Below are 111,139 nucleotides of genomic sequence, written 5' to 3' on the forward strand. Positions count from 1 at the left end.
TATGACGCCGACTGGTTCAGGGAAGCGTTGAAAGACAAAGGGATACGCGCCTGCATCCCTGGCCGGAAACAGCGGAACAATGCGGTCAAATACGACAAGCGCCGCTACAAACGCCGCAACCGGATCGAGATCATGTTCGGCAGGCTGAAGGATTGGCGGCGTGTGGCAACACGATACGACAGATGCCCGAAAGGCTTCCTGTCAGCCATCGCCCTCGCAGCCCTCGTTATTTACTGGCTATGAGTCCTGACCCTAAGATGAAGATGATGCTCACCACCGCAGGGCGCATTGGTGCGTTGCTGGAGCTCACTTGGTCGCGTGTCGACTTGGACCGACGCATCATCAAGCTTTCAACCTCAGACCTAGGACCTCGCAAGGGCCGGGCGACCATTCCTATCAACGACACTCTGCTGACTGCACTCACGGCTGCACAGACCGCTGCACGCTCCGACTTTGTTGTCGAGTGGGGCGGGCGGCAGGTTGGTTCGATCAAAACCGGCTTCAACGCCGCCGTCGCGCGGGCCGGAATCGACCACTGCACCCCGCCTGACCTGCGACGAACCGCAGGGCGCTTCATGGCAGAGGCTGGGGTGCCAATTGAAGAAATCGCCCAGTATCTCGGGCACTCCAATCCGAACATAACCAGGTCGACATACGGCCAGTTTTCACCGGACTATCTGCGCCGAGCCGCTGGTTCCCTGGAGTTTGGCGGGCCAACTTCGGTTCAACGAACCAGAGAGAAAACCCCAAAATCAACGTAAACCATTGATTTTATGGTGACCCCGGCAGGATTCGAACCTGCAACCTGCCCCTTAGGAGGGGGCTGCTCTATCCAGTTGAGCCACGGGGCCACGGGCCCCTCTTACCCGCTCCGTTCCGGCTTGTCATCACGCCCTTTCCCGGTCGTGAAAGCTCTAATCCAAGACAAAAAGCCCCGACACGCGCGGGGAAGCGGGGATGGTTTAAGCTGTCCTTAAAGTAGCGGTGCCATAGCTTCCCCTGATTTTCGGATGGCAGCCCGGGCCTGCCGCGCCCGGGGCCTCCGGCGCGTGCGCACGACCGGGGCCATCGAAGCGTTCAAGAGGGTTGACGACATGACGGCAATCAAGGGCCTTGGCCAGACAAACCGGGGGGATGGCGCCGCCTTCTCGCCCCTGGGGAACATGCGGCTCGCCGTGAAGCTGCCGCTGATCCTGACGGCCTTCGGCCTGATCGTGGCTGCGGTCCTGACCTTCACGTCCTACAACAATTCCCGCAAGCTGCTGGAGGATGAACTGGAGCGGAAGTTCCTGATCGCCGCCCATAGCCGCGCCACCCAGATCACCGACGCGTTGCAGGAAACCGAAGGACTGATGCGCGCCCAGGCGGAGGATCCGACGGTGGTCGCCGCGCTCAACAGCTTCATGTTGGCCTGGACCGCACTGGAAGGGGATCCCGGCGAGGTCGTGCGCCAGAACTACGTGCGCGACAATCCCAATCCTCGGGGCGACCGCGACATGCTGCGCACCTCCCCCGCCGGCACCCAGTTCGACCGGGTGCACGAGAAATATCACCCGTTCCTGGACCAGTTCGCCTCCGTCCGTGACCTTGAGGACGTTTACCTGATCGAGCGCGACGGCAGCGTCGTCTACTCGGTCGAGAAGGAGGCCGACTTCGGCACCAACGTTCTGACCGGCCCCTACCGGGACAGCGCCCTGGCCCGCGCCTTCAACCGGGCGATCGAGGCCCGTGGCCAGAAAACCATCCTGGAGGATTTCACCGCCTATGCCGGGGCAGAGGGCGATCCCGCCAGCTTCATGGCACGGGCCGTGCTTGGCCGGGATGGCAGCCCGCTGGGCGTGCTGGTCTACAACATGCCCACCGATCGCTTCAACGCGATCCTCAACAGCGCCGACGGACTTGGCGAGACGGGGGAGGCCCTCCTGATCGGTGATGACCTGCGCCTGCGCAGCAACTCCCGCTTCGAGGACGGCCCGCGCATGCTCGACATTGCACCCGGCGGCCCGTCGCTGCGCGCCATCCTGGGCGGCGAGACCGAGATCTTCGTGTCCGGCATCGGACTGCGCGGCAACCAGGTGGAGATGATGGGCGCTGACATCGCGTTCGACGGTGTGACCTGGAAGGTCTTGGTGGAACAGGCCCAGGAGGAAGTCTATGCGCCGGTCGTCGACCTGCGCAACCAGTTGCTGACGCAGGCTCTGGGGCTGATGGTCGTGCTCAGCATCATCGGGGTGCTGATCGGTCAATCGATCTCCAAACCCTTTGTCCGGATCGGCGCGGCGATCCGTGGCGTGGCCGATGGCGACCTCGCCTCCACCATCCCGATGACCGGACGGCGCGACGACGTGGGCACCCTGGCCAGCAACCTGGAAAACCTGCGCGGCAAACTGTCGACGGCGGCGGACATGCGGCGGCGCCAGGAACAACAGGCCCGTGATCAGCATGCGGTGGTCGAACACCTGACCGGGGCCATCGCGCAGCTGGCCGAGGGCAACCTGACCGCGGTGATCCAGCAGGAGTTCGCGGAGGACTATGAAGGTCTGCGCAACGGTTTCAACGCGGCCCTGCTGAAGTTGAACGACTCGATCTCGGAACTGGTGACCTCCTCGCGGGAGATCGACAATTCTGCCCATGACGTCGAAAACGCCTCCAACGACCTCAGCCAGCGCGCGATCGAACAGGCCGCAAACCTAGAGGAGACCGCCGCGGCGATCACCGAGCTGTCCGCCTCGGTCAAGTCCACTGCAGACAGTGCGGGCGAGGCCGACAACGTCATGACCCGCGCCAAGGAAGGCGCTCAGAAGAGCGGCGAGGTCGTGACCCAGGCGATGATCGCCATGGACAAGATCGCGACCTCCTCCCAGAAGATCACCCAGGTCACCTCGGTGATCGAGGACCTGGCCTTCCAGACCAACCTGCTGGCCCTGAACGCCGGGGTCGAGGCAGCCCGGGCGGGCGAGGCCGGGCGCGGCTTCGCCGTCGTCGCCTCCGAAGTGCGTGCCCTGGCTCAGCGCAGCTCCGAGGCGGCCAAGGAAATCAACCAGTTGATCCAGGAAGCGGCAGAGAATGTGTCCGGTGGTGTGGAACTGGTCGAAAAGGCCGGCAAGAGCTTCGAGAGCCTGATCGGGGAGTTCGACAAGGTCTCGGCCTCGGTCTCCTCCATCGCCACTGCGGCACGCGAACAGTCCGTAGGCCTGGAGGAAATCAACAGCGCGGTCGATCAGTTGGATCAGGTCACGCAGAAGAACGCGGCGGTGGCTTCCTCGGTGCATGGCACCGGCAAGCTGATGGTCAGCGAGGCGGCAAAGCTGAACCGTATCTCGGCAGGCTTCCGCTGTGACGAAAGCAAGGTGCGCCGTGCCGTGAGCACCAGCGCAGCGGCGCCACAGCCCAGCCAGGCCCGCGCGGTTGCCAACGCCCCTGCGGCAGCTGCGGACAGCCACGGCGCCGACGAATGGGCCGAATTCTGAGGGCTTCCTCTCCCAACCTCCCCCGGGGAGAGGCAAGATCAGGGGCGTGTCCGATGGGACGCGCCCCTGGTGATCTCTGGACGGGGTCAAGAAGCCGGCAATGCCGTTGTCCATGGGCGCGCCGGATGCCGATCTCGGGGCGGTGAATTTCCGCAAGGCGGAACGGCCTCGCAAAGGCCGCTTGCTGAAAGACGCGGGGACGGGATACGATCCGTTTACCACGGCCCGCGTGCGCCAAGACGCAGGGCATGACAAACAGGACCGCGCCCTTGACCAGACCGACGAACCGCCCGCTGACCCTTCGTGATGTCTCCGAAGCGTCGGGTGTGTCGGAAATGACCGTCAGCCGCGTCCTGCGCAATCGCGGTGATGTCAGCGAGGCCACCCGGCAGAAGGTCCTGCAGGCGGCCAAGCGTATGGGATATGTCCCCAACAAGATCGCTGGCGCCCTGGCCAGCCAGCGGGTGAATCTGGTCGCCGTGATCATCCCGTCGATGTCCAACATGGTCTTCCCTGAGGTGATGACCGGCATCTCCCGCGTGCTGGAAACCTCGCCCCTGCAGCCGGTGGTCGGCGTCACCGACTACCAGCCCGAGAAGGAAGAGACCGTCCTCTACGAGATGCTGTCCTGGCGCCCCTCCGGCGTGATCATCGCCGGGCTGGAACATTCCGACGCCTCGCGCGCCATGCTGAAGGCCTCGGGCATTCCGGTGGTCGAGATCATGGATACCGACGGCACGCCGATCGACAGCGCGGTCGGCATTTCGCACCGCCGCGCCGGGCGTGAGATGGCCCGTGCCATCCTGCGCGCCGGCTATCGCAAGATCGGCTTCATGGGCACCAGGCTGGGCCGCGACCATCGCGCCCGCAAACGTTTCGAGGGTTTCACCGAGGCGCTGGCGAAAAGCGGGATCGAGATCGCCGACACCGAGTTCTACACCCAGGGGTCCGGCCTCGGCAAAGGGCGCGAGATGACCAAGGCGATGATGGAGCGCCGCCCCGACCTCGATTGTCTCTATTATTCCAATGACATCGTCGGCGCCGGCGGGCTGCTGTGGATGATGGAACAGGGCTACGACATCCCCGGCCAGATCGGCATGGCCGGCTTCAACGACGTGGAACTGCTGAAGGGTCTGCCGAAGAAACTGGCGACGATGGATTCCTGCCGCGAAGAGATCGGGCGCCGCGCCGCCGAGATCATCCTGGAGCGCGTCGAACACCCGGATACGCCGCCCTCCGGCAAGGTGGAACTGAGCCCGAAGATCAACTTCGGCGACACCCTGCGGTTGGGCTAGGTGACGCGCCCGCAGCTCGACAATGCGACCGCCCGGCGGCTGTTCCTGCATCGACACCAGCTGGGCCAGGCGCCCGCCGGGCCCGGCAAGGGCGCCGACCTGCAGGCGCTGATCGAACAGCTGGGCTTCGTCCAGGTCGATTCGGTCAACACTCTCGCCCGTGCCCACGACATGATCCTCTATGCGCGCCGCCCGGCCTATCGCCCGGCGCATCTGCCGCGGCTGATCGAACGGGATCGCAGCCTGTTCGAACACTGGACCCATGACGCCTCCGTCATCCCAACGGCCTACCTGCCGCACTGGCGCCTGCGGTTTCAGCGCGACGCGGCGCGCCTGCGGGGCCGCTGGCCGCGTTGGCAGGGCGAGGCCTTCCTGGCCGAGCTGCAGCAGGTCCGCGACCATGTCACGGCCCATGGCGAGGTCTGTTCCGCCGACCTGAAGGCGGCGGAGGCCGAAAAATCCACCGGCTGGTGGGACTGGCACCCGTCGAAAGCGGCGTTGGAATACCTCTGGCGCAGCGGCGAGCTGGCGATTTCGCGGCGCAAGGGGTTCCGGAAATACTACGACCTGACCGAGCGGGTCCTGGGCTGGCCCGACCAGCCGCCCGAGGCGGAGACGCTGGACTGGCTGATGGCCGGCGCGCTGGACCGGCTGGGCTTTGCCACGCCGGGCGAATTGGCCGCTTTCTGGGACATTGCCACCCCCGCCGAGGCGAAGGACTGGGTACAGCGTGCCCTGGACGCCGGGCAGATCGAAGAGATCGAGGTTGCTGGCCACGACGGCAAGCTGCGGCGCAGCATCGCTCGGCCCGGCACGGTGGAGACCGCCGCGACCCTGCCCCCCGCGCCGCCCCGCCTGCGCGTCCTCAGCCCCTTCGATCCGGCGCTGCGCGACCGGGCGCGGGCGCAGCGACTCTTCGGTTTTCACTACCGGATCGAGATCTTCGTGCCGGCGCCGAGACGGATCTACGGCTACTACGTCTTCCCGCTGCTGGAAGGGGAACGGATGGTGGGCCGGATCGACATGAAGGCGGAGCGGGACAGCGGCACCCTGGCCGTCACCCGTCTGTGGCCAGAGCACGGCATCCGGTTCGGCCAGGGCCGCATCGCCCGGCTGGAGGCGGAATTGACCCGCGTCGCGCGGTTCGCCGGGCTGGAACAGATCCGCTTCGCCCCCGACTGGCTGGCAGATCCGAAATAGCCGAACCGAAGCAAAAGGGCCGCCCCGTGGCGACCCTCCTTCCATTTTCAACGTTGAGCATGTCGGCGATCAGCCCGCCGCGGTCACCGCGCGGCCGGTCAGCACCTTGGCCAGATGCGCCCGGTATTCGGCGGAGCCGTGCAGGTCGGCCATCATGCCATCCGGGTCCAGCGACAGACCCGAAACGGCCTCGGCGGAGAAATTGCCCGACAGCGCCTCTTCGGCCTCGGACCAGCGGAACACGCCCTCTTCGGAGGCGCCGGTGATGGCCACGCGCACCCCATCCGCGAATTTCGCCACGAAGACCCCGGCCAAGGCAAAGCGCGAGGCGGGCTGCTCGAACTTCACATAGGCCGCCGCATCGGGGATCGGGAAGGTGACGCGGGTGATGATCTCGCCCTCTTCCAGGGCAGTGGCGAACATGCCCTCGAAATACGCGTCCGCCGGGATCTCGCGGCGGTTGGTCACCACCGTCGCGCCCGAGGCCAGGGCCGCCGCCGGGTAGCAGGCGGCGGGATCGTTGTTGGCCAGGCTGCCACCGATGGTGCCCCGGTTGCGCACCGCCGGGTCGCCGATGTTGCCCGCCAGCGCGGCCAGCGCCGGGTAGGCCTCGGCCAGTTCCTTCGCCACTGTCGCATGGGTGGTCGCCGCGCCGATGGTCACGCTGTCGCCGCCTACCGTCACCCCCTTCAGCGCCTCGATCCCCAGCAGGCTGACCAGGGTTTCAGGCGCGTTCAGGCGCTGTTTCATCGTCGGGATCAGGGTCTGACCGCCGGAGAGGGGCTGGGCCTCGTCATCCGCCAGGGCCGCCACCGCCTCTTCCACCGTCGAAGGTTTCACGAAGTCGAAATTGTACATGGGTTCTCTCCCTGTTGAGGTTCCGCGAGGCCCGAAAGGCCCCGCGAAGTCCCTGACGGATCAGGCGTTCATCGCGGCCCAGACTCTGGCGGGCGACAGCGGCATGTCAATATGCGGGACCGATTTCCCGTCCCGTTGCAGCGCGTCGATCACCGCGTTGACCAGCGCGGGCGGTGATCCGATGGCTCCGGCCTCGCCACAGCCCTTCACCCCCAGCGGGTTGTGGGTGCAGGGCGTCTGGCAGGAATGATCCACGTCGATCATCGGCAGGTCGGAGGCACGCGGCATGGCGTAATCCATGTAGCTGGCCGACAGAAGCTGCCCGTCCGCATCGTAGACGCAGTTTTCCAGCAGGGCCTGGCCGATCCCCTGGCCGACACCGCCCTGCACCTGCCCCTCGACGATCATCGGGTTGATGACATTGCCGAAATCATCGGCGGCAACAAAGCTCTGCACCTCGACCCGGCCGGTGTCGGGGTCGACCTCCACCTCGCAGATGTAGCAGCCCGAGGGGTAGGTGAAGTTGGCCGGATCGTAGAAGGCCGTCTCCTCCAGTCCCGGTTCGATGTCATCCAGCGGGTAGTTGTGCGGCACATAGGCCGCCAGGGTCACGTCGCCCCAGGCCACGCTCTTGTCGGTGCCCGCGACGCTGAAGGCGCCGTCCTTCAGCTCGATGTCCGCCTCGGAGGCTTCCATCAGGTGCGCGGCGATCTTCTTTGCCTTGGCGATGATCTTTTCCGTCGCCCGCACCATGGCAGAGCCGCCGACCGCGATGGAGCGCGAGCCGTAGGTGCCCATGCCCATGGGCGTGTTGGCGGTGTCGCCATGCACGATCTCCACCTGGTCGGGCGAGATGCCGATCATGTCCGCCACCACCTGCGGAAAGGAGGTTTCATGCCCCTGCCCGTGGGAATGGCTGCCGGTCATCACGACCAGCCCGCCGGTGGCGTTCACACGCACCGTGGCGGATTCGTACAGACCCGCGCGGGCGCCCAGCTGGCCCACCAAGTTCGAGGGCGCGATGCCGCAGGCCTCGATATAATGCGACAACCCGATCCCGCGCAGCTTACCCTTCGCGACGGAGGCCGCGCGGCGCGTCTCGAAGCCCGCGTAGTCGGCCATCTGCATGGCCTTGTCCAAGGTCGCCTCGTAGTCGCCCGTGTCGTATTCGACGGCGACCGGGGTCGCATAGGGGAACTGGTCCTTGCGGATGAAGTTCTGGCGCCGCAGCTCTGCCGGATCCACCCCCAGCTCGCGCGCGGCCTTGTCGACGACTCGTTCCAGCTGGAAGGTCGCCTCGGGCCGCCCGGCGCCGCGATAGGCGTCCACCGGCACGGTGTTGGTGAAAACCGCCTTCACGTTCACGTAGATCAGCGGCGTGCGATAGTTGCCCGCCATCAGCGTGCCATGCAGCCATGTCGGCACCGAGGGCGCGAAGGTCGACAGGTAGGCCCCCATGTTGGCGTAGGTGTCGGTGCGCAGCGCCGTGAAGTTGTTCTCGGCGTCCAGCGCCAGCTGGATCGTGGTGACGTGGTCTCGCCCGTGCGCATCGGAAATGAAGGCCTCGGACCGGGTCGAGGTCCATTTCACCGGCCGCCGCAGCTGTTTCGCGGCGAAGGTGCAAAAGGCCTCCTCGGCATAGTGGAAGATCTTGGTGCCGAAGCCGCCGCCGACATCGGGGGCCACCACCCGCAGCTTGTGTTCCGGGATGCCCAGCACGAAGGCCCCCATCAGCAGGCGGATCACATGCGGGTTCTGCGAGGTGGTGTAGAGGGTCGAGCTGTCGTCGTGCATCGCGTAGTCGCCGATGGCCACGCGCGGCTCCATCGGGTTGGCGACCAGGCGGTTGTTGACCAGCTCCAGCGTGGTGACATGGGCGGCGTTCTGGAACGCCTCTTCCACCGCCGCCTTGTTCTCCTCGACGAAGCCCCAGTCGTAGCAGAGGTTCGAGGTCAGGTCGTCATGCACCAGGGGCGACCCTTCGGCCACCGCCTGTTTCATGTCGATGACCGCTGGCAGGTCTTCGGTGTCCAGCTCGATCGCCTCGGCGGCGTCGCGGGCCTGGTCCAGCGTCTCGGCGACCACGGCGGCCACGATCTCTCCCACATGGCGGATCTTGCCCTCGGCCATGATCGGGTGTTTCGGCTCCTGCATGGGCTGGCCGTGCTTGTCCGTCACCTGCCAGCCGCAGGGCAGGCCGCCGATGCCCTCGAAATCCTTCGCGGTGAAGATGCGCAGCACGCCGGGCATTTCGGCGGCGGCGCTGGTGTCGACCGCGTTCAGCGTCGCATGGGCCACGTCAGCGCGCAGGAAATGCACATGGGCCTGGCGGGCCAGGTTGATGTCGTCGGTGTAACGTCCGGTTCCGGTCAGGAAACGCAGGTCTTCGCGCCGCTTCACGCTGGCGCCGATGCCGTCCTTGGGCATGGTCTCTCCTCCCTTTGGTGCTGCCACGAGGGCAGTGGCGACGCGCCGCGTGGCACGCCAGACGGGCCGCGCCCCTCCTCCGGGCGCGGGACCGGATGTTTACTCGGCTGCCACCGCGACCGGCTGGCCCGAGGCCGCTTGGATCGCCTTGACGATATTGTGGTAGCCGGTGCAGCGGCAGATATTGCCGTCCAGGTGGTGGCGGATCTGCGCCTCGGTGGGCTGCGGGATCTCCTCCAGCAGCGCCGCGGCGGCCATCACCATGCCCGGGGTACAGAACCCGCATTGCAGGCCATGGTAGTCCTGGAAGGCCTGCTGGATCGCCGACAGGCTGCCATCGGCATTGGCCATTCCCTCAATCGTGGTGATCTCCGCGCCCTCCGCCTCGGCGGCGAACATGGTACAGCTTTTGACCTGCTTGCCGTCCACGTGGACGGTACAGGCGCCGCATTGCGAGGTGTCGCAGCCGATATGGGTGCCGGTCAGCCCCAGCTCTTCGCGCAGGAAGGCCGACAGCAGCGTACGCCCCTCGGCCTCGCCACTGACCTGCCGGCCATTGACGTGCATCGTGACTTTCATTCTCTCCTCCCTAGGTGGCGCAAGGTCACGCGGCCTCCCCGCCGCGCCCGAAGCTGCCTTGTTAAAAAGGCTAGGCCCGGGATTGGGGCAGAGACCATACGACTAAAGTCGTAGTGGCGGAGAGACGCTATTGTGAGTCACCGATAGGCGTGGATCGATTGCCATGGGGATGGTCGCCTTTGCCAGAACGGCCGACGTCATGTAGCATCAGATCATATGAAGGCGGAGGGACACGCCGATGGATCATAACCGCATGGAAACCGCGCTGGTCGTCGATGACCATCCGCTGTTTTGCGAGGCGCTGGCGCTGACGCTGCGCAGCGTGGCCGGTATCAGCGACATCCGAAAGGCCGCGACGCTGCAGGAGGCGCTGGAGCAGTTGCAGACCCACGGGGTGCCCAATGTCGTCATCCTGGACCTGAACCTGCCGGATGTGACCGGCCTGGACGGGCTGGTCAGGATGCGCAACGCGGCGGGCGTGCCCGTGGTCGTGGTGTCCTCCATGTCGGAGGACCGGCTGATCGCCTCGGCGATTCGCGCCGGGGCAGCCGGCTATATTCCAAAGCACAGCGATCGCGAGGTTTTCCGCACCGCCTTCGACCACCTGCGCCGCGGCGATACCTTCGTGCCCGAAGGCTACCTCAGCAGCAGCGACAGCCCCGACGACAGCAGCGCGATGGACCGCGACGAGGCGCTGGCGCGCATGGCCACGCTGACCAATCAGCAGGCACGGATCCTCGACCTGATCAAGGCCGGCAAGCTGAACAAGCAGATCGCCTTCGAACTGTCGATCGCCGAGACCACGGTGAAGGCCCATGTCACCGCGATCATGCGCAAGCTGGGGGTGCAAAGCCGTACCCAGGCCGCGCTGCTGGCCAGCGAGGCCAGTTTCAGTCATGTCCTGCAGAGGGAGGGCTGAGCCCCGGTGAAAGTCCAGGCCCCTCCCATGCAAGGCGCGCCCCTCACCCTGCGCCGAGAGACGACAGGGGCAGAGCTGCGCGCGCCTGCGGACTGGCGCGACCCACCGGCCGGGGATGCCCCAGGACAAGAGGCCACGACGGATACCACGCCGCCCGAAGCGCGTTCAAATCCGACCCGCGGCCCCGCGATCCTGCGATACGCCTCCGTCCCTGCCGATCTGCCCGAGGCCGATCTGCACCTCGCGCGCGCGCTCGCGCCCGATGCGCTGGATTGCACGCTGATCTTCGGCGCCAACGGGTCCGATGCCGGGCATATCCTGTCGCCCGGTGGCGCCTTTCGGGACAGCCGTGCCATCGGCTGCCACGCCGGCGGCGAGATCGACGACAGTGGCTATGCCACGGGCCGGCTGGTCGGCCTGGGTCTGCCGCGCAGCCATTTTCGCGCCCGGGCCCTGGCCTTCAGCGAGGCGGAAGCCCAGGCCACGACCACCTTGGTGCGTCGGATCCTGAAGGCCCGCGGCGTCCTGCAACAGGAGGCCCCGGACTGGTCGGAGGATTTCGCCGTGCTGCTGGTCGAAGGCGCCCGGCTGCCTGCGGAAACCGTGGCGGCCCGCATTGCCTCCGCCCTGGGGCCGATCCCGATGATCGGCGCCAGCCTCGCCCCCTCGGCGGCCCCATCGTCCGCCCATGCGGACACCGCCCGCGTGATCTTCGGCTCCGGCAACGTCGCCTGCGGCGCCATGCTTCTGATGGTACGCGGGCGCTGTCCGGTTCGGGCCTTCCGCAGCGATCATTTCGCCCCCACCGACCGCCGCATGGTCGTCACCGCCGCCGACCCTGCCTTCCGCCTGGTCACCGGGATCAACGGCGCGCCGGCCGCACAGGAATATGCGCGGCTGACCGGGCTCGACCCGGCCCGCATGGGGCCGGCTGACTTCATCGCCCACCCGCTTCTGGTGCGCGTCGGCGAAGAGCATTTCATCCGCGCCATCCGCCGGGTCACGCCCCAAGGCGCGCTGGAATTCCGCTCCGCCGTGGGCGAAGGCATGGTGCTGACCCTGGCGCGGGCCGGTGACATGGCCGAATGCCTGGACCGCGATCTGGAGGCGCTGCGCCAAGACAGCCCGACTGGCGCTGCACCTGACATGATCCTGGCCTTCGATTCCCACCTGCGCCGCAGCGAAGCGACCGCCCGCGGCCAGGCGGACCGGCTTTCGGCCATCATGGCCCGGCACCGGCTGCGCGGCCTGTCCAGCCAAGGGGAGCAACAGGGCGGGCGCTATCTGAACCACAGCCTGACGGGCCTGGCGATCTACCCGCCACCGGCGGAGTCACCGCTTTGACCGAAATGTCCGACCTCATCGACCCCGGCGAACCGCCAGAGGATCAGATCGCCCGCCTGCGCGCCATCGCCGAGGCTCTGATGCGGCGCGTCGAACAGCAACCGGACCTGTCCGAGGCCACCTTCGCCCAGTTGCAGCGCACCACCCTGCTGGAACAGGAGGTGCACAATCGCACCCGCGAGCTGGAAGAGACGCTGGACCTGCTGAACGCCGCCAATGAACGCCTGGCCAGTTCCTACCGGGAAAAGGAGGCGGTGCGCACCAACCTGATCAACGCGATCGAGGCGGTGCAGGGCGGTTTTGCCCTGTTCAGCCGCGACGAAGAGCTGGTGCTGTGCAACTCGCGCTTCGGCATGCACATGCCCGACCTGCGCGCCGCCCTGACCCCCGGGCTGACCTTCGCGGAATATGTCGACCTGGTCAGCCGCTCGCCGCACCTGACCCTGCCGCCAGGCGAGTCGCGCGAGGACTGGAAACGCCGGCGCCTGTCGCGCCACCAGGACCAGAACCTGCGCCTGAACGTGCGGCTGAACTGGAACCGCTGGGTGCAGGTCAGCGAACACCGCACCCCCGACGGTGGCATCGTCATCCTGCAGACCGACGTGACCGACATCATGCGGATCGAACGGCAGGAACGCGAACGCATGCTGGACGACCAGGCCCGGCTGATCCGCGCCACGCTGGAACATCTCGACCAGGGGGTCTGCATCTTCGACCGGCAATCGCGGCTGGTCGGCTGGAACCGCCGGGTGGGTGAGATGCTCGCCTTCCCCCTGCGCATGTTCTACATGGGCATCCACGCCGAGAAGCTGATCGACTGGATGAGCGAAAGCTTCACCTTCACCGACGGGATCGAGGGCGACACGGTCCGCCAGTGGACCCGCCGCAAGGATGGCCGCCCGCCGCTGAGTTTCGAGATCGAGAGCGCCGACGACCTGACGCTGGGGGTCTTCGCCCAGGAAATGCCCGACCGGGGCTTCGTCATCAGCTTCACCGACATCACCAATGAACGCGCCGCGGTCCGTGCGCTCAGCTTCCTGAACGAGGCGCTGGAGGCGCGGGTGTCGGAACGCACCGAGGAGCTGGAGGCGGCCCTGGCCGAAGCTGCCCTGGCCAACGAGACCAAGTCGCGCTTCGTCGCCGCCGCCAGCCATGACCTGCTGCAGCCGCTGTCGGCGGCCAAGCTGTTCCTGGCCTCGGCCGAGGACGAGGCCTCCGAGGAGGCGGCGCCGGTGCTCGGCAAGGCCCGGCGGGCGCTGGAAAGCGTTGAACACCTGATGGACGCGCTGGTCGACATTTCGCGCCTCGATTCGGGGCGGACCGAGGTGCATGTCGGCAAGGTCTCCCTGTCGCGGCTGATGCGGCAGCTGGCCGATGAACTGGCGCCCGAGGCCCGCGCCAAGGGGCTGGACCTGCGGGTGGTGCCGACCACTGCCGTGGTGGCCAGCGATCCGACCTACCTGCGCCGCATCCTGCAGAACCTGCTGACCAACGCCGTGCGTTACACCCGCGAGGGCAGCGTGCTGATGGGCGCCCGGCGGCACGGCAACCGGGTCACGGTGGAGGTAATCGACACCGGCCCCGGCATCCCCGAGGACCGCATGCGCGACATATTCCGGGAGTTTCAGCGCCTCGATTCCGCCGCCAGCGCGTCAGAGGGGATGGGGCTGGGCCTGGCCATTGTGGAACGCGCCTGCAGCCTGCTGAACCACGACCTGACCGTCACCTCCGAGCTGGGCAAGGGCACGCGGTTCGCGGTGACCCTGCCCGTCCTGCGGTTCGATTCGTAGGAGCAGCAGGCGCTTCCACGGGCCCGCAAGCGGCGTGCGCAGGGTGCCGCCCCGAACGCGACAGAGCCTGGACGCAAAAGGCGCGGATCGCCCTTCGGTCCAAAGCTCACCTCCCCGCCCGGGTCATGGCCGTCGGGCGCGTCAGGTCCCCGATCGAGGTCACGAGCCCGGTCGGGCGCCGGTCGGGCCTTTCGTATCGGATGGGAAGGGCAGGACAACAGCCGGCGGCGCACCGTCGACCGGAAGCGGGGGACTGCCTCCTGACGCTTGCGCGCATTTCCGCAACGCCGGGCGGGATGGCAGAAGGCTCGCCATCAGCGCCTCCATCTGCCGCGACCAGGCCGCGAAGCCGTGATGGCGTTCCCAGGCGTCCCGGATCTCCCGGCGCTGTGCCGGGCGGGCCCGCGCATGGGCCTCTGCCAGACCCACGATGCGCAGGGCATCCTCGGCCGGGTTCTCTCGTCCGGCCGCGCCAGTCAGGAAACGCGCATGAGGATGATGCCGCGCCACCTCGCGGCACCCCGGCAGGTCCGGCAGCGCCATTGGCAGCCCCGCTTCGAAGGCCTCCAGCGCCCCGATCGGCTGTCCCTCGTAGCGCGAGGTCAGCAGGTAGCAATCCGCCGTCGCCAGCCAGGGGCGCAGATCCTCCAACGGGCCGTTGAAATCTATCCGGCGCAGGCCGGCATTGCCCAGGATCCGCCGGGCGCGCTGCCGGAAGGCATGGGTCTCCGTCCCCTCTCCGCAGAAGCTCAGACGGTAGCTCCCCGGCAGCGCGGCGAAGATATGCAGCGCCCGGTCGAGGTTCTTCTGGCGCGCGACCCGCCCGGTCACGAGGATGCGGCGCACCGCGCCCGGCCGATCTGCAGCAGGAGGGGCCGGCAGGGGGCCGACGGTGGAACTGTTGGCCAGAACCTCCAGCCGGTGACGACAGGTCAGGCCTGCGCCGACGGCGGCGACATAGGCATCGCGGCCCGTGACGGACAGGAAGATCAGGCAGCGCGCGGGGCCGTGGCGCAGCGAAAGCCGCTCCAGCCAAAGGGCGAGACGGGCCAGGAGTCGGCGGTGACCGGGGCCGAAGGGCAGCCCGTGGTAGGTGATGGCGATGGTGGGCGCTGGCAACGCACGCCCCCGGGCGCCTGGCAGGGCGGAGCGTAGCGCCCAGCCCAGGAGGATCAGCTGCAGCAGCACGACCCCCATGCGCGCATGGGCCCAGACGAGATCCGGCGTTTCCCGCCGTAGCAGCCGCGTCAGCCAGCGCGCGGTCGCCAGCATCTGCCAGGGCCGCAGGCGCGAGGCCAGACCCGGCACCGCGATGTGACGCACCCCCGCGCCGCGCAGGGAGCTGTAGCCGCCCCGGTCAGGCGCCGAGAGGACCAGGAAACGGGCCTGGCCGCCACAGGCCCGCACCAGGTGTTCAAGATGCCGGGGCACGCCGGAGCGCCCGCCGTCCCCGCCGATCAGCACCACCTTCGGGCGCGCCGCTTCCGCCTCAGACCTTTCCAAGGATCGCCGCCCCCCAGAAACCCAGATTGCCCTGCCAGTCCTGCCGGTAGAGCCCGGCGCGATGCAGCTGGCGCAACCTCTCGCCCAGGCCGGACTGGCGGGCGCGGCGCAAGGTGCGCAGGATGGCGCGGTTTTCCGGCAGCAACAGGTCCTCGCACCGGGTCAACGCATCGATCTGAGCCTGCAGCCGCGCCGCGTAGACCCCGCGCAGCACCTGCCCCTTGCGCCCGATCCAGGCCCGCAGCCCGCGCGGCGCGCCGATGGCATTGTCCGCGTGCTGACGATAGAGCAACGCCGGGGCGCGATCGGCCAGGCACAGCGCACCGGCCCCGCTGAGCAGCTGGTACAGGAACCAGTCATGCGCATAGACCCCCTGCGCCAGGGGTGCGGCCCGTCGGGCCAGCCGCGCCGCTGCCGGGTTGAGGACCAGCGTGTTGCCATAGGCCACGTTTTCCACCAGCGCATTGGCAAAGGACGGGCGCCGGCGCAACGGGGCCGACGGGCGATAACGGCTCGCCTCCGGCTGCCAGTCGATGCGGCGGGCGAAAGTGAAGGCCGGCAGGCTGTTCGGCACGCGGCCCAACACCTCTCGCGCCCGCGCCAGGCGACCGGGCAGCCAGATGTCGTCCTGATCCGCCAGCGCGACGCAGCCCGGCACCTCCGGCAGGTCCGCCAGCAGTACCATGTAGTTCGCGGCGAAGCCCCGGCCCGGCCCCTCGGTCAGGCGGATCCTGTAACCACTTCCGTCAAGCTGGGCGGCGAACCGCCCGAGCAGCTCCGGCCCCCGGTCAGTCGAACCATCGTCGCTGACCCGCAACTCCCAGGCATCGAGGCCGCTGGCCAGCAGGCTGGTCAGCTGTGGCTCCAGGTGGCGGGCCCCGTTGTGAAGGCCCATCAGGATCAGCATGCGCCGCTCTCCCATGACGGGCCGCCCGACGCGACCCTGTCCCGGATCCTTGCCCCGGGCCGGTTAACACGAGGTATGCGCCCCCAAACCGTGCCCATCCCTGGCAACGGGCGGCGGGAACGAGTGGCGATAAACCCTTCTTTCACGGCCCGTCGCCTATGACCGGCTGAGATGATCCAGAAGGACCTCTTCGTGTCGACCATGACCCTTTCGCTGCGCCTCGGGCGCCGGTTCCTGCAGATCCTGGCCGAAGACGGGCCGCGGGCCGCCCTGGCGCGCACCCGGCTCTGGCTGCGCCGCAGGTTCCGGGACGAGCCGCCCAGCGTTGCGCCCGGCAGCGGGCAGGCACGGCGCGGGTCCGACGACCTGCAGGCGTTCTGGGTGGAAAGCGCCACGCGCGGCGCCTTTCGCCTGGCCACCGCGCCCGTCCTGCAACGACGCCGGAAGGTGGCCCTGATCGGCGACCTGAACCTGCCGCAATGCCGGAAGTACCGGGTGGAACAACTGGCCGAGGTGATGGCCCTGGCAGGGGCCGAGTACAGCTTTGCCCACTACGAGGACCTGCCGCGCTGCATGGATATCCTGCAGGATGCCACGCACCTCTTCCTCTACCGGCTGCGCAGCCATCCGGCGGTCACGCGCCACCTCTACGAAGCCCGCCGCCTGCGCCTGCCCGTGCTCTACGATATCGACGACCCGCTGTTTTCCGTACCGGCCTACGCCGGCTATCAGAACATGACGGCCCTGCCCCGCGACCTACAACAGCATTTCCTGGCCGAGGCGCCCTTCTTCGCCGAGGTGATGAACCTGGCGGATGCGATCAGCGTCTCCACCCCAGCGCTACGCGCGCATGCGCGGGATTTCACGCCGCGCCCGGTCTTCCTGCGCCGCAACTTCGCGGATCGCGCCACCCTGGACGCCAGGCCTGCACAGGTCATGCGCCCGACCAAGGGGTTTCGCCTGTGCTTTGCCAGCGGGTCGCATGGGCATGAGGTGGATTTTGCACTGATCGAAGAGGACATGGTGCGTTTCCTGCAGGGAGACCCCGGGCGCCGGCTGGTGATCCTGGGCCATTTCGATCCGACCCGCCTGCCGTCCGCGCTGCGCGATCAGGTCGAGCGTCATCCCTTCACCGACTACGCCGGCTACCTCAGCCATCTGGCGAGCTGCGATGCGGCGGTGATGCCGCTGGCTGATGACCTCTTCAACCGCTGCAAGAGCGCCGTGCGCGTGATCGACGCCGCCTCGGTGGGCGTCCCCAGCCTGGTGGGACAGGTCTCTGACATGGGGGCCATGGTGCGCGAGGGCGAGACCGGGCACGTCCTGGGCCCCGAGGCGAATTGGGCCGATAGGCTGGAGGCCATGGCCACCGCCCCTGACGCCGCTGCCCGGATGGGCAAGCGCGCGCGCCACGATCTGGAAACCCGCTGGGCCGCCGGGTTGGACACACCGGTGATCGACCCGGAGATGATCCGCTGGGTGATGGCATGAGCGCACCGCATCTTCTGGTCGGCAACATCTTCTTCGCCCCCTATACCTACGGCGGCGCCACGATCGTCGCCGAGGAGGTGGCGCGGCACCTGGCCCTGGATCACGGCTGGCAGGTCAGCGCGGTCTCCGCCGTCAGCCGCGCTGACCTGCCCGCCTATGCGCTGCGCAAGGTTCAGACGGGGCCAGTACCCAACTACCTGATCAACCTGCCCCCCGGGCGCGGCTACGCGGCGCATTACAGCAACCCCCAGGTGACCGAGGCGGTCAGCCGTCTGCTGCACAGCCTGGCGCCGGACCTGCTACACCTGCATTGCCTGCAGGAGCTGGGCAGCGGGCTGATCCGTGCCGGGCGGGAGGCAGGGGTGCCGGTCGTCGTCTCCACCCACGATTTCTGGTGGCTCTGCGAACGACAGTTCATGATCCGCCCCGACGGGCGCTATTGCGGGCAATCCCCGGTGCGCATCGACGGCTGCCGGGGTTGTGTCGTCGACCATGACCGGGCGCGCACGCGCGCGCGCCACCTCGCAGGCGCCCTGGCGGAGGCGGACCTGGTCACCTACCCCTCCGCCTTCGCCCGCGACCTGTCGCGCGCCTCCGGCCTGGCCGCTCGGGCCGATGCGGTCTGGCAGAACGGGGTCACGCTGCCGGGACCGGATTTCGCGGACCGTCAAGCGGCGCGGCGCGCGCGGGATCCGCGGCTGACCTTCGGCTTCTGCGGCGGCCCCTCGCAGCTGAAAGGCTGGCCGCTGATCCGGGAGGCCTTCGCCCCGCTGACGCGACAGGACTTCCGCGTGCGGCTGGTCGATGGCGCGCTGGAAGGCAGCTGGTGGCAGGACGTGCCGCTCGGGTCGCTGCCTGGGGACTGGCAGGTCCGGCCCCGCTACGCTCAGGCGGACATGGATGTCTTCTGGGCCGAGATCGACGTGCTGCTTTTCCCGTCGCAGTGGAAGGAGACCTTCGGGCTTACGGTGCGGGAGGCCCTGGCGCGCGGCGTGCGGGTGATCCAGACGGATAGCGGCGGCACGGTGGAACATGCCGGACCGGACCGGGATCGCCTGATCCCGATCGGCGCCGGGGCCGAGGCGATGCGGCGGGAAATCCTGCATGCCCTCGACCGGGCGGACCGTCACGCCGAGCCGGTGCCCGTCACGGGCTTCGCCGCCCAGGCGGAGGCATTCGTCCAGCTGACCGCGCCGCTGATCGAACCACGGGAAACCTGGCCCAAGGACCAGTCACAGGAAACCAACCCCGCCGGCGACAAGGACCCGCTCGCACCGATCAGACCGTGCGCCGAGGAGCCCGTGGAGGAGATTGCACCAGCAAACCACCAGGCGCGCCGCGCCTGAGCAGTTGCTCTAATGGATGTGGCACCCGCAGCACGACAGCCTCTAGCGCCCAGTGCGGGGAGAGCGTCGCAGCTGTCCGCAACGCCAAACGGGACCACCGCCAGCCCCTCCGCCCGGCGTCCATCGCCCGGGACCCGTCGCTTTGGCCAGCGAAAGGCCTACAGGCCCCAGCTTTCTGGCAGAACCAGCCCTTCGGCGCGCAATTCCTCCGCGATGCGCGCCACGTCCCGGGCCACCAGATCAGGAAAGAAGTCAGGCATCGGAAGCGCCGCCGAGGCATTGACCTGCCGGTCGATCAACGCCTCGGGATAGTCGACATGGGACAGGCCCAGGAAGGTCTCGATCCGGCGCAGGCTGGCGCGCGGGTCGGCGCGCATCTCCTCGTAGAACAGCGGCAGGAAACACTCCTCCGGCAGCCCCGCGCGCATCCGGCGCAGGGCGGCACCGTATTCGGCATTGGCCCAGATGAAATCCTGCCGCAGGAAGCGGTCCACCTGCGCCGGGGACCAGGTCGCCAGCTGGTCCAGCTGTCCCGTCACCTGAAGGTGGAATTTCACGTGGCTCCACAGCCGTTTCACCGGGTCTCGCAGGGTGTAGATCACCCGCAACCGGCTGCAGTCGGCCCGGATGCGCGGCCAGGCCTCCGCCGGCAGATGCGCGTAGAGGTTGGAGAAATCACAGGCGTACCGCTCCCCCCGCGGACGGGTGAAGAGATTGCGATACCACAGGTCGTCGACGGGCCGCGACAGATAGGCCGCGACCCAGTGCAGGTTGAGCCGCACGCGGTCGGGATTGGCCCGCTCCGGATCGAAGCGGTCCAGGTAGCGGTCCTTCGCAAGGCGCAGGCGGTTGCGATCCGACAATTGGCGGCTGTCGACGTAGCGGTGGTAGAAGTAATGCAGCTCCTTCTCGGGGGAGAAATGCAGATCGGGGTGCTGTTCCAGCACCGAGAACAGCCAGGTGGTGCCGGCCTTCATCGCCCCCGCGCTGAGGAAGAGATCCCCGAAGAGAGACGGACGATCCGTTGCGCCCATGGTAATCCTCCTGATCGTCAGATCAGGCCGGTCTAGGGGCGAAACCTGTAGATTCGTTTACCAGGCTCCCGGCCTCCGCCCGCCGGCGGGATCAGAAGATGAAATCGCCCGCGTCCAGATCCTCGATCGCGACGCCCTGCAACAGGATCTGGTCGCCGTTGGCCCCGGCGATCAGAACCGCGCCGCCCACGTCGAAGGCATGATTGCGGATCAGGTCATCGAAATCCGTGATGGCCGTGACCTCGGACAGGTCGATCTTCTCGAAGTCGTTCAGCGCGTCGAAATCGGTGATCGTGTCGTCGCCGAACCCATCGGCGAAGACGAAGATATCCGCGTTGAAGTTGCCGCTGATCCGGTCATCCCCGGCGCCGCTGTCGATCCGGTCGAAGCCCGCGCCACCGGCCAGCTCGTCGTCCCCCGATCCACCGTAGAGCGTATCGTCCCCGGCCCCGGCCCAGATCCGGTCCCCGCCGGTGCCACTGTAGAGCCGGTCATTGCCCTGCTCCCCGAAGAGCGCATCCGGCCCGTCCCCGCCATAGGCCAGGTCATCTCCCGCGCCGGTGAACAGCCGGTCGAAGCCCGCATCACCATGCATCTCGTCATTGCCGATCCCGCCGTAGAGGTTATCGGCCTGGTTGCCCCCATAGAGCAGGTCATCCCCCGACCCGCCCTCCAGGTGGTCGAAGCCCCCGTCGCCAAAGAGCACATCCTGCCCGGCATCGCCGTACAGCCGGTCTTCATGGATGCCGCCGCGCAGCTGGTCATCATCCTCGCCCCCATAGAGCCGGTCGTTCTGGTCGCCACCGATCAGCCGGTCGGTGCCGCTGCCGCCATAGAGATGGTCCTGCCCCGCCTCCCCCAGCATCCGGTCGTCACCGGCGTCTCCGTAAAGCCGGTCGGCCTGGCCACCGCCGTTGATGAAATCGCCACCGTCGCCGCCATAGAGGGTGTCGAACCCCGCGTCGCCGGTCAGCAGGTCCATCCCCGTGCCGCCCTCCACCAGATCATTGCCGTTGCCCGCGTGGATCCGGTCATTGCCCGCATCTCCGAAGACCTTGTCGTCCCCGTCCCCGCCGTAAAGCTGATCCGCCGCCGCCAGCCCGCGGATCGTATCGTCGGCGCCGCCCCCCTGCAGCAGGTCGGCGGCCTCCGACCCTTCGAGCAACCGGCCCACCTCGCCCGGGACGTAGCTGTCCAGCGACAGGCGCGACAGCAGGTAGAGGGTGTCGGCGCCGAAATCCGACGCCGAAAGAGGGGCGCCGTCGGCGCTGTGGACCTCGATCACCTCGTCGCCAATGTGGAACTCTCCGCCCCAGTCGCGGCTGACGAACAGAAGGCGCGAGATGTCGCTGTGATGGGTGATCCGGCTGAGGTCCAGCCGGTCGGTGCCGCGCTCGAAATCCGCGATCACGTCGGTTTCCCCGTCCAGCGACAGGGCGAAGACATCGGCGCCGGTATCACCTTGCAGCGTGTCGCGCCCCGCCCCGTCGACCAGGATGTCATCCCCGGCCCCGCCGCGCAGCAGGTCGTGACCCGCCCCCCCGGTCAGCGCGTCGTCCAGGGCACCGCCCTGCAGGGTGTCGTTGCCCGCCCCGCCGGCGCGGGCCTCTCCGGCTGACGACAGGTCCACCTCCGTCCGGGTGATGCCGGCCTCCCCCTCGCCCGCGGCGAAGATGGTCAGAACGTCGCCCGACACCGCGGTGGCGATGGCGCCCACGTTGGCCAGGCTGAGGTCGGTGCGATCCGCGATGGTGCCGTGATGGAACAGCTCGCCATTGGGCAGCAGCTCGAACAGGGTCACCCCGTCGTCGGCGCCACCCACCAGCACATAGGCCCGGCCGCCCACCTCGACCGTTTCCAGCGTGGTGATGTTCTGGAACCGGGTCGACAGGTCGTCGATCACATGGTCCGTCGGCGTCACGCTGCCATCCGCGCCCAGACGCATCACGGTGAGGGAGCTGGACCCGGCAGAGGCCACGACGAGCCAGCTTTCGCCCCCTGCGGTGACATCGGCCACCGCCGTCGGCGCGTCGATCCAGATGCCATTGTCGGCGCCGATGTCGGCTGTCCGGGTCAGCCCGCCGTCCGCCTCCACCCGGTAGACACTGACGGCATCCCCCGTGGCATAGGTGGCCACGACGAACTCGGACCCGCCCGCGGAGGTCATCAACAGATCGCTTTCGGCATGCCCCAGCCCGGGTCCGCCGAACGCCACCTCGGTCACCTCGGCCCGGCCGGTGGTCAGGTCCAGCCGCACCAGTCCGCCGCCCGACAAGGCGCCATAGCCCCAGGATCCGCCGGCACCGTCGCTGCGCACCTCCAGCTCGGTCAGCTGACCGAGGGACAGGCCATCACTGGCAAAATCCGTGCCCCAGGTCAGGGTGCCATTCTCCTGCCGCTGCCAGGTCTCGATCGTGTCCCCCGACAGGCCGATCGCGGCGGCCAGGGTCTTGCCGCCGACCTCGATCAGCTCCAGCTCCGGCACGGTCAATTGCAGACGATTTTCGCCGATTTCATCCGTTTCCAGCAGGCGCGCGCCGCCGTCGGTCAGGGCATAGCTGGCGATCCCCCCACCCGCCCGCGTGAGAGAGTAAAGCATCGTGCCCTGGCTGGTCTCATCCACCAGAAGATCGGTGATCCCCCAGTCGAAGGCGTCCCCGGCGCCGGACAGCAAGCTGCTGTTCTGAAAGTGCAAAGTTCCCATCGTTCACCCCGACTGGGGCGCCGGAGGATCTGTTCCTTCGGCGGCCCGCTCTGACTCGCGGGGGAGAATGCGGGACCAGAACGCGAACGTGAGGCCGCCGAGGCGGCGAAATCTGGGCGCTTTGTCCGCCTTCACCTCAAATGCGGCGGAAAGTTCCGGAAACCTTAACCAAGCCGCTAAAGGGCTGCATATCTCGCCCGGCGGGGTTAACCGTCGCGTTTACCAGGCTGGGCCTATCCCCGGGAAAACGCCCGGAGATCGGAGACCCCGCATGCCCCTCATCGCCCCGTCGACCCAGCCGCAGCCTGCCCCGCCCCTAGCCCCGAAGGATACCGGGCCCGACCATATCGGCCTCGAAGGCAACAGCCCCGCTACGCCGGGCACCCCGCTGGTCCCGCCGCAGCCGATGCCGGACGGGGCGAACCCGCTTTACGGCGCGCAATGGCACTTTCAGCTGATCGGCGACATCGAGGATGTCTGGGACGATTACACCGGCGCCGGCGTGACCGTCGCGGTCTACGACGACGGGGTGGAGGGTGGTCACCCGGACCTGGCCGCGAACTACGACGCCGCGGCCGAACTGAACCTGGTGGACGCCACTCCCAACAGCAGCAGCGACGGACACGGCACCGCGGTGGCCGGCCTGATCGGTGCGGCCGACAATGATGTCGGCGGGGTGGGCGTGGCCCATGGCGCGACGCTGGTCGGGGTCGACTACCTCAACGATGCCTTCCAGCTCAGCTATTCGGACTACCTGGCGGTGCTGGAACAGGCCGCCCGATATGACGTGATCAACAACTCCTGGGGCAGCTTCCCGTCGTTCCAGGAATACACCGACATCGGTGAACCCTCGCAGCAGGCGGGGCGCGAACGCGACGCCATCGAGACCGCCGTGACAGAGGGCCGAGGCGGGCTGGGCACGATCTTCCTAAAGGCCGCGGGCAACTATGCCAACGACAGCTCCGCCGAGAGCCTGGGCGTCTACGGCAACGCCCATGGCGACGGCCTGAACAACCTGCACGAGATCATCACGGTGGGGGCCACCGGATCGACGGGTTTCGTCGCCTCCTATTCCAACTGGGGGCACAGCCTGCTGATCGCCGCGCCGGCGGCGGCGGTGACGACGGACCGCAGCGGCGGCGCGGGCTACAGCGGGACCGAGTATACCACCGGCTTTGGCGGCACCTCGGCCGCCACGCCGGTCGTCTCCGGCGTGGTCGCCCTGATGCTGGAGGCCAATCCGGATCTTTACTGGCGAGACGTGCAGAGCATCCTGGCGGCCTCGGCGGCCCAGACCGGATCCAGCTACGGCGCCGGGGCCAGCGGCTATGAACGTGGCGCCTGGGACGCCAATGGCGCGCTCACCTGGAACGGCGGCGGCATGACCTATGCCAGCAGCTATGGCTACGGCATGGTCGATGCCCATGCCGCGACCCGCATGGCCGAGGTCTGGACCCGCATGCAACCGGACACGGCCGGCACCCTGGCTACGCGGACGGTGCAGAGCAGCGGCACCTACACGATCACCGACAACACCACCACGGAGATCAGAATCGACACCGGCGATCCGACGCTGCGCATCGACCATCTCTACGTGACCATCGACTACGACCACAGCTGGGAAACCGACCTGACCTTCGAACTGGTCTCGTCGGACGGTTGCGTGGTGCCGCTGAAGACGCGGGAGGGCGCCAGCTCCTACGACGACGACTGGACTTTCGGCGTCGCCTCGCTGCGCGGCATGACCGATAGCGGCACCTGGACCCTGCGGGTGACCGACTCGGCCGCGGCGGACAGCGGTCAGGTGAACGGGGTGACGCTGGACTTCGAGGGGCAGACCCTCGATGCCGACGACATCTACACCTTCACCGATGACTTCCGCGCATTGCGCGACGAGGAGGCGGCGCGCGGCCAGGTGACCGAGAGCAACGGTGGCACCGACTGGATCAACGCCGCCGCCCTGACCGGTCACGCCCGGATCAGCCTGCTGGACAACAGCGCCACCCTGCACGTCAATGGCGCCCTCTGGACCGATTTCGACGGTCGGATCGAACATATCGCCGCGGGCGACGGCAACGATACCCTGGCGGGCAACGGCGCCGACAATCTGATTCTGGCCGGGCGCGGCAACGACAACCTGCAGGGCGGCAGCGGCGACGACACGCTGGAAGGCGGCGCCGGCGAGGACGATCTGCTGGGTGAGGACGGGGCCGACCTGCTGCGCGGCGGCACCTGGGACGACCTGCTGTCCGGCGGCCGTCAGAATGACACGCTGCGCGCCGGGTCGGGCGACGACACGCTCTATGGCGGCTCGGGAGAGGACACCCTCAGCGGCAGTTTCGGGGACGACCTGGCCCATGGCGACGGCGGGGACGACCTGATTACCGCCGACGCGGGGTTCGACACGGTCTACGGCGGGGCCGGGCACGACCTGCTGAACGGCGGCAGCAATGCCGACGAGCTGCATGGCGACAGCGGCGACGACAGTCTGATCGGTGAACTGGGCCTGGATCACCTCTACGGCGGGGCCGGCAATGACCTGCTTTATGCGAATGCCGCGAACGATCTGCTCTATGGCGGCGCCGGCGCGGACACGCTGAATGGCGGCACGCAGGAGGATCGGCTTTACGGCGGCATCGGCAAGGACCGGCTACACGGCGAGGGCGGTTTCGACCGGCTTGAGGGGCACAGCGGCGACGACTGGCTCGACGGCGGCCGACAGGCCGACAACCTCTTCGGCGGAACCGGGGCCGATACCCTCTACGGCGGGCAGGGCCTTGACCGGCTGTTCGGCGGCGAGGACCGCGATCGACTCTACGGAGGAAGCGGCGACGACGGGCTGTTCGGCGACGATGGTGACGACATCATGGGCGGCCAGGACGGCGACGACCGGCTGTTCGGTGGGCGGGGCAAGGATCTGATGTCTGGCGGGGCCGGCAACGACACCCTCTACGGCAATGCCGATTTCGACAGCCTGCTCGATTCCCCAGGCGACGATGTCTACTACGGCGGCTTCAATGCCGACACGTTTCATTTCTATTCACACGCCGGGCAGGACACGATCGCCGATTTCGATGCGCTGAACGACCTGGAAAAGATCGTGTTCCAGCCCGGGACCAGCCCGATCACCGACTATGATGACCTGATGGCCAACCACATAGAGGACCTCGGCGGGTCGGTTCGGATCCATAACGGAGGGGGCAATACGATCCTTCTTGCGGGTGTGACCTTCGCGGATCTGGACGAGGCGGATTTCGCCTTCTACTGATCCGCTCCGCCGGTCTGAGGGACGGAAGCGGGAGAGGCATCGCCCGTTACGGGCGCGGCGGCCAGGGTCAACACGACGGCCGCCGCTCCCGGGGCGGACTGCGCCCCGGGCACCGGCTGCCCGCGCAGCTCGTAAAGCGATGACCGTGCCTCCCCCTCCGCGCCGGACAGGGGCCCCCACCCGCGCAGCGCGCGCCCCTGGCGCAGGACCTCCGCGGCGACCTCGTCCAGGGACAACCCGCCGACCTGCAGGTCCAGCCCCGAAAGGGGCCAGCCAGCCATGTCTCCGGTCGCGCCGATCGCGGCCCGGAACAGCCGGCTGGTGCGCAGGATCCGGCGGTCTGCATCCACCGCCACTGCCGCCACCTGCATGAAGTCCAGCACCTCCTCCATGTCCGGGCTCAGCCCCGCCAGCAGAGCGACCTTGCCCGCGCTTTCCATCGGGACCACGCTCAGACCGCTGTCCGCGCGCGGCGGCACCTCTGCACGATCCGCCGCGCTGCGGGCCCCGCGCGCGGCCTCCGGAACCGTCGACGGCGCGAAGGGGACGGGGGAGAGATCGGCGCCGCTGACCTGCAACCGCGCCAGCACGAAGTCCAGGGTCCTGTCACTGGTCGACAGCGCGCGTTCCGGCAGCGCCGCCACGGCCCCCGGGGACCTCTGGTCGGCGCCTCCCGACGGGGGCTCTCCCTCCGTCCCGGGGTCGGTGACCTCTTCGCGCCCCGACAGCCTCACCAGGATCAATCCTGGGTCGGACAGCCCGGCCCCGAGCCATTCCATGCGCAAGACCAGCTCATGGGTTTCCCCCTCGGCCAGGCGCAGGCTCACCCTCTGTTCCAGCGGGGGAACGGGTGCCACGCGCAGCTTTTCCATGCCCGCCCGGATCTCCCGGGCGAGGTCCGGCTGCACCACCTGACCGAGGGGATGGCTCCCGGAGCGGCCGAGGGAATCGACATAGGCGCCGGCATCGCCGAACCAGGCCACGACCTCGCCATCGTCGGGGCGCAGCATGATCGAGGAAGGCGCGTAACGCCGCATCAGCGCCTCGTAGGAGCGCAGCAGACGCGCGTCCCTGTCCGCCCCTTCGGTCCAGCGCGCCGCGGTAATAGGCGCCGGGTCCGCGGGGCCCTCTCTCGTCCTAGTAGAGGCAGAGGCCGCGTTCCGCGCATCGGCGGGTCGCACCTGGAACAGCCCCGGCCCCGCCTCGATCGGCACAAAGGCCGAGCTCTGCGCGCCCGGTGCCTCCTCGGGATCCAGCATCAGCCGGCCACCGGGCCGCAGCCCGAAGAGGAACATGGACAGGACGCGCGCCTGGGCCTCGTCCCGGAACGCGCTCAGCAGGTTGCGGCAGGAGATCAGGTCGAGGTTGATGAAAGGCGGATCGCTCAACACATCGTGGACGGAGAAGATCACGTGTTCTCGCAGCTGCGGGTCGATCAGGACCCCGGCGCCATGACGGTGGAAGTAGGCCCGCCGCATCCGGGCCGGGACGGATTTCACCGCCTCGGTCGAAAAGATCCCGGCAGAGGCTTTCTCGATCGCGGCGGGCTGCACATCGGTGGCGATCACTCGGTACCGCCGCCGGACGCCGGCGGCGCGCAGGGCCTCGGACACCTCCATGGCGATGCTGTAGGCCTCTTCGCCGGTGCCGCAGCCGGGCACCCAGATCCGCAGCGCCTCCTCCGGGCGGCTCTGTGCGACCAGGGGGTCGATCACCTGGCGCCGCAACGCCCGGAAGGCCCGGGCATCGCCATGGATGCGGCCCCGCCGTGTCGTCATCAGCTCGGCAAACAGGGCCTGGATCATGCCCGGATCCCGCTGCAGCACCGCCGCGAAGGCCTCCGGCGTGTCAAACCCCCGGTGCCTGCGCGCCCGGCCGAGGCGGTCGCGCAGCGGGGCCTGTCTGTAGGCCGCAAGGTCCACGCGCATCCGGCTGCCAACCAGGTCGAGGATAGCATCCTTTGCCTCTGACGGCTGCGTCGGCGCCGGGCTGCCCCGGTCCGCCAGGAGGGCGGCAAGCGCGTCGGGAAGGTCGCCCGCGGGTCGCGTGGCCACGACGGCCCCGGCCTCGATGGCCGCGGCGGGCATGGCGGGAAAGAGGGCCTCGGCGGGCTCTTGCGCCAGGACCGGATGGCCCGCCGACCGCAGGGCCCGCGCCCCTCGGGCGCCGTCCTGCCCCGCCCCCGACAGGATCACGCCGGCCACCGCGCCGGCCCTGCGGGCGCACAGAGACGCCATGGCCGTATCGATCAGGGGGAAGCCCGCCAGCTGGTCCTCGCTCAGCGCCGTGACGCGAAACCGGCCGTCACGCCATTCGACCTGCGTGCCGGGCCGGTTGATCAGGATCGTGCCGGGAATCGGGCGCCCGCCGTCTTCCAACGGCCGGACCGGCCAGGTGGTGCGCCGCGCCAGCGCCTCGGCCCGGGCGTCCCCATCGTCGCCAGACAGGTCCCCCGACTGATGCCGGAGCAAGACGCAGCACCAGCCGGCCCCCGGCGGCACGGCACCGATGAAATGTTCGAGGGGATCCACCCCGCCTGCCGCGGCACCAATCACGATTACCGGCACGTCGCCGTATCGCCTCTGGCCATCGGACCGATTCATACCAAGGGCACCAAATTCACCTTTACCGGGCAACTGTCGCGCGCGTCAGGAAGAAATGCAACCTTTGCGGGTACCTGCGACGTTTTCGTCCTCCGGACCAGAGGGCCCACGGTCCTCGCCTGGCGTCGCCGTACCCGCCCCTGACGGCAGTTCCACCGATCCGCACCGAGCCGCTCGCAGTGGCGCGCGCCGCAGCAGATCGGCTGGCTCCATCGGGTAGCCCAGGCCATAGCCCTGGCCCAGATCACACCCCATGTCGCGCAGAACCGCCGCCTCTGCCGGCCCCTCGACCCCCTCCGCGACGACGCGAAACCCCAGATCCTGCGACAGTTGCAGGATCGAGGCGACGATGGCGCGATCCCGACGGCTGGTGCCGATCGCCTCGACGAAGGCCCGGTCGATCTTGACCATGTCCACGGGCCAGGTCTGCAGGTGGGTCAACGTCCCGTAGCCGGTGCCGTAGTCGTCCAGGGCGATCTCGGCCCCGCGCCGGCGCAACTCGGTCAGCGAGCGGAACACCTGCCCGCTGTCCTCATCCAGCACCACGGTTTCCTGCACCTCGATCACCAGCTCGGACCAGCCGACCCCGGTGTCCGCGAGCATCATCTGCAGGTCGAAGACGAACTCGCGGTCCATCAGGTCGAAATAGGTCAGGTTCAGCGACAGCTTCACCCCCGGCGCCAGCCTTGGCCGCGCCTCGGCGAAGATCGCCAGGGATTCGCGCGCCATGTGGCGGGTGAGGTCCGAGGCGAACTGCGGGTCGGTGAAGATTGAAGGGAAGGTTTCCGGCGCCATCAGGCCGTGGCGCGGGTTGTTCCAGCGGCAAAGCACCTCGAACACCTGCGCCGCGCCCGTTTCCAGGTCGATCATGGGCTGGAAATAGGGCACCACCTCACCCGCGCGGCAGGCCTCGCGAAAAGTCTTTGCCAGCTCGGCGTGATCATAGCGTTCGCCGATCCCCGTGTCATAGAGCGTGGCCGCCCCATGGCCGACCGACTTCGAGGCATAAAGGGCCAGGTCCGCCCGGTTGTAGAGCCGTTCATAGTCCGCCGCGTCGCGGGGAAACTGCGCGGCGCCGATGCTGACCCGCCCCAGACCCGGTTTGTCCAGAGGGGCGGTGACCCGCAGGATCGCATTGGTGAAGGCGTCAAGACGCTGGCGCAGCGCCGCCGGCTCCTCCGGGCGATCCAGCGGCAGGAGCACGCCAAATTCATCCCCGCCCAGGCGGCCGACGACCGCCCCCTCGGGCGCACAGTCGCGCACGGCCCCGGCCACGGTGCGCAGGCAGAGATCCCCGAACTGGTGTCCGTAGCGATCATTGATCGTCTTGAACCGGTCGATGTCGAACAGCACGAGAAGGGCGGGCCGCGCGGAATCCTGCAACAGGGCGCGGCTGTAGCTCTCGAAGGCCTTGATGTTGGTCAGCCCGGTCAGCGGGTCGCATTCGCTGGCGCGCTGCAGGGCCTGCATCTCGGTGTGGACAGCCGCCAGGCGCTGACGCAGCTCCATATCGCGCAGCCGGTCGTTCAAAAGCGTCTCGACCGTCGCGCCCAGCAGATCGAGCCCGCGGCTGATCCGGTCCCGCGCAGCGGCATCGAGGGGGCGGCCACGGGACGCGCCCAGGCACAGCGCCAGGACACCGGCGCAGGTGCCGCTCCGCAGGAACAGCGCCCGCGCCATGGCCGGGTCCCCCGGGCCGACGGTCCGATCGGTGATCAGTGGTTCAGAGATCGCCAGCGGCTGCGCCTCCGCCCGGGCCCCAGTACCAGGCCCGGCGAAGCTCTGCAGGCATTCGGTGGCCAGGGGCAACAGGGCATCGATCCCCGCGTCTTCCCCGATCATGCAATCGCCAAGTCCCAGTTGGGCCGCCCGATCCGGCGTCAACGACAGGATGATCGCGGAAGCGCCGGTCAGCTGTTCCGCCAGGCGCGCCACGTCACGCAGCGCCCGCGCCGTCCGCCGCGCACCGCGGTCCTCCGGCGGGTCGCTGAACAGCCTACGCCAGGGCATCGCGTCGCCTCCCGCGGTTGCCGACCCTTGCCTCCCGGCCGTACCGGCACGGGCCCGCGCAAAGCGTCCCCGTGGCAGCACCCTGCACGACCGGATGCACGACCGGCCTTCCGGCCCCGGGGTCGGTTCCTCCCTGTGACTGTCCCATCCGATCCTGTCCCGGCTCCGGCAAGGAGCGTCTTGTCCCGTTCGGGCTGGGCCACCACCTCGGCCCCTCACCCGCGCCTTTGCACCCCCGGCCCCGCCGAACGCGCGGTCAGGCGGGGAATGCCCACCGAATGACGATCAATAGGAGATGTTAAGATGTCGTTAACCAGTGACCTGAAATCACGAGAAGTGCAGGGACCAGCGGCCCCACGGGCCCCCTACGCAGGACCAGCCCTGGGTGCCGCGAACGCCAACGCGACCCGCGAAGGCCCGCTTGACCGCAGCCAACCCGACCAAGCAGCAATACCCTTGATGAAAGGGACAGAACGACCTTAGTCCGTGAACCGGGTTTGCAGGAAAGGCGCACCGCTGGCGATACCGCCGAGCTATCTTGTACTTTAAAGGGGGGGATGGTGGAGCCTAGGGGGATCGAACCCCTGACCTCTTGCATGCCATGCAAGCGCTCTCCCAGCTGAGCTAAGGCCCCGTTCCGCAAGGCCGTTTCGACCTTGTGCGGCGCTATCTATGGGAAGGCCGGGACGGGATCAAGCGAAAAATCGCGCCACGGGGAGGAATTTCTGAAGGGGCCCCTCCGACCCCTGTTTGCCCCGCCAGACCACCGGCCCGACGGGCGCTGGATCAGCTTTCGTCGTCGTCGCCGGGCACGTCCGCCAGTTCGTCGAGCGAGACGTTGTCGTCATCGTCATCGTCGTCCAGCAGATCATCATCCAGTTCGACATCGACGTCATCCTCTTCGAGGACATCGCCGTCCGACGTGTTCTCGCGCGAGGCGGCTTTCTTCGACGAAGCGGCATCGGCGGCATCGGCGGCGATCATCCGGCTCTTGCCGGTCTCGACCTCGACGATCTCACCGGTGTAGGGGCTGACGATCGGATTCTGGTTCAGGTCATAGAACCGCTTGCCGGTGGTCGGGCAGACGCGCTTCGTGCCCCATTCTTCCTTGGGCATTTCTGGTTCCTTCTTGGCTGACATCACTTGTCCAGGATCTGCGCCACCTGCCATAACGGTCCCGATCTATCAAGACCTTTCGACCGCCACGCGGACGCAACACACTCCGAGGAGCCATATGGGCCAGCATATGCTGCCGGGCAACCCCCCGATCCCCCTGATTCTCCGCCGCTCCGCCCGGGCGCGCCGGATTTCGCTGCGTGTCTCCTCCCTGGACGGACGCGTGACCCTGACCCTGCCGGCCCGCGTGGCCGAGGACGAGGCCCTGGCCTTCGCCGCCGAGAAGGAGGCCTGGCTGCGCCGCAACCTGTCGCGCCACGCCGCGCCGGAGGTGATCGACCTGGGCACCCGCCTGCCGGTCGAAGGGGTGCCACGTCTGATCTGCATGGGCAGCACGCGGCGCGTCCGCCTCGACGGCGACCGCCTGGAGGTGCCCGACCACCGCGTCGGCACGCGGCTGGCCGCCTGGGTGCGGGAGCTGGCACGCGACCGGCTGACCGAGGCCTGCGACCGCCACGCCCGCGCCCTGGGCCGCCCCTACAGCCGCCTGACCCTGCGCGACACGCGTTCCCGCTGGGGCAGTTGCACCGCCGACGGCGCGCTGATGTTTTCCTGGCGGCTGGTCATGGCGCCGCCCCGGATCCTCGATTACGTCGCCGCCCACGAGGTTGCGCACCTTGAAGAGATGAACCATTCCAGTGCCTTCTGGGACGTGGTGACGCGTCTTTACGGCGATCACCGCCCCGCGCGCCGCTGGCTGAAGACCGAGGGCACCGTGCTGCACCGCTACCGGTTCGACAGCTGACGGGCGGAGCGGCGGCGGTCGGCGCTTGACGGCGGGTGCGGCTGTGATCACATAGCGTCCATGCTGATCCAGACCCGCCCCGATCCCTCTCCCTCGGCCCATGACCGCGTCTACCGCGGGTTGCGCAGCCGCATCATGCATGGGGAGATCCCACCCGGTCAGGCCCTGACGCTGCGGGGCATCGGCAAGGATTTCGGCGTGTCGATGACGCCGGCCCGCGAAGCCGTGCGGCGCCTGGTGGCCGAGGGGGCGCTGCAACTTTCATCGTCGGGCCGTGTCTCCACCCCGGATCTGTCCAACGAGCGGATCGAGGAGCTGGCGGCCCTGCGCGCGCTGATCGAGGTCGAACTGGCCTCCCGCGCCCTGCCCCGTGCCCATATGGCGCTGATCGACCGGCTGCAGACGATCAACGGCACCATCGCCGACGCGGTGCGCGCCCACGATCCCGTGGGCTACATCCGCACCAACCTGGAGTTTCACCGCACGCTTTACCTGCGCGCCCAGGCGCCGGCGATGCTGGCGATGACGGAAACGGTCTGGCTGCAACTGGGGCCGACGATGTGCAAGCTCTACGGTCGGATGCGGCGCAGCGAGGCGCCCCATTTCCACCGCCACATCATCGCCGCGCTGAAGGCCGGGGATGAACCGGGGCTGCGCCTGGCGGTGCGCTCGGACGTGACCCAGGGACTGCGGATGCTGACGACCTGAGTCAGCTGATCACCCGGCTCGGGCCACCCGGATCACTGCACCCAGATCGCCCTGAAATCATTGACATTCGTTCCCGTGGGGCCGGGGGCAAAGATGCTGCCGGCCGCCTCGAAGGCGGTGAAGGCATCATTGCCCGCCAGGGCGGCGGCAGGATCGACGCCGGCGGCGCGCATGGCCGCGGCGGTCTCGCCGTCGGCAAAGGCGCCCGCGTTGTCCTCGGACCCATCGACACCGTCGGTGTCGGCGGCCAGAGCCAGGATGCCCTCCTGGCCGTCGATTTCCATAGCAAGCGACAGCAGGAACTCGGTGTTGCGCCCGCCGCGGCCCTTGTGGCGCAGGGTCACCGTCGTCTCGCCCCCCGACAGGATCAGCACCGGGGCGCGGAAGGGGCGGTCCTTCAGGCGCACCTCGCGGGCGATGGCGGCCTGGACGCGGGCCACCTCACGCGCTTCGCCCTCCATCGCGTCCGACAGGATCACGGCGGGCAGGCCGCGTTCCTCGGCCAGGGCGGCGGCGGCCTCCAGCGACCGGGCGGCGGAGGCAATCACGCGGACGTCGTTGCCGGCGAAGAAGGGGGTGTCCGGATCCGGCGCATCCTCCGGCGCGTCTCGCAGGAAATCGAGGATGCGCTGCGGAATCGGGATGTCATGGGCGGCAATGGCCGCCATGGCCTCGGCGCGCCCCTTGGGGCAAGGCACCGTCGGGCCGGAGGCCACCTGCGCCGGGTCGTCGCCCGGCACGTCCGACACGATCAGCGACACCACCCGCGCAGGCGCGGCAGCGGCGGCCAGGCGCCCACCCTTTACCGCCGAAACCTGCTTGCGGATGGCGTTCATCGCAGAAATCGGCGCACCCGACGACAGCAACGCGGTGTTCAGTGCCTGTTCATCCTCCAGGCTCAGCCCCTCGGGCGGCGCGGCCAGCAGGGCGGAGCCGCCGCCAGTGATCAGCGCCACCACCAGGTCGTCTTCGGTCAGCCCCGACAGCAGGTCGAGAATGCGCGCCGTGGCGGCCTCGCCTGCGGCGTCGGGGACCGGGTGCGCGGCCTCCAGTACCTCCAGGTGGCGGCAGGGGGCGGCATAGCCGTAGCGCGTCACGACGAGGCCTTCGGGGGCGGGGTTGCCGGCCTTTTCCCAGGCCTCTTCAAAGGCCTGTGCCAGTTGCGCGGCGCCCTTGCCGGCCCCGATCACCACCGTGCGCCCGCGCGGCGCCTCGGGCAGTTGCCCCTCCAGCGCGCGGGCCGGGTCGGCGGCCGCCACGGCGGCACGGAAGAGGCTGGCGAGGAAGGCGCGGTCGTCGGGGGTCATCGAGGTCTCCGGGTCACGAAAAGTCAGCTTAGCAGCCCGCCCAAGAAGGACCAGCCCCGAAGGTGGCACCGGCGGCCCACTGTGGCTGCCCTGCTTGTCCCGTGGCGTCAGGCGAGCGGCACGAGGCTGTGGGGCCAATCGGGAGACCGCGCCCGGCCCCGTCTTCTATTTGCCGGACATATCTCGGAGAGGAAGCGCGGCCGGGAGGCAGAGTCCCCTCTCCCTCAGGCACAGCGGCGCGACAGGGCGGCAGCGCCCGGTGCGGCGGGCTGGCGCGCCCAGGCGCGGCTCTCGCGGCGGAACATCGCAGAGGCCTCGGGGGCGAAGACCGCCTGGGGCCCCTGGCCGCGTGCGCCCCAAGTGGTCACCCGCAGGGCACCGGTCTCTTCCCAGTCAAGCAGATTGAAGGTGTTGTCCTCCCCCCGCGTGCGCGACGACAGCCCCGTGCCGGCCTGCACGAACAGCAATCCCGGCGCGGCGCGGAACGGCGCCGAGGACGCCCGGTGCAGGTGGCCCGACAGCACCACGTCGGCGCCGCAATCGGACAGCTGCGCCAGGGCCGCCCGCGCCCCGCGCATCAGCCGCTTGTCCACCTTCGGCCCATGTTCCAGAGGATGGTGCACCACCACCACCGAAAGATCCGCCGGATGCTCCGCCAGGCGCCGCGCCACCCGGTCGCGCGCCCGCGAGGAGAACTTCCCCTGCTGCCAGGCCAGCGGGTTCACCGTGTTCACCCCCACCACCGTCAGCTTGCCGTCCGAGAAGACCGGCTCGGTGTCCTCGTCGACGTAGCGGCGGTAGCGGCGGAAAGGGGCCAGAAGGCGTTCAAAGGGTCGGTCCAGCGGCGTGTCGTGGTTGCCCGGCACCGACAGCACAGGGGCGGGCAGCTTCGCCAGGAAGTCCTGCGCGCGGCGGAACTGAACGTGGCGCGCCCGCTGGGTAAAATCGCCCGAGATCACCACCAGGTCGGGCCGGTTGCGGGCAATGGCGGCCAGCAGCGGCGCCTCCAGATCCGGGCGGGCGCGGCCGAAATGCAGATCGGAGAGATGCAGGATGCGTTTCATCGGCAGTCTTTCATCGTGTTCGTGTCCCATGGGGCAGGGCCGCGGACCGGTTCGGCCCAGCCGGCGCTCGCAGGCGCCTAGGCGTCCCTCTCGGGGCCGGCGTCAGAGCCGGCGTCGGTGTCCTTCGGCGGCAGCAGGATGGTCAGCTTTTGATCGGCCATGGCGAAATCGAAGGGGGTGGTATCGCGCCGTTTCTCCCCGTCGAAGGCCAGCAAGGGACGGCGGCGCGCGGTCTCGACTCGCACGCTTTCCGCCTCCACCAGGTCGTAGTCGCGCCCCTGCTGCATGCTGCGCGTCACCAGCCGCCAGGCCAGGCGGAATAGCGCCGCGCGGCTTTGCCCGCGCCCGATCAGCAGGGCCAGGTGATCGCGCTGGATGGCGTCACAACCGTCGAGGTTGAACCGCTGCAGCTGGTAGGCCGAACGCGCCACGAAGAGCAGCGGCGTGCGATACTCCTTCCGCTCGCCGTCTGCCAGCGTCAGGGTCAGATGCATCGGCCGCTGGAAACGCCAGAAGGTGCGCACCACCGACCAATGGGCCATCAGGCGGCGGCGCCCGAAGCGACGGTAGACGTCTTCGCGTTCCTTCAGGATCGACGGGTAGATCCCAAGGGAGGCGTTGTTCAGGAAGACCTGGCCGTTGACCTCCCCGACCCGGATCGGCCGGCGTTCGGCCCCCAGCAGCGCGCGTGCGGCCTCCTCCGGCGCCTCCGACAGGCCCAGGCCGCGGGCGAAGTAGTTGAAGGTGCCGAGCGGCAGCACCGACATCGCGGCGTCGCGCCCGAGCATGGCATCCGCCAGGGCCATCGCGGTGCCATCACCGCCGGCAGCCACCACGGTACGGGCGCCATCGGCGATCTCCTCGTCGAGGATCGCGTTCAGCGCATCGGCGTCGCCGGGTGACCAGTGGCGCAGGCGGGCGCCCGCGTCCTCCAGCACCGCCATGGCGCGGCGAATGGCGTCGCTGTCGCGGGCGTTGGTGCCGGAGGCCTCGTTGGCGATGACCAGGAAGGGGCCGTTCTGTGGCGCCTCACCGGCCCGCTCGGGGGTGTCCGGGGCCTCTGCCCGGTCGGGATCTATTGCCATTGCCTGAGCCAAGCTCTGCCCTCCGGGCCTGATGTCGCTGGGGACTGTCCTGGCAGGACAACGCCGCAGGGCCACAAAAGGTTCACCCGCCGAAAACGGCGGGTGCAAGGGCGGACCGAAGACGGGCGAGGCGGGCCGAAACCGGCCCGGCCCCCGGGGTCACTTCTTCTTGCGCCAGCTGGCGAACCAGCCCGAGACACGGCCCCGGCCGTCGTCCCAGCTGTCCTCGACGTTTTCCATCACCGGGTCGATGCGCCGTTCGCGGAACCGGATCCAGCGCACGCGGATCGCCCAGCAGATCGCGGCGAAGATCAGCAGGATGATGATGTTGAACCAGGGGATCAGCGTCACGTCGGGGCTGTCCAGGGCGCGTACGCCGACGGCATTGGGGAAGATCGAGATGAACTCGTTCCGCCAGCCGTAATGGGTCACCGCCACCCACTGCGGATCGGCGGAGGTGGAACGCAGGTCGGCCGCTTCGGTCTGCAGGTTGTTGGTGTCGAACTTGAAATAGGGCGGCCAGCCCCAGCCCGTGTCCTCGTTGCGATAGACCATCGGGCGGCCGTTCTCACGGATCGACTGGATGAAGAAAACGTCGCGGTTGACGGTGCCGCTGGCATTGCCGGTGTCGGCCTTGGCCCAGAAGATCGAGTTCTCGCCGAAATCGACACGCCGTTCGAAGGTGTCGGTGATGCGCACGATGTCGCGCTGCGGCAGGGTGTAGTGGAAGAAGGCCGCGATCAGCAGCCAGAAGACGGCCCAGAGGGCCCATTTCACGTAGCGCATGGCGGTCTCCCTTACATGAAGTTCACGAGATAGATGATGAAGCCCACGATCACCACCGGCAGGATGTAGATCAGCAGGATCAGTTTGCGACGCAGGGAATCGTCGTAGTCGTCCAGCCCCCGTTCGACATAGTCCGCGCGGTCGCCGGGGCGACCCTCTTCCTCCCAGGCGCGCTTCAACTTGCGGCGGCGGACCTGGCGCGACCAGATCGAGATCCCGACATAGGCCAGGGTCATGACGACGAAGGCCACCAGGGCCAGGCGGACAAAGGCGAAGACCACAGGCTACCTCCTTTCGCGGATCACCGCGCCCCAGGGGCCGACGATCGGCACCGGATCGGGCGCCGGGCTCTTGTTGGTGCGCGACCAGGGGCCGGTGCGCCGGCTGGGCGCCGCGGCGGGCGCGGGATCGGGCGCCGGGGCGTCATGGCCAAAGAGCGCCTCGCGCGTGCCGGCCTTGTCGATGAGGTAGTCGCGCGACAGGAAATCCGCGACATAGCTTTTCTTGGTGTCGCTCCACCCGGCATAGAGCGCATAGAACAGCTCCTTGTGGCAAATGAACAGCTGCCGCACGTCCTTCGGCGCCAGTTCCGCCAGGGCCATGTTCACCAGGTCGCGGTCCGGGGTGTCAGCGGCGCGCAACAGGTAGAAATAAGCCGGGTCCTCGGGCGAATGGCGCGGGCGGCGGCCGCCCTCCTCCAGCCAGGCGACGACGCGTCGGATCTGGTGGTATTCCTCGGGCAGCCGATCGGCATTGTCGCGGGCCAGGGCGCGCAGGTCGCGGGCCGTGGCGCCGGCCAGGTCCAGCCCGCCGTCCTGGGCCGCATCCACGACGATGAAATCCATCTTCTGCCGCAGCACCCGCGCCGCATCGAAGCCGCGCGCCGTGGCCAGCGGCTGCACCAGGCCGTTGCCATGCAGCCAGGCGGCCACGTCACGCGGATCGCCCATGTCGACCACCGGCAGCGGCGCCTTGCCCAGGCGCGCGGGGTCGCGGGCCAGCAGCGCCGGCGTGTCGCATTCGGAAAACAGGTAAACGCCGCCCAGATGCGAGGTCCAGAAATTGTCCTGGTGGAAGGCGGTGTGTTTCAGCCGGATCGGGTTGCGCGTCACGTCGCCGGTCTTGCGCGCCAGGGCGATCATCTCGTCGATCAGCGCATCGTCGAACCAGGCGTCCTCCTCGTCGAGGAACCGTTCGGCGCGCGCGGCCAGCGCCTCGGCATCGCGCAGGGTGCCGGTGGTGGTGTCGGCCTCGATGGTCAGACGGCGGACATCCATCAGCTTCTGCGCGCCGTCGATGTCGAAGACCCCGTTCACCATCTCCCCCGCCACGGCGTCGCGGGCGGTCAGCGCGAAGAGCTGCGCCTCGTTGCGGTCGATGAACTGGCGCAGCAGGCCCCGCGTGGTCGAGAAGCGCGCGTTCAGCAGCGGCGCCGATTTCTGCCGCGTGCTGAGCAGTATGATCTGCCGGTTCACCCCGTTGCGGTTGAGGTACTGCGGATCGCCCAGCTCGTCCGCCACCTCGGGGGAATAGCCCGAGATGTCGATGGCGAACTCGGTCAGCGCGGTGCGTTTGCCGGTCAGATGGTGGAGCGCGCGGTTATACCGCTCGACCAGCGCGGGCGTGTCGACCCGGGTGAGGTTGGCGAACATCAGGCCGGCTTGGATGAGGCGGTTCATATCAGTTCATCTTTCCAAAGCTCGGCAACCGACAGAAGGCTCTGAAATGCTTGGGCCGCTTCCTCAACTTGCAATTCATCCAGCCACTCCACGTCAGCTGTTGAAAGTCCGCCTTCCCTGAGATTTCGGAGATCGCGCAACAGCCGTTGTATTTCGCCATGCACGTTACCTTGATCCAGATGTTGGTAAACTTTGCCAGCCCGGTCAAACTCCATGTCCAGCTTGTCTCTAGCTACCATGAGGCTCTTAGTGAACTCCACGAGGTGATCTTCGATCTCTTCGAATGAAAGCTTTGCCGAATACGATCCACCAATCGAATAAAGGCGCAGGATGGATGTACCGCCAAAAGTGGATTCAAATTCCGCTAAGGTATTGCAGTTGTTCAGCTCAAAAAGCAGCCGGACCAATCGCCGCGCTTTGCGTTGAAGAGTCTGATGGTTGCGATGGTGTTGCCGTTCCTGTTGCTCATCTTCGAAGATTCTCGACTGCGCTTTCATTGCTTTCAGCTGCTCGTTTTGAACCTCACGGGCTAGCTCCAACTCATCGCGTTGCGCTTCGAGTGCCGCCCTCTGCTCTTTCAGTTCATTCTTCTGGATGAACGCCGTCACGATCAACCACAGGAAGGCAAGTGATGCAGCCAGACCGGCCAAGGCGTCTCCCATTGCATTCAACGGCAACTGCCAGAATTCCGAGAGCCTCGTTGCACCATCCGCTCCGGTGGCACCCAGCGGGTCCGGTGCCTGCTGCACTGCCAGCCAGAGAATGAAGAGCAGTACGACCAAGCTTGTCAGAAAGCCAAACGCGGTTGGTGTCAAAGTCTGCCCAAGATCCTTGGTCTCAGTCCCTACGCTCGCTCCACTCGTCCCGCCCGGCGGGCACCGCCGGGCAGCGCCCGACCCGCCCCCCAGGGCGGGCGCTTCACGCCCACCCTCGGGCCGGTCGCTGCCCTCAGCACTTCGGGCCGACCTGTCGCGTCCATCGGTCATGGGGCACGCCTCCCAATCATCACCCCCGCTCCTGCATGTACCGCCGCTTCGCCTCTTCCGTACGCTCCATGTCGCGCACCATGGCGTCAATGGCCGCGGCATCGGACTTGTCGGCATAGCGGAATTCGCTGTCGGCGTAGCGGTTGATCTCCTGCACAACCATCTCGACGGTGATCGGCTGGCGCAGCTCCTCGATCATGGCGCGCTTGGTGTCGTAGTCCTTGAACAGGAACAGCTCCGGCTCCTCCATCCATTCGTCGGGCAGCTCGAAATCCATCGCCCGGACCTTCACCGCATCGGTGATGTTCTTGATCGCCCGGCCAGTGAACCGCGGGTCGGCCTGCTGGATCGCCTTCAGGTAGCTGCCCAGCTTGGCGATCGTGTCCAGCGGGCCGGTGCGGCGCTGGATCTCGTCATAGACCTCGACCAGCTGCGCCTCCTTGGGGCGCGCGTGGCTGGCGAAGCTTTCGGCGACAGCGCGCTTGATCTCCTGCGCGGCGTAAAGCTCGTGATCGCCCAGGGGGATCTCGTGCCGCTTGCCCAGCAGAAGCGCCAGGATGTCGACGTAGTCATCGCGGGTCTGCGGCCCGTCCACCAGGAACCGGGCGCCTGCGCGCTGGCGAAGGGCGTCGTCGACATTCTCGGGGTAGTTGGAGAACATGCCGAAGGTGCAATTGCCGCGCACCACGGTATTGGCGCCCGCGAAGCTCTCCATCAGCACCGCCGTGATCTCCTGCTGACCGGCTGAGGACTGCCGGTCGCCGCGCTTGCCCGCGATCTGGTCGATGTCGTCGATGGTGCCGAAGCCGATGACGGCAGGGTCCAGGATGTCGGTGATGAAGGCCTTGGCGTTCTGCCCCGACTTGCCCTGGTAGCTGTCGATGTTCTCGGTCGATAGGTTGCGATAGCGGAAGGGGTAGCCGGCGGTCTGGCAGTAGTCGTTCAAGAGACCCGCCATCATCTGGATCAGGGTCGTCTTGCCGGTGCCGGGCATGCCGTCGCCCATGAAGGTGAAGATGAAACCGCCCAGTTCCGCGAAGGGGTTCAGCTTGCGGTCGAAATCATAGGCCATCAGCATCTTGGCCAGCTTCATCGCCTGATACTTGGCGATATGGTTGCCCACCACCTCATGCGGCTTCTTGAAGGTCATCACCAGCTGGGTGGATTTCGCATGGGCCGCGGGGGTGAAGCCACGGATGGTCAGGTCGTCGGCCTCGATCCGCCAGGTGGCGGCAGTGAAGGCGCCCAGGTGCGGGTGGCTGTCGGCGCGCAGGGCGGTCTTTTCCATCACCAGCGCAGCGTAACCTGTCAGGGTCGGCACCAGCTTTTCTTCCTCGCCCGTGGCGAAGGTTGCCAGCTTCTGATCCAGCTCCCACAGCATCCCCTGCAGGGCCAGGGGGGCGTTGTCGGTCAGGATCTCCTCCGCGTCGCCCGGGTCGACCGTCAGCTCCCCCATCTGCGACGACAGGAGGTAGGACAGGGCATTGGCGGTGACATGCAGCTGCAACAGTGACTGGGCGGCCAGCAGCTCCGAGAACTCGGCGGCGCGGTCGCGCGGCAGGCTGCCCGCAAGGTTGGCCCCCTTCAGCTCCGCCAGGGCGGTGGCCTCGGCGAAACTGTCGCCCAGGGCCATGGCCATGGCCAGCGCCCGGCGGATGGCCCGGGCCACGGCAGCCTGGCGGGGCGAGGTCAGCGGGTCGTCACCGTCACAGGCGGCGATGGTGTCGAGCAGATGAACGCCCCCGGCGGGCCGGGTGCGGCGTGTCGCGAGACCGGGCGTGGTGGAGCGGAACCGGCGGCGCGACAGCCCGATGCCGGGGGACCGCTCCTCGCCCTGCGCGGGGGCCGACGCGGCGCTTTCCCGGGCCAACCGGGGGGCATGGTCGAACCCCTCCAGCAGGGCCTCGGCGGCGGGGTAGTGGCTGCGGATGTCCTCCTCGCGCAGCTCCATCTGGTCTCCGGTCAGGCTCATGGCGCGCCCCTCCCCTCTTCACTTCGTTCCAAATACTCAAACCTGCGAAAGACATCCGCGTGCGCCGCGGACCGGTCTGAAAACAATCAGCTCAGTAGCGCAGCACGCGGTCCCCCGCGCCGACCACGAACTTCCGGATGCGGGCAAAGCCCGGCGGGTTCAGCTCCGACAGCACCTGGAAGGGCCGCGCGGGCAGGATCAGAGCCCGGTCCTGCGAGGTGGCGCCCGTTTCGGCCCCGCCCGACAGCGGGTCGAGGGCGAAGATCTCCCGCTCCACCTGACCGAACCAGCCGCTTTTCTCGGTCTTCACCCGTTCCGACAGCAGCTCTTCGGAGGTCCAGGCCAGCGCCCAATCCTCGCCCTCGGCGCCCCCCGCGCCTTCCAGCACGTCGCGGATCGGCCCCGACTGGCGGGTGAAGGCGTGGGAATACATCGGGCCGATGTGGATCCGGCGCAGGCGTTTCGGGTGCAGGTCGTCGAAATCCTGGTCGAACCCCTGCGCGATGGTCAGCAGTTTCAGCCCGCCGAGGCTCTGTGCCACCAGATGCGCCTGCACCTGCGGCCAGCGGCTCTGGTCCTTGGGCAGGCCGGTGCGACCGCTGTCCTCCACCTCCATCAGGTAGATCACCGGCAGGTTGGTGCCGCTGTCATAAACCGACCAGTGCAGCAGGTACCGCCGCCGCTGCGCGCCCTTGCTGCCCAGGTTTTCCAGCCAGACGGCCTCGGGATCGTTGCGCGGCCAGAACAGGTCCCCGCGCGCCAGCTCCTCGTAGTAAAGACGCTGAGACAGGGCGAACTGCGTCTTGGTGGGCACCGCGTGATCCGACAGGATCTGATCCAGCATCTGCCGCTTCAGCGCCTCGACCGAAGGCATGGAGGCCAGGTGCTTGCCCGCCTGGCCCGCGTCATTGGCCATCACCATCAGCTCCTGTGCAGTGGGAAAGCCACTTTCGTGGTTGTCGATGGTCAGCGAACCGAAGAAGCGGCCCGTGTCGCGCCCCGCCAGCAGGTATTTCATCGACAACGCGCGGAAGGTGAAGGTCAGCGCCGAGATATGGCGGGCCAACACCTCGGTCTCCGGCTCGCTCAGCGTCCTCTCCGCGCGCATGGCGGCGGCGACATGGGCCAGGTGGGCCATGATCGCCTCGAACTTGCGGAAGTAGCGGCGGGAGGCATGGAAATCGGTGATCCCCACGCGGTCGTTCAGATCGTCCTGTTGCATCGCTTCCCGGCCTTGGTGGTCGTCATCGGGGGCCTGCCTGTCCCAGGCGGCGCGTCATCCCCGCAGGGGGACGGGACGGGACGGCGGGCGGGGCGAGGCGCCCCGCAGGGCGCCAGCGCCGCACCGCCCGGCCCGCCTCAGGCGCCGTAGAGGTTCTTGTCGTGGGTCTCGACGATCTTCTGGAACCGCCGGGCAAACCGCTCATCCGCCTTGGCCTTGGCCTCCAGCACCTCGCGGGCAAAGACCATCTGGCCCTCGTGGGCCTCCATCATGTCGGCCATGCGCGAGTTCGTCGCCGCGCCGATCTGGGCCATGGCCTGCTGCGCCTGCTTGTCGGTCTCCACCCCGATCTCGTTGATCCGGTGGGCCACTTCCTGCTGCTGCGCGGTCTTCAGCGACTTGGTCAGCGCATCATACAGGATCACCCGCTGGTTGGTGTCGGTCTTCAGCTTGTTGATCAGGACCATCTGCGTCGCCGCCTGGTTCTGCAGGCTGTCGACCCAGGTCTTGCCCTTCTCGATGTAGCGTTCCAGGGTCTGCGACTTGGCGATCTTCACCTGCTCGTCCTGCACCAGCGCGTTGTACTTGGTGTTCAGCGCCGCCAGCTCCGATTCCAGCCGAGTGCGCGCCGCCGCATCCTGTTCCACCGCGATCTTGTTCTCGAGCTCGATGATCTTCGGATCCATGTCGGTGATCTCCGACCGCAGGTCCTCCAGCCCCTGCACCGTCGCCTCGCGTTCATCCAGCGTGGCGGTCAGGTTCTTCTCCACCTTGTCCTTCTGCTCTTCCAGAACGGCCAGCTGGCCTTCCAGCAGGCGGGTGATGGTGTCGGACTTGGCGATCAGGTCCTGCAGCTTGTCGTCGATGGAGGCGGTGCGGATCCGCTCCTGCCGCATGTTGTCCGCCTTCGCCTTGGAGAAGATGCCGACGAAGCTCTCCCAGCCGGTCTTGTTGCGCATCTCGTCGAAGTCCTTCGAGAACTGCGCGGTCACATCGTCGAGCCCCATGATCAGCTCGGCGATATTGGCGTTCATAGCCTCTGTATGGGCATGGACGTCATCCAGCGTGGCGTTCTCGATCTCGATCGAAACGTCCTCGCCGGTGTCCATCTTGGCGCGCGCCGTCTCGATCCGGCCGGTCAGTTCGGAAATCTTCGATTGCGCCTGGGCAACCTCTTTCTGGCTCTGCTCTAGCTGGGCCTCGAAACTCGACATGGCGTCCTCCGTCGGAAATGTCGTCAACTATATGGGGAGAGTTAATCGGATTTACATCCACCTGACCGTCCCCGAATAAAATCCCTTGGGCACTTTCATGGGACGGGACGGGGCACAACACAAGCCGCTTTGCCCGTTGCGGTGCCTGCACCGGCGGGTTTTAGTGCGCCGGGAACGCGGGCCGGAAGACGAAGGAGTGGCAGGATGCGCAACACGATCACCGATGTGGAAGGGCTGCTGGTCGGCCAGGCGCAGGATCTGCGGGTCAAGACCGGGGTGACGGTGCTGACGGCCGAGGCGCCCTTCACCGCCGCCGTGCACGTCATGGGCGGCGCGCCGGGCACCCGCGAGACCGACCTGCTGGCGCCTGACAAGACGGTGCAGCAGGTGGATGCGCTGGTGCTGTCGGGCGGCTCGGCCTTCGGCCTGGATGCGGCGGGCGGCGTGGCGGATGCGCTGCGCCGGGACGGGCGCGGGTTCCAGGCCGGCCCCGTGCGGGTGCCCATCGTGCCCGGCGCGATCCTCTTCGACCTGGTGAACGGCGGCGACAAGGACTGGGATGAGAACCCCTACAAGGCGCTCGGTCAGGCGGCCTATGCGGCACGCGGGCAGGACGTGGCCCTTGGCACCGAAGGCGCGGGCACGGGCTGTGTCACGGCTGGGATCATGGGCGGGCTGGGCTCGGCCTCCGTCCGCCTGCCCTCGGGCCACGTGGTCGCGGCGCTGGTGGCGGTGAATGCGCTCGGCGCGGCCAATGTGGGCGGCAGCCGGCATTTCTGGGCAGCGCCGTGGGAGATGGGCGAGGAATTCGGCGGGCTGGGCCTGCCGTCGCAGTTCCCGGACCCGCACAAGGCGGTCACCAAGGCCGGGCTGGCGCGCGAGGCGGCCAATGCCCGCACCAACACCACCATCGGCATCGTCGCCACAGATGCGGATCTGACCCAGGCCCAGGCCAAGCGGCTGGCGACGGCGGCGCACGACGGCTACGCCCGCGCCTTGGTGCCCAGCCACACGCCCGACGACGGGGACCTGATCTTTGCCGCCGCCACCGGTGCGAAACCGCTCGGCGCGGGCAGCGGCCTGCTGGAGTTGGGCCATGCCGCCGCGATCTGCATGGCCCGCGCCATCGCCCGCGGCGTGCAGGCGGCCCGCCCCCTGCCCGGCAACCCCTTCCCCTGCTGGTCCGATCTCTGACGGGCTGGCACCTGCCACAATCCGCGCTACCCTCCTGCGCAACAGACGAAGGAGAGCCCCATGCCGGAAGCCGCCAAGACCGACCTGAAATCCCTGTTGAAGGACCCCAGCCTGCTGGCCGACGCCGCCTATGTGAACGGCGACTGGATCCGGGGCGAAGAGGGCACCTTCGACGTGGTGAACCCCGCCCGGGGCGACGTGATCGCCCAGGTCGCCGACCTCAGCCGCGCCCAGATCGGCAAGGCGATTGACGCGGCCCACACCGCGCAAAAGGACTGGGCACAGTGGACCGGCAAGGAACGCGCCAAGGTCCTGCGCAAGTGGTTCGACCTGATGATGGAAAACCAGGACGATCTGGGCACCATCTTGACCGCCGAACAGGGCAAACCGCTGGCCGAGGCCAAGGGCGAGATCGCCTATGGCGCGGGCTTCATCGAATTCTTCGGCGAGGAGGCCAAGCGGATCTACGGCGAGACGATCCCCGGCCACCAGCGCGACAAGCGGATCACGGTGCTGAAACAGCCCATCGGTGTCGCCGCCTCGATCACGCCCTGGAACTTCCCCAATGCGATGATCACCCGCAAGGCCGGCCCGGCCCTGGCCGCCGGCTGCAGCTTCGTCGCCCGTCCCGCCAAGGAAACGCCCCTGTCGGCGCTGGTCCTGGGCGTGCTGGCCGCGCGCGCGGGCATCCCCAAGGGGGTCTTCAATGTCGTCACCTCGTCGAAATCCTCCGACGCCGGCAAGGAATTCTGCGAGAACCCCAAGGTGCGCAAGCTGACCTTCACCGGCTCGACCGAGGTGGGGCGCATCCTGCTGAAACAGGCCGCCGACCAGGTGATGAAATGCTCGATGGAACTGGGCGGCAACGCCCCCTTCATCGTCTTCGACGACGCCGACCTGGATGCGGCGGTCGAGGGCGCCATCACCTGCAAGTTTCGCAACAACGGCCAGACCTGCGTCTGCGCCAACCGGATCTACGTGCAATCGGGCGTCTATGACGCCTTCGCGCAGAAGCTGAAGGAACGCGTGGCCCAGATGAAGGTCGCCGACGGCTTCGAAGAGGGCGCCGAGCTGGGCCCGTTGATCAACGCCGAGGCCGTGGACAAGGTCGAGGATCACATTGCCGACGCCCGCGCCAAGGGCGCCGAGGTGATCCTGGGCGGACAAAAGAGCGAAAGCGGCCTCTTCTTCGACCCGACCATCGTCACCGGCGCCACGCAGGAGATGAAGTTCTCCACCGAGGAAACCTTCGGCCCTCTCGCCCCGCTCTTCAAGTTCGAGACGGTCGAAGAGGTGATCGAGCTGGCCAATGACACGATCTTCGGCCTGGCCAGCTATTTCTATGCCAAGGACCTGTCCCGCGTGACGCAGGTGCAGGAGGCGCTGGAATACGGCATCGTCGGCGTGAACACCGGCCTGATCTCGACCGAGGTGGCGCCTTTCGGCGGGGTGAAGCAATCGGGCCTCGGCCGCGAAGGCAGCCACCACGGCATCGAGGAATTCCTCGAAATGAAATACGTCTGCACTTCGGTGTAACGACAGATTTCGGCCCCGCGGGGCCGAAGCCTCCGGCGGCAGTATTTTTGGCGATCGGATAGAGAGAGAGAGCGCGCGCCTCTTTCTATCCGTCAGCCGGAAATACTCTGGGGGAGTCGGCGCAGCCGACGGGGGCAAAGCCCCCTCCCCCGCGATCAGCTGCCGGTTTCGGCGGCGATCTGGGCGCGCGACTTGCGGGCGCGCTCGGTGGCCGATTTCAGCTGGCCACAGGCCGCCATGATGTCCTCGCCACGCGGGGTCCGGATGGGAGAGGCGTAGCCCGCCTTGTGCACGATGTCGGCGAAGGCCTCGATCCGCGACCAGTCGGAGCGCTCATAGGGCGAGCCCGGCCATTCGTTGAAGGGGATCAGGTTGATCTTCGCCGGGATGCCCCGGATCAGCCGCACCAGGCGCCGCGCATCCTCGTCGCTGTCGTTCACGTCCTTCAGCATCACGTATTCAAAGGTGATCCGTTCCGAGTTCGACAGGCGCGGGTACTCGCGCAGCGCATCCAGCAGGGTCTCGATGTTCCAACGCTTGTTGATCGGCACCAGCTTGTTGCGCACCTCGTCGGTGGTAGCGTGGAAGCTGACGGCCATCAGGCAACCGATCTCCTCGGCGCACTTGGCGATCTCGGGCACCACGCCGGAGGTCGACAGGGTGATCCGGCGGCGCGACAGGGCGATACCCTCGCCATCCATGGCGATCTTCATCGCGTCGCGCACGTTGTCGAAGTTGTAGAGCGGCTCGCCCATGCCCATCAGGACGATGTTCGACAGCAGACGCGGCCCGTTTTCACCGGTGCCGGTGCCGGGTTCGGGCCATTCGCCCAGGTCGTCGCGCACCAGCATGATCTGGCCCACGATTTCACCCGGCGTCAGGTTGCGCACCAGTTTCTGCGTGCCGGTGTGGCAGAAGGAACAGGTCAGCGTGCAGCCCACCTGGGACGAGATGCAGAGCGTGCCGCGATCGGTCTCGGGAATATAGACCACCTCGACCTCATGGCCACCGGCGATCTTCACCAGGTACTTGCGGGTGCCATCGACGGAGACGTTCTTCGACACCATCTCGGGCAGGGCGATGGTGAAATTCTCCGCCAGCCGGGCGCGGAAACCCTTCGCCAGGTTGGTCATTTGGGCGAAGTCGCGCACGCCCCAGTGATAGATCCACTGCCACAGCTGGTTGACCCGCATCTTGGCCTGCTTCTCCGGCGTGCCGATCTCGATCAGTGCCTCGCGCAGTTGCGGGCGGGTCAGGCCCACGAGGTTCTTCAATCCCTCCGGAAGTTTCCGGGGGATGGTCAGGACGTCTTGGGTGATCGGCGCGGCGGGTTGCTGGCTCATGACGGATCCGTGGCGACAGGGTGAAGGCAGGGAAGCCGGGTCTATAGCGGATTCATGTGGTCATGAAAACCCGTCACGCAAGGGCGTGTCTCGTTGCCCGCAGTAGGCGCAACGGGTCGAAGGCGGTAGGCCCGGTCTCCGGGGCTCCGCCCGTTCGCGCCCGAAACGCTCTCCCAGAGCGTTTCCGGGACGGCGCTCACTGACAGCGGCGTTCGCTGTCTTCCACGGCGGCGGTGAAGCCCATGAGCGAGAAGGTGTCGCGGGTGACGGTGCCACGGCTCGACCGCGCGGTCAGGACCGCCTCGGACCCGGCCTTCATCGAGGCCATGATGCGGCTGTCGTCGCTGGTCGTCGCCGGCCAGGCCCATTCGCCCTCGGTGTAAAGCTCGTACTCGTTGCCATCCACGTTCAGGTTCACGGTGGAGCCTTCAGCGAAGGGATAGCCGCCGGTGAAGGCCAGCTGCCCGGAAACCGAGGCGCCGGGGCGATAGAAGGCCATCAGCTGAATCTCGCTGCGGCGCACCGACACGACCTCGCCATCGCGGGTGTTCACGGTTTCCTTGGGAACCGACACCGCCCAGCATTCCCGCGGGTCGGTGTCTTCGAATACGGACCAGTCGGTCTGTGCGCTGACCTGGTTCTCGCTCGTGTCCTGTTGCGCGAACGCGCCGGTTGCGGCGCAGGCCACGAGGGCCGCGGCGGCGAATACCCGGAATGTCATCTGTCCAGCCTCCAAGCTGTCCTTGCCTCTGTCCTGACCCCAAGCGCCTGTGCGGCGTCTTCGGTGGGGTCCATTGCGTCTCGACATTGCAACAATAGACGAAAAGCTGCCACATGCGAAAGGCCGATTGGCAGGAATTCGCACATGCGTGAACGGCGGAGGGAACCGGGAATGACGGACGAGACGACAGCGGGCATCGGGCCCCAGGACACAGGCGCGGTGCCCGTGGCGGAACTGTGGCGCGGCGGGATCTGCGAATCCCTGCACGCGGGCCACGCGGTGGTCGTCGACGGCAGCGGCCAGATCGTCGAGGCCTGGGGCAATCCACAGGCGGTGATCTACCCGCGCTCGTCCTGCAAGATGATCCAGGCCCTGCCGTTGGTGGAAAGCGGCGCGGCCGATGCCGCCGGGCTGACGCCGGCGCAGCTGGCCTTGTCCTGTGCCTCGCACAATGGCGCCGCGATCCATTCCGACGCGGTCACCCGATGGCTGTCGGACCTCGGCCTGGGCGAGGCGGACCTGCGCTGCGGCCCGCAGGAGCCCTCGGACATCCCCGCCCGCGACGCGCTGATCCGGGCGGGCGAGATGCCCTGCCAGATCCACAACAACTGCTCGGGCAAGCATAGCGGCTTCCTGACCCTGAACCGGCACCTGAACGCAGGGGCCGAGTACACCGAGGTCGATCACCCGGTACAGGTCGCCGTGCGCGCCGCCTTCGAGGAGGTCACAGGTGAGGCCGTCCGGGGCTGGGGCGTGGATGGCTGTTCCGCGCCCAACTTCGCCACCTCGCTGCAGGGGCTGGCCCGCGCCATGGCCGCCTTCGCCGTGGCGCGCGAAGGCCAGGGCCTGCGCCACAGTGCCCAGGCGCGGCTGGTGCAGGCGATGATGGCCCATCCGGAGATGGTCGCGGGTGAAACCCGCGCCTGCACCGAGCTGATGCGCGCGATGGAGGGGCGCGCGGCGGTGAAGACCGGCGCCGAGGCGGTTTTCGTCGCGATCCTGCCCGAGCGTGGCCTGGGCATCGCGCTGAAGGTGCTGGACGGCGGCACCCGCGCCAGTGAGGCGGCGATCACCCGTCTGCTGGTGAAATACGGCGCGCTGGAGGCCGGGCACCCGATGGCGAAGAAGTGGGGCAACCCGGAGATCCGCTCGCGCCGGGGGATCCACGCGGGCGAGTTGCGCATCGCCCCGGGCTTCGGCGCCTAGCGCCGCCCTGCCCGCACACCGAGAGGCACGAGGCGCCTAGTGCGCCTCGGCCCAGTTGGCCCCCTGCCCCGCGTCGACGACCAGCGGCACGTCCAGCTTCACCGCCGGATCGGCGGCCTTTTCCATGACGCCGCGCGCCACGCCGATTAGATCCTCGGCCGCCTCGGCGGTTACCTCGAAGATCAGTTCGTCGTGGACCTGCAGCAGCATCTTCACCGCCGCGCTGTCGGGCATCTTCGCCAGCGCCTCGGGCATGCGGATCATGGCGCGACGGATGATGTCGGCGGCCGTGCCCTGGATCGGCGCGTTGATCGCCGCGCGTTTCGCAAAGCCCGCGCGCGGGCCCTTGGCCGCGATCTCGGGGGTATGGATCTTGCGCCCGAACAGCGTCTGCACGAAGAGGTTTTCCTTCGCGAAGGCGGTCGTCTGATCCATGTATTCGCGAATCCCCGGGAACTTCTCGAAATATCGGTCGATGAAACCCTGCGCCTCGCCGCGCGGAATGCGCAGGTTGCGCGCCAGGCCGAAGCCCGAGATGCCATAGATCACGCCGAAATTGATCGCCTTCGCCTGACGGCGGATCTCCGGCGTCATCTCATCCAGCGGCACGCCGAAGACCTCGGACGCGGTGGCGGCGTGAATGTCCTGCCCCTCGTGGAAGGCCTGCTTCAGCGCGTCGATCTCTGCCACATGGGCCAGGATGCGCAGTTCGATCTGGGAGTAGTCGAGCGAGACCAGCACCTTGCCCTCGGGCGCGACGAAGGCCTCGCGGATGCGACGGCCCTCTTCGGAGCGCACGGGGATGTTCTGCAGGTTCGGATCGGTCGAGGCCAGGCGCCCGGTGTTGGCGCCGGTCTGCACGTAAGAGGTGTGCACGCGGCCCGTCTCGGCGTTGATGTGTTCCTGCAGGGCATCAGTGTAGGTCGATTTCAGCTTCGACAACTGGCGCCAGTCCAGCACCCGGGCAGGCAGGTCGTGTTCAGTGGCCAGGTCTTCGAGGATGTCGGCCCCGGTGGCATAGGCGCCGGTCTTCCCCTTCTTGCCGCCCTCCAGTCCCATCTTGTCGAAGAGGATCTCGCCCAGCTGTTTGGGGGAGCCCACGTTGAATGTCTCGCCCGCCAGCTCGTGGATCTCGGATTCCAGCTGCGCCATCTTCTGCGAGAAGGCGTTGGACATGCGCGAGAGCGTGTCGCGGTCCACCTGGATGCCGTGCATTTCCATCGACGCCAGGACCGGCGACAGGGGGCGTTCCAGCGTCTCGTAGACGGTGGTCACCTGTTCGCGGTGCAGGCGCGGCTTCAGGGTCTGCCACAGGCGCAGGGTGATGTCGGCGTCCTCCGCCGCGTAACGCGTGGCCTTGTCGATCGGCACCCGGTCGAAGGTGATCTGGCTCTTGCCGGTGCCGATGATCTCCTTGATCGGGATCGGCGTGTGACCGAGGTAGCGGTCCGACAGGGCATCCATGCCGTGACCATGCAGACCCGCGTGCAGCGCGTAGGAGATCAGCATCGTGTCGTCGAAGGGCGCGACGCGGATGCCGTAACGGCGCAGGATCTTGGCGTCGTATTTCATGTTCTGGCCGATCTTGAGGATGCTGGCATCCTCCAGTACCGGCTTCAGCAGGTCGAGCGCCTCGGCCAGGGGCATCTGCCCCGGGGCCAGGTCGTCGTTGCCGAACAGCCCGCCCGACTCGCCCTCGGCCTTGTGGACCAGGGGGATGTAGCAGGCGGTGCCAGCGTCGACGCAAAGGCAGATGCCCACCAGGTCCACCACCATCTCGTCGAGGCCGGTGGTTTCCGTGTCCACGGCCACGTAGCCGCGTTCGCGGATGCGGTCGATCCAGCGCGCCAGCGCCTCGGCATCCGTGACGGTCTCATACGTGTCCGGGTCGATGGGCGGCGCGTCGGGGGCGGCTTCCTCGGGGGCTTCGGCGCCGGGCTGGGGCGTGTCGTCGATCTCCGGCGCCTCTGCGCCCAGGCGGTCGGCGATCCGCTTGGTCAGGCTGCGGAATTCCATCTTGGCCAGGAAGGGCAGCAGGACATCGGGGTCGGGGTCCTTCACCTCCAGGTCATCAAGGGTGAAGTCGAGCGGCGTGTTGCAGTCCAGCGTGACCAGCTTCTTCGACAGCTCGATCTGCTCGCGCTTCTCGATCAGGGTCTGGCGACGCTTGGGTTGCTTGATCTCCTCGGCGCGGTCCAGAAGGGTTTCCAGATCGCCGAATTCGTTGATCAGCAGGGCGGCGGTCTTGATGCCGATGCCCGGGGCGCCCGGCACGTTGTCCACCGAATCGCCCGCGAGCGCCTGCACGTCGACCACGCGGTCGGGGCCAACGCCGAACTTCGCCTCGACACCTTCGACGCCGATGCGGGTATTCTTCATCGCGTCCAGCATCTCGACCCCGTCGCCGACCAGCTGCATCAGGTCCTTGTCCGAGGAGATGATGGTGACGCGCCCGCCCGCCTCGCGCGCCTGGCACGACAGGGTGGCGATGATGTCGTCGGCCTCATAGCCCTCGATCTCCTCGCAGGCGATGTTGAAGGCCTTCGTCGCCTCGCGGGTCAGCGGCATCTGCGGGCGCAAATCCTCTGGCATGGCCTCGCGGTTGGCCTTGTAGAGATCGTAGAGGTCGTTGCGGAAGGTGTGGCTGCCCTTGTCGAAGATCACGGCGACATGGGTCGGCGCGTCGGGGCCGGTGTTCCCCTCCACGTAGCGGTGCAGCATGTTGCAGAAGCCCGAGACCGCCCCGATCGGCGCCCCGTCGGATTTCCGGGTGAGCGGCGGCAGCGCGTGATAGGCGCGGAAGATGAAGGCCGATCCGTCGATCAGGTGAAGGTGGCAGCCCTTGCCGAAACTCATGATGAAACCCCTGTGCTCGTCTGGGGGTCAGATGTGCCATGAAGCGGGGGCGGGGGGAAGAGCGGAGGGAAGGCCGCGCCGGGCGAGGGCTTTGCCTCGCTTGAGCCTGCGGCTCAACTCCCCCGGGATATTCTCAGCAAAGAAAAGATGGGGGCGCGGCGCGCTGCCCCGGGCTGGCGCGCAGGGACCTTCAGCCGGGACGCCCTGCGGGGCGCCGGCGCGGCACGGCAGGTCTGTCGAGGTGGATCAGGCGGCGGAGCCGGTGTCGGCGGGGCCGCCCTTCAGGATGTATTTCGCATCGCAGTAGCCACATTCGATGAAGCCGGTCTCTTCGGGAATGTGCAGCCAGACGCGCGGATGGCCCAGGGCACCTTCACCGCCGTCGCAGGCGATCTTGGCGGTTTCCACGATCTTGGTTTCCGGGGCTTCGAACGACATGGGGTTCCTCGCGACTGCGTTTGCCTGAAGGGGAAATAGCGTGAAAGGGCGGGCGCGCGCAAGGCGCGCCGCGCCGCAGCCATCCCGCGCCGTCTGCGGCGATCAGATCGCCGCGTCCAGCATCCGGCCCAGAGGGCGGCCGCCCAGCACGTGCATGTGGAAATGCGGCACCTCCTGCACGCCATGTTCGCCCGCGTTGGAGATGAAGCGGCAGCCCGCGCCGCTGGCGGCGTCGACACCGGCCTCGGCCACGACCTTGGCCAGGACGCGGTGGAAATCGACGATCTCTGCCTCCGACGCGCGGGCGGCGAAATCGTCATAGGTCACGTAGGCGCCTTTGGGAATCACCAGCACATGCACCGGCGCCTGGGGGCGGATGTCCTCGAAGGCGAGGGTATGGTCGGTCTCGACCACGGTCTTGTTGGGGATCTCGCCGCGCAGGATCTTGGCGAAGATGTTCTGGTCGTCATAGGCATAGGCCATGGGCACACCCTTTTCGGTCTGTCGGTCAGTCGGTGAAGAGATGGGGCAGCGAGAGGATCTCCTCCGCCGTCGCCGCATCTACGGAAAGGAAATCGGCCAGGGCCGCGGCATTCTGGGCCGGGGCCTGGCCTTCGCGGATACGGCCGAGATGTTCGAAATCGCTGTCCCGGATGCGGTCGCTTTCATAGGCAATGTCGTGGCGGATCGTCGGCAAGAGCCGTTCCAGCGTGTCCTGCGCGGTCTGTTCGCCCGCCAGGCCCACGCGTTTGGCATGGCCCACCAGATAGTCGTCGGTGAAATTGCATTCGATCTCCAGCAGCCGGGTGCGGGACCGGTCGCCGCAGAAATCCTGCATCAGGTCGAGGCCCGACGGGTCCATGCAGACGATCATCCGATCCGTCTGGTGGTAATCGAACAGCATCCGCATCAGCGCGCGCCGGTGGCGGGTGCGTTTCTCCAGCGTCGACTGGATACCACCCAGGTCCGGCAGCGGCGTCGTTGCCTCGTGGAAGAGATATTCGATGGCATGAATGCCGGTCTCTTCGACAATCCGCTCCACCAGCCGCTTGGCCACGTGCCATTTCTTGCAGATCACGATCATCAGCTCGCGTTCGCGCCCCAGCGAGCTTTCGGTTTCCCAGAACCGCGTGGCGAAACGGCGCCCGATCCGGCCACGCCCGGTCAGGAACTTGTACAGGGACCGCCCCTCGTTGGAGATCTGGAAGTCGACCCCGCGCGCCGCGTAGAGCTGCCCGAGGCGGCGCTTGACCTCATGCGCCTCCGGCGAGAGCTTGCGCGCAAAGAGGAAATCCTGCGCCAGCAGCAGGTCATAGTGGTCGTTATAGAAGGTCACCGGCATGCCGTAGTCGGTGAACATCAGGAAGGTCAGGGTGCGCGAGCGGATCTCCTTCGCCGGCACCAGGTGGCGCACCAAGGTCTGGAAGAAGGTCTCATCCGGGATCCATGTGGTCCGGAAGAAACGCATCACGTCGCGGCGGGTCTTGGTGAAGTCCAGGATCGCCTCGATCGTGCGCCGACGCAGGCACCACCACTGCGAACCGATCATGATCTGCAGATCCTCCGGGATCTCCCGCGTCAGGCCCAACTTCTTCTGCCATTCCAGCGACTTGTAGAACCAGAACTTGTGCTTCCGCTCATTCAGGTAGTGGCGGTAGATCAGCCGCTCTTCCTTGATGCCGGTCTTGATCCAGCCCGAGGTGTGGAAGTCGAAGCTCTCGCAATAATCCACCTCCTCGCGGTCAAGGAAATCATGGGCGTACTCGGCGGTCTTGATCGCCATGCAGTCGCCCGAGAGCATGTAGAAATGGGTGGCGCGGGGGAAGGCATCGACCGCGGCCTCGACCGCGTTCAGCGTGGCCTCCACCAGGGACCATTCCCCCCAGCCACATTTGCACCGCTTGCGGGCGAAGGTGACGCGGGGGTTGTCCTTCAGCGCGGCGCGGATCTGGTCGTAATCGGCGGGGTTGGCGCGGGCGTCGAAATGGATCGCCATGTAGTCGCCCACGGCGGTCAGCCGGTTTGCCTGGTCAATGATCCCCTGGGGGTCCTTGTGACACAGCAATATGAACGCGATCGTCGCCATATGCGTCAGCGCAGCCCTTCAGCATCCGGGGGTTTGCCCAGTGATACGCGTCAAGGCGGATTGATAAAACAGGGTTTCTTTGCTTTTTTGTGCGAGACACGCGCCGGGTTTGGGGACAGGCGCCAAAAACAGGCGCCGGGGCAGACGGGCGCAACGCAAAGGGACAGGCATAATGGGGTTTCCAGGCACCTGGATGACGGAGAGCGAGAGCGTGGTCTATCGCGTGGTGCCGAAATGCGCCTGCTCCACGATCGGGCAGATCATGTTCTACTCGGACCATGGCCGGTTCTTCGACGGCGACATCCACGATTCGACCGACGGGCTGCACAAGTGGTCGCAGGACCATAGCCAGCCCCTGATCGAGGCGAACGTGCAGGGGCACAAATCCTATGCCTTCACCTGCGTGCGCAATCCCTACACCCGGATCCTGTCGTCCTTCTTCGACAAGATCTGCGGCATCCAGCGCAACGGGCGCCGCTATCGCGGCAACCTCGTGCCACTGTTGATCCAGAAATACGGCATCGAGGTCGGCGGCGAGGACGGCCAGGACGACTTCGACCAGATCGCCAGCTTCCGCCGCTTCCTGCTGTTTGCCCGCGACACCATCCGCTGGCGCCGCCCGATGGAGCCCGACATCCACTGGTCCGCCATGGCGGGGCATGTGTCGACCTTCATCGTCAACGGCGGGCGCTACGACAAGATCTTCTGGACGGAACAGTTCAACGACGGGATGCAGCAAGTGCTGAACGCCATCGACACGCCCCATGCGGTCGACCTGGGCCAGATCCCGCGCTTCAACGAAAGCGAGGGCCACGGGCCGAAGCGGGCACATCCGGTCGAGGATTACTTCGACGACCTGTCGATGCATCTGGTCTACGAGATCTACAAGCGCGACTTCGACCTGTTCAAATACGATGTCGCCAATCCGGCCAACAAGATGCCCGTGGGGGAGATCGACCTGGACGAGGTGCACGCCAAGCTGGGCGAATGACCGGAGTCGCGGGGCCCGCCCCTGACACGATCATCGCGGGCTATGCCCGGGCCGCCGAGGCGCTGATCCCTTCCTACGAGACCGCCGTGACCACCGAGGCCCTTCTGGCACCGGTCGCGGCGCTGTTGCCCGAAGGTCCGGGTCGGATGCTGGACCTCGGCGCCGGGACCGGGCGCGATGCCGCCTGGTTTGCGGCGCGCGGCTTCGACGTGTTGGCGCTGGAGCCGGTCGCGGCCTTTCGGGCGGCTGGCGCTAAGCACCGGCCGGGCATCACCTGGCGCGATGACCGGCTGCCCGAGCTTTCCAGCCTCACGGCCGCCGACGGCCCCTTCGATCTGGTTCTGGCCAATGGGGTCTGGCATCACCTGACGCCCGAGGCGCAGGTAGCGTGTCTGCCTCTGCTCTGCGGACTGACGCGTCCCGGCGGGCGCCTGATCCTGTCCCTGCGCCATGGCCCGACACCCGCCGACCGACCCGGGCATCCGATCGATCCGGACAGGCTGATCCGGCATGCCGGTGCGAGTGGCTTCAGCTGTCTTTCCCGTGTCGAGGCCGCATCGCATCAGCCCGGCAACAGGGCCTCCGGCGTGACCTGGACCTGGTGCGTCTTCGAACGCGACAGCCGATAGGAGACCGCAAAAAACCCTGCCGCAAGCGGCAGGGTAAGGTGGTGGCGCCGCGTCCCCCAGGATGCGGCGCCGGCGGATAGCGATTTCAGGCCTCGGGCCTCAGCGCATTTCCTGGCGGATCTGCTGGCGCATCGCGTCGATCGGGATGCTCTTGCCGTCCCGCTTGATGCACCAGTAGGTCCAGCCGTTGCAGGACGGCGCGCCTTCCAGCTTGGCGCCGACCTGGTGGATGGATCCCTTGATGTCCGCCTGGGCCAGCGTGCCGTCGGCGCGGACCTTGGCCTTGTAGCGGCCATTCAGGGAATGCAGCTCCTCGCCCGGACGCAGCATGCCGCGTTCGACCAGCTGGCCGAAGGGCACGCGCGGCTCCGCACGCTTGGCGCGGGTCACTTCCAGCGCCTCCTTGTCCAGCTTGCGCACCCGGCCCAGGCGTTCCTCGGCGACCTTGATGTAGGCCTCCTCGCGCTCGATCCCGATGAAATCGCGGCCCAGCATCTTCGCCACGGCGCCGGTTGTGCCGGTGCCGAAGAACGGGTCCAGCACGACGTCGCCGGGGTTGGTCGAGCCGATCAGCACGCGATGCAGCAGCGACTGCGGCTTCTGCGTCGGATGGGCCTTTTCGCCGTTGGCATCCTTCAGGCGCTCGCCGCCGTTGCAGATCGGCAGGACCCAGTCGGAGCGCATCTGCACGCCTTCGTTCAGCTCCTTCAGAGCCTCGTAGTTGAAGGTGTACTTGGCCTTCTCCGACTTCGACGCCCAGATCATCGTTTCATGGGCGTTGGTGAACCGCTTGCCGCGGAAGTTCGGCATCGGGTTGGCCTTGCGCCAGACCACGTCGTTCAGGATCCAGTAGCCTTCGTTCTGCAGGGCGGCGCCCACGCGGAAGATGTTGTGATAGCTGCCGATCACCCAGATCGCGCCGTTCGGCTTCAGGATGCGGCGCGCGGCCTTCAGCCAGTCCCGGGTAAAGCGGTCGTAGACCTCGAAGCTGTCGAACTGGTCCCAGTCGTCGTCGACCGCATCGACCTTCGAGTTGTCGGGACGGTGCAGATCGCCGCGAAGCTGCAGGTTGTAGGGAGGATCGGCGAAGATCAGATCGACCGAGTTCTCGGGAAGTGCATTCATCACTTCCACGCAGTCGCCGGACAAAATGGTATTGAGAGGGAGCTCGGGAGCCCCTTTTGCTTTGGTGTTCATCATGTACTGCCTCAATGCACGGCGCGATTTTCGCGCTCTATGTTGTGGACAAATGATGAGTCAAAGCAGATTCGAGGTCAATTTATTTATTCGAATCAGGGGTTTAGTTTTCGTCTCGACACAAGATATTGCGCACAGGCGTGAAGGAACGTCTATGATGTGGGGTCACCCCGAGATTTTGTAGTCCCGCCTGATGGACCTTCGTCGGGTAGCCCGCGTTCGATTCCCAGCCGTAGCCGGGATACTGTTGCGCCAAATCCACCATGATCGCGTCGCGGGCAATCTTCGCCAGGATCGAGGCCGCGGCGATGGACAGCGACTTGGCATCCCCCTTCACCACCGCCGTCGCGGGCAGCGTCAGCGCCCTGGGCAGACGGTTGCCGTCGACCAGCACGTGATCCGGCCGGACCGGCAGCCCGTCGATCGCGCGGCACATGGCCAGGTGGCTGGCCTGCAGGATGTTGATCTCGTCGATCTCCTCCACGCTGGCGTGGGCCAAGCAGACATGGGCGCTGTCGTGCAACGCGGCCAGCACGGCCTCGCGCCGTTTCGCCGACAGCTTCTTCGAATCGTTGATCCCATCGGGGATGGCGGCCGGGTCGAGGATGACGGCAGCGGCGGTCACAGGGCCGGCCAGCGGGCCTCGACCCACCTCATCAACGCCGGCCACCAGGCGGGCGCCACGGGCGAACAGGGCCTCTTCGAGGGAGAAATCCGGTTGTGTCTTCATCCCCGCGTTTGAGCAGGCCCGCCCCCGCCTGGCAAGGGCCAAGCGGCGCGGGCGCGACCGAGATGCAAAAGGCCCCGCCCGGGCGAACCGGACGGGGCAAGGTGCTGCTCTGGTTTGTCGTCGGGTCGGGGTCAGGTCGTGACCCAGCCACGCTTCTGCATGCAAACCTTGCGGTAGATGACCTTCGGGCCCTGGACACCTCTCGGGATGTCGGTGCGCTGGCGGCAGGCCTGGGGCAGCTGCTGCGGACGCGAGGCGGTCTTCTGCGCGCAGGCGGCACGGTAGCCGATGGCGCGGTAGCCGTTCACCCAGGTGCGCACCTCGCAGCGCGATGCGATGGTCTTGCGCGCCGGACGGGGCCGGGGGGTGTGGTTCCAGCCTCCGTTGTTGTGGCCGCCGTTGTTCCAACCACCGTTATGGCCGCCATTGTTCCAGCCCCCCCGGTTCCGGTCCCGATCCTCATGCTTGCGATCGTCGGCGCGGCTTTCGTTGGCGATGGCTGTGCCGATGATGGCAATGGCGCCGATGCCAAGCAGCGCCTTGGCCAGGTCGTCATTGCCCGCGCTGGCGGGCGTCGCGGTGATCGAGGTCGCGGCCACTGCGGCGGCGATGGTGGAAAGCACGGCCTTGCGGGTCATACGGAAGAAACGGGTCATGGGTCTGTCCTTTCGGCGGAGGCCTTGCGGCCGGTTAGGTCTGTCGTTGGATCTGTCTCGGGCGGCGGGGCCACCTGTTCATCATGTGTTACGGTGATCTCCCGGGGGGCCGTCGCGGCCTTGGCCCGAAAGCGATGAGATGAACTTGGGCCTGCCCCCTCTTGCCGGGCAATATCACCGCCGGGCTATCCGATAGCCCCCGATGACAGCCCCCGGACATCGGATAACAGGCCCATGAAAGTTGCGCGGGATCAGCCGGTTATCCGATAACGGCGGCGCATGGCCGCTCGGTCATTGAATAGCGGCAATGAATGGCCGACAGTGGCGCCATGACCCGGAAAACAGCCTCTCTCATGCTGGCGCTCGCCACCTTCGCCCTGACCACGGCCCTGCCCGTGTCGGCCCAGGCGGCCTGCTATGCCGACTACAAGGCGAAGCGCGACCAGCCCTACGAACTGCACTACGGCGTGCTGCAGGTTTCCGCCTGCGACACGTCCACCGCGACCCAGGAAGCGCGTCAGAGGCTTGCACAGGCGGGCTGGGAGCTGCTCAATGTCGTCTCCGTCTTCGACGACAGCGGGCTGGCAGACAGGAAGGCCAATGCAGGACCCTATTATCTTCGCTTCTGACATCCGGAAATCGGGCACGCGCACCGTCGCCCTGGGGCTGGCCGCCGTGGTGGCGATCCTGGCCCTGGCGGCGGTGTTCCTGTTCCTGAACCTGCCCGATGCCAATGCCTTCAACCACCGGGTCGAACGGATCTTCGTGGAGAACGACCTGACCTCCCAGTCGGAGGTGCAGCTGCTGAACATCCTGGCGCTGTCGGGCACGGCCTTTTCGGAAACGCTGACCTCCTACCGGATGGTCATCTTCGTGCTGCTGATCTTCTCCGCCGCGCTGCTGCTGGCCGCCCTTGGCTCTCTGGTCATGCTGGTGACGCTGAACCGGCGTATGGCGGCGATCGAACGCGCCGGGATCGAGGTGAACAGCCTGATGATCTCCCGCGATGAAAAGATGGTCTACCTCAACAACCTCGGGTTCAAGCTGACCGATGCGGCGATCGAGACGCTGTCGGTGCTGGCCGAGGCGCGGATGGACGACGACGTGCTGTCGGGCGTGCAGATCGAGGCGATGATCTCCGGCCGGGCCGAGGCCGATTGCGAGGAGGCCGCCGGCGCCACCCGGATCAAGCGGCTGCGCGACACCCTGGGCAACCAGATCGTCAGCGAACTGTTGATCAAGAACATCGCGCGGCGCGGCTACGTGCTTTCCGTGGGCAAGGATGTTATCCGGGTACTCTGACCACAGGAGGCCCCGCATGACCCGGACAATCGACATCAACTCCGACCTGGGCGAGGCCTATGGCCCCTGGAAGATGGGCGATGACGCCGCGATGATGGGCGTGGTCAGCTCGGCCAACGTGGCCTGCGGCGGCCATGCCTCGGATCCCGAAACCATGTACCGAACGCTGCGGCTGTGCCGCGAGGCGGGCGTCACCGCCGGCGCCCACCCGGGCTATGCCGACCGCGAGGGGTTCGGTCGTCGCATCATCCCCATGACCGGCGAGGAGATCACCCGCCTGGTCGCGGCGCAGATCGGCGCGCTGCAGGGCGTGGCCACCCTGGCCGATTGCCCGGTCACCTTCGTCAAACCCCATGGCGCGCTGAACAACCTTGCCTCCGCCGACCGGAGCGTGGCCGATGCCATCGCGGTGGCGGTGAAGGCCTCCGGCCTGGCGATGCTGGCGATCTCGGGGACCGAGCTGGAAGCCGCCTCCCGCGCCGCCGGGATCCCCACGATCTCGGAAATCTTCGCCGACCGCGGCTACCAGGACAACGGGTTGCTGGTGCCCCGTGGCCAGCCCGGTGCGATGATCCACGATGCCAGGACCGCCGCCGAGCGCATCCTGCACCTGCTGGACACCGGCCGGATGCAGACCGTCACCGGCGCCGAGATCCCGCTGGCCGCCGAGAGCATCTGCGTGCATGGGGATGAGCCCTCCGCCGTCGCCCTGGCGACAGAACTGCGCGCCCGGCTCGAAGCAGAGGGCGTCACCATCGCCCCCTTCGCCTGACCCCGCTCTGATCCGACAGCTTGAAATACTCCGGGGGGATGAATTGCGTTGCCCCGCAACGCAAGAAGGGGGCCAGCGGCCCCCTTCCCTTTTTCCAAAGAAATGACGGCCCGGGTCAGCTGGGCGACATGCCCCGCAGCCGTTCCGACCGGCGACGCAGCAGTTCCACCGTCGCCAGAAGGCAGATCGAGATACAGACCAGGATCGTCGCCACCGCCAGGATGGTGGGCGAAATCTGTTCGCGCAGGCCGATGAACATCTGCCAGGGCAGCGTCTTCTGCCCCGCCGAGCCGACGAAGAGCACCACGACCACCTCGTCGAAGGAGGTGATGAAGGCGAAAAGGCCCCCCGAGATCACGCCGGGCAGGATCAGCGGCATCTGCACCCGGAAGAAGGTGGTCACCGGATCGGCCCCCATGTTGGCCGCCGCGCGGGTCAGCGAGCGATCGAAGCCCACGAGTGTCGCCGTCACCGTGATGATGACGAAGGGAATGCCCAGGGCCGCGTGCGCCAGCACGACGCCCAGATAGGTCCCCTGCAGACCTATGCGCGAGTAGAAGAAGTACATGCCCGCCGCCGAGATGATCAGCGGCACGATCATCGGCGAGATCAGGATCGCCATGATCGCCTGGCGGAAGGGCACATGCGGCTGGCTGAGGCCGATCGCGGCCAGCGTGCCGAAGCCCACGGCCAGGATGGTCGCCACCGGCGCGATCCGCACCGAGTTCCAAAGCGCCCCCTGCCAGTCAGAGTTGGTGAAGAAGTCGCGGTAGTGCTTCAGCGAGTAGCCCTCGGGGTCGAAGGCCAGCATCTCGGGGGTGAAGGTGAAGAAGTCCTCGGCGTTGAAGGACAGCGGCATCACCACCAAGATCGGCGTGATCAGGAAGACCAGGATCAGCCCGGCGATGATGCGGAAGGCATAGTGCCACAGCACCTGGCGCGGGGTGGCATAGGGCGGGATCTCGGTCCGGTAGCGGCCCGAGGCGACAAAGAAGGTCAGCCAGCCGAAGAACACCCCGAAGATCGCGCCGGTCACCGCCCCCGGCAGCCCGGCGAAGAGGAAGCCCGCCACGATGAAGATCACCGCCAGGCCCCAGCGGGCCGCCTTCTGCTGCTCCCGCATGAAGGTGGCCAGCACCCAGGCCAGGGCGAAGATCACCGCGCCGCCGGCCACGAAGCCCAGCAGGCCCGAGCCCTGAGCGGTGCCGACGAAGATCCCGAAGAAGGCCCCGAAGACGGCGGCCACTCCGGCGGCGAAGATGGCGGATGTGGGTTTTGCGATTGTCAGTGCCATTGTCTCGCCCTCCTCAGCCCAGTTTCACGTTGTCGATGCCGACGATCCGGTCGTAGGCCCAGTAGAGCAACAGCACCACCGCCAGCAGGATCGCCCCGAGTGCGGCCGCAAGACCCCAGTTGAGCGAGCTGGAAATGTGGTAGGCGATCCGGTTCGAGATGAAGGTACCCGTCCGGCCACCGACGATTTCCGGCGTGATGTAGTAGCCGATCGCCAGGATGAAGACGAGGATCGACCCCGCCCCGATGCCGGGCACCGACTGCGGGAAGTAGACCCGCCAGAAGGCCGTCCAGTTGGTCGCGCCCAGGGATTTGGCCGCCCGCAGGTAGCTGGGCGGAATGCCCTGCATCACAGAGTAGAGCGGCAGGATCATGAAGGGCAGCAGGATGTGGGTCATGGCCACGATCGTGCCGAACTGGTTGTTGATCATCACCAGGCGGGCGGCGTCATCCACCAGCCCCAGCCAGACCAGCACGTCGTTGATGACGCCCTGTTGTTGCAACATCACCTTCCAGGCCGAGGTCCGCACCAGCAGCGAGGTCCAGAAGGGCAGCAGCACCAGGATCATCAGCAGGTTGGCCTTGGACGCCGGCAGGTTGGCCAGCAGCCAGGCCACCGGGTAGCCCAGCAGGATGCAGGACAGGGTGATGGTCAGCGACATGAACAGCGTCCGCTGGAACAGCACCATGTAGAGGCGCTGGCCGTCCGGGCGCATCTCGATCCCGTCGGGGGTCAGCTGCATGTCCACGGCATTGAGGAAATAACCGCCGGTGTAGTTGGAGGAATAGGTCTGGATGGTGGCCCAGATATCCGGGTTCAGCCAGTCCTCGTCCTCGCTTTCGAAGAAGGCGGTGTAGTTGATCGGTTCGGCCTGCTCGGCCAGCGTCTGCTGCGCGGCGACCAGCGCCTCGGCGCCGGGGCCGTCGTAACCGGACAGATCCGCCGTCTGCAGATCCTGTGCCAGGCCGGCGTAGACGCCTTCCCAGGGGTCCTCCTCGGCCACCACATCCTCGTCCATCAGCGCGGTGAAGACGGCGAAGTCGGTATAGGCGAAGGTGGTCTGCGGCAGCAGCTCCATGATCTCGACGGAGGGGGCAAAGCCCACGTCGCCGGTCAGGCGCGCGTTTTCAAGCGCCTGCAGCCGCGCGCGGTGTTCGCGCACCAGGCTGGCATCCGTGTCGCCGGTGCCGGTCATCAGCTCGTACCAGAAGGCGCCTTCGCCCCAGCTGTCGTCGGCATCTTCCAAGATGTCCTGGTATTCCTCACCGAGGTCCTCCAGCCCGCGCCCCGTGGAGCGGAAGAGCGAGGACACGCCGGTGTATTCGTAGTTCAGGCGCGTGCCCAGGCGGGTATGCGCGCGGGCCTCGGCGGCCAGGTAAAGATCGTAGTAGAGCGCCTCGTAGACCTCCTCGCCCGGCGGGGTGCCGGTGGTGTGGTCCCAATCCTCCAGCACCTCGGTGGCCGTGGGCAGCGTGTCGGAAACGATCTGGTTCTCGACGGAGCGGAACAGCATGTCCGCGATCGGCGCGATGAACGTCACCAGGACGAAGATCAGCAGCGGTGCGATCAGCATCAGCGCACGCAATTTCTGGCGGCGGAGAGCACGGTTGAGACTGCGCTTCAGAGGCGTGCCGTCGGCGGCCAGCATGGGGCCGTTCTGGGTCGTATCGCTCATGTCGTCCCTGTCGGTTTGATAGCCCGGCTCACTTGCGGAGCCTTTTCGGGGAGTGGACGGGCCGCCGTCCGTCTGGCGCGGCCCGTCCTGTTCGTCATGCCATCAGGCGCGAATTACTGGGCCAGCCAGGCCTGGAATTTCGCGTCGATGTCGTCACGGTAGTCAGCCCAGAACTCGTAGTTGTAGAGCAGGGTGTTTTCGGCGTTTTCCGGGTTGGTCGGCATGTGCGGCGCCATGTCGATGCCCAGTTCGGCGTGCTCACCCACCAGCGGCGCGGAGGATTCGCGGGCCGGACCGTAGGAGATGTAGGCAGCCTGATCCGCCAGACGCTGGGTGTCGGTGGCGAAGTAGACGAAGTCCTTGACGGCTTCGAGCTTCTCGTCGCTCAGGCCGGTCGGGATGATCCAGCCGTCCAGGTCGAAGACCTGCATGTCCCACATCATCGCAACGGGCTGTTCCTGCTCGACGATGACCGAGAACAGGCGACCGTTGTAGGTGGAGCCCATGAAGATTTCGCCGTCAGCCAGCAGCTGCGGGGTGTCGGCACCGGCGGACCACCAGATCACGTCGTCCTTGATGGTGTCGAGCTTGGCCAGAGCCTGATCCTGACCTTCGGGGGTCGCCAGAACGTCGTAGATCTCGTCCTTGGCCACGCCGTCGCAGTACAGCGCCCATTCCATGTTGTTGATCGGGCGACGCTCCAGCGAACGACGGCCGGGATAGGTTTCCAGATCGAAGATCGAACAGATGTCGGAGGGGGCGTCGACGCCTTCGGGCACCATGTCGGTGCGGTAGCCGAAGGTGGTCGAATAGGCGATCTGCGGGATGAAGCAGTCGGAGACGATCATGTCGCCGAAGTCATCCTCGGCCGAGGTGCCGTCGTCGGCCGGGGCCAGCATGTCCTCGGGATCGTATTCCATCGCCAGGCCTTCGTCGCACAGGCGGATGGCGTCAGCAGCCACGACGTCGACCAGGTCCCAGGTGATGTTGCCGGCTTCGTTCATGGCACGCAGACGCGCCACTGCTTCGGCCGAGCTTTCGTCCCAGGTGACGGAGACGTCGGGATTGGCTTCGACATAGGGCTCAACGTAAGCCTTCTGCTGGGACATCTGGTAGGCGCCGCCCCAGGAGACGAAGGTCATGTCCTGCGCGGAGACGGTGCCGGCGACCAGCGCCAGTGCCGTACCGGCCAGGAAGGATTGAGTGAGTTTCATGTCATAACTCCCATTTTCAACCCGTTGTGTTTCATTCATGGATCCGCGGTTACGGGTGAAACGCGCGGTATCTCAACAGGCCGCAGCCGCGCCGGAACGCGACCGCAGGTGTAGCGTGCGATCAGGCGTCCAGCGCGCGGCAATCATCCGGCAGCCAGCCGATCTCGACCATCTGGCCCTTCTTCAGGCGTTCCTGGTCGGGGGCGTTCCGGGTCTTCATGACGAAGTCGTCATTGCCGGCCACGCGCAGGCGGGTGCGGAAGATGTCGCCCATGTAGACGAATTCCAGCACCTCGGCCTTCAGCAGGTGCGCGCCCTCCTGAAGGCGCTCCTTGTTGGTCTCGACGCGTTCGGGGCGGATCGACACCTGCGTGCGCTGGCCGACCTCGGTCACGTTGACCGGGCGGGCCGAGATCAGCTCGCCGTTGTCGAGCTGCACCGTGCAGGTGTTGCCGCTGATTTCCTTCACCACGCCTTCCAGCGTGTTGTTCTCGCCGATGAACTGCGCGACGAAGCTGTTTTCCGGCTCTTCATAGAGCGTGTCGGGGGCCGCCAGCTGCTGGATGCGACCGTCGTTGAAGACGGCAACGCGGTCCGACATGGTCAGCGCCTCGGTCTGGTCGTGGGTCACGTAGACCGTGGTGATGCCCAGTTCATGCGCCAGGCGGGTGATCTCGAACTGCATGTGTTCGCGCAGCTGCTTGTCCAGCGCGCCCAGCGGTTCGTCCATCAGCACCAGTTCCGGTTCGAAGACCAGGGCACGCGCCAGGGCGATCCGCTGTTGCTGGCCACCCGACAGCTGGGTGGGCCGGCGACCGGCGAAATCGCCCATCTGCACCATGTCCAGCGCGCGCTTGATCTTGGTCTCGCGCTCCGACTTGCCCATCTTGCGCACTTCCAGCGGGAAGGACAGGTTCTCGGCCACGGTCATGTGGGGGAACAGGGCGTAGTTCTGGAACACCATGCCGATGCCGCGCTTGTGCGGCGGGATGTTGTTGATCGACGTCCCGTCCAGCTTGATCTCGCCGTAGGTGGCGGTCTCGAACCCGGCCAGCATCATCAGGCAGGTGGTCTTGCCGGACCCGGACGGCCCCAGCATCGTCAGGAACTCCCCCTTCGGCATGGTCAGGTTCAGATCCTTCACGACCAGCGTCTCGCCGTCGTAGCTCTTTTGCACACGTTCGAATGCGACGAATGCCTCGCTGTCAGATGTAGCTGCCAATTCAGGCTCCCCGTTTCGTTTTTTCTTCGCAGGCATGCAGGGCCCGCGTTAGGGTTGGGCGAAACCTTGCCACCGGCAAAGGACGCTGCATCGGCCAATCCGGGTCGCCCCGAAGATCGGATCCCGCGAAACCTCGCGAATTGATGCAGCGCAGACGTTTCTTCTCACCCATGAACGTCGTTCAATTTCATTCTTTAGTCATCTTCGATGTGAATTCACATCCCGCATGGCCGAGTTTCCAGCGCAAAACGGGCTGTCGCACCGTGATTTATCCGCAAGCCTACGCATATGCACAGTGATTAGGCAAGCCCCACGACGGGCAGGAAGGCGCCGGAGTTTCGGAATGCCTCACTTGCGAGCGTCTTCGGACTTGAATAACGTTCATGTTCAGGAGAGGCGGCGAGATGACCGAAACGGCGGCAAACAAGGCGAAGGAAGGGCGCGTGGCGCGGCGGCAGCGGCGCAACCGCGAAGCCCTGATTCGCGCCGCCAGCGCCGTGATGAGCGACAAGGGAATCGACGCCGCCACCATGCTGGAGATCGCCGATCGCGCCGACGTGGGCGCGGGCACGGTCTACAACTACTTCAAATCGAAGGATGATCTGGCCGTCGCCGTGCTGGAGGAAATCATGCAGGGCCTGGCCCTGCGGGTCGAAAGCGCCACGGCGGGCCTGGACGATCCGGCGCATATTTACGCGATCGCCCTGATGACGGTGCTGGAAACGGCCACCGAGGATCAGCGCTGGCGCCAGTTGCTGAACCGCGCGGGCATCGTCGCGGATGTGATGTATCGCCGGATCGGCCCCTTCACCATCGACCTGCTGGCCAAGGCCGAGGCCTCGGGCCGGTTGACGCCGGGGGACCCGGCACTTGCCTGGAAACTCAGCACCCATGCCATCGTCGGCTTCGCCCTGGCGATCTCACGGCACGAGGTCGCCCCGGTGACCATCCCCACGGCCGCCGCCCGGCTGCTGTGCCTGGCCGGGCTGGACGCCAGGGAGGCCGAGGAGATGGTGGCCCGGCCCCGCCCGATGCTGCCGCCCGAACGGGACCTGCATGACCTCAGCCCGCAGGAGGGCTGATCAGCCCGCGCCGCCGGCCAGCGCCGCCAGCGCCTCGGTCAGGCTGGTTTCTTCCACATCCCGATAAAGCGCCGTTTCCGAGGTGACGGCACAGCCGAGCGCCGCCTCAAAGACGTCCTGGTTGGCGGTCTCGTCGAAGTTGGACTGCGCATCGGTGCCGAGGTTCGACTGGAAGATCCCCGCCGCCGAGACCGGCAGGAAATCCTCATAGGTCTGCGGATCGGCGACCAGCGCGCCGGCAGCCAGCAGGTCTTCGACCGCCTCTGCCACGGGCTCCACGCCCTCGGGCAGCGGACCCGCCACGCGGTAGCGGAAGAACGCCAGCCCCTCGCGGCGCAGCCTGTCGGCGTCATCCGGGAACTCGATGAAGGCCGCGGCCAGCGCATCCATGTAGTCCTCGGCCCCCTCGCCCGTCGCGCCAACGGCAGCACGGCTGCGCGCCTCGGCCAGGCAGCGGTCATAGAGGTCACGGCCCAAAGGCGTCAGGGCCACGCCGCGCTGCTCGATCTCGCCAAAGCGGGCGGTGTGGGTGCCTTCTTCGCCGTTCGATCCGCCCTCACCGGGGAACAGGATCGGCTCCTCCAGCGCCTTGAAGGAGGTCTGGCGCAGCAGGATGTCAACGGCGCGGCGCGGCGGGCCTTCGATGACGGCCTTGGGGGCGATGCCCCGCTCGGGCATGCGCGCCTGCACTGCGTCGATGTCCAGGGTGCGCGGCGTCAGATGGTTGATATGCGGCCCGCGGAAACAGACCACGTCGGCGATCAGCCGGTGTTCGGCGGCTAGGCGGGCGTAGGTGCCGGCGGTCACCGTCGCATCGGAATGCCAGCGGAAGGTTTCCAGCGCCTCGGCCACGAATTCCTCCGCCTGCGCCCGGGTCAGCCCGCCCTGGGCCTCGCCCTCGGCGATCAGCTCCAGGCAGCGCGGCGTGACGATGGCGCGGCGCGACAGGATCTCCTCCGCCTCTGCCGCCAGGGCACGATCTTCCAGCAATTCCAGCCGGATGAGAGAGGTGAAGACGCGGAAGGGGTTGCGCGACAGGGCCTCCGTCGTCGTGGGGCGGAAGGCGGTCGAATGCACCGGCAGCCCGGCCACCGACAGGTCGTAGTAGCCCACGGGCGCCATGCCCATGGTGGCGAACATGCGGCGGATGTTGAACAGTTCCTCCGCCGTGCCCAGCCGAATCGCCCCGTGGCGTTCCACGTCCAGGCGCGACAGCTCATCCGCCGCCTCCAGTCGGGCCTTCAGCGCCGGGTCGGCCGCCATGACCTCCTCGTTCACGTCGCGCACCAGCTCGATCAGGGTGCCGTATTGCGGCACCTCCTGGCGGTACATCTCGGACATGGCCTGGGAAAAGAGCGTGCGGATCTCGTCCGCGGGCAGATGGGTCATGGGGTCCTCCTCGGGTCGCGCGCCGCCAGCCCCCTGCCCGGCCGCGCATCATGGCGTGGGTCAGGGTGGCGCCGAATTCGTAGTAGGCCTCGTGCAGGCCGCGCAGGTGTTCCTTGTAGCCCTTGAGCACCGGCAACGGAAAGGCCTCCGGCGCGTCGGTCAGAAGGGCCTGGGCCGCGGCGGTGCCGAAGACCGTGCCGGGCGAGATGCCACGCCCGGAATAGCCGAAGACGGCATAGGCAGCGGGGCCGAAGTTGACCACCTTGGGGATGTGGTCGCGAGTCATGGCGATCTTGCCCCGCCAGTGGTGTTCAAAGGGAATGTCGCCCAGATCCGGGTAAAGCGCGCGCAGCTTGCGCCGCGCCCAGCCAGCATGAATCGTCCCGCCCAGGCCATCGGCATTGCCCATGCCACCGACGATCAGCCGCCCCGCAGCGTCCACGCGGACCGAGGACATGACCAGCGCCGTATCCCAGCAGCCCTCGCCGCCCGGCAGCACCTTGGCCTGCGCCTTCGGCGGCAGGGGCGCGGTGGCGAACTGGCTGTAGTTCACCACGACGAACTGGGGCGCAAAGGCCCCGGCGATCCCCTCGTGATAGGCATTGGTGGCCAGAAGCAGCTTCGGCGCCCGCACGCTGTGGCCATTGGCGCTGACCTTCCAGTGACCATCTGCATGGGCAATCGCGGTAACGGCGGAGCTTTCGTGGATCTGCGCGCCCAGCTCCTGCGCCGCGCGGGCCAGCCCGGTGCAATAGGCCAGCGGCTGCACCGTGCCGGCGCGCGGGTCCAGCAGGGCGCCGTGGAAGGCCGCGCTGCCGGTGCGCCGGGCGGTTTCCGCTGCGTCCAGCAGTTGCAGCGGCGCGCCATGGCGGTTGCCCTGGCGAAACCGGTCCTGCAGCTCAGCGAGGCCCTTCGCGGAGTGCGCCAGGTGCAGGGTGCCGTGGCGCGTGGCCTCGCAGGCAATGCCGTGCTCCGCCACCCGGTCGAAGACCATCTGCGGCCCCTGCCCCAGGGCCTCGACCAGCCGTGTGCCATCGGCCTCGCCCATCTGCGCCAGCACCTCGTCCGGGGGCAGCCAGAGGCCCGCGTTGACCAGCCCCACGTTGCGCCCCGACCCGCCGTGGGCGATGCTGTTCGCCTCCAGCACCACGACCGAGGCGCCCTGTTTCGCCACCTCCAGCGCGCAGGCCAGGCCGGTGAAGCCCGCGCCGATGATCACCACCTCGGCCCGGGCGTCCGCCGCCAGGGGCGTGGTGGTCAGCCGCTCGGCGCTGCTGTCCCGCCAGAGGGTGCCGTCAGATGTCAAATTTCACCCCCTGCGCCAGGGGCAGCTCGGCCGAGTAGTTCACCGTCGAGGTCTGCCGCCGCATGTAGCCCTTCCAGGCGTCAGACCCGCTTTCGCGCCCGCCGCCGGTGTCCTTCTCGCCGCCGAAGGCGCCACCGATCTCGGCCCCCGAGGGGCCGATGTTGACGTTGGCGATGCCGCAGTCCGATCCCACCGCCGAGAGGAAGGTTTCCGCCTCGCGCACATTCAGGGTGAAGATGCAGGAGGACAGGCCCTGCGGCACGTCGTTCTGCATCGCGATCGCCTCCTCCAGCGTCTCGTAGCCCATGACGTAGAGGATGGGGGCGAAGGTCTCGGTGCGCACGATGTCGGTCTGGGCGGGCATCTCGACCAGCGCGGGCGCGGCATAGGCGCCCCCCGCGACCGCGTCGACGGGGGTGCCGCCGTGGATGGTGCCCCCCTGGGCCTTGGCCGCCGACAGCGCCGCCTGCATCCCGTCCAGCGCGCCCTGGTCGATCAGCGGGCCAACCAGCGTGCCGTCCTCGCGCGGATCACCGATGGTCAGCGAACCGTAGGCCTGGCGCAGCTTCACCACCAGGTCCTCGCGGATCGAATTGTGCACGATCAGCCGCCGCAGGGAGGTGCAGCGTTGCCCGGCGGTGCCCACGGCGGAGAAGACGATGGCGCGCACCGCCATGTCCAGATCGGCCGAGGGCGCCACGATCATCGCGTTGTTGCCGCCCAGCTCCAGGATGGAGCGGCCGAAGCGCGCGGCGACCTTGGGCCCCACGGCGGCGCCCATGCGGGTCGATCCGGTGGCCGACAGGATCGGCACGTCGCGGGAGGTCACCAGCGCCTCGCCCACATCCGCGCCGCCCACGACGACCTGCAACAGCCCCTCCGGCGCCTCATCCCCGAATCGCGCCACGGCGCGGTCGAAGATCACCTTGGTGGCCAGCGCGCACAGAGGCGTCTTTTCCGACGGCTTCCAGATCACCGGATCACCGCAGACCAGCGCCAAGGCGGCGTTCCAGGCCCAGGGAGCGACGGGGAAGTTGAAGGCGGTGATGACACCGCAGGGGCCCATCGGATGCCAGGTCTCGGTCATCCGGTGACCGGGGCGTTCGGAGGCGATGGTCAGCCCGTAAAGCTGGCGCGACAGGCCGACGGCGAAATCGCAGATATCGATCATCTCCTGCACCTCGCCCAGGCCTTCGGAGGTGATCTTGCCCGCCTCCAGCGTGACCACGGCGCCCAGCTCCGCCTTGGCGGCGCGCAGCTCCTCGCCCAGCAGACGCACCAGCTCGCCCCGGCGCGGCGCGGGCACCTGGCGCCAGGCGGCGAAGGCCCCCTGTGCCCGGGCGATCACGGCGGGCATCTCCGCCAGGGGCGTCTCGGCCAGCTGCGCGACCTCGGCCCCGTCGAGGGGCGAGCGCACGGTCAGGCTGCCGCCGATCAGGTCGGTTTCACTCAGTCCGGCGGCGGCGAGGGTTTCGGCGTGAGAGGACATGGCAGGGCTCCTTCGGGGTCATGGGCAGGGTCTCGGGCGTGGCGCGCCCGCGGCATCCGGCGGGGAACCGGCCGACGCAGGTAACGGGCCCTTTGCGACAGGCTAGCCGCTGACACAGCCTGCCAGAAGCGATAGAAATTCCCAAAGCCTGGAGAAAACCTCACATGATCGCCCCGCGCCGCTTCCTGCCCTCGATCCCCTCGCTGCTGGCGCTGGAGGCGGTGGACCGGCTGGGATCGGCCACGGCGGCCGGGCAGGAGCTGTCGCTGACCCATTCCGCCGTGTCGCGCCAGCTGAAGGTGCTGGAGGGGCAGTTGGGAGTCACCCTGCTGGTGCGCGAGGGCAAGGGGCTGACGCTGACCGCCGCCGGGGCCAGCTATGCCCGCTCGGTGCGCGACTGCCTGCAGGATCTTGCCCAGGCCAGCCTGCGCCTGCGCGCCAGCGGCCCGCGCGACAGCCTCAGCCTGGCGCTACCGCCCAGTTTCGGACTCTACTGGATGGGGCCGCGCCTGCATGCCTTCCTGCGCGCCCACCCCGAGATCCTGGTCAACCAGAGCACCCGCAGCGCGCGCTTCGATTTCGCGCGAGAGAAGTTCGATGCCGCCGTCCACTACGGGCCCGAGGACTGGCCCGGGGTGCACTATCTGCCGCTGACCCGCGACCGGGTGATACCCATGGCCGCCCCCGGCCTGCTGGCGGGCGGGCCGCTGACGGCGGAGGCGATCCGGGGCCGGCCGCTGCTGCACCTCGACAGCCGCCCCGGCGCCTGGGAGGAATGGTTCACCCAGCACGGGGTCGAGGCCGGGCAGCTGCGCGGGATGCTCTTCGACCACTTCATTCCCATGGCCGAGGCCGCCGCAGCGGGGTTCGGTCTGGCCCTGCTGCCGGATTTCCTGGCCGAAGCCGAACGGGCACGGGGGCGGCTGATCCCGGCCTTTCCCGACTACCTGGAGATGGACCGCAGCTATGCCCTGGTCTGGCCGCGCAATGCGGAATCGAAACCGGCACTGGATCTGCTGATTGCCTGGCTGAAGACCTCGGAGGCGCTGCCCCTTTCGCGGCGCAGCCCCCTTTAATAGCGCAGGAAAGCGTGGGCGGCGCCCAGAAAGCCCGGGATCACGGCGCCATGCCCAACCCCGTCGAAGATCCGGAACGTGGCGCCCGCCTGTTGCGCGAACCGCCGGGCATGGCCGGTCATGTCCCGCTCTCGCAGGCGCGCGATACGGTCGGTGGGCTCTCCGGCGGCCTCTGCGGCCCCGGGATCTTCCAGCGCCCCGACGGTGACCAGAAGCTTGCCGCCAGCATCGCGGGCGCCCGCGTGGATCCCCTTCGGATCGGTCCAGATCGAGGGGCTGCCGGCGGCCACGTGGGAAAAGAGACCGGGATGGTCGGCGCGGGCCTGCAAAGCAAAGGCCCCGCCGAAGGAATGGCCGAGGATCATCCGGTGGGCGGGGTCGACCGGAAGCGCCGCCTCGACCCGGGGGATCACCTGCCCGGTCAACAGCGTCAGGGTCGCCGCCCGGCTGGCCCCGCTTGCTGCCTGCCCCACCAGGTCCGTCCCACGCCGGTCGAAGTCGATCAGGCTGTCCCTGGGCCAGCCGAGGCCCACGATCACCGCCGGCAGATCCGGAGCATCGCTGCGGCTCTTGTCGCAAAGCCGCTCCAGATCGCAGAGCGTGCCGAAGGTCCAGCCCGCATCCATGGTGTAGACGATACCGTAGCCCCCGGGTGGCGCCGGGGCCTTGGGCCGGGCCACCACGATGCGGAACCCGCCCCCGTCCGAGGGCAGGTCGAAAGAGGTCACGCCCGGTCTGGACCAGGGTGTGCCAAGGCCCAAAGGCGCCGGGCGGTCCGCCCCGGCCGCACGGCCGGGGGAGGGTGTCGAAGGGGCTGGCATCGGGCTGGCTCCGGGTCGTGCGGCCGCGTCAGAATTTCTTCGTCAGCGACATGTTGAAGGTGCGCGGCGCGCCATGGAAGTTGAAGACGACGTTGCTGCCGACGCGCGAGTAGTAGTCTTCGTCGAAGGCGTTATCGACGCCCAGGCGCAGCACGGTGTCCTGTCCCAGATCCTTCGCCGCCATCAGGTCGACCACGTTGTAGGCAGGCGCCGTGATCCCGCGCGAGGAGAACTCGGACATCGAGGTCAGCCGCCCGCCGAAGCTCCAGCCCTGCATCATCCCTTCGGTCACATCGTAAAGCGCGGTCAGCTTCAGCATGTGTTCGGGTGTGTAAGTCGAGAAGACAGCACCGGCATCCGGACCCTCCAGGTACTCGGTTTCCGTGTAGGTGTAGCCCGCCGACAGGTGCAGGTTCGGGATCACCTCACCGGAGACCTCGGTCTCGAACCCGCGCGAGCGCACGTCGCCCTCGGGTTCGGCGTAGTCGGTGCCGCGCACGGCGACCGAGCGGTTCACCTGGCGCAGATCGAAGAGCGCGGCGGAGTAGTTCAGCCCGTAGGCCAGCTCGCCCTTCACGCCCAGCTCGTACTGGCGGCCTTCCAGCGGATCCAGCGTGTCGCCGTTCACGTCCAGCTCGAACTGCGGGATGAAGATCTCGGAATAGCTGGCGTATAGGGTGGCGGCCGGCGACAGCTCGTAGGTCAGCCCGGCGAAGGGTGTGACCTTGGCGTCGATGTCGGTGCTGTCCAGATCGCGGGCGGTGCCGATGGTGCCGGAGGTGATGTCACCATCGTACCAGCTGACGCGGGCGCCGCCGATCAGGGTCAGCTGGTCGGAGGGCTTCACGCGAAGCTGGGCATAGAGCCCGGTCGAGGTGATGTCGCGCTCTTCCAGTGTGGTGTAGTCCTCTGCCGGGCGCGACAGGCTGGCCGTGTCATCGGTGTCCAGGTCCCAGCTGCCATCTTCCGACCCGCGCAGGCCGTAAGTGGAACTGTCCAGCTTTTGCCAGTCGGCGCCCAGGATCAGGTTGCTGTCCATGTTGCCCATCAGGAAGGGCATCTCGACATGGGCGTCGAGGGCCAGGCTGTCCTGCTCCCAATCCTGACCCAGCCAGGACATCGTGGTGATGACGTTGTCGGCGTCCGCCGACGAGCCGCCGTAAGCGTAGAGGAAATCCGCCTCCTGGTGCGAGGCGCGCAGCGAGGCCTTGGCACGGACGCCGTTGGCGAAGTGGTGTTCCAGCGCCAGAACGGCGTCGGTGGTGGCATTCTCGAAATAGTTCCAGTCGGCGCCGGTCGACGTGCTTTCGTCCAGCCACATCAGGGACCCGTCGGCATAGGTCGGCAGGCCGTTGAAGGGCGCGATGTCGCGTTCCATGTGGGCCAGCGAGAAGGTCAGCGTGGTGTCGGGCGTGATGTCCCAGGCGACCGTGCCATAGGCCGACAGCACCCCGTTTTCCTGCCGGTCGACAAAGCCGTCGCCATCGGCATAGGCCAGCACCGCGCGGCCGCGGATCGTGCCCTCCTCGTTCAGGGCGCTGCTGTAGTCCAGCTCGGTCCGGTAGTGGCCGTTGGAATCGACCGAAGCACTTGCGTAGCCCTTGGGATCGACCGAGGTGGCCTGCTTCAGCCGCATGTTGATCGACCCGGCCGGTTCGCCGATGCCGATGAACAGGCCCGCCGGCCCTTTCAGCACCTCCACGTGGTCGACGATCGACAGGTCCGGCTGGGTGCCATAGATCGAGCTGACCGGCGCGGGCAGGCCGTCAAAGTAGAGATAGTCGAATTCATACCCGCGCGAGAAAATCGACGAGCGACCCGAGTCGTTGTTGAGGATCATGATGCCGGGGGTGTCGGCCAGCGCCTCCTCCAGCGCGCCATAGCCGCCATCCTCGATCTGCTTGCGGGTCACCACGGAAGTCGACTGCGGCACCTCGCGGGGCGTCATCGTGGCCTTCTCGCCCACCGAGATCAGGTTGGTGGTGTAGGAGTTCGTCCCCTCGGTCTCATAGCTGGATCCCTCGACGTTGATCGGCTCCAGCTCGATCACGTCCTGGGCCAGGGCGGGCGTGACCAGGGCCGGGGTGGTCAGTGTGGTGCTGGCCAGCAGGGCCAGATGCAGCGCGCGGCGCGGCAGGAGGGGGCGCGTCATGAGGGGCTCCTTGATATCCGAGTGTTTTACTCGTTAATACGGAGAGGAACAGGGCTTCAGCCAGATGGTGATCTTCGCGCCAGAGCCAGATGTCTTCGCGAAACCGCCAGAGAGGCCGCGCGCCCATGTCCTCGCAGATCCGCCCAGACCAGATTCGCCTGTCCGAAATCGCGCGGAGCGTCGCGATGACCGGCCGGCGCCTCCGCGCCAGCCTGCCCGAGGGGCGGGTGGTCCTGCGGGGCAAACGCGATGGCGTCGAAAGCGCCTCGGGGCTGACGATCAACGCCCATGACGCCTGCGCCGAGGAGGATTTCGAGGTGCGGGTCACCCGCGCGCCCGGTGTGGTGCTGCACCTTGTGCTGGCCGGCCGGGTCGAGGCCGTTCTGGGCGGCCTCCCGATGGGATTGGAACGGCGCCCCGGCGCGCCGGCGCCGGTCATCTTCAGCGCGCTGGATACGCCGCTGGAGTTTCACCGTCAGTCGCGGCGCGGCGAGGTGCTGCGCAAGCTGACCCTGCGGATGAGCTGGGACTGGCTGGAGCGGCGCGGCATTTCCCGGGCGGAGATCCTGCAGGGCGACGCCCGTCGCGATGCCCGGTGGAGCGCGGGCCCCGAGGATATCGCCGACGCCGAGGCACTGATGCAGCCCGCCGCCGCCGCAGGCGGGCCACTGTCACTGCTGCGCGAGGCGCATTCCGCAGCTCTGGTCGGGCGCGCCTTCGAACAGCTTTGGCAGGCCGAGGAGCTCGTCGCGCCGGCGGACCGCGACCGGCTGAACCGGATGGAACACCTGGGCTGCGCCCCCGGCCCCGTGCCCGCGATGGAGGCGATAGCCCGCGCCGGCGGCATGAGCCTCAGCTCCGCCCGGCGGCTGTTTCACCGCGCCTACGGGCAGAGCATGCTGGCCCGCCTGCGCGAGCTGCGCCTGCGCCGCGCCCATGACGCCCTGCGCCATGGCGCCAGCGTCGGCACAGCCGCCTGGGACGCGGGGTATGACAACCCCTCGGCCTTCTCCACGGCCTTCCGCCGTTGGTGCGGGCAAACCCCGTCGCAGGTCCGTCAGGGCGGCCTGCCGCGTTAGGCTCCGGCCCGCGCGGCCCCTCCCGGCGCGGGATAATTGCTGCATCGCAGAGCAATTATCTCTTTATATCATGGGCTTTCACATCGATTGACCGGCAATTCCTTGCCAATGCAGCATCGACGCCTAGGTTATAGATCACGGATCCGTGCGGCGGATCCCTCGGCGTCATGACGATGACCCTCCCCGCGCGCAGCGAGCCACTCCGCTTGCTCCTGCTCCCTGCCGCACCGCCTTTTGAGGCCGGACGGAGCGCGCCAGATCAGAATGATGAAACCCGGAACGGACACCTGAAAGGAGTTCGCCATCAAGGATGCTGTATCCAATCCCGCCGGCCCCTATGACCGGATTGCCGTACTCGGCGCCGGGAGCTGGGGCACCGCCCTGGCCACCGTGCTGGCCCGGAACGGCCACGACGTGCGCCTGTGGTCGCGTCGCCCCGACCAGGCCCAGCGGATCAACGACACCGGCGAGAACGCCGATTACCTGCCCGATGTGACCCTGCCCCGGGGCATCACCGCCACGGCGGATCTGGGCCAGGCGCTCGATGGCGCCGAGGCGGTGCTGATGGTCACCCCCTCCGCGACGTTGAGGCCCATGTGCCAGGCCATCGCCCCCGTGCTGCCCGAGGGCATCCCGATCGCCCTGGCCTGCAAGGGGGTCGAACGGCGCACCGGCTACCTCTTGTCAGAAGTGGTGGCCGAGGAGCTGCCCGGCCATGTGGTCGGCGCGGTAAACGGGCCGACCTTCGCCCGCGAGACGGCGCTGGATCATCCCACCGCCGCCACCGTGGCCTTCCCCTTCTCCTATTCCGACCGGCTGAACCCCGAAACCAGCCCGGCCGCGCGGCTGGCGCTGTCGCTGTCGGGCGGGGGCTTCCGCGCCTATGTCTCCGACGACTTGGTGGGCGTCGAGGTGGGTGGCGCGGTGAAGAACGTGATCGCCATCGCCTGCGGGATGATGTCCGGCGCGGGCTTTGCCGAGAACACCCGCGCGGCCCTCATCACCCGCGGCATCGACGAGATGAAACAGCTGGCCCAGGCCCTGGGTGGCCGGCGCGAGACGGTCACTGGCCTGTCGGGCGCGGGCGATCTGACACTGACCTGCTCCTCGACCACCTCGCGCAACATGTCGCTGGGCTACCAGCTGGGCCAGGGCATCCCGCGCCCGTCCTGCTTCGAGGGCCGCCCCGTGGTCGTCGAGGGCGAGGTGAATGCCGTGTCGGTCACCGACCTGGCCAAGCGCATCAACGTCCCCATGCCGATCTGCGAGACCGTGCAGGCCATCCTGCACGAGGGCGCCGACCTGCAGGAGGCCTTCACAGCGCTCTGGGCCCGCCCCATCGAGGCCGAACCGCAGACCATGCAAATGTCCCTCGAACACCCGTCCCCCGACCTTCCGCTGCAATTCGGAGCTTCTGACCAGTGACCGTTCACGCCGCCCCCCGTCCCGACATCTCCCAACGCCGCTTCACGCTGGCCACAGACCTCGACGGCACCTTCCTCGGCGGAACCGACGAAGACCGTGCCACGCTCTACCAGTGGATCGAGGCCAACCGCGACACCGTGGGCCTGATCTTCGTCACCGGCCGCGACCCCGAGTTCATCATGCAGATGTGCCGTGAACAGGGCCTGCCCTGGCCGGAGTACGTGGTCGGCGACGTGGGCACCACCATCGCCGAGGTCGCCCCCGACGGGTCGGTCGTGCCGATCGAGCCGCTGGAGGAAGACATCGCCGCTCGCTGGAACGATGCAGGCGAGGGCGTGCGCGCCCTGCTGGACGACCATCCCGGCCTGACCCTGCAACCCACGCGCTTCCGCTACCGGGTCAGCTATGACCTGAGCCCGGCCGATTTCGATCCGCGCGCGCAGGACCTGATCGAGGAGGTGGGCCTGGACTGGCTGATCTCCGACAACCGCTATTTCGACGTGCTGCCGCGCGGCGTGTCCAAGGGCCCCTCGATCCGCCGCCTGATCGACCACCTGGAGATCCCGGAACACCGCGTCCTCTGCGCCGGTGACACGCTGAACGACCTGTCGATGCTGGCCTCCGGCCTACCCGCCGTGGCCGTCGGCAATTCCGAAACCGCGCTGACCGACCGTCTGAACGGTCTGGACAGCGTGCATCACGCCCACGCCCACGGGGCGGCGGGCATCCTGGAGGCCATCGCCGCCTTCGACCTTCACGACATCCCGGAGAATGCCTGACATGTCTTCCAATCTCGTCATCGTCTACCACCGCCAGCCCTATGAGGAAGTCGAGGTGGACGGGAAAATCGAATACCACGAGAACAAGAGTCCGAACGGCATCGTCCCCACCCTCAAGAGCTTCTTCGGGCGCTTCGAGAAGGGCGCCTGGGTGGCCTGGAAACACGCCGAGGACCCGGCCAACCCCGACTTCGAGCGGGTGATCGAGATCGACGATCACTACGGCAAGTACACCGTGTCGCGCCTGCCGCTGACGCCGGAACAGGTGACCAGCTTCTACCACGTGTCATCCAAGGAAGCCTTCTGGCCGATCCTTCACGGGTTCAAGGAACGCTACAACTACGACCCGGTCGACTGGCCAACCTTCCGCGAGGTGAACTGGGCCTTTGCCGAGGCCGCCGCCGCGGAGGCCGCCGAGGGCGCCGTGGTCTGGGTGCATGATTACAACCTGTGGCTGGTGCCGGGCTATCTGCGCACCCTGCGTCCGGACGTGAAGATCAGCTTCTTCCACCATACGCCCTTCCCCAATGCCGACATCTTTAACGTGCTGCCCTGGCGCAAGGAGATCCTGGAAAGCCTGCTGTGCTGCGACGTGGTGGGCTTCCACATCCCGCGCTACGTCAACAACTTCGTCTCCGCCGCCCGCTCGCTGCTGGAGGTCGACACGATCAAGCGCGAGAAGGTGAAGCCCGAGATGAAGGCCGAGACCACGGCCCTGTCGGAACAGTCGGTGGTGACCGAACTGGAATACGAAGGCCGCCGCGTCTGCCTGCAGGCCAGCCCCGTGGGCGTCGATGTCGAGTACATCGAAAGCGTCGTGGCCCGGCCCGAAACCGCCCAGCGCGTCGAGAAGATTCGCGAGGAACTGGGCGAGGGCCGCCTGATCCTGTCGGTCGGGCGCACCGACTACACCAAGGGCGGGATCGAACAGCTTCAAAGCTTTGAACGGCTGCTGGAAAGCCGTCCCGATCTGCGCGGCAAGGTGCGGCTGATGCACGTCTCCGTCGCCGCCAATGCCAACATGACCGCCTACGAGGAGATCCAGCACGACCTCGAACAGCTGGCCGGGCAGATCAACGGGCGTTACGGCAGCTTCGAATGGCAGCCTGTGGCGCTGATCTCACGCCCCGTGGCCTTCACAGACCTGGTGGCCTACTACCGCGCCGCCGACGTGGCTTGGATCACACCGCTGGCAGACGGGATGAACCTGGTGTGCAAGGAGTTCTGCGCCGCGCGCACGGACGAGGACGGGGTGCTGGTCCTGTCGGAGTTCGCCGGCGCGGCGGTGGAGCTGGGGGCGATCGTGCCCACCAACCCCTTCTCGCACAAGTCGATGGACAGCGCGATCCAGTACGCCCTGGACATGCCCGCAGACGACCGCCGCGGACGCATGCGCGCCAACCGCGCCATGGTGGTGAAGCAGGACATCCGATTCTGGGCCGAGGACCAGATGCAGGCCTTCAACGATGACGTGCTTCCTGACGAGCAGGCCCAGGACACCGTCCCCGCCGAGTGACCGGCCGGATCCTGACCGCGCCCCTGAAACGCCGCAGCCCCGCGCTGCGGCGTTTTGCGTTGCAGTGGCTTACTCCGTCACCCGGGCTTTCTGAATTTCAGTCCGCAATGAAACGCCGCGCTTCCGACCATTGCTCCGGAATCTTGTCCCAAACCTTGCGGCGGGCCGCGCGGTTGATGGGAGAGGGGTGTGCCGATCGGACCAGCGGCAGCCCGCGCTGCGCGACAAGCGGTGCGACCTTGGCCGCTTTCCCGCCGACCGCAACCACGACGCGAAGTTCCGGCAACATATCCAAAAGCCTGCCCAGACGCTCCAACCCGGCAGATAGTTCTGCCCCAGTTATTTTGCGCGTTCCGTTCCACCATGGCACGGCATTCCACAGGGCACTGTCCTGCCGCACGACTCCGGCCTGCGCCATGAACCTGAAGATGGCTTCAGCGGTCGGATCGTCGTTGTCACGAGAGATGAAACCCGAACCGATACGGCCATTCTGCCTGGCATCGTCCGTCATCGGTCCTGGCTTCTCCATCAGGAAAAGCATTCTTGCCCGGCTTCCCCCGTCCAGCGGATCGAAGTCAGGCACGGTGCCGCGCCCTTCGTTCCGGAGTGCCGCTACCAGGGCATTCAGCGGGCGCATATGGTCCTGCACCAGTAAGGCACGCCGCGCCTTGCAGGCTTCGGGCTCCCTGAGGGATCGGGGCAGGGCTGGATACGACATATGAAAAGAGGTCCGTATAGTGCGCCGCACCCAAAGCAGGCACGGACGCTGCCACGGTGCAATGAAGCCTCAACGACAGCCAAGCCCCAAAACGAGAAATGCCCCGCGTTTTCAGCAATCTACTGAAAGCGCGAGGCATTTTCTGGTGGTAGTGGTGAGCCGTGAAGGATTCGAACCTTCGACCCACTGATTAAAAGTCAGTTGCTCTACCAACTGAGCTAACGGCCCACTGTGGGCGCGTCTCTAAAAGGGGGGGCGGGGATGGTCAAGCGGGAATCCGAAAAAACATAACAGAAATGTTTCATCCGCAGGGCCCGCCGCGCCGCGGCGCCTTTTCAACAAGGGGTTCAGGGTCTATATCGCCGCAATGACCCAACCCCGTCCTCATACCCCCGCCGCCGACGGCCTGCCCTTCATGAAGATGCACGGGCTGGGCAACGACTTCGTCGTGCTCGATTCGCGCGGGCTCCCGGCGCGCACCACGCCCGCCCTCGCGCGGGCACTTGGCGACCGGCACCGAGGCGTGGGGTTCGACCAGCTGGCCGAGATTCGCGATGGCGACGGGTCGGACATCTGCCTGGACTTCTGGAACAGCGACGGCACCCGCGCCGGGGCCTGCGGCAATGCCACCCGCTGCGTCGCCGCCCATGTGATGGGGGAAACCGGCGCCGACACCCTGTCGATCCGCACCGCGCGCGGCCTGCTGCAGGCGGCCGCGGTCGACGGCGTGACCTGGGTCAACCTGGGCCCGCCGCAGCTGGCCTGGGACGAGGTGCCCCTAGCGCGCGAGATGGAGGTCACCGCCCTGCCGCTGGCGGGCGATCCGGTGGCCGTGGGCATGGGCAATCCGCACTGCGTCTTCCTGGTCGACGACGCCGAGGCGGTGACGGTGACGGAAACCGGCCCGAAGATCGAACATGACCCGCTCTTCCCCGAACGCTGCAACGTGGAATTCGCCGAAGTGCGCGCCCGCGACGAGATCCGCATGCGGGTCTGGGAACGCGGCACCGGGGTAACGCTGGCCTGCGGCTCGGGCGCCTGCGCCACGCTGGTGGCCTGTGTCCTGCGCGATGCCACCGACCGCCGCGTCCGGATGGAGCTGGACGGCGGCTGGCTGACCCTCGACTGGCGCGACGACGGTGTCTGGATGGGCGGACCGACCGCTCTGGTCTTCTCCGCCACGCTCAGCCCGGCCTTCCTGGCCGAAGTGGAGGCGTAAATGACCGCCGCACCGCCGAAATTCGCGACACTGGGCTGTCGCCTGAACGCCTATGAAACCGAGGCGATGAAGGCGCTGGCCGCCGAACATGGCGTGGAAAACGCCGTGGTGGTCAACACCTGCGCCGTCACCGCCGAGGCCGTGCGCAAGGCGCGCCAGGACATCCGCCGCCTGCGGCGTGAGAATCCGGGCGCGAAGCTGATCGTCACTGGCTGCGCGGCGCAGACGGAGCCTGCCACCTTCTCCGCCATGGAGGAGGTCGACCTGGTGATCGGCAACTCCGAGAAGATGCAGCCCGAAACCTGGGCCGCCATGGGCCCCGATTTCATCGGCCAGACCGAGCGCGTGCAGGTCGACGACATCATGTCGGTGACCGAAACGGCCGGCCATCTGATCGACGGTTTCGGCACCCGTAGCCGCGCCTACGTGCAGGTGCAGAACGGCTGCGATCATCGCTGCACTTTCTGCATCATCCCCTATGGCCGGGGCAATTCGCGCTCGGTCCCCGCCGGGGTGGTCGTGGACCAGATCAAGCGGCTGGTGCAACAGGGCTACCGGGAGGTCGTGCTGACCGGGGTCGACCTGACCTCCTGGGGGGCCGACCTGCCGGCCGAACCGCGCCTGGGCGATCTGGTGATGCGTATCCTGCGGCTGACCGACGTGCCGCGCCTACGGATCTCCTCGATCGATTCGATCGAGGCCGACGAGGCGCTGATGGAGGCGATCGCGACCGAACCGCGCCTGATGCCGCACCTGCACCTGTCGCTGCAGGCGGGCGACGACATGATCCTGAAACGGATGAAGCGCCGCCACCTGCGCGACGACGCCATCCGATTCTGCGAGGAGGCGCGCAAGCTGCGCCCCGACATGACCTATGGCGCCGACATCATCGCGGGCTTCCCCACCGAGACGGAGGAGATGTTCGCCAACTCCCTGAAGCTGGTGGAGGAATGCGACCTGACCTGGCTGCATGTCTTCCCCTATTCCAAACGCGAGGGAACGCCGGCGGCGAAGATCCCCAGCCAGATCAACGGCAAGATCATCAAGGATCGTGCGGCCCGCCTGCGCGCCGCCGGCGACGCCCAGGTGGCCCGCCACCTCGCCGCCCAGCAGGGACGCGCCCACAGGGTGCTGATGGAAAGCCCCCGCATGGGCCGGACCGAACAGTTCACCGAAGTGAGCTTCGAGACCGACCAGACCGAGGGGCAGATCGTCGACACGGTGATCCGCGGACAGCAGGGGCATCAGCTCCTGGGCTGATCGCCCCGTCGCACCGCTTGCACCTCCCGCATCGTCACCGCATCCTGCGCCCGACCGCAGGAGATCAGCGCCGATGCACCCCAATCCCACCTTCCGCAAGGCCAGCGATACGCAGAACCTGACCCTGGCCGCCGAGATCGGCGCCGGCCTTCTGACGCTTTCCTCCGAGGGCGCGCCCCTGGCCGCCCAGGTGCCCTTCGCGATCCGCGAGGGCGTGGTGTACCTGCACCTGGTGCGCTCCAACCCCGTGGCCCGCGCCACCCCCGGCCCTGCCCGGCTGATCGTCGCGGGGCCGCAGGGCTATATCTCGCCCGACTGGTACGGGCTGGAGGACCAGGTGCCGACCTGGAACTACGTCTCGGTTCACCTGCTGGGCCCGCTGGAGCCGCTGCCGCAGAGCGAGATGCGCGCGGTGCTGGATCTGCTGTCGGAGGAATTCGAGGCGCGGCTGGCGCCGAAACCCGCCTGGACCGCCGACAAGATGCCCGAGGAGGCCCTGGCGCGGATGATGCGGATGATCCAGCCCTTCCGCATGCCCATCGAGGCGGTCGAGGGTACCTGGAAACTGGCCCAGAACAAGCCCGAGGCGGCGCGCCTTGCCGCGGCCGAAGGGCTGGCCGCCGCCCCCGCCGGGCCGGAGCTTGCACAGCTGGCCGCCTGGATGCGCGAACCGCCGGCCTGATCGCCCCTGCGCGGCGCTGGACAGTCGGCGCGACGCGGCCCTAGGCTCGCGCCGAACACAGATCCAGGCGGAGCTTGCCCGATGACACTGACCCTCTTTTCCTCGCCCACCTCTCCCTACGTGCGCAAGGTGCGCGTGCTGATCGCCGAGGCCGGGCTGACGGACCGGGTGACCGAAAAGGTGGTGGCAACCACCGCCTTCGACACCGATGCCGAGCTGGCCGCGGTGAACCCGCTGGGCCGGATCCCGGCGCTGGTGCGCGAAGACGGGCCGCTGATCTGCGACAGCCGGGTGATCTGCCGCTACCTAGACGATCTGTCGGGCGCGGGTCTCTACCCCGCCGATCGGCTGTGGGAGGTGCTGACGCTGGAGGCCCTGGCCGAAGGCATCCTCGATAGCGCGGTCAACATGGCCTACGAGGTCCGGCTGCGGCCCGAGGACATGGTCTTCGACAAGTGGCTGGAGGCACAATGGACCAAGATCGCCCGCACCCTCGACGCCATCGAGGCCGACTGGACGGAGGCCCTGGCCGCGCCGCTGGACGCCGCGCAGATCGCCCTGGCCGCGGGGCTGGGCTACCTAGACTTCCGCCATGACGCCCGCGGCTGGCGCGACGGGCATCCGAAGATCGCCGCCTGGTACGAGGCGATCACCGCGCGCCCGTCTTTCACCGCAACCCTGCCGGGCTGAGCGGGCGGCGACGGGGGCGGGGGCTCTGCCCCCCTTGAGCCTCCGGCTCAATTCCCCCCGGAGTATTTTCGACAAAGTGAAGAGATGGGGAGTGCGGTCGAGGCCACCGCTGCACTCTTGGGCAGGGGGATCACGCGCGGGCAGGCCAAAGTCGGGCGCCCGGGCGGGACGCCGTCTCGCTGTCTTCGCCCCTCACCACCATGCAAAAGGCCCGCCTCAGGGGCGGGCCGTGTCAGGTCGCAGCCTGCGGGCGGGGTTCAGAATTTGAACCCGACGCCCACGTTCAGCGCGTTGGTGTAGAGCGTGGTGTCCAGCGAACCGCCCCCGTCCAGGTCAGCGGAGTTGTCCGACCAGGTGAACTGGTACTCGGTGAAGACCGACCAGCGGTCGGTCAGCGGGTAGTTCACCCCGGCGGTCAGGCGGGCGGCGGGGCCGGTCACCTGGTAGCCGTAGGTGTGCTCGCCGCCTTCCGGCTGCACGTCCACGTGGGGCATGGCGATGCCCAGGCCGGCGGAGACATAGGGCGTCGCCGCCCCCCAGCCCTCGATCCAGCGCCGCGAGACGTTGGCCGTGATGATGTTGTGCCCGTCGGTGAACTCCAGCCGCTCGAAGCCCGCCTCGGCCATCTCGTCGTCCGGCGCATAGGCCTTGTCATGCGAGAACTCGATGCCGAAGCCCCAGGCCTCGCTGCGCCACCAGGTCGCGCGGATGCCGTAGTAGGGCGGCATGTCAAAGCTCTTGCCGTCCCAGCCGATCAGCTCATCGAAGCTGCCACCGGCGTTGACGCCGGAGCCGTAGTCGCCCTTCACCCGGGAATGGGGCGAGGTCTGCCAGCCGCCGTAGAAGCTCAGCTCGATCTCGGCCGCGGCGGGAGCGGCGAAGGCGCCGGCAGCCAGGGCGATGACGGAGGCGCGCAGGAGGGCGCAGCGCGGGGCGGTGAAGGGAATCATGGGCGGTCTCCGGGCCGGACGGGCCGGCAAGGTGAAAGGGTCATTGACCGTATAGCTGTCCCACTGCCGCGTCTCAAGCGCGACACATGCGCACCCTCTCTGCGCATCCATGAACGAATGCTGGACCTGTGCACTTTCCGAAGCTAAACAACCGCACGGTAACGGTTGTGTGTAAAGCGCGACCCAGACACATATCGCGACTGCCCAGGCGGGCCTAGGAATGGAGCTAAGTTCGTGTCCCACGCAGAAGATCACGAAGGCACCCGGAGGGACTTCCTCTATTACGCCACGGCCGGCGCCGGTGCTGTTGCGGCCGGTGCGGCCGTCTGGCCGCTCGTCAACCAGATGAACCCCTCCGCCGACGTCCAGGCGCTGAGCTCGATCCGCGTCGACATCGCCGGCGTCGAGGAAGGCACCCAGCTGACCGTGAAATGGCGCGGCAAGCCGGTCTTCATCCGTCGTCGGACCCAGGAGGAGATCGACGCGGCCAACGAGGTCGACCCGGCTACCCTGCCCGACCCGCTGGCGCGCAACGAGAACATCGGCGCCGATGCCCCCGCCACCGACGGCAACCGTGCCCTGGCCCCGGAAGGCGCCGAAGGCAAGGCCGCCGAGGAATGGCTGGTGATGATGGGCGTCTGCACCCACCTGGGCTGCGTTCCCCTGGGCGAGGCCGGTGACTTCGGCGGCTGGTTCTGCCCCTGCCACGGCTCGCACTACGACACCGCCGGCCGCATCCGTCGTGGCCCGGCCCCGGAAAACCTGCCTGTCCCCGTCGCGACCTTCGATGGTCCGACCGAGATCATCCTGGGCTGAGGGAGGAGACCAAAATGTCCGGCATTCCGCACGATCATTACGAACCGAAGACCGGTGGCGAGAAGTGGATCCACTCTCGCCTGCCGATCGTGGGCCTGATCTACGACACGATCATGATCCCCACGCCCAAGAACCTGAACTGGATGTGGATCTGGGGCATCGTCCTGGCCTTCTGCCTGGCGCTGCAGATCGTCACCGGCATCGTTCTGGTGATGCACTACACCCCGCATGTCGACATGGCCTTCGCCTCCGTCGAGCACATCATGCGTGACGTGAACGGTGGCCACTTCCTGCGCTACCTGCACATGAACGGCGCCTCGCTGTTCTTCTTCGCCGTCTACCTGCACATCTTCCGCGGCCTCTACTACGGCTCCTACAAGGCCCCGCGCGAGATCACCTGGATCATCGGCATGATCATCTACCTGCTGATGATGGCCACCGGCTTCATGGGCTACGTTCTGCCCTGGGGTCAGATGTCCTTCTGGGGCGCCACGGTGATCACCGGGCTGTTCGGCGCGATCCCCTTCATCGGGGAAAGCCTGCAGGCCTGGCTGCTGGGGGGACCGGCGGTGGCCAACGCCACGCTGAACCGCTTCTTCTCGCTGCACTACCTGCTGCCCTTCGTCATCGCCGGCCTGGTCATCGTGCACATCTGGGCGTTCCACAACACCGGCAACAACAACCCGACCGGCGTCGACGTGCGCAAGTCGTCCAAGGCGGAAGCCGAGAAGGACACCCTGCCCTTCTGGCCCTACTTCGTCATCAAGGACTTCTTCGCCCTCGCCGTCGTGCTGGCCGTCTTCTTCGCCATCGTCGGCTTCATGCCGAACTACCTGGGTCACCCCGACAACTACATCGAAGCGAACCCGCTGGCGACGCCCGCGCACATCGTGCCGGAATGGTACTTCCTGCCCTTCTACGCCATCCTGCGCGCCTTCACCGCGGATGTCTGGGTGGTGATGTTCGCCAACTGGATCACCGGTGGCATCATCGACGCGAAGTTCTTCGGCGTGCTGGCCATGTTCGGCGCCATCGTCGCCATGGCCCTGGTGCCCTGGCTGGACACCTCCAAGGTGCGTTCGGGCCGCTACCGTCCGATGTTCAAGTGGTGGTTCGCCCTGCTGTGCATCGACTTCATCGTGCTGATGTGGGCCGGCGCCATGCCCGCCGAACCGCCCTATTCCACCATCTCGCTGATCGGGGCCACCTACTGGTTCGCCTACTTCTTCGTCATCCTGCCCCTGCTGGGCGTGATCGAACCGGCGCCCAAGAACATGCCGGCCACGATCGAGGAAGATTTCGACGCCCATTACGGCAAGCCGACAGAACCGGCCGAGTAAGCGAAAGGACAGAGACCATGTTCAAGAAACTCTCTATCTCTGCCCTGGCAGCCCTGACGCTCGGCGTCGGCAGCATGGGCACGGCCGCCCTGGCGGCCGAAGGCGGCGGCCATCACGAGGACATCGCCTTCTCCTTCGAAGGGCCCTTCGGCAAGTACGACGAGAACCAGCTGCAGCGCGGGCTGAAGATCTACACCCAGGTCTGCTCCTCCTGCCACGGGCTGAAGTTCGTGCCGATCCGCACCCTGGCGGATGAAGGCGGGCCGAACATGCCCGAGGATGAGGTCCGCGCCTATGCGTCGGAGTTCATGGTGGCCGACGAGGCCTCCAACATGCACCTCTACGACTACGACGAGGGCGCCGCCCGCCAGCTGACCGAGAACGACTTCTTCCCGGCCAACGAAAGCCAGAACGCCCCGGACCTCAGCCTGATGGCCAAGGCCCGTGCCGCGTTCCACGGCCCCGCGGGCACCGGCATCAACCAGTTCTTCAAGGGCATCGGCGGCCCCGAGCACATCTACAACATCCTGACCGGCTATACCGGCGAGGAACGTGTGCAGGCCGGCGTGACCTACTACGAGAACACTGCCTTCGACGGCGGCTGGATCGCCATGGCCCCGCCGCTCTACGGCGAGGACGTGGAGTTCGATGACGGCCACTCCAACTCGCTGCACCATGAGGCCGAGGATGTCGCGGCCTTCTTGATGTGGACGGCCGAGCCGAAGCTGATGGCGCGCAAGCACGCGGGCTTTGTCGGCGTGATCTTCCTCGTGCTGCTGAGCTCGCTTCTGTACCTGACGAACAAGCGTCTGTGGAAGCCGGTGAAGAAGGCGGCCAAGGAGAAGGCCCAGGCCTGATCCCGCCCTCGGATGGAAAATCAGCCCCCGGTCGGAAACGGCCGGGGGTTTTCTTTGGCTAGCCGAGGCAGCGCCGGTGCCCGCCCGGCAGGGATCAGGGCAAGGATCTCAGTTCAGGCGAATCGTGGTGCGGGCGGACCGGCCCATGGCGTCGATCACGGTGACATCGGTAAACCCCTGACCAAGGGACGGCAGCAGGGCCTCGCCCCGGCGCTGTCCGGTCAGAACGGGGGCGCCGTTGACCAGCCAGGTGAAGGGGGGCGTGCCGCGCTCCACCCGCACCGGCAGCCCGTCGCCGGACAGGTCCAGCCGGGCGCCGTCAGGCGGAAAGGCCAGGCGGGGGGCCTGGGGGTCAGGCCCGCTGCCGCCCCGGCGGCGGAAGTGGCGCAGGGGCACCGGCAGAGCGTCATTTGTGACCATCAGCGTGCCGCGTGGCGGCGCGGGCAGCTCCACCGGCTCCGGCGTGAGGCGCTGGAACGCCTGGAAGAGCAGCGGCGCGGCCAGATCCCCCCCGAAGGCGCCGGGCACCGGGGTGCCGTCGGGACGCCCGATCCAGACACCGACCACATGCGCCCCGTCCCAGCCAAGCGCCCAGGCGTCGCGATGGCCGTAGGAGGTGCCGGTCTTCCAGGCGATGCGCCCGCGCGGGCCACCTTCCGGGGGCACCAGGTCCGCCAGGATGTGGCCCACCTGCCAGGCCGCCGGGGCGGACACCAGGCGCGCACCCGCACCTTCCGCCGCCCCCTGGCGCCAATACAGCGGTCGCGCCGTGCCGCCCTCGGCCAGCCCTGCGTAGAGCGTGACGAGGTCTTCCAGCGTCACCCCGAGACCACCCAGGGAGATCGCCAGCCCCGGCACCCCACCGGGCAGCTCCGCCGCCACGCCGGCGCGGCGCAGGGTGGACAGGACGCGGGCGGGGCCAAGCGCCTCGGTCAGCGCCACCACCGGCAGGTTCAGCGACAGTTGCAGCGCCTCGCGCACCGGGATCGGGCCACGGAAGGCGCCGTCGAAGTTGACCGGCCGATAGCCAGCGAAATCCGTCGGCACATCGTCGATCAGCGTCTCGGGATGCGCCAGGCCCGCGTCGAAGGCCATGGCGTAGATCAGCGGCTTCAGCGTCGACCCGGGCGAGCGCAGGGCCCGCGTCATGTCGACGAAACCATGGCCCCGTGCCGCGAAGCCGCGCGAGCCGACGGAGGCCAGGACGCGCCCGTCACGGTGATCCGCCACCAGGATGGCCACCGACAGATCCGGCTGCATCCCCTGCAGCGCCGTGGCCGCCAGTTGCTCCAACGCCGCCTGCAGGGGCACGTCCAGGGTCAGGTCGTGGCGCGCCAGCTCGGGCAGCTCCGCCCGGGCGCGGTCGGTCAGATGCGGGGCGAGCTGCGGGAAGGGCCGGCGGGTACGGGGGACGCTGTCACGGCGGGCGGCGCGGGCCGTTTCAGCGTCGATCACGCCTTCGGCGACCATCCGCGCCAGGACCCGGTTGCGCGCGTCCTCTGTCGCCTGCGGATCCCGGTCGGGCCGGCGCGCCTCCGGCGCCTGCGGCAGGGCCACCAGCAGCGCGGCCTGCGCCGGGGTCAACCGGGTGGGTTCCTTGCCGAAATAGGCCAGGGCGGCCGCCCGCACCCCTTCGAGGTTCCCGCCCATCGGCGCCAGCGCCAGGTAGAGCGCCAGAACCTGATCCTTCGTCAGCCGCCGCTCCAATGCCAGCGCCAGCCGCGCCTGGCGCAGCTTGCCCGCCCAGTGACCCGTGCCGGAGTTTTCCAGCAGCCGCGCCACCTGCATCGTCAGGGTTGAGCCCCCTGACACCACCTCCCCCGCCCGCAGGGCCTGCCAGGCAGCGCGCAGGACGGCCTGGGGATCGACGCCCGCGTGGTCATCGAACCGGCGATCCTCGTAGGCTTTCAGCATCGCCAGATAGAGCGGATCGACCTGATCCGGCGTCAGCCCCATGCGCCAGCGGCCATCGTCCACCATATAGGCGCGCAGCAGCGCCCCGTCGGCCCCGTGCATTTCGACCGAAAGCTGGGGGGCGAGCGGCGGCAACTGCGTGGCGTCGATCCAGTCCTCCACCCGGTCGCGCACCAGGCCACCGGTCCAGAGGAGCGCGGCCAGGGCCAGGAGGGACAGGGCGCGGCGGCGGGACCGGACACGCGGCGGGTGCACGGCGGGGCGGGTATCCTCCCGCCCCGCGCCGGTCCTTGGTGCGCCGCCCGGCCTCATGGCGTGACCGTGATCCGCATCTCGCCGGTGTTGGCGCGGTAGCGGGGGCGGTACATATCCTCGACCGAGGCGGCGGGCGCCAGGTAGTCGCCCGGGCTGACCGCCCGCACCATGTAGGCCAGCGAAAACGCCTCATCCCCGCGCCAGTCCAGCGCGGCGAGGAAGCGGTCGGACCGGAATTCCGTCATCTGGGTCGGCGCCACCTCCAGCCAATCCAGCGCGTCGATATCGCCCGAGCGCAGAAGGCGCGGGTTGTCGATCTCGAAGCCCGCGGGCAGGGGGTCATTGACCATCAGCCGGGCGCCGGTCTCCTCGAAGGGGGTCACGGTCAGGACCACCACCAGGCGGGTGCCGCTGGCCACCGTCTCGGGCGACACGCGCTCCCCCTCGGGGGTGTAGTAGGCGCGGTCGATCCCGTAGCCGTAGCCACCGGCGGCCAGCGGCCCCTCTGGCACGCCGAGAGTGGTCAGCGTCAGGTCCGTCGGGCTGCTGCCCTCGTTGCGGATCGCCACGGGCTCGGGCGCCGTGCCCGGCAGGGTGCGCACCAGCGGCCCGGTCAGCCGCGTGCCATCGACCGACAGCGCCGGCGCCGCCGGGTCCTCCAACAGGGCCGAGGCCGCCATCAGGGTCCAGGCGCTTTCCTGGGTGGACAGCGGCCCCTCGACCTCGGCCAGACGGTCCAGCAGGGCCTGGCGGTCCACCACTTTGGATCCCGCTTCGGCAGCCAGGGTCAGCAGGCCCGAAATGTCGCGCATCCGGGTGCCGAAGTCGTTGCGGATGCGAATCTCTTCCGCCGTGCCGCGCGGGGCGATCTTGGCCTGGGCCCGGGCGAACATGGCATCGGCGCGCGGCTGATCGCCGTACATCGCCAGGGCGGCCCCCAGTTGCGCCGCCGCCAGGGGCGTGGCGAACTCGTCCCCCTTCACGTCGGCGTAGTAGCGCAGATCGCCCATGGCGGCCTCGCCCTCGCGCGCCAGCACCATCAGCTGATAGGCCAGCGCCTCGCCGCCGCCATTCGTATCGGCCTCGAAATCGGGGGCGAAGTTGACGAGGTTGCGCAGGTTGTCGAGCGCCCTGGTGAAGGCGGCGTCGGGCACCTCGTGGCCCGCGAGGCGGGCGCGCGACAGGAAGTCGGTCACGTAGGCATCCAGCCAGGAGGTGCCGTCGGAGCCCGCCCAGAGGCGGAAGGACCCGCTGGCGGTCTGGCGCGCCAGGACCTTGTCGATGGCCCGGGCCACGCGTTCGTCCACACGGGTTTGCGTTGCCAGCCCCAGCAGGTCGGCCACGGGGGCCAGCGACAGCAGCGGCAGGGCCTTCGACGTCACCTGTTCCGTGCAGCCGTAGGGATACTGATCCAGCAGGAACAGCACGCCCGGCACGTCAAGCCGCGCCAGCGGACCGGCAGACAGGACCGCATGGGCGGTGTCCACGTCGAATCCCGCGAAGGCGTTCTCATCCAGGGTGAAGGTCGCGCCAGCGGCCAGGTCGAACCGCTGCGTGCGGGACACTTCGGGCGTGTTGCGCCGCACCGGCAGGGTCAGCGTCTTGGTCATCACGTCCCCCGCGCGCGTCGTAAGCGACACGGTGATCGCGTAGTCGCCCACGGTCTCCGCCGACAGGGGGACCCGGAAGCTCTGCTTCTCGCCCTCCGCCAGCGTGACGGTGGCCGGCAGATCGCCCAGGGTCATGCCGGGGGCGGAGACCGACAGGGCCATTTCCCCCGCCGGGCCGGTGGCATGGACCAGTTCCAGCAGCAGCGACGACCGGTCGCCAGGCGCCAGGAAGTTCGGCGTCGAGGTGGTGACCACGACCGGGTCGCGCACCAGCACATCCTGTTCCGCCGCGCCCACGCCCGCCTCGGACCAGGCCACGGCCATCAACCGCAGGGTGCCGTTGAAGGCGGGGATGTCGAAGCGGGCCTCGACCGTGCCATCCGCGCTGACGGGCAGCGGCCCGGAGAACCAGGTCACCAGATCCTCGGTCGGCGGCGGCGAGGCAAAGCGGGAACTGGCAGCGGCATCCCCGCCCGAGCGGATGCGCCCCATCTCTCCCTGGGTCGGGTCGATCAGGCGACCGTAGAGGTCGCGGATCTCCATCCCGAGGCGCCGCTGGCCGAAGTAGTGGCCCTGCGGGTCCGGGCTGTCGAAGCCGGTGAGGTTGAGGATGCCCAGGTCGACGGCTGCCAGCGTCACATAGGCCTGATCGCCCTGCGCCACGCCGTCGACCTGCATCTGCGCGGTGTAGCCCCCGCGCGGGTCAGCCTCCGGCGCGGAGGTGAAGGTGACATCCAGCGCCTTGTCGCCCGGCGCGACCGAGGCATAGTCGAGGCCCAGAGCGCGGGCCGGGTTATGCCCCTGGTCCAGGTCCATGGGCCGCAGCACCGTGGCGGTGACATAGGCCCCCGCGCCCCAGTCCTCGGTCACCGGCAAGGGGATCAGGTTCTCCCCCTCCGTGACCTCGACCACCTGCATGTCGATCAGCCGGTTCGACATGACCGAGACCAGCGCCGTGCCCGCATAGCGCGGCACCAGACGCAGGCGCGCCTCATCGCCGGGGGCGTAGCTCTCGGCGTCCAGCGACAGCTCCAGCGTGTCGGGCGTGGTCGTCGTGTCGGCGGGCACGTACCAGCCGGCGTAGAAGTCGACCGAGGCGGCGGTGCGATCATCCGCGGTGCTTTCCACCACCAGCTCGTAGCGACCCCAGTCCACCGGGGCGGCGACCTCCACCGGATCCGCGCCCAGGGCGGCGGTGCCCGAGGTGACCTCGGTCCGGGTGGTGAAACTCTCCCACTCCCAATTGCCGTAGAGGTTGTACCACTGGTAGCGGGTGGTGACGCGGTTGAGGGTCCAGGCCACCTCCATCTCCGCCGGGTCGAGCTGGTCGTCCAGGGCGATCAGGCGGAAGGCGGCTTCGGTGCCTTCTGGGACCACGTCGTCGAACGCGGGGCGGATGCCGATGAAGGGCTCGGCGGGCAGGACGAGCTGCGTCAGCCGTCGTTCGATCGGCCGGCCGGAGCCTTCGAAGATGTCGGTATAGACCGTGGCCTCAGCCGGCATGGGCGTTTCCGGGGCGAAGCCGTCGAAGGCCAGCGGCAGGGTCGCGCGGCCCTGGGCATCGGTGGTGGTGCTGTCGAAGTAAAAACGTTCGCGCGTGGTTTCGGCGTCATGGCGCCCGAAGCGATAGCCGGGGAAGGCGTCGAGCCTGCCGGTGGTGGCCAGCATGGTGCTGCCCGACACGGTCAGATCGCCCGCAGGCGCCCCGAAGAGGTAGCGCGCCTCGACCGACAGGTCGCGGGTCGACGCCAGGGGCATCGGGCCCTCGCCTGCCAGCGACAGGGCGGCGTCGATGCGTTCGGGCAGGAAATCCTCCACCAGCACGGTGGTCTGGGCCAGCGCGGGCGCGTCCAGGTCGGATTTCAGCGCCAGCCGCCAGGACCCGCGTGGCACCGTCGTCCCCACGGGGAAGGAGAAGACATAGCCGCCGGCCTGCCCGTCGGCCCGGGCCTGGCGGGCGTATTCCACCCCGTCGGGGCGGGTCAGGATCGCCGTCACCGGCAGCCCGTCCAGCGCGCGGGCGGTGCCGTCGCGGGCCAGGGCGGTGACATGGATCGTCTCGCCCGCGCGATAGGCGCCGCGGTCGGTGGTCAGGAACATGTCGATGGCCCCGGCGGGTTCGCGCCCCGCCACGCCCCGGTCGGTCAGGTCGAAGGCCGGATCCTTCAGCGACAGGAAGGCCATGTCGTCGTCACCGGCCCGCGCCAGCAGCAACGCGGGAGCCGCGCCGCCCGTGCCGCGCAGCAGGCCGGGGGCGAAGCTGGCCACGCCCTGATCGTCGGTTTCGGCCTCGGCCAGCACGGCGTTGGCATTGGACAGCAGCGTGAGGGTCACGCCCTCCTTCGCCCCGGCATCACCAAGGCCCCGCACGACGGCGTGCAGCCCGTCGGCGCCGGTCCAGGTGGTCAGGCCCAGGTCGGTCAGCACGAACCACTGGGTCGCGGCAGGGGTCTCGTATTCATCCCGGCCCGGAGCGCGGGCGCGCAGGGCGTAGACGCCGGGCGCCTGCCCCTCCAGCGCCGTGTCCAGCGGCAGGCGGGTGGTCACGTCGGTGTTGCGGTCCTTGCGGACCTCGCCTTCGCCCGTCCAGATCTCGGTCGCCATGGCCTCGGCGAATTCCTCCACCTCCCACTCGCCGATCTGGCGGTTGAACAGCTGGCGCTGGATGGTGCGGATCAGCCCCCGGTCGGTGACCTTGAACAGGCGCAGGTCCACCCGGTCGAGGTTCACCGTGTCGATCGGCAGCGCAGCGCCCGCGCCCTTCGCCAGGACGTAGCCCCGCCCGGGGAAGCGCAGCGTCGGTGCACGGTCGGGGATGGCAACGCGGAAAGTGGCGTCGGCGGCCAGCGCCTCGCCCGTGCGCGACGGCAGCCCGGCCCGCAGGGTGTAGCTGTAGCTCTGCCCATGGGCGCCACCCTCGATGCACAGGCGGTTGCCCTCGGCCTCCACCGCCATGGTGCCGTCGGGCAATTGCACGTAGTCGCCGTAGTCCACGCCGGTCTTGGCCAGCGGATCGGTGAAGGCCATGCAGACCCGTGGCAGGGCGGCATCGGCCTGCACCTCGTAATCCTCCACCCGGAAGCCGTAGAGGGAGACGGCGCGTTCCAGCAACTCCGCGATGTCGCGACGGTTGGACAGGCGGCTCGCGAGGCGAAGGGCGGGGACCATGTCGGAGCCCTCCTCGACCGCCTCGAAGGCCTGCGCCAGAAGATAGAGCGCCTGGGCCGCCTCGCCGTCGGATCCGGCCCGCAGGTAGGCATTCAGCGCCGCCGGCACGGCGCGGCGATGGTGGGTCGCGGTCTGCCCGGCGTCGTCGCGCGTCACCTGCCGCAGCATGTCGGAATAAAGCACCCAGTCGGCACTGGCGTCACTGGCCGCCGTCGCCGCCCCGGCATAGCGCAGGGCGCGCAGCAGATCGCCCGCGCGCGCGGCGCTGCTGGCGGTGTCACGCAGTGTGCCCGTGTCGCTGTCGCCGGCCGAATGGAACCAGGAGATCCGCAGCGCCAGATCCCGCGCGGCCTCCAGCCGGGCGGGGGTGGCCACCTCCGGCAGGTCGGCGGCACGCATCCGTCCGAGGTCCTGCGCGCGGCTCTCCACCGGGATCACGCGGGCGGAATAGGCGCCGTCGTAGGCGTTTTGCCCGGTGACCGTGGCCTTGGGAAAGCAGGAGTTGTTGCGGCTGTTGAAGGTGACGGCGGTGCAGTCCGCGTCGGTCAGGCAGGCAGTGCGACAGGCCTGCAGCGTGGTATCGAACAGCTGCCCCAGGTCGCGCCCGGCGAAATCCGTGTTGGGGAAGACCAGCATCCGCTTCTCGGGCAGCGGCCCCTCCTGCGCCTGGACGGGACCGAGGGCCGCGAGGCCCAGAGCGAGGGCTGCGAGAATGCGTTTCATGGGAAATCTCCTGCCAATATGCCCCGGAACCTGCCCCTCCCGCCCGGCGCGGGCAAGGATTCTGTGCCGATGCCGACAAAGCTAAACGGTTTTTTCATACCCCGGCCGCAGGGTGATCCCGCCCCCCGAGGGGCCCAAACGGAGAACCGGCGATGAGCCTGGCGAGCAAACTGGCGGAGGAGCGCCGCGCGCGCCTTGCGGCGGAGCGCCTGCTGGAGCTGAAGCAGGCGGAGCTTCATGCCGCCAACAGGAAACTGGGGCGGCATGCGAAGCTGCTGTCGGACCAGATCCACGAAAAGCGCGCCGAGGTGGAGGCGGTGCTGGGCGCGCACGAGAAGGTGAAATCGGACCTCGACGTGGCGCATCAGCGCATCGCGGTGGCCGAACGGCGGCTGTGGCTGTCGATCGAGACGATCCCCGACGGTTTCGCCTTCTGGGATGCCGAAGGCCGGATGATCGCCGCCAACCGCGCCTGGTGCATGGTCTTCGACGGGCTGGAGGAGGTGACGCCGGGCCTCAGCTACATGCGGATGCTGCAACTGGCCACGGACGAGGGGGTGATCGACATCGGCGACACGGCCCCGGCGGACTGGCGCCACCAGATGATGATGCGCTGGCAGGCCCCAGTGCCCGAGGCCAAGGTGATCCGCCTGTGGAACGGCCAGTACGTGAAGCTGCTGGACCAGCGCGGCCACGAGGGCGACGTGGTGAGCCTGGCGCTGAACATCACCTCGACCGTGCGGTATGAACGTCGCCTGCGCGAGGCGCGCCAGCGGGCCGAGGCCGCCAATCGCGCGAAATCCACCTTCCTGGCGAACATGAGCCATGAGATCCGCACGCCCATGAACGGCGTCGTGGGCATGGCCGACCTGCTGGCGGATACCGAGCTGACCGAGGAACAGCGTCTTTACGTCGACACCATCCGCAACTCGGGCGAGGCGCTGCTGGTCATCATCAACGACGTGCTGGACTACTCCAAGATCGAGGCCGAGCGGCTGGAGCTGCACCCCGTGCCCTTCGACCTGGAACGCTGCATCCACGAGGTCGTGCTGCTGGCCCGGCCCACGGCGCGCGAAAAGGGGCTGTCTCTGGTCATCGACTATGACCTGTTCACCCCGACCGCCTTCGTCGGCGATCCGGGTCGCATTCGCCAGGTTCTGACCAACCTGATCGGCAATGCGGTGAAATTCACCGCCCATGGGCACGTGCTGATCCGCGTCGTCGGCCTGCCCGCCCCAGACGGGCGCGTCGACGTGACCGTGACGGTCGAGGATACGGGGATCGGCATCGCGCCGGAGAAGGCCGGGCTGATCTTCGGGGAGTTCAACCAGATCGACAGCGACACCGCCCGCCAGTTCGAGGGCACCGGGCTGGGCCTGGCGATCTCGGAAAAGCTGGTGAAGCTGATGGAGGGCCGGATCTGGGTGGACAGCGCCCTGGGCGAGGGGTCTGCCTTCGGGTTCCGCGTCGCCCTGCCGCTAGCCGACGGCGCGGCGGCCCAGACAAGCCCCGCCCCGGTGCCCGATCTGGGCCGCGTCCTGCTGGTGGACGACAACGAGCTGCAGCGCGACATCCTGGAGAAACAGCTTTCGGTGCTGGGCGCGGAGGTCGTGGGTTGCACCAGCGGCGCCGAGGCGCTGCAGCGGCTGGAGGGTGCCGACCTGGTGGTCACAGATCACAACATGGCGGGCATGGACGGCATGGAACTGGCCGAGGCGATCCGCGCCACCGGGTCCGAGGTGCCGATCATCCTCTTCACCCCGGCGGTCCATTTCGCCGAACTGGACCCGGCCCGGCGGCATCTGCATGCGGTCCTGCAAAGCCCCTGCCTGCGCGACGCCTTCTTTGCCGAGCTGCGCAAGCTGAGAGGCGCAGCGCAGGCCTCTGCCGCGCCGCAGCCGACCCCCGGGACCGACGGAGATCCACCCGATGAGGCGGCCCCGGGCGCCACCTCGCGCCGGGCGGCGCGCGTCCTGGCGGCGGAGGACAACAAGACCAACCGGCTGGTCTTCGGCAAGTTGCTGGCCCAGGCCGACATCGAGCTGCGCTTCGCCGAGAACGGCGCCGAGGCGGTGGAGATGTTCCACACCTTCGCCCCCGACCTGATCTTCATGGACGTGTCGATGCCGACCATGGACGGGCTGGAGGCCACGCGCCGCATTCGCGCCGCCGAGGCCGAGGAGGGCGCCGGGCGCCACGTACCGATCGTGGCGATGACGGCGCATGCGCTGGATGGCGACGAGGATCGGTTCCTCGCGGACGGGATGGACCACTACCTGTCGAAACCCCTGCGCAAGGCCGCCGTGCTGGACAAGCTGGCGGAGCTGACCCCCGCGGAGCTGCGCCCGCCCTACCTGCAGCCACCGGAGGCAAGACAGGCCGCCCCTGTGACGGAAGATGGGGAAGCCACCGAACCCTGGGCCGCGCCACTGCCCGAGACCGAAGAGGCATGGCCGCGGCCCGAGGCGGAGGATCGCTCGGAAGCGGGCTAGGTCAGGGGCGAGCAAGCGCGATCAAGCGGCGCACGCCGGGGTCGGGCCGCTCAGCGCGCGTGCGGCCCGGTCAGGCCGCCATGGCTTCGGCGTTGCGCAGGAAGACGGGCTCTGTCTTGGTCGAGCGGTCGGCCTGGTAGGCATAGCCGCCCAAGTCGAAATCCGCGAGGCCGGCGGGGTCGGTCAGACGGCGCGTGATGACAAAGCGTGCCATGGCACCGCGGGCGCGCTTGGCATTGAAGGAGATGACCTTCTCCACCCCGTTCTTCACGTCGAGGAAGGTCGGAGTGATGACCGTCAGGCCCAGGGCATCGAGATCCACCGCGCCGAAATACTCCTGGCTGGCGCAGTTCACCAGAACGTCGGTGCCCAGGCTGTCGGCCTGCGCTTTCAGCGCCTTGGCAATCTTGTCGCCCCAGAACTGGTAGAGGTTCGTGCCCCGGTCGGTCTTCAGCCGGGTGCCCATTTCCAGCCGGTAGGGCTGCATCCCGTCGAAGGGGCGCAGCACGCCGTAGAGGCCCGACAGGATCCGCAGCCGATCCTGGGCGAAGGCCAGTTCCTCGGCATCGAGGGAGGCGGCGTCGAGCCCCTGATAGGTGTCGCCCGCGAAGGCGAAAAGCGCCGGGCGCAGGGCCTCGGGCGCGGGATCGGTCGCATAGTCGCGGTAGCGGTCGTAGTTCAGCTTCGCCAGCTTGTCCGAAAGCGACATCAGCTTGGCGATCTCATCGACCGACTTGCCGCGCATCACCTCGATCAGCTCGGCGCTGTCCTCGGGAAAGGGCGGCGTGGTCAGCTCCGCCTCGCGGGCGGTCCAGTCGAGTTTCTTGGCCGGTGACACGACGATCAGCATGGTCTTCCCCTTTGTCCGTTCCGTCCCAGATAAGCGATCACGCGGCGAGGTCCAGCCCCTGCGACCCTTTGCGCCTCAGGCCTCTTCGCGCAGGGCATCGAGGAAGGCGGCGCCGAAGCGCTCGGCCCGGCGTTCCCCCAGGATGCGCGCCAGCTGCGCCTCGTCGCGCGGGCGCGTCTCGGCCACGCGGGCGATGAGCGAGGCGGAACAGGAGAGCGGTTTTTCCGTGCCATCCACCCCCCGCGACAGGTCCGCCTGCAGCTGCATCAACCGGTCGTAGAGGCTGCCCGCCTCGCGCCCCGCGAGCCGCGCGCGCTTGGGATGCAGCTGTTCGACAGCGCCGGTGATGACCTCCAGGAAAGTGGCGCCATAGGCCGAGAGCTTCTTGGCGCCGACGCCGCTGATGCCGGCCATGTCGTCCATCGTGGCGGGCTTCGCCTCGGCCATCTCGATCAGGGTGCGGTCGTTGAAGATGACGTAGGCCGGCACCCGGGCCTCTTCCGCCAGGGCGCGGCGCTTGGCCTTCAGGGCCGACAGCAGCGGTTCGTCCTCTTCCGAGACCAGCGTCTTCGCCGCCGGGCGGCGGTTGGCCTTGGCCGCTGTGATGCTGTCGCGGCGCAGGCGGATCGTGTCCTCGCCCCGCAGGATGGGTCGTGCGGCCTCGGTCATGAAGAGCGCGCCGTGGCGGTCGCCATTGGGACGGATCAGGTCATGGCCCTGCATCTGCCGGAAGATCGCCTGCCATTCGCCCTTCTTGAACTCCTGCCCCACGCCGAAGGTGGGCAGGCTGTCGTGGCCGCGTTCGCGCACCTTGTCGGTGACAGTGCCTGTCAGGATGTCGATCAGGTGCCCCGCACCGAACCATTCCTCGGTCCGCAGGATCGCCGACAGCGCCTTGCGCACCGCCTCGGTGCCGTCGAAGGTTTCCGGCGGGCGGTCACAGAGATCGCAGTTGCCGCAGCTTTCACAGGTCTCGCCGAAGTATTTCAGCAGGGTGGTGCGGCGGCATTCCAGCGCCTCCGCCAGGCCCAGAAGGGCGTTCAGGCGGGCGTGGTCCGCGGCGCGGCGTTCCGGGGGGGCCAGGCCCTCGTCGATCTGACTGCGGCGCAGACGGATGTCGTCGGGACCAAAGAGGGTCAGTGTTTCGGCCGGCGCCCCGTCGCGACCGGCGCGGCCGATCTCCTGGTAATAGGCCTCGATCGACTTCGGCAGGTCGGAATGGGCCACCCAGCGAATGTCGGGCTTGTCCACGCCCATGCCGAAGGCGACGGTGGCCACGACGATCAACCCGTCGTCCTGCTGGAACTGCAGCTCGGCGGCGCGGCGGGCGTCCGGCTCCATCCCGCCGTGGTAATGGATGGCCGCCAGCCCCGCCTCGCGCAGGGCGCCGGCGATGCTTTCGGTACGGGCGCGGGTGCCGCAGTAGACGATGCCGGACTGGCCCCGGCGGGCTGTGGCGAAATCCAGGATCTGGCGGCGGGGGGAGTTCTTGGCGGCGAAGGCCAGGTGGATGTTGGGCCGGTCGAAGCCGCGCAGGAAGGTCTGGGGTTGCTGGCCATCGAACAGGCGGCGGACGATCTCGGCCCGGGTTTCCTCGTCCGCGGTGGCGGTGAAGGCGGCCAGGGGCACGTCCAGCGCCTCGCGCAGCTCGCCGATGCGCAGGTAATCGGGACGGAAATCATGGCCCCACTGGCTGACGCAATGGGCCTCGTCCACGGCGATCAGCGAGACGTTGATGCGGTGCAGCATGTCGCGCGCGCCGGAGGAGGCCAGCCGTTCGGGCGCGAGGTAGAGGAGTTTCAGCCTGCCCGCGTCCAGCGCGGCCCAGACGGCATCCGTCTCTTCCTCGGTATTGCCGGAGGTCAGCGCGCCAGCCTCCACCCCTGCCTCGCGCAGGGCGCGGACCTGATCACGCATCAGGGCGATCAGCGGCGAAATGACCACGGTCACCCCGTGGCGAAGCAGCGCCGGCAGCTGGTAGCAGAGAGATTTGCCGCCGCCCGTGGGCATGATGGCGAGGGTATTCTGGCCCGAGGCCACGGCCTCGACGATCTCTCCCTGGCCGGGGCGGAAGGCGTCGAACCCGAATACCTCGCGCAGCAGCGCCTCTGCCTCTGGCATGTCCTGTCCCCGTTGGTGAAAGCGAGGGATACCATCCCATATTCGCCATGGGGGGACAAGGCGACGCCCCGGGACCCCAGGCGCATCAGCCCCTGCGGTGCGGGGCAGATGCAGCGGTCAGGGTCAGTACATGTACCCGATGTTGTTGGAGACCACGATGCGGATCGCCATGATCGCCAGCAGGGCCACCAGCGGCGCCAGGTCCAGGCCCCCCATGGGCGGCAGGATGCGGCGGATCGGCGCGTAAAGCGGTTCCAGGATGCGGTTCAGACCATACCAGATCTGGCCCACGAATTGCTGGCGCACGTTCAGCACCTGGAAGGAAATCAGCCAGGACATGATGACATGGGCGATGATGAAGAACCAGACGACGCTGAGCACGAGGTCGAGGATCATCAGCAGGGACTGCATGGGCATTCTCCGGGGTTAAGGACCGCACACAGGTAAGCAGACCGGGCCCAAAGAACAAGCATAGACGCAGGGTTCCGGTTGACGCCGCCTTTTCGGCACCGCAGCACGGGCCCGAAGAAGGAGTTCCCATGTACCCCTACATCCGTCTTGCGAAGGAATACCTGAAGTTCCGCAACGCCCCGAAGCTGCGCCCGGGCGAAACCCACGTGTCGCATCACATCGTCTGGCCCTGGGACATCGACCCCTGGATGGAGCTGAACAACGGCCGCACCCTGACCATCTTCGACCTGGGCCGCATCCCCTATGCCGCGCGCAGCGGGTTGTTCGAGGTGATGAAGCGCGAGAAATGGGGGCTGACGGTGGCCGGGACCGCCATCCGCTATCGCAAGCGGCTGACCGCCTTCACCCGGGTGGAGATGCGCACCCGCCTGATGGGCGTCGACAAGCGGTTCATCTACATCGAGCAGAGCATGTGGTCGGACGGCGAATGTGCCAACCATGCGACGCTGCGCACCGGCGTGATCCGCAACCGCAAGCTGGTGCCGACCGAGGAGGTCGCCCGCGCCCTTGGCCCCGACATCACCCTGCCGGAGCTGCCCGCCTGGGCCGAAACCCTGTTCGCCGCCGAGAACGACCGCCCCTGGCCGCCGCAGATGTAGTCGGCGCAGGCCGGGAAGGCGGACCGCGCAGGTGTGACGCAAGGGGAACACGGGCGGGCACCTTTCTGCACCCGCGGGCAATTTGTCATGAAGGATTGCCTTGCCCTGCCCCTGCGCGAGGGATCATATCGCCGCATTCACAAGAGCGGGGCGGGCCATGACAGCGACATTGCGCAAGCGCATCTGGGGGTGGTTCTTCTTCGACTGGGCCAGCCAGCCCTACAACACCCTGCTGATCACCTTCATCTTCGGCCCCTACGTGAAGGAACTGATGGGTGACGGCACCGCCGCGCAGTCGGCCTGGGGGTTCGGCATCGGGGCGGCGGGGATCATCATCGCGCTGCTGGCGCCGGTGCTGGGCGCCATTTCCGACGTGTCGGGGCACCGGCTGCGCTGGATCTGGGGCTTCTCGGTCCTCTACGTGCTGGGCGCCTGGATGCTGTGGTACGCCGCGCCGGGTGATTTCAACCTGCTGACCACACTGTTCTTCTTCGCCATCGGCATGATCGGGATGGAATTCGCCACGATCTTCACCAACTCGATGCTGCCGGACCTGGGCAGCAAGGAGGAGATCGGACGCATTTCCGGCAATGGTTGGGCCTTCGGCTATCTCGGCGGGCTGGTGGCGCTGGTCCTGATGCTGACCCTGCTGGCCGAGGACGCGGACAGCGGCAAGACCCTGATCGGGCTGGACCCGATCCTGGGGCTGGACGCGGAAACACGCGAGGGCACGCGCGCCGTCGGGCCGCTGACGGCGATCTGGTACGCGGTCTTCATGGTGCCCTTCTTCCTCTACGTGCGGGACCCGAAACCGCCCAAGGCGCCGCGGGGCGCGATCTGCGCCGCCCTGCGCAACCTGCGCCAGACCCTGCGGGACCTGCCGGCGACGCCCTCTCTCCTTGCCTACCTCGCCTCGTCGCTGTGCTACCGCGACGCGCTGAACGGGATCTATTTCTTCGGCGGGATCTATGCCTCGGGCGTGCTGGACTGGTCGGTGACCCAGATCGGGATCTTCGGCATCATCGCCATCATCTCCGGCGCGATCTTCGCCGTGATCGGCGGCCGCGCCGATGAACGCTTCGGACCGAAGCCGGTCATCACCACCTGCATCCTGGCGCTGATCGCCGTGACCCTGGTGGCCGTGTCGATCTCGCGCAGCTCCGTCCTGGGCCTGCCGGTCGGACCGGACAGCGCCCTGCCCGACATCGCCTTCTTCGTCCTGGGCGCGGTGATCGGCGCAGCCGGCGGCGTGATCCAGGCCGCCAGCCGCACGATGATGGTGCGCCAGGCCCGCCCCGACCGCATGGCCGAGGGCTTTGGCCTCTACGCCCTGGCGGGCAAGGCCACCGCCTTCATCGCGCCGACGGCCATCGGCGTGGTCACCACCGTCAGCGGATCACAGCAGATCGGCATCCTGCCCCTGGTTTTCCTTTTCCTGATCGGCGCCGCGCTGCTACGCTGGGTGAAACCGGACGGAGATCCCACCCCCTGATGCGCCTTCCCCATATCCTGCTGAGTCTGCTTCTGATTTCCGCCACGGCGGGGTGTATCCGCGAGGATGCCGCGACCCGATCCGGCGCCCCGGCGGCCTCTGCCGCGCTGTCCATCCCCGCCGGGATGGCGGGCAATCCCGCAAAGCTCTACTTCGCGGCCCGAACCACCCCGTCGCAGCAGGCTCCGGCCTCCTACGGAAGCTATGCCAAGGGCTGTCAGGCGGGGGCCGTCGCCATGCCGGAAACCGGCCCGACCTGGCAGGCCATGCGGCTGAGCCGGAACCGCAACTGGGGCCAGCCGGAGCTGGTAGACTACCTGCAGGACCTCAGCCGCAATGCCGCGCGGATCCCCGGCTGGAACGGCATCTACGTGGGCGACATGTCCCAGCCGCGCGGCGGCCCGATGTCCTCGGGCCACGCCAGCCACCAGATCGGCCTGGATGCCGATGTCTGGCTGCGCCCCGCGGATGACCTCGGCCTGAGCCGGGCGGAACGCGAAAGCCTGTCGTCCATCGGCACCCGCCGCGCGGGCGGGGCCTATGTGAACGACAACTGGACGCCCGAACACATGGCCCTGCTGAAGGCCGCGGCCAGCGATGACCGCGTGGCCCGGATCTTCCTCTTCCCCGGCGCCAAGGTCTGGATGTGCGAGAACGCCACGGGCAACCGCGACTGGCTGCGCAAGGTGCGGCCCTGGTGGGGCCACTACTACCACTTCCACGTCCGGCTGAGCTGTCCGGACGGCATGGCCGGCTGTGTCGATCAGGCGCCGCCGCCGCCCGGTGACGGCTGCGCCGAGGCACGCGAATGGGTGTCGAACATCCTCAACCCGCCGGCACCCGATCCCGACGCCCCGCCGCCCAAACCGCGCCCCGAGCTGACCCTGGCTGATCTGCCGCGCCAATGCGTCTCCGTTCTTCAGGGCGGCTAGGCGCCGTCCTCCTGGCCCTCCTGCCGGTGCTGGCCCTTCCGGCCTGCAACCAGGAGGCCCCCGAGTTGTCAGCGCCGCCGGATGGCCAGACAACGGCCCGCATCCCGATCAACGATGAGGCGCCCGGCTTCGGAGGCTTCTCGGCGCTGGAGGTGCTGGAGGACGGGGGACGCTTCATTGCCCTCTCCGACGGCGGTCTTCTGGTGCAGGGGGACCTGCAACGCGATGCCCGGGGTCAGCTGACCGGGGCCCGGGTCACCTCCCGCCACTGGCTGGTGCGCCCCGACGGTCACCGCGTGCGCCAGAAGGAACAGGACCCGGAGGGGCTGGCCCTGCTGTCCGATGGCCGGCTGATCCTGTCGTTCGAGGATTTCACGACACCCTGGATCTACGAGGGCGCGCTCGGCCACCCAGACGGGACCCGCCTTCCTGCGCCGGACACCTTGGAAAACCCGCCGGATTCTCCCATCCTGGGCACCAACAAGGCCTATGAGGCGGCGGCGGTGGATGCGCAGGGGCGGCTGATCCTGATCCCCGAAAGGCCTGCCGGTGGCGGTCGCCTCCACCCCATCTGGCGGCTGGATGGTGACGGCTGGAGCCGTGTCGCGGACTGGCCGCGCGACGCTGGTTTCCTGCCGGTCGGCGCGGACCTTGGCCCGGATGGACAGCTCTACGTCCTGGAACGCGCCTTCGGGCTGGGCTTTGCGGGGCGCATCCGACGGATCGACCTGGCGCAGCCGGAGCGCGCGCCGCAGCTGGTCACCCTCCTGCCCGGGGACCGGCGCAGCAACTACGAAGGCCTGTCGGCCTGGGTCGACGATAGCGGCACGCTGCGGCTGACGATGATCTCCGACAACAACTTCACGACCCTGTTGAACCAGCAAATACTGGAAATTTCGCTTGCCGGATCGCCGGGCAGCGGATAAAGCCCGCCAATCCCGTGGCCCCGCGCCCGGGCAAACAAGTCGCCGCGACCTTGTCTAAAAAACGGAAACGACATGCAACGTACCCATATCCCTGGCATTCTTGCCATGGCCGCGATCGTCGTGGCCTCCAACATCCTGGTTCAGTTCCTGATCCTCGACGGCCTCCTGACCTGGGGCGCCTTCACCTATCCCTTCGCCTTCCTCGTCACCGACGTGATGAACCGCCTCTACGGCCCGACGGCCGCGCGGCGGGTGATCCTGGCCGGTTTCATCGCCGGGATCCTCTGTTCCCTGATCGGCACGCAAATCATGCTGCAAGGCGATGGCTACACCTACGCCGCCGTGGCGCTGCGCGTGGCCGTGGGCTCGGCCCTGGCCTTCCTGGTGGCGCAGCTGGTCGACGTGGCTGTCTTCGATCGCCTGCGCCAGGGCAACTGGTGGCGCGCGCCTCTGGTCAGCTCGATCATCGGCTCCGCCCTGGACACCGCCATCTTCTTCACCGTCGGCTTCGCGCAGGTCATCACCATCTTCGGCGAAAACGCCGATGCGGAGATCTCCTGGGCCTGGGAGGCCGTGCCCTTCATGACCGTCGGCCCCGCCGTGCCGCTGTGGGTCTCTCTGGCCGTGGCCGACTGGGGGGTGAAACTGGCGCTGGTGCTGGTCGCCCTGCTGCCTTTCCGGGCGCTGACGGGCAAAAAATCCGCACGCCCTGCATAAAGTGTTTTGTTGTTAACGAGTTCCGTGCCACCCTTTCTGTATCGGAAACAAGCAGAAAGGAGGTGCTCTAGTGTCTATTGAGGTATTGGAGAAAGGGTTCGGAACAGTCTGGAGGGTGAACGTCTGAGGCAGCCCTCGGGCGTTGAAACTCCAGGTTGGTTCGCCTAACCGAACCACCTCCTGATCTCGAGAGGGCCGTTCCTGCCGAAGGAGCGGCCCTTTTCCGTTGCGGTCAGGCGCGGGGGTTGGGGGCCTTGCCCCCCTTGGACCGTACCGGCCCAATTCCCCCCAGAGTATTTCCGGCTGTCGGATGACAGGGGCGCCGGTTTGAGCTTCGGCCGGATCGTGCCATATGAAAGCGGGGCGCCATGGGGGCGCGAAAGGGGTTTGGCCATGCTGCGGATCACGGATCAGATCGCGATCGAGGACTGGGAGCTGGTGGAGCAATTCATCCGCGCCTCGGGCCCTGGCGGGCAGAACGTGAACAAGGTCTCCTCTGCGGTCGAGCTGCGCTTCGAGGCGGAGCGATCCCCCAACCTGCCCGAGGCGGTGAAACGGCGCCTGCGGCGCCTGGCCGGGCGCCGCTGGACCAAGGACGGGGCGGTGGTGTTGCAGGTCTCGGAAGAGCGCAGCCAGGCCCGGAACCGCGAGGTGGCGCGGGAACGGCTGGCGGAGCTGGTGCGGAAGGCGCTGGTGGCGCCGAAGCGGCGGATCCCGACGAAGGTGTCGCAGAACCAGAAGCGGAAGCGGGTGGAGGCGAAGAAGCAGAGGGCCGAGGTGAAGGAGAAGCGGGGGTGGGAGAGGTAGAGGTGGGTAGCTCTTGCCTAATCGACAAAACTCAATACTCTGTTCACCAACCAAGTGCGAGAACGTAATGCTCCGAAGAATTGATCTAAAGAATTGGAAAAGCTTTTCAGAAGCATCGCTCAACATTGAGCGGCTCACAGTCCTCATAGGCACGAACGCTAGTGGCAAGTCGAACGCATTGGATGCCCTTGAGTTTCTAGCTCGCACCGCTCACGGACTTGAGCTCGGCGCAGCTATTGGCGGAAATGCCACCATCAATGGAATTCGCGGAGAACTTGAGTGGGCCGCACACAAGAACGCTGACAAATTTACACTGAACGTGGTTGTCGGAACTGAAGACGAAAAGACGGACTACGAGTACAGCATTACTGTAGCCATCATAGAGGGTGGAGCAGAACTCAGTGGCGAAGAACTCACTCGAGTAAAATATCAGGGGAGCAACCCGAGACCGTTGCGGCTATTCTGGACCGACAACGCTGAGAAAGATGCCCCAGGAATCACCGCCCGACTCTACAATAAGAAATCCGGCTCAAAGCGACCATTGCGCAGAAATGTGTCCATCCTCAGCCAGCTTGATCTGGACCCTGACTTGAGGCAAGAAATAAAAGACGGAATCAATCTCACAATTAAGTCTTTGAGAGATGTATTCATTCTCGACCCCAACCCAGGAGCTATGAGAGATTTCAGCCGCCTAAGCGAAACTCTGCAGAAAGACGGAGCCAACCTCGCTGGCGTCATCATGGCACTCGATGGCGACCGGAGAGAAAAAATAGAAAAAGCTATCACCGAACTAGCCTCGAATATCCCCGAAAAAGACATCACGCGGGTTTGGTGCGAGTACGTCGGGCGACACAAGAGTGACGCGATGCTGTATTGCGAAGAGGCTTGGCGTGATGACGAAGTCTTTGAAGTAGACGCAAGAGGTATGTCAGACGGAACACTTCGTTTCATCTGCGTTGTCTCAACCTTGCTTCTTAGACCTCAAGGAAGCACGGTAGTCATCGAAGAAATCGATAATGGCTTGCATCCTAGCAGGGCTTTAACGCTACTAAATGCAATATCAAAGATCTCCGAGTCCAGACAGATTGAGCTGATTATCACGACTCACAATGTTGCGCTACTTGACTCCCTTCCGCCATCGCGAATCCGATCGATATCAGTGGCAGCCAGAAGCCCCTATTCAGGAGCAAGTACTATCGTTTCGCTTGACGATGTCCCGCTCCTAGCAGGTCTAATTGCCGAAGGCGAAGTCGGAAAGCTCAGCAAAAATGGCCGTCTTGAAGAGCAACTTAAGAAGGTAATGCAAGATGGCAGATAAGGTTGCCGTCTTAGACACTGGTGTTGTCTGTTGTTGGCTGGAGATTCCGGGCAGAGCGACTGCAGGCTCAGGCAGAAACGCTTGGGACAACTCCAAAGCAAATCAAGAAATTGACCGGATTCGGGCGGAGGGCGGCCTTCTAATTTTAACAAATTCCGTCATCACGGAGACAGCGCGCCACATAAGCCAATCTCCTCACAGCAAAAGACTGAAGGCAGAAGCGCTGCTAGGGTCAGGACCCATTGTTTTCCGCAGGTTGGCGTGATTCACGGCTCGAAAAACGAGCGGTGACATGTCTGATCTTTTCTGGCTGACCGACGCGCAGATGGCGCGTCTTGAGCCCT

The 111,139-nt window shown here is 67.6% G+C and carries 88 protein-coding genes and 3 tRNA genes; 43 read left to right on the forward strand and 48 right to left on the reverse strand.

Annotation, left to right across the window (positions count from 1 at the left end; genetic code table 11):
• Positions 1 to 243: transposase (locus LC066_RS18655; protein WP_224902252.1), on the forward strand; the 243-nt coding region annotated here is incomplete at its 5' end.
• A 14-nt stretch (positions 244 to 257) separates the two neighbouring features.
• Positions 258 to 761, forward strand: coding sequence for a tyrosine-type recombinase/integrase (locus LC066_RS18660; RefSeq protein WP_224902255.1), 504 nt, complete (start codon positions 258 to 260; stop codon positions 759 to 761).
• A 13-nt stretch (positions 762 to 774) separates the two neighbouring features.
• On the opposite strand, the gene LC066_RS18665 is transcribed toward LC066_RS18660, so the two are convergent.
• Positions 775 to 851 (reverse strand) — tRNA-Arg (locus tag LC066_RS18665).
• A 243-nt stretch (positions 852 to 1,094) separates the two neighbouring features.
• Between LC066_RS18665 and LC066_RS18670 the strand changes: the two genes are divergently transcribed.
• The 4 genes from LC066_RS18670 to LC066_RS18685 all read left to right on the forward strand — a co-directional run bounded on the left by LC066_RS18670 (position 1,095) and on the right by LC066_RS18685 (position 5,965).
• A complete protein-coding gene (locus tag LC066_RS18670; RefSeq protein ID WP_224902259.1) occupies positions 1,095 to 3,470 on the forward strand; it encodes a methyl-accepting chemotaxis protein in 2,376 nt (791 codons plus the stop codon).
• Positions 3,471 to 3,570: 100 nt separating this feature from the next.
• Entirely contained in the window at positions 3,571 to 3,777 is a 207-nt protein-coding gene (locus LC066_RS18675) for a hypothetical protein (RefSeq protein WP_222476240.1), read from the forward strand.
• Positions 3,740 to 4,765 carry a LacI family DNA-binding transcriptional regulator gene (locus LC066_RS18680; RefSeq protein WP_318246724.1) on the forward strand — a complete coding sequence of 342 codons (1,026 nt, stop codon included), beginning with the start codon at positions 3,740 to 3,742 and terminating at the stop codon, positions 4,763 to 4,765. Before LC066_RS18675 ends, LC066_RS18680 begins: the two co-directional genes overlap by 38 nt.
• Positions 4,766 to 5,965, forward strand: a complete 1,200-nt coding sequence (locus LC066_RS18685) for a winged helix-turn-helix domain-containing protein (protein ID WP_224902266.1) — start codon at positions 4,766 to 4,768, stop codon at positions 5,963 to 5,965. It abuts the gene before it with no gap.
• Between the two features lie 69 nt (positions 5,966 to 6,034).
• Here LC066_RS18685 and LC066_RS18690 read toward each other — a convergent pair whose 3' ends face one another.
• From LC066_RS18690 to LC066_RS18700, 3 genes are all read right to left on the reverse strand, one after another.
• On the reverse strand, positions 6,035 to 6,823 hold the full coding sequence (locus LC066_RS18690; RefSeq protein ID WP_224902269.1) for an FAD binding domain-containing protein: 789 nt from the start codon (positions 6,821 to 6,823) through the stop codon (positions 6,035 to 6,037).
• 60 nt (positions 6,824 to 6,883) lie between these two features.
• A complete protein-coding gene (locus tag LC066_RS18695) occupies positions 6,884 to 9,250 on the reverse strand; it encodes a xanthine dehydrogenase family protein molybdopterin-binding subunit (RefSeq protein WP_224902272.1) in 2,367 nt (788 codons plus the stop codon).
• Between the two features lie 99 nt (positions 9,251 to 9,349).
• Entirely contained in the window at positions 9,350 to 9,829 is a 480-nt protein-coding gene (locus LC066_RS18700) for a (2Fe-2S)-binding protein (protein WP_224902276.1), read from the reverse strand.
• A gap of 238 nt (positions 9,830 to 10,067) precedes the next feature.
• On the opposite strand from LC066_RS18700, the gene LC066_RS18705 reads away from it, so the two are divergent.
• Genes LC066_RS18705 through LC066_RS18715 form a run of 3 tightly spaced genes read left to right on the forward strand, consistent with a single transcriptional unit; the run spans position 10,068 to position 13,882 of the window.
• Positions 10,068 to 10,748 (forward strand): response regulator, encoded by a 681-nt coding sequence (locus tag LC066_RS18705; protein ID WP_222475017.1) that lies wholly within the window; start codon positions 10,068 to 10,070, stop codon positions 10,746 to 10,748.
• Positions 10,749 to 10,775: 27 nt separating this feature from the next.
• Positions 10,776 to 12,092, forward strand: coding sequence for an FIST signal transduction protein (locus LC066_RS18710; protein ID WP_224902279.1), 1,317 nt, complete (start codon positions 10,776 to 10,778; stop codon positions 12,090 to 12,092).
• A 5-nt stretch (positions 12,093 to 12,097) separates the two neighbouring features.
• Positions 12,098 to 13,882, forward strand: coding sequence for a PAS domain-containing sensor histidine kinase (locus LC066_RS18715; protein WP_224902282.1), 1,785 nt, complete (start codon positions 12,098 to 12,100; stop codon positions 13,880 to 13,882).
• A gap of 159 nt (positions 13,883 to 14,041) precedes the next feature.
• On the opposite strand, the gene LC066_RS18720 is transcribed toward LC066_RS18715, so the two are convergent.
• Together LC066_RS18720 and LC066_RS18725 are read right to left on the reverse strand one after the other, a co-directional pair.
• Positions 14,042 to 15,385: a glycosyltransferase family 4 protein gene (locus tag LC066_RS18720; protein ID WP_224902285.1), complete on the reverse strand. Its 1,344-nt coding sequence runs from the start codon at positions 15,383 to 15,385 to the stop codon at positions 14,042 to 14,044.
• Positions 15,372 to 16,307 carry a glycosyltransferase gene (locus tag LC066_RS18725; RefSeq protein WP_224902288.1) on the reverse strand — a complete coding sequence of 312 codons (936 nt, stop codon included), beginning with the start codon at positions 16,305 to 16,307 and terminating at the stop codon, positions 15,372 to 15,374. Before LC066_RS18725 ends, LC066_RS18720 begins: the two co-directional genes overlap by 14 nt.
• Positions 16,308 to 16,463: 156 nt before the next feature.
• Between LC066_RS18725 and LC066_RS18730 the strand changes: the two genes are divergently transcribed.
• Positions 16,464 to 17,783: a glycosyltransferase gene (locus tag LC066_RS18730; protein ID WP_224902291.1), complete on the forward strand. Its 1,320-nt coding sequence runs from the start codon at positions 16,464 to 16,466 to the stop codon at positions 17,781 to 17,783.
• On the forward strand, positions 17,780 to 19,129 hold the full coding sequence (locus LC066_RS18735; RefSeq protein WP_224902294.1) for a glycosyltransferase: 1,350 nt from the start codon (positions 17,780 to 17,782) through the stop codon (positions 19,127 to 19,129). The genes LC066_RS18730 and LC066_RS18735 overlap by 4 nt, the downstream gene beginning before the upstream one ends.
• Positions 19,130 to 19,287: 158 nt before the next feature.
• Here the strand turns inward: LC066_RS18735 and LC066_RS18740 are convergent, their stop codons facing one another.
• Positions 19,288 to 20,163, reverse strand: coding sequence for a sulfotransferase family protein (locus tag LC066_RS18740; protein ID WP_224902296.1), 876 nt, complete (start codon positions 20,161 to 20,163; stop codon positions 19,288 to 19,290).
• Positions 20,164 to 20,254: 91 nt separating this feature from the next.
• Positions 20,255 to 22,867, reverse strand: a complete 2,613-nt coding sequence (locus tag LC066_RS18745) for a calcium-binding protein (RefSeq protein ID WP_224902299.1) — start codon at positions 22,865 to 22,867, stop codon at positions 20,255 to 20,257.
• A 271-nt stretch (positions 22,868 to 23,138) separates the two neighbouring features.
• Here LC066_RS18745 and LC066_RS18750 point away from each other — a divergent pair, with 271 nt between their 5' ends.
• Positions 23,139 to 26,135, forward strand: a complete 2,997-nt coding sequence (locus LC066_RS18750) for a S8 family serine peptidase (RefSeq protein WP_224902301.1) — start codon at positions 23,139 to 23,141, stop codon at positions 26,133 to 26,135.
• Here the strand turns inward: LC066_RS18750 and LC066_RS18755 are convergent.
• From LC066_RS18755 to LC066_RS18770, 4 genes are all read right to left on the reverse strand, one after another.
• Complete coding sequence (locus tag LC066_RS18755; RefSeq protein ID WP_224902303.1) at positions 26,129 to 28,738, reverse strand: CheR family methyltransferase; 2,610 nt, start codon at positions 28,736 to 28,738, stop codon at positions 26,129 to 26,131. The two genes, LC066_RS18750 and LC066_RS18755, sit on opposite strands and share 7 nt — an antisense overlap.
• Positions 28,739 to 28,783: 45 nt before the next feature.
• Entirely contained in the window at positions 28,784 to 30,748 is a 1,965-nt protein-coding gene (locus LC066_RS18760; protein ID WP_224902305.1) for a putative bifunctional diguanylate cyclase/phosphodiesterase, read from the reverse strand.
• 558 nt (positions 30,749 to 31,306) lie between these two features.
• Positions 31,307 to 31,382: transfer RNA gene (locus LC066_RS18765), tRNA-Ala, on the reverse strand.
• 152 nt (positions 31,383 to 31,534) lie between these two features.
• Positions 31,535 to 31,864 carry a TIGR02300 family protein gene (locus LC066_RS18770; RefSeq protein ID WP_222475126.1) on the reverse strand — a complete coding sequence of 110 codons (330 nt, stop codon included), beginning with the start codon at positions 31,862 to 31,864 and terminating at the stop codon, positions 31,535 to 31,537.
• 118 nt (positions 31,865 to 31,982) lie between these two features.
• Between LC066_RS18770 and LC066_RS18775 the strand changes: the two genes are divergently transcribed.
• Together LC066_RS18775 and LC066_RS18780 are read left to right on the forward strand one after the other, a co-directional pair.
• Positions 31,983 to 32,669 (forward strand): M48 family metallopeptidase, encoded by a 687-nt coding sequence (locus LC066_RS18775; RefSeq protein WP_222475128.1) that lies wholly within the window; start codon positions 31,983 to 31,985, stop codon positions 32,667 to 32,669.
• Positions 32,670 to 32,729: 60 nt separating this feature from the next.
• A complete protein-coding gene (locus LC066_RS18780) occupies positions 32,730 to 33,377 on the forward strand; it encodes a GntR family transcriptional regulator (protein WP_085888748.1) in 648 nt (215 codons plus the stop codon).
• 32 nt (positions 33,378 to 33,409) lie between these two features.
• Here LC066_RS18780 and LC066_RS18785 read toward each other — a convergent pair whose 3' ends face one another.
• The 10 genes from LC066_RS18785 to LC066_RS18830 form a co-directional block, all read right to left on the reverse strand.
• Positions 33,410 to 34,684: a glycerate kinase gene (locus LC066_RS18785; RefSeq protein WP_224902308.1), complete on the reverse strand. Its 1,275-nt coding sequence runs from the start codon at positions 34,682 to 34,684 to the stop codon at positions 33,410 to 33,412.
• Between the two features lie 224 nt (positions 34,685 to 34,908).
• A complete protein-coding gene (locus LC066_RS18790) occupies positions 34,909 to 35,748 on the reverse strand; it encodes a metallophosphoesterase family protein (protein ID WP_222475145.1) in 840 nt (279 codons plus the stop codon).
• Between the two features lie 77 nt (positions 35,749 to 35,825).
• Positions 35,826 to 36,833, reverse strand: a complete 1,008-nt coding sequence (locus tag LC066_RS18795; RefSeq protein WP_224902311.1) for a diacylglycerol/lipid kinase family protein — start codon at positions 36,831 to 36,833, stop codon at positions 35,826 to 35,828.
• 159 nt (positions 36,834 to 36,992) lie between these two features.
• Positions 36,993 to 37,619, reverse strand: a complete 627-nt coding sequence (locus tag LC066_RS18800) for a DUF1523 family protein (RefSeq protein ID WP_222475149.1) — start codon at positions 37,617 to 37,619, stop codon at positions 36,993 to 36,995.
• Between the two features lie 11 nt (positions 37,620 to 37,630).
• Entirely contained in the window at positions 37,631 to 37,900 is a 270-nt protein-coding gene (locus LC066_RS18805) for a hypothetical protein (RefSeq protein ID WP_222475151.1), read from the reverse strand.
• Positions 37,901 to 37,903: 3 nt separating this feature from the next.
• Positions 37,904 to 39,298, reverse strand: a complete 1,395-nt coding sequence (locus LC066_RS18810; protein ID WP_224902314.1) for a DUF6638 family protein — start codon at positions 39,296 to 39,298, stop codon at positions 37,904 to 37,906.
• Positions 39,295 to 40,284, reverse strand: a complete 990-nt coding sequence (locus LC066_RS18815) for a hypothetical protein (protein ID WP_224902317.1) — start codon at positions 40,282 to 40,284, stop codon at positions 39,295 to 39,297. Before LC066_RS18815 ends, LC066_RS18810 begins: the two co-directional genes overlap by 4 nt.
• A gap of 19 nt (positions 40,285 to 40,303) precedes the next feature.
• Positions 40,304 to 42,256 (reverse strand): AAA family ATPase, encoded by a 1,953-nt coding sequence (locus LC066_RS18820; protein ID WP_224902320.1) that lies wholly within the window; start codon positions 42,254 to 42,256, stop codon positions 40,304 to 40,306.
• A gap of 91 nt (positions 42,257 to 42,347) precedes the next feature.
• On the reverse strand, positions 42,348 to 43,478 hold the full coding sequence (locus tag LC066_RS18825; RefSeq protein ID WP_224902322.1) for a hypothetical protein: 1,131 nt from the start codon (positions 43,476 to 43,478) through the stop codon (positions 42,348 to 42,350).
• A gap of 137 nt (positions 43,479 to 43,615) precedes the next feature.
• Positions 43,616 to 44,692, reverse strand: a complete 1,077-nt coding sequence (locus LC066_RS18830) for a hypothetical protein (RefSeq protein ID WP_085888757.1) — start codon at positions 44,690 to 44,692, stop codon at positions 43,616 to 43,618.
• 204 nt (positions 44,693 to 44,896) lie between these two features.
• On the opposite strand from LC066_RS18830, the gene LC066_RS18835 reads away from it, so the two are divergent.
• On the forward strand, positions 44,897 to 45,886 hold the full coding sequence (locus LC066_RS18835; RefSeq protein WP_224902324.1) for a P1 family peptidase: 990 nt from the start codon (positions 44,897 to 44,899) through the stop codon (positions 45,884 to 45,886).
• Positions 45,887 to 45,946: 60 nt separating this feature from the next.
• Positions 45,947 to 47,422 (forward strand): NAD-dependent succinate-semialdehyde dehydrogenase, encoded by a 1,476-nt coding sequence (locus LC066_RS18840; protein ID WP_224902326.1) that lies wholly within the window; start codon positions 45,947 to 45,949, stop codon positions 47,420 to 47,422.
• Between the two features lie 155 nt (positions 47,423 to 47,577).
• Here the strand turns inward: LC066_RS18840 and rlmN are convergent, their stop codons facing one another.
• The gene (gene rlmN / locus LC066_RS18845; protein ID WP_224902329.1) at positions 47,578 to 48,765 is read right to left on the reverse strand and encodes a 23S rRNA (adenine(2503)-C(2))-methyltransferase RlmN; all 1,188 of its coding nucleotides are present in this window, start codon (positions 48,763 to 48,765) and stop codon (positions 47,578 to 47,580) included.
• Positions 48,766 to 48,961: 196 nt separating this feature from the next.
• Complete coding sequence (locus LC066_RS18850) at positions 48,962 to 49,486, reverse strand: invasion associated locus B family protein (protein ID WP_222475166.1); 525 nt, start codon at positions 49,484 to 49,486, stop codon at positions 48,962 to 48,964.
• Between the two features lie 171 nt (positions 49,487 to 49,657).
• On the opposite strand from LC066_RS18850, the gene LC066_RS18855 reads away from it, so the two are divergent.
• Complete coding sequence (locus LC066_RS18855) at positions 49,658 to 50,692, forward strand: asparaginase (RefSeq protein ID WP_224902332.1); 1,035 nt, start codon at positions 49,658 to 49,660, stop codon at positions 50,690 to 50,692.
• 36 nt (positions 50,693 to 50,728) lie between these two features.
• On the opposite strand, the gene polA is transcribed toward LC066_RS18855, so the two are convergent.
• The 4 genes from polA to LC066_RS18875 all read right to left on the reverse strand — a co-directional run bounded on the left by polA (position 50,729) and on the right by LC066_RS18875 (position 56,072).
• Positions 50,729 to 53,548, reverse strand: coding sequence for a DNA polymerase I (gene polA / locus LC066_RS18860; protein ID WP_224902336.1), 2,820 nt, complete (start codon positions 53,546 to 53,548; stop codon positions 50,729 to 50,731).
• A gap of 246 nt (positions 53,549 to 53,794) precedes the next feature.
• Positions 53,795 to 53,986 (reverse strand): zinc-finger domain-containing protein, encoded by a 192-nt coding sequence (locus LC066_RS18865; protein WP_085888763.1) that lies wholly within the window; start codon positions 53,984 to 53,986, stop codon positions 53,795 to 53,797.
• A 102-nt stretch (positions 53,987 to 54,088) separates the two neighbouring features.
• The gene (locus LC066_RS18870) at positions 54,089 to 54,469 is read right to left on the reverse strand and encodes an HIT domain-containing protein (protein WP_224902339.1); all 381 of its coding nucleotides are present in this window, start codon (positions 54,467 to 54,469) and stop codon (positions 54,089 to 54,091) included.
• Between the two features lie 25 nt (positions 54,470 to 54,494).
• Positions 54,495 to 56,072, reverse strand: coding sequence for a DUF5928 domain-containing protein (locus tag LC066_RS18875; protein ID WP_224902342.1), 1,578 nt, complete (start codon positions 56,070 to 56,072; stop codon positions 54,495 to 54,497).
• 172 nt (positions 56,073 to 56,244) lie between these two features.
• On the opposite strand from LC066_RS18875, the gene LC066_RS18880 reads away from it, so the two are divergent.
• Both LC066_RS18880 and LC066_RS18885 read left to right on the forward strand, forming a co-directional pair.
• The gene (locus LC066_RS18880; protein ID WP_224902345.1) at positions 56,245 to 57,063 is read left to right on the forward strand and encodes a sulfotransferase family protein; all 819 of its coding nucleotides are present in this window, start codon (positions 56,245 to 56,247) and stop codon (positions 57,061 to 57,063) included.
• The gene (locus LC066_RS18885; RefSeq protein WP_224902348.1) at positions 57,060 to 57,692 is read left to right on the forward strand and encodes a class I SAM-dependent methyltransferase; all 633 of its coding nucleotides are present in this window, start codon (positions 57,060 to 57,062) and stop codon (positions 57,690 to 57,692) included. Before LC066_RS18880 ends, LC066_RS18885 begins: the two co-directional genes overlap by 4 nt.
• A gap of 99 nt (positions 57,693 to 57,791) precedes the next feature.
• On the opposite strand, the gene LC066_RS18890 is transcribed toward LC066_RS18885, so the two are convergent.
• The 3 genes from LC066_RS18890 to LC066_RS18900 all read right to left on the reverse strand — a co-directional run bounded on the left by LC066_RS18890 (position 57,792) and on the right by LC066_RS18900 (position 60,275).
• The gene (locus LC066_RS18890) at positions 57,792 to 58,892 is read right to left on the reverse strand and encodes a site-specific DNA-methyltransferase (protein ID WP_408634074.1); all 1,101 of its coding nucleotides are present in this window, start codon (positions 58,890 to 58,892) and stop codon (positions 57,792 to 57,794) included.
• A gap of 100 nt (positions 58,893 to 58,992) precedes the next feature.
• On the reverse strand, positions 58,993 to 59,619 hold the full coding sequence (locus LC066_RS18895; protein WP_224902350.1) for a ribonuclease HII: 627 nt from the start codon (positions 59,617 to 59,619) through the stop codon (positions 58,993 to 58,995).
• Positions 59,620 to 59,750: 131 nt separating this feature from the next.
• Complete coding sequence (locus tag LC066_RS18900; protein WP_224902353.1) at positions 59,751 to 60,275, reverse strand: hypothetical protein; 525 nt, start codon at positions 60,273 to 60,275, stop codon at positions 59,751 to 59,753.
• Between the two features lie 329 nt (positions 60,276 to 60,604).
• Here LC066_RS18900 and LC066_RS18905 point away from each other — a divergent pair, with 329 nt between their 5' ends.
• From LC066_RS18905 to LC066_RS18915, 3 genes are read left to right on the forward strand one after another with little or no spacing between them, the layout of a single operon-like run.
• Positions 60,605 to 60,904 (forward strand): hypothetical protein, encoded by a 300-nt coding sequence (locus LC066_RS18905; protein WP_224902356.1) that lies wholly within the window; start codon positions 60,605 to 60,607, stop codon positions 60,902 to 60,904.
• Positions 60,876 to 61,577, forward strand: coding sequence for a hypothetical protein (locus LC066_RS18910; RefSeq protein ID WP_224902359.1), 702 nt, complete (start codon positions 60,876 to 60,878; stop codon positions 61,575 to 61,577). Before LC066_RS18905 ends, LC066_RS18910 begins: the two co-directional genes overlap by 29 nt.
• A gap of 16 nt (positions 61,578 to 61,593) precedes the next feature.
• Positions 61,594 to 62,349 (forward strand): LamB/YcsF family protein, encoded by a 756-nt coding sequence (locus tag LC066_RS18915; RefSeq protein WP_224902362.1) that lies wholly within the window; start codon positions 61,594 to 61,596, stop codon positions 62,347 to 62,349.
• A gap of 115 nt (positions 62,350 to 62,464) precedes the next feature.
• Here LC066_RS18915 and LC066_RS18920 read toward each other — a convergent pair whose 3' ends face one another.
• The 4 genes from LC066_RS18920 to LC066_RS18935 all read right to left on the reverse strand — a co-directional run bounded on the left by LC066_RS18920 (position 62,465) and on the right by LC066_RS18935 (position 67,754).
• Positions 62,465 to 63,643 (reverse strand): ABC transporter permease, encoded by a 1,179-nt coding sequence (locus tag LC066_RS18920; protein WP_224902365.1) that lies wholly within the window; start codon positions 63,641 to 63,643, stop codon positions 62,465 to 62,467.
• A 13-nt stretch (positions 63,644 to 63,656) separates the two neighbouring features.
• Positions 63,657 to 65,318 carry an ABC transporter permease gene (locus LC066_RS18925; protein WP_224902367.1) on the reverse strand — a complete coding sequence of 554 codons (1,662 nt, stop codon included), beginning with the start codon at positions 65,316 to 65,318 and terminating at the stop codon, positions 63,657 to 63,659.
• Between the two features lie 113 nt (positions 65,319 to 65,431).
• Positions 65,432 to 66,532 carry an extracellular solute-binding protein gene (locus LC066_RS18930; RefSeq protein ID WP_222475194.1) on the reverse strand — a complete coding sequence of 367 codons (1,101 nt, stop codon included), beginning with the start codon at positions 66,530 to 66,532 and terminating at the stop codon, positions 65,432 to 65,434.
• 121 nt (positions 66,533 to 66,653) lie between these two features.
• Positions 66,654 to 67,754: an ABC transporter ATP-binding protein gene (locus LC066_RS18935; RefSeq protein ID WP_222475195.1), complete on the reverse strand. Its 1,101-nt coding sequence runs from the start codon at positions 67,752 to 67,754 to the stop codon at positions 66,654 to 66,656.
• Positions 67,755 to 68,158: 404 nt separating this feature from the next.
• Here LC066_RS18935 and LC066_RS18940 point away from each other — a divergent pair, with 404 nt between their 5' ends.
• On the forward strand, positions 68,159 to 68,836 hold the full coding sequence (locus LC066_RS18940; RefSeq protein WP_222475197.1) for a TetR/AcrR family transcriptional regulator: 678 nt from the start codon (positions 68,159 to 68,161) through the stop codon (positions 68,834 to 68,836).
• Here LC066_RS18940 and LC066_RS18945 read toward each other — a convergent pair whose 3' ends face one another.
• From LC066_RS18945 to LC066_RS18955, 3 genes are read right to left on the reverse strand one after another with little or no spacing between them, the layout of a single operon-like run.
• Positions 68,837 to 70,168, reverse strand: coding sequence for a VOC family protein (locus tag LC066_RS18945; protein ID WP_318246726.1), 1,332 nt, complete (start codon positions 70,166 to 70,168; stop codon positions 68,837 to 68,839).
• The gene (locus tag LC066_RS18950; protein WP_318246725.1) at positions 70,053 to 71,531 is read right to left on the reverse strand and encodes an FAD-binding oxidoreductase; all 1,479 of its coding nucleotides are present in this window, start codon (positions 71,529 to 71,531) and stop codon (positions 70,053 to 70,055) included. Before LC066_RS18950 ends, LC066_RS18945 begins: the two co-directional genes overlap by 116 nt.
• A complete protein-coding gene (locus tag LC066_RS18955; RefSeq protein ID WP_224902373.1) occupies positions 71,521 to 73,020 on the reverse strand; it encodes an aldehyde dehydrogenase family protein in 1,500 nt (499 codons plus the stop codon). Before LC066_RS18955 ends, LC066_RS18950 begins: the two co-directional genes overlap by 11 nt.
• 164 nt (positions 73,021 to 73,184) lie before the next feature.
• Here LC066_RS18955 and LC066_RS18960 point away from each other — a divergent pair, with 164 nt between their 5' ends.
• Complete coding sequence (locus LC066_RS18960) at positions 73,185 to 74,096, forward strand: LysR substrate-binding domain-containing protein (RefSeq protein WP_224902376.1); 912 nt, start codon at positions 73,185 to 73,187, stop codon at positions 74,094 to 74,096.
• Here LC066_RS18960 and LC066_RS18965 read toward each other — a convergent pair.
• The gene (locus LC066_RS18965; protein WP_224902379.1) at positions 74,093 to 74,824 is read right to left on the reverse strand and encodes an alpha/beta hydrolase; all 732 of its coding nucleotides are present in this window, start codon (positions 74,822 to 74,824) and stop codon (positions 74,093 to 74,095) included. The two genes, LC066_RS18960 and LC066_RS18965, sit on opposite strands and share 4 nt — an antisense overlap.
• Positions 74,825 to 74,945: 121 nt before the next feature.
• The gene (locus LC066_RS18970) at positions 74,946 to 77,069 is read right to left on the reverse strand and encodes a TonB-dependent siderophore receptor (RefSeq protein ID WP_224902382.1); all 2,124 of its coding nucleotides are present in this window, start codon (positions 77,067 to 77,069) and stop codon (positions 74,946 to 74,948) included.
• Positions 77,070 to 77,254: 185 nt separating this feature from the next.
• Between LC066_RS18970 and LC066_RS18975 the strand changes: the two genes are divergently transcribed.
• The 4 genes from LC066_RS18975 to ggpS all read left to right on the forward strand — a co-directional run bounded on the left by LC066_RS18975 (position 77,255) and on the right by ggpS (position 81,868).
• The gene (locus LC066_RS18975; RefSeq protein ID WP_224902385.1) at positions 77,255 to 78,148 is read left to right on the forward strand and encodes a helix-turn-helix transcriptional regulator; all 894 of its coding nucleotides are present in this window, start codon (positions 77,255 to 77,257) and stop codon (positions 78,146 to 78,148) included.
• A gap of 345 nt (positions 78,149 to 78,493) precedes the next feature.
• Positions 78,494 to 79,573 carry an NAD(P)H-dependent glycerol-3-phosphate dehydrogenase gene (locus LC066_RS18980; protein ID WP_224902458.1) on the forward strand — a complete coding sequence of 360 codons (1,080 nt, stop codon included), beginning with the start codon at positions 78,494 to 78,496 and terminating at the stop codon, positions 79,571 to 79,573.
• Positions 79,570 to 80,352 carry an HAD family hydrolase gene (locus LC066_RS18985; protein WP_224902388.1) on the forward strand — a complete coding sequence of 261 codons (783 nt, stop codon included), beginning with the start codon at positions 79,570 to 79,572 and terminating at the stop codon, positions 80,350 to 80,352. Before LC066_RS18980 ends, LC066_RS18985 begins: the two co-directional genes overlap by 4 nt.
• 1 nt (position 80,353) lies before the next feature.
• Positions 80,354 to 81,868, forward strand: coding sequence for a glucosylglycerol-phosphate synthase (gene ggpS, locus LC066_RS18990; RefSeq protein WP_222475227.1), 1,515 nt, complete (start codon positions 80,354 to 80,356; stop codon positions 81,866 to 81,868).
• Positions 81,869 to 81,965: 97 nt separating this feature from the next.
• On the opposite strand, the gene LC066_RS18995 is transcribed toward ggpS, so the two are convergent.
• Positions 81,966 to 82,505 carry a uracil-DNA glycosylase gene (locus LC066_RS18995; protein ID WP_224902392.1) on the reverse strand — a complete coding sequence of 180 codons (540 nt, stop codon included), beginning with the start codon at positions 82,503 to 82,505 and terminating at the stop codon, positions 81,966 to 81,968.
• 233 nt (positions 82,506 to 82,738) lie between these two features.
• Positions 82,739 to 82,814 (reverse strand) — tRNA-Lys (locus tag LC066_RS19000).
• A gap of 139 nt (positions 82,815 to 82,953) precedes the next feature.
• Here LC066_RS19000 and dapF point away from each other — a divergent pair.
• From dapF to LC066_RS19020, 4 genes are all read left to right on the forward strand, one after another.
• Complete coding sequence (gene dapF / locus LC066_RS19005; RefSeq protein ID WP_224902395.1) at positions 82,954 to 83,805, forward strand: diaminopimelate epimerase; 852 nt, start codon at positions 82,954 to 82,956, stop codon at positions 83,803 to 83,805.
• Complete coding sequence (mtaB, locus tag LC066_RS19010) at positions 83,806 to 85,065, forward strand: tRNA (N(6)-L-threonylcarbamoyladenosine(37)-C(2))-methylthiotransferase MtaB (protein ID WP_224902398.1); 1,260 nt, start codon at positions 83,806 to 83,808, stop codon at positions 85,063 to 85,065.
• Positions 85,066 to 85,138: 73 nt separating this feature from the next.
• A complete protein-coding gene (locus tag LC066_RS19015) occupies positions 85,139 to 85,747 on the forward strand; it encodes an FMN-binding negative transcriptional regulator (protein WP_224902401.1) in 609 nt (202 codons plus the stop codon).
• 81 nt (positions 85,748 to 85,828) lie between these two features.
• A complete protein-coding gene (locus tag LC066_RS19020) occupies positions 85,829 to 86,437 on the forward strand; it encodes a glutathione S-transferase (protein WP_412103258.1) in 609 nt (202 codons plus the stop codon).
• Positions 86,438 to 86,694: 257 nt separating this feature from the next.
• On the opposite strand, the gene LC066_RS19025 is transcribed toward LC066_RS19020, so the two are convergent.
• Positions 86,695 to 87,387 carry an outer membrane protein gene (locus LC066_RS19025; RefSeq protein WP_224902404.1) on the reverse strand — a complete coding sequence of 231 codons (693 nt, stop codon included), beginning with the start codon at positions 87,385 to 87,387 and terminating at the stop codon, positions 86,695 to 86,697.
• Between the two features lie 234 nt (positions 87,388 to 87,621).
• Here LC066_RS19025 and petA point away from each other — a divergent pair, with 234 nt between their 5' ends.
• Genes petA through LC066_RS19040 form a run of 3 tightly spaced genes read left to right on the forward strand, consistent with a single transcriptional unit; the run spans position 87,622 to position 90,400 of the window.
• Complete coding sequence (gene petA / locus LC066_RS19030) at positions 87,622 to 88,203, forward strand: ubiquinol-cytochrome c reductase iron-sulfur subunit (protein WP_085888792.1); 582 nt, start codon at positions 87,622 to 87,624, stop codon at positions 88,201 to 88,203.
• A gap of 14 nt (positions 88,204 to 88,217) precedes the next feature.
• Entirely contained in the window at positions 88,218 to 89,543 is a 1,326-nt protein-coding gene (gene petB / locus LC066_RS19035; RefSeq protein WP_222475265.1) for a cytochrome b, read from the forward strand.
• A gap of 17 nt (positions 89,544 to 89,560) precedes the next feature.
• On the forward strand, positions 89,561 to 90,400 hold the full coding sequence (locus LC066_RS19040) for a cytochrome c1 (protein ID WP_222475267.1): 840 nt from the start codon (positions 89,561 to 89,563) through the stop codon (positions 90,398 to 90,400).
• Positions 90,401 to 90,508: 108 nt separating this feature from the next.
• Here the strand turns inward: LC066_RS19040 and pbpC are convergent, their stop codons facing one another.
• Together pbpC and LC066_RS19050 are read right to left on the reverse strand one after the other, a co-directional pair.
• Positions 90,509 to 92,569 carry a penicillin-binding protein 1C gene (gene pbpC, locus LC066_RS19045; RefSeq protein ID WP_412103259.1) on the reverse strand — a complete coding sequence of 687 codons (2,061 nt, stop codon included), beginning with the start codon at positions 92,567 to 92,569 and terminating at the stop codon, positions 90,509 to 90,511.
• 53 nt (positions 92,570 to 92,622) lie between these two features.
• Positions 92,623 to 98,070, reverse strand: coding sequence for an alpha-2-macroglobulin family protein (locus LC066_RS19050; RefSeq protein WP_224902407.1), 5,448 nt, complete (start codon positions 98,068 to 98,070; stop codon positions 92,623 to 92,625).
• Between the two features lie 152 nt (positions 98,071 to 98,222).
• Between LC066_RS19050 and LC066_RS19055 the strand changes: the two genes are divergently transcribed.
• A complete protein-coding gene (locus LC066_RS19055; protein WP_224902410.1) occupies positions 98,223 to 100,562 on the forward strand; it encodes a response regulator in 2,340 nt (779 codons plus the stop codon).
• A gap of 70 nt (positions 100,563 to 100,632) precedes the next feature.
• Here the strand turns inward: LC066_RS19055 and yaaA are convergent, their stop codons facing one another.
• The 3 genes from yaaA to LC066_RS19070 form a co-directional block, all read right to left on the reverse strand.
• Complete coding sequence (yaaA, locus tag LC066_RS19060) at positions 100,633 to 101,412, reverse strand: peroxide stress protein YaaA (protein ID WP_224902413.1); 780 nt, start codon at positions 101,410 to 101,412, stop codon at positions 100,633 to 100,635.
• Positions 101,413 to 101,487: 75 nt separating this feature from the next.
• A complete protein-coding gene (gene recQ, locus LC066_RS19065; RefSeq protein ID WP_224902415.1) occupies positions 101,488 to 103,533 on the reverse strand; it encodes a DNA helicase RecQ in 2,046 nt (681 codons plus the stop codon).
• 123 nt (positions 103,534 to 103,656) lie between these two features.
• Positions 103,657 to 103,944: a YggT family protein gene (locus tag LC066_RS19070; RefSeq protein WP_085888800.1), complete on the reverse strand. Its 288-nt coding sequence runs from the start codon at positions 103,942 to 103,944 to the stop codon at positions 103,657 to 103,659.
• 128 nt (positions 103,945 to 104,072) lie between these two features.
• Between LC066_RS19070 and LC066_RS19075 the strand changes: the two genes are divergently transcribed.
• From LC066_RS19075 to LC066_RS19105, 7 genes are all read left to right on the forward strand, one after another.
• A complete protein-coding gene (locus LC066_RS19075) occupies positions 104,073 to 104,603 on the forward strand; it encodes an acyl-CoA thioesterase (RefSeq protein ID WP_224902419.1) in 531 nt (176 codons plus the stop codon).
• A gap of 157 nt (positions 104,604 to 104,760) precedes the next feature.
• Positions 104,761 to 106,095, forward strand: coding sequence for an MFS transporter (locus LC066_RS19080; protein ID WP_224902422.1), 1,335 nt, complete (start codon positions 104,761 to 104,763; stop codon positions 106,093 to 106,095).
• Positions 106,095 to 107,027 (forward strand): penicillin-insensitive murein endopeptidase, encoded by a 933-nt coding sequence (mepA, locus tag LC066_RS19085; protein ID WP_224902426.1) that lies wholly within the window; start codon positions 106,095 to 106,097, stop codon positions 107,025 to 107,027. The genes LC066_RS19080 and mepA overlap by 1 nt, the downstream gene beginning before the upstream one ends.
• Positions 107,028 to 107,092: 65 nt before the next feature.
• Positions 107,093 to 107,953 (forward strand): esterase-like activity of phytase family protein, encoded by an 861-nt coding sequence (locus tag LC066_RS19090; protein ID WP_224902429.1) that lies wholly within the window; start codon positions 107,093 to 107,095, stop codon positions 107,951 to 107,953.
• A gap of 72 nt (positions 107,954 to 108,025) precedes the next feature.
• On the forward strand, positions 108,026 to 108,670 hold the full coding sequence (locus tag LC066_RS19095; RefSeq protein WP_224902433.1) for a queuosine precursor transporter: 645 nt from the start codon (positions 108,026 to 108,028) through the stop codon (positions 108,668 to 108,670).
• A gap of 393 nt (positions 108,671 to 109,063) precedes the next feature.
• Positions 109,064 to 109,477: an alternative ribosome rescue aminoacyl-tRNA hydrolase ArfB gene (gene arfB / locus LC066_RS19100; RefSeq protein ID WP_224902450.1), complete on the forward strand. Its 414-nt coding sequence runs from the start codon at positions 109,064 to 109,066 to the stop codon at positions 109,475 to 109,477.
• A gap of 67 nt (positions 109,478 to 109,544) precedes the next feature.
• Positions 109,545 to 110,795 (forward strand): AAA family ATPase, encoded by a 1,251-nt coding sequence (locus LC066_RS19105; protein WP_224902454.1) that lies wholly within the window; start codon positions 109,545 to 109,547, stop codon positions 110,793 to 110,795.
• Positions 110,796 to 111,139: the final 344 nt, after the last annotated feature.

The sequence above is a fragment of the Pseudooceanicola marinus genome (assembly GCF_020177265.1).
GTDB lineage: Bacteria > Pseudomonadota > Alphaproteobacteria > Rhodobacterales > Rhodobacteraceae > Pseudooceanicola > Pseudooceanicola marinus_A.

Bases quoted from the DNA above. Each gene is read 5' to 3' on its own strand.
- LC066_RS18660 (WP_224902255.1), top strand. From the start codon at position 258: ATGAAGATGATGCTCACCACCGCAGGGCGCATTGGTGCGTTGCTGGAG.
- LC066_RS18670 (WP_224902259.1), top strand. From the start codon at position 1,095: ATGACGGCAATCAAGGGCCTTGGCCAGACAAACCGGGGGGATGGCGCC.
- LC066_RS18675 (WP_222476240.1), top strand. From the start codon at position 3,571: ATGCCGTTGTCCATGGGCGCGCCGGATGCCGATCTCGGGGCGGTGAAT.
- LC066_RS18690 (WP_224902269.1), bottom strand. From the start codon at position 6,823: ATGTACAATTTCGACTTCGTGAAACCTTCGACGGTGGAAGAGGCGGTG.
- LC066_RS18695 (WP_224902272.1), bottom strand. From the start codon at position 9,250: ATGCCCAAGGACGGCATCGGCGCCAGCGTGAAGCGGCGCGAAGACCTG.
- LC066_RS18700 (WP_224902276.1), bottom strand. From the start codon at position 9,829: ATGAAAGTCACGATGCACGTCAATGGCCGGCAGGTCAGTGGCGAGGCC.
- LC066_RS18705 (WP_222475017.1), top strand. From the start codon at position 10,068: ATGGATCATAACCGCATGGAAACCGCGCTGGTCGTCGATGACCATCCG.
- LC066_RS18710 (WP_224902279.1), top strand. From the start codon at position 10,776: ATGCAAGGCGCGCCCCTCACCCTGCGCCGAGAGACGACAGGGGCAGAG.
- LC066_RS18715 (WP_224902282.1), top strand. From the start codon at position 12,098: ATGTCCGACCTCATCGACCCCGGCGAACCGCCAGAGGATCAGATCGCC.
- LC066_RS18725 (WP_224902288.1), bottom strand. From the start codon at position 16,307: ATGGGAGAGCGGCGCATGCTGATCCTGATGGGCCTTCACAACGGGGCC.
- LC066_RS18730 (WP_224902291.1), top strand. From the start codon at position 16,464: ATGATCCAGAAGGACCTCTTCGTGTCGACCATGACCCTTTCGCTGCGC.
- LC066_RS18735 (WP_224902294.1), top strand. From the start codon at position 17,780: ATGAGCGCACCGCATCTTCTGGTCGGCAACATCTTCTTCGCCCCCTAT.
- LC066_RS18740 (WP_224902296.1), bottom strand. From the start codon at position 20,163: ATGGGCGCAACGGATCGTCCGTCTCTCTTCGGGGATCTCTTCCTCAGC.
- LC066_RS18745 (WP_224902299.1), bottom strand. From the start codon at position 22,867: ATGGGAACTTTGCACTTTCAGAACAGCAGCTTGCTGTCCGGCGCCGGG.
- LC066_RS18750 (WP_224902301.1), top strand. From the start codon at position 23,139: ATGCCCCTCATCGCCCCGTCGACCCAGCCGCAGCCTGCCCCGCCCCTA.
- LC066_RS18755 (WP_224902303.1), bottom strand. From the start codon at position 28,738: ATGAATCGGTCCGATGGCCAGAGGCGATACGGCGACGTGCCGGTAATC.
- LC066_RS18760 (WP_224902305.1), bottom strand. From the start codon at position 30,748: ATGCCCTGGCGTAGGCTGTTCAGCGACCCGCCGGAGGACCGCGGTGCG.
- LC066_RS18770 (WP_222475126.1), bottom strand. From the start codon at position 31,864: ATGCCCAAGGAAGAATGGGGCACGAAGCGCGTCTGCCCGACCACCGGC.
- LC066_RS18775 (WP_222475128.1), top strand. From the start codon at position 31,983: ATGGGCCAGCATATGCTGCCGGGCAACCCCCCGATCCCCCTGATTCTC.
- LC066_RS18780 (WP_085888748.1), top strand. From the start codon at position 32,730: ATGCTGATCCAGACCCGCCCCGATCCCTCTCCCTCGGCCCATGACCGC.
- LC066_RS18785 (WP_224902308.1), bottom strand. From the start codon at position 34,684: ATGACCCCCGACGACCGCGCCTTCCTCGCCAGCCTCTTCCGTGCCGCC.
- LC066_RS18790 (WP_222475145.1), bottom strand. From the start codon at position 35,748: ATGAAACGCATCCTGCATCTCTCCGATCTGCATTTCGGCCGCGCCCGC.
- LC066_RS18795 (WP_224902311.1), bottom strand. From the start codon at position 36,833: ATGGCAATAGATCCCGACCGGGCAGAGGCCCCGGACACCCCCGAGCGG.
- LC066_RS18800 (WP_222475149.1), bottom strand. From the start codon at position 37,619: ATGCGCTACGTGAAATGGGCCCTCTGGGCCGTCTTCTGGCTGCTGATC.
- LC066_RS18810 (WP_224902314.1), bottom strand. From the start codon at position 39,298: ATGAACCGCCTCATCCAAGCCGGCCTGATGTTCGCCAACCTCACCCGG.
- LC066_RS18815 (WP_224902317.1), bottom strand. From the start codon at position 40,284: ATGACCGATGGACGCGACAGGTCGGCCCGAAGTGCTGAGGGCAGCGAC.
- LC066_RS18820 (WP_224902320.1), bottom strand. From the start codon at position 42,256: ATGAGCCTGACCGGAGACCAGATGGAGCTGCGCGAGGAGGACATCCGC.
- LC066_RS18825 (WP_224902322.1), bottom strand. From the start codon at position 43,478: ATGCAACAGGACGATCTGAACGACCGCGTGGGGATCACCGATTTCCAT.
- LC066_RS18830 (WP_085888757.1), bottom strand. From the start codon at position 44,692: ATGTCGAGTTTCGAGGCCCAGCTAGAGCAGAGCCAGAAAGAGGTTGCC.
- LC066_RS18835 (WP_224902324.1), top strand. From the start codon at position 44,897: ATGCGCAACACGATCACCGATGTGGAAGGGCTGCTGGTCGGCCAGGCG.
- LC066_RS18840 (WP_224902326.1), top strand. From the start codon at position 45,947: ATGCCGGAAGCCGCCAAGACCGACCTGAAATCCCTGTTGAAGGACCCC.
- rlmN (WP_224902329.1), bottom strand. From the start codon at position 48,765: ATGAGCCAGCAACCCGCCGCGCCGATCACCCAAGACGTCCTGACCATC.
- LC066_RS18850 (WP_222475166.1), bottom strand. From the start codon at position 49,486: ATGACATTCCGGGTATTCGCCGCCGCGGCCCTCGTGGCCTGCGCCGCA.
- LC066_RS18855 (WP_224902332.1), top strand. From the start codon at position 49,658: ATGACGGACGAGACGACAGCGGGCATCGGGCCCCAGGACACAGGCGCG.
- polA (WP_224902336.1), bottom strand. From the start codon at position 53,548: ATGAGTTTCGGCAAGGGCTGCCACCTTCACCTGATCGACGGATCGGCC.
- LC066_RS18865 (WP_085888763.1), bottom strand. From the start codon at position 53,986: ATGTCGTTCGAAGCCCCGGAAACCAAGATCGTGGAAACCGCCAAGATC.
- LC066_RS18870 (WP_224902339.1), bottom strand. From the start codon at position 54,469: ATGGCCTATGCCTATGACGACCAGAACATCTTCGCCAAGATCCTGCGC.
- LC066_RS18875 (WP_224902342.1), bottom strand. From the start codon at position 56,072: ATGGCGACGATCGCGTTCATATTGCTGTGTCACAAGGACCCCCAGGGG.
- LC066_RS18880 (WP_224902345.1), top strand. From the start codon at position 56,245: ATGGGGTTTCCAGGCACCTGGATGACGGAGAGCGAGAGCGTGGTCTAT.
- LC066_RS18885 (WP_224902348.1), top strand. From the start codon at position 57,060: ATGACCGGAGTCGCGGGGCCCGCCCCTGACACGATCATCGCGGGCTAT.
- LC066_RS18890 (WP_408634074.1), bottom strand. From the start codon at position 58,892: ATGATGAACACCAAAGCAAAAGGGGCTCCCGAGCTCCCTCTCAATACC.
- LC066_RS18895 (WP_224902350.1), bottom strand. From the start codon at position 59,619: ATGAAGACACAACCGGATTTCTCCCTCGAAGAGGCCCTGTTCGCCCGT.
- LC066_RS18900 (WP_224902353.1), bottom strand. From the start codon at position 60,275: ATGACCCGTTTCTTCCGTATGACCCGCAAGGCCGTGCTTTCCACCATC.
- LC066_RS18905 (WP_224902356.1), top strand. From the start codon at position 60,605: ATGACCCGGAAAACAGCCTCTCTCATGCTGGCGCTCGCCACCTTCGCC.
- LC066_RS18910 (WP_224902359.1), top strand. From the start codon at position 60,876: ATGCAGGACCCTATTATCTTCGCTTCTGACATCCGGAAATCGGGCACG.
- LC066_RS18915 (WP_224902362.1), top strand. From the start codon at position 61,594: ATGACCCGGACAATCGACATCAACTCCGACCTGGGCGAGGCCTATGGC.
- LC066_RS18920 (WP_224902365.1), bottom strand. From the start codon at position 63,643: ATGGCACTGACAATCGCAAAACCCACATCCGCCATCTTCGCCGCCGGA.
- LC066_RS18925 (WP_224902367.1), bottom strand. From the start codon at position 65,318: ATGAGCGATACGACCCAGAACGGCCCCATGCTGGCCGCCGACGGCACG.
- LC066_RS18930 (WP_222475194.1), bottom strand. From the start codon at position 66,532: ATGAAACTCACTCAATCCTTCCTGGCCGGTACGGCACTGGCGCTGGTC.
- LC066_RS18940 (WP_222475197.1), top strand. From the start codon at position 68,159: ATGACCGAAACGGCGGCAAACAAGGCGAAGGAAGGGCGCGTGGCGCGG.
- LC066_RS18945 (WP_318246726.1), bottom strand. From the start codon at position 70,168: ATGTACCGCCAGGAGGTGCCGCAATACGGCACCCTGATCGAGCTGGTG.
- LC066_RS18955 (WP_224902373.1), bottom strand. From the start codon at position 73,020: ATGTCCTCTCACGCCGAAACCCTCGCCGCCGCCGGACTGAGTGAAACC.
- LC066_RS18960 (WP_224902376.1), top strand. From the start codon at position 73,185: ATGATCGCCCCGCGCCGCTTCCTGCCCTCGATCCCCTCGCTGCTGGCG.
- LC066_RS18970 (WP_224902382.1), bottom strand. From the start codon at position 77,069: ATGACGCGCCCCCTCCTGCCGCGCCGCGCGCTGCATCTGGCCCTGCTG.
- LC066_RS18975 (WP_224902385.1), top strand. From the start codon at position 77,255: ATGACCGGCCGGCGCCTCCGCGCCAGCCTGCCCGAGGGGCGGGTGGTC.
- ggpS (WP_222475227.1), top strand. From the start codon at position 80,354: ATGTCTTCCAATCTCGTCATCGTCTACCACCGCCAGCCCTATGAGGAA.
- LC066_RS18995 (WP_224902392.1), bottom strand. From the start codon at position 82,505: ATGCGCCCGCTGAATGCCCTGGTAGCGGCACTCCGGAACGAAGGGCGC.
- dapF (WP_224902395.1), top strand. From the start codon at position 82,954: ATGACCCAACCCCGTCCTCATACCCCCGCCGCCGACGGCCTGCCCTTC.
- mtaB (WP_224902398.1), top strand. From the start codon at position 83,806: ATGACCGCCGCACCGCCGAAATTCGCGACACTGGGCTGTCGCCTGAAC.
- LC066_RS19015 (WP_224902401.1), top strand. From the start codon at position 85,139: ATGCACCCCAATCCCACCTTCCGCAAGGCCAGCGATACGCAGAACCTG.
- LC066_RS19020 (WP_412103258.1), top strand. From the start codon at position 85,829: ATGACACTGACCCTCTTTTCCTCGCCCACCTCTCCCTACGTGCGCAAG.
- LC066_RS19025 (WP_224902404.1), bottom strand. From the start codon at position 87,387: ATGATTCCCTTCACCGCCCCGCGCTGCGCCCTCCTGCGCGCCTCCGTC.
- petB (WP_222475265.1), top strand. From the start codon at position 88,218: ATGTCCGGCATTCCGCACGATCATTACGAACCGAAGACCGGTGGCGAG.
- LC066_RS19040 (WP_222475267.1), top strand. From the start codon at position 89,561: ATGTTCAAGAAACTCTCTATCTCTGCCCTGGCAGCCCTGACGCTCGGC.
- LC066_RS19050 (WP_224902407.1), bottom strand. From the start codon at position 98,070: ATGAAACGCATTCTCGCAGCCCTCGCTCTGGGCCTCGCGGCCCTCGGT.
- LC066_RS19055 (WP_224902410.1), top strand. From the start codon at position 98,223: ATGAGCCTGGCGAGCAAACTGGCGGAGGAGCGCCGCGCGCGCCTTGCG.
- yaaA (WP_224902413.1), bottom strand. From the start codon at position 101,412: ATGCTGATCGTCGTGTCACCGGCCAAGAAACTCGACTGGACCGCCCGC.
- recQ (WP_224902415.1), bottom strand. From the start codon at position 103,533: ATGCCAGAGGCAGAGGCGCTGCTGCGCGAGGTATTCGGGTTCGACGCC.
- LC066_RS19070 (WP_085888800.1), bottom strand. From the start codon at position 103,944: ATGCAGTCCCTGCTGATGATCCTCGACCTCGTGCTCAGCGTCGTCTGG.
- LC066_RS19075 (WP_224902419.1), top strand. From the start codon at position 104,073: ATGTACCCCTACATCCGTCTTGCGAAGGAATACCTGAAGTTCCGCAAC.
- LC066_RS19080 (WP_224902422.1), top strand. From the start codon at position 104,761: ATGACAGCGACATTGCGCAAGCGCATCTGGGGGTGGTTCTTCTTCGAC.
- mepA (WP_224902426.1), top strand. From the start codon at position 106,095: ATGCGCCTTCCCCATATCCTGCTGAGTCTGCTTCTGATTTCCGCCACG.
- LC066_RS19095 (WP_224902433.1), top strand. From the start codon at position 108,026: ATGCAACGTACCCATATCCCTGGCATTCTTGCCATGGCCGCGATCGTC.
- arfB (WP_224902450.1), top strand. From the start codon at position 109,064: ATGCTGCGGATCACGGATCAGATCGCGATCGAGGACTGGGAGCTGGTG.
- LC066_RS19105 (WP_224902454.1), top strand. From the start codon at position 109,545: ATGCTCCGAAGAATTGATCTAAAGAATTGGAAAAGCTTTTCAGAAGCA.